This window comes from Rhodococcus sp. MT28, from assembly GCF_058792695.1.
The window spans coordinates 361703-477045 of the sequence record NZ_JBXAFD010000002.1 but is presented as its reverse complement, the minus strand read 5'-3'; the positions used below and the strand labels follow the sequence as shown (position 1 = coordinate 477045).

The 115343-nt window shown below is 61.8% G+C and carries 99 protein-coding genes, 1 tRNA gene and 2 pseudogenes (2 of these 102 running past the window's edge); 47 read left to right on the top strand and 55 right to left on the bottom strand.

What is annotated here, in order from left to right:
* Window positions 1–210 carry the 5' end (the start) of a saccharopine dehydrogenase family protein gene (locus AC1Q6C_RS10525; RefSeq protein WP_193604658.1) on the bottom strand. It extends 762 nt beyond the left edge of the window, so only the first 210 of its 972 coding nucleotides appear in the window; the start codon lies at window positions 208–210; the stop codon falls past the left edge of the window.
* 51 nt (window positions 211–261) lie between these two features.
* On the opposite strand from AC1Q6C_RS10525, the gene AC1Q6C_RS10520 reads away from it, so the two are divergent.
* Window positions 262–888 carry a TetR/AcrR family transcriptional regulator gene (locus tag AC1Q6C_RS10520; RefSeq protein ID WP_003943606.1) on the top strand — a complete coding sequence of 209 codons (627 nt, stop codon included), beginning with the start codon at window positions 262–264 and terminating at the stop codon, window positions 886–888.
* A 6-nt stretch (window positions 889–894) separates the two neighbouring features.
* On the opposite strand, the gene AC1Q6C_RS10515 is transcribed toward AC1Q6C_RS10520, so the two are convergent.
* From AC1Q6C_RS10515 to AC1Q6C_RS10505, 3 genes are all read right to left on the bottom strand, one after another.
* On the bottom strand, window positions 895–1335 hold the full coding sequence (locus AC1Q6C_RS10515; RefSeq protein ID WP_003943598.1) for a PAS domain S-box protein: 441 nt from the start codon (window positions 1333–1335) through the stop codon (window positions 895–897).
* A gap of 111 nt (window positions 1336–1446) precedes the next feature.
* On the bottom strand, window positions 1447–2187 hold the full coding sequence (locus AC1Q6C_RS10510) for an ABC transporter ATP-binding protein (protein WP_003943539.1): 741 nt from the start codon (window positions 2185–2187) through the stop codon (window positions 1447–1449).
* Entirely contained in the window at window positions 2184–3230 is a 1047-nt protein-coding gene (locus tag AC1Q6C_RS10505; RefSeq protein WP_039973533.1) for an ABC transporter permease, read from the bottom strand. The genes AC1Q6C_RS10510 and AC1Q6C_RS10505 overlap by 4 nt, the downstream gene beginning before the upstream one ends.
* A 114-nt stretch (window positions 3231–3344) precedes the next feature.
* On the opposite strand from AC1Q6C_RS10505, the gene AC1Q6C_RS10500 reads away from it, so the two are divergent.
* From AC1Q6C_RS10500 to AC1Q6C_RS10485, 4 genes are all read left to right on the top strand, one after another.
* Entirely contained in the window at window positions 3345–4547 is a 1203-nt protein-coding gene (locus AC1Q6C_RS10500; RefSeq protein ID WP_003943587.1) for a sensor histidine kinase, read from the top strand.
* Window positions 4544–5161: a response regulator gene (locus AC1Q6C_RS10495; protein WP_151097471.1), complete on the top strand. Its 618-nt coding sequence runs from the start codon at window positions 4544–4546 to the stop codon at window positions 5159–5161. The genes AC1Q6C_RS10500 and AC1Q6C_RS10495 overlap by 4 nt, the downstream gene beginning before the upstream one ends.
* A gap of 92 nt (window positions 5162–5253) precedes the next feature.
* Window positions 5254–6492 carry an HNH endonuclease signature motif containing protein gene (locus AC1Q6C_RS10490; RefSeq protein WP_151097469.1) on the top strand — a complete coding sequence of 413 codons (1239 nt, stop codon included), beginning with the start codon at window positions 5254–5256 and terminating at the stop codon, window positions 6490–6492.
* A gap of 144 nt (window positions 6493–6636) precedes the next feature.
* Complete coding sequence (locus AC1Q6C_RS10485) at window positions 6637–7452, top strand: siderophore-interacting protein (protein ID WP_151097467.1); 816 nt, start codon at window positions 6637–6639, stop codon at window positions 7450–7452.
* Between the two features lie 9 nt (window positions 7453–7461).
* Here AC1Q6C_RS10485 and AC1Q6C_RS10480 read toward each other — a convergent pair whose 3' ends face one another.
* Window positions 7462–7890 (bottom strand): hypothetical protein, encoded by a 429-nt coding sequence (locus tag AC1Q6C_RS10480; protein WP_241064889.1) that lies wholly within the window; start codon window positions 7888–7890, stop codon window positions 7462–7464.
* A 115-nt stretch (window positions 7891–8005) separates the two neighbouring features.
* Between AC1Q6C_RS10480 and AC1Q6C_RS10475 the strand changes: the two genes are divergently transcribed.
* Window positions 8006–8962, top strand: a complete 957-nt coding sequence (locus AC1Q6C_RS10475) for a proline dehydrogenase family protein (RefSeq protein WP_042920644.1) — start codon at window positions 8006–8008, stop codon at window positions 8960–8962.
* A 61-nt stretch (window positions 8963–9023) separates the two neighbouring features.
* On the opposite strand, the gene AC1Q6C_RS10470 is transcribed toward AC1Q6C_RS10475, so the two are convergent.
* From AC1Q6C_RS10470 to AC1Q6C_RS10460, 3 genes are all read right to left on the bottom strand, one after another.
* Complete coding sequence (locus AC1Q6C_RS10470) at window positions 9024–9467, bottom strand: SRPBCC family protein (protein ID WP_030536658.1); 444 nt, start codon at window positions 9465–9467, stop codon at window positions 9024–9026.
* A 3-nt stretch (window positions 9468–9470) separates the two neighbouring features.
* The gene (locus AC1Q6C_RS10465) at window positions 9471–11024 is read right to left on the bottom strand and encodes a succinic semialdehyde dehydrogenase (RefSeq protein WP_003943578.1); all 1554 of its coding nucleotides are present in this window, start codon (window positions 11022–11024) and stop codon (window positions 9471–9473) included.
* A 78-nt stretch (window positions 11025–11102) separates the two neighbouring features.
* Window positions 11103–12419, bottom strand: coding sequence for an MFS transporter (locus AC1Q6C_RS10460; protein ID WP_030536659.1), 1317 nt, complete (start codon window positions 12417–12419; stop codon window positions 11103–11105).
* Window positions 12420–12490: 71 nt separating this feature from the next.
* Here AC1Q6C_RS10460 and AC1Q6C_RS10455 point away from each other — a divergent pair, with 71 nt between their 5' ends.
* A complete protein-coding gene (locus tag AC1Q6C_RS10455; protein WP_007735863.1) occupies window positions 12491–13462 on the top strand; it encodes a GlxA family transcriptional regulator in 972 nt (323 codons plus the stop codon).
* Window positions 13463–13492: 30 nt separating this feature from the next.
* Complete coding sequence (locus AC1Q6C_RS10450) at window positions 13493–13870, top strand: DUF5313 family protein (RefSeq protein ID WP_003943558.1); 378 nt, start codon at window positions 13493–13495, stop codon at window positions 13868–13870.
* Between the two features lie 7 nt (window positions 13871–13877).
* Here AC1Q6C_RS10450 and AC1Q6C_RS10445 read toward each other — a convergent pair whose 3' ends face one another.
* Complete coding sequence (locus tag AC1Q6C_RS10445) at window positions 13878–15605, bottom strand: oleate hydratase (RefSeq protein ID WP_492666607.1); 1728 nt, start codon at window positions 15603–15605, stop codon at window positions 13878–13880.
* Between the two features lie 46 nt (window positions 15606–15651).
* Window positions 15652–16530 carry a TetR-type transcription factor C-terminal domain-containing protein gene (locus AC1Q6C_RS10440; protein WP_371683563.1) on the bottom strand — a complete coding sequence of 293 codons (879 nt, stop codon included), beginning with the start codon at window positions 16528–16530 and terminating at the stop codon, window positions 15652–15654.
* Window positions 16531–16693: 163 nt separating this feature from the next.
* Between AC1Q6C_RS10440 and AC1Q6C_RS10435 the strand changes: the two genes are divergently transcribed.
* The 3 genes from AC1Q6C_RS10435 (at window position 16694) to AC1Q6C_RS10425 (ending at window position 21120) form a co-directional block, all read left to right on the top strand.
* Window positions 16694–17647, top strand: a complete 954-nt coding sequence (locus tag AC1Q6C_RS10435) for a cyclase family protein (protein ID WP_007735859.1) — start codon at window positions 16694–16696, stop codon at window positions 17645–17647.
* Window positions 17644–19293: a class I adenylate-forming enzyme family protein gene (locus AC1Q6C_RS10430; RefSeq protein WP_161121515.1), complete on the top strand. Its 1650-nt coding sequence runs from the start codon at window positions 17644–17646 to the stop codon at window positions 19291–19293. The genes AC1Q6C_RS10435 and AC1Q6C_RS10430 overlap by 4 nt, the downstream gene beginning before the upstream one ends.
* 378 nt (window positions 19294–19671) lie before the next feature.
* Entirely contained in the window at window positions 19672–21120 is a 1449-nt protein-coding gene (locus AC1Q6C_RS10425) for a histidine-type phosphatase (RefSeq protein ID WP_492666606.1), read from the top strand.
* Here AC1Q6C_RS10425 and AC1Q6C_RS10420 read toward each other — a convergent pair.
* Together AC1Q6C_RS10420 and AC1Q6C_RS10415 are read right to left on the bottom strand one after the other, a co-directional pair.
* Entirely contained in the window at window positions 21066–21449 is a 384-nt protein-coding gene (locus AC1Q6C_RS10420; protein ID WP_162114210.1) for a helix-turn-helix domain-containing protein, read from the bottom strand. The genes AC1Q6C_RS10425 and AC1Q6C_RS10420 overlap by 55 nt on opposite strands.
* 152 nt (window positions 21450–21601) lie before the next feature.
* Window positions 21602–22060: a hypothetical protein gene (locus AC1Q6C_RS10415; protein ID WP_003943607.1), complete on the bottom strand. Its 459-nt coding sequence runs from the start codon at window positions 22058–22060 to the stop codon at window positions 21602–21604.
* A gap of 171 nt (window positions 22061–22231) precedes the next feature.
* Between AC1Q6C_RS10415 and AC1Q6C_RS10410 the strand changes: the two genes are divergently transcribed.
* Window positions 22232–23128: an oxygenase MpaB family protein gene (locus AC1Q6C_RS10410; RefSeq protein WP_003943533.1), complete on the top strand. Its 897-nt coding sequence runs from the start codon at window positions 22232–22234 to the stop codon at window positions 23126–23128.
* Window positions 23129–23148: 20 nt separating this feature from the next.
* Window positions 23149–23646 carry a hypothetical protein gene (locus AC1Q6C_RS10405; RefSeq protein ID WP_003943610.1) on the top strand — a complete coding sequence of 166 codons (498 nt, stop codon included), beginning with the start codon at window positions 23149–23151 and terminating at the stop codon, window positions 23644–23646.
* 7 nt (window positions 23647–23653) lie between these two features.
* Here AC1Q6C_RS10405 and AC1Q6C_RS10400 read toward each other — a convergent pair whose 3' ends face one another.
* Window positions 23654–24262 (bottom strand): hypothetical protein, encoded by a 609-nt coding sequence (locus AC1Q6C_RS10400; RefSeq protein WP_003943589.1) that lies wholly within the window; start codon window positions 24260–24262, stop codon window positions 23654–23656.
* On the bottom strand, window positions 24259–24723 hold the full coding sequence (locus AC1Q6C_RS10395) for a GNAT family N-acetyltransferase (protein ID WP_030536664.1): 465 nt from the start codon (window positions 24721–24723) through the stop codon (window positions 24259–24261). Before AC1Q6C_RS10395 ends, AC1Q6C_RS10400 begins: the two co-directional genes overlap by 4 nt.
* A gap of 150 nt (window positions 24724–24873) precedes the next feature.
* Between AC1Q6C_RS10395 and AC1Q6C_RS10390 the strand changes: the two genes are divergently transcribed.
* The gene (locus AC1Q6C_RS10390; RefSeq protein ID WP_202427322.1) at window positions 24874–25449 is read left to right on the top strand and encodes a hypothetical protein; all 576 of its coding nucleotides are present in this window, start codon (window positions 24874–24876) and stop codon (window positions 25447–25449) included.
* A 10-nt stretch (window positions 25450–25459) separates the two neighbouring features.
* Here AC1Q6C_RS10390 and AC1Q6C_RS10385 read toward each other — a convergent pair whose 3' ends face one another.
* Genes AC1Q6C_RS10385 through AC1Q6C_RS10375 form a run of 3 tightly spaced genes read right to left on the bottom strand, consistent with a single transcriptional unit; the run spans window position 25460 to window position 28824 of the window.
* Window positions 25460–26404, bottom strand: a complete 945-nt coding sequence (locus AC1Q6C_RS10385; protein ID WP_051649506.1) for a tyrosine-protein phosphatase — start codon at window positions 26402–26404, stop codon at window positions 25460–25462.
* 51 nt (window positions 26405–26455) lie between these two features.
* A complete protein-coding gene (locus AC1Q6C_RS10380; protein ID WP_492666605.1) occupies window positions 26456–27619 on the bottom strand; it encodes an Rv3169 family protein in 1164 nt (387 codons plus the stop codon).
* Window positions 27616–28824, bottom strand: coding sequence for a phosphotransferase family protein (locus AC1Q6C_RS10375; RefSeq protein WP_492666604.1), 1209 nt, complete (start codon window positions 28822–28824; stop codon window positions 27616–27618). The genes AC1Q6C_RS10380 and AC1Q6C_RS10375 overlap by 4 nt, the downstream gene beginning before the upstream one ends.
* A gap of 124 nt (window positions 28825–28948) precedes the next feature.
* On the opposite strand from AC1Q6C_RS10375, the gene AC1Q6C_RS10370 reads away from it, so the two are divergent.
* A complete protein-coding gene (locus tag AC1Q6C_RS10370; RefSeq protein ID WP_099696863.1) occupies window positions 28949–29572 on the top strand; it encodes a TetR/AcrR family transcriptional regulator in 624 nt (207 codons plus the stop codon).
* A gap of 76 nt (window positions 29573–29648) precedes the next feature.
* Here the strand turns inward: AC1Q6C_RS10370 and AC1Q6C_RS10365 are convergent, their stop codons facing one another.
* The 4 genes from AC1Q6C_RS10365 to AC1Q6C_RS10350 all read right to left on the bottom strand — a co-directional run bounded on the left by AC1Q6C_RS10365 (window position 29649) and on the right by AC1Q6C_RS10350 (window position 33545).
* A complete protein-coding gene (locus tag AC1Q6C_RS10365; RefSeq protein ID WP_007735825.1) occupies window positions 29649–30029 on the bottom strand; it encodes a MerR family transcriptional regulator in 381 nt (126 codons plus the stop codon).
* Window positions 30026–31240 (bottom strand): LLM class flavin-dependent oxidoreductase, encoded by a 1215-nt coding sequence (locus AC1Q6C_RS10360; protein WP_492666603.1) that lies wholly within the window; start codon window positions 31238–31240, stop codon window positions 30026–30028. Before AC1Q6C_RS10360 ends, AC1Q6C_RS10365 begins: the two co-directional genes overlap by 4 nt.
* Window positions 31237–32493 carry an MFS transporter gene (locus AC1Q6C_RS10355; protein ID WP_257230649.1) on the bottom strand — a complete coding sequence of 419 codons (1257 nt, stop codon included), beginning with the start codon at window positions 32491–32493 and terminating at the stop codon, window positions 31237–31239. Before AC1Q6C_RS10355 ends, AC1Q6C_RS10360 begins: the two co-directional genes overlap by 4 nt.
* Window positions 32494–32561: 68 nt before the next feature.
* On the bottom strand, window positions 32562–33545 hold the full coding sequence (locus AC1Q6C_RS10350) for a DUF2332 domain-containing protein (protein ID WP_007735820.1): 984 nt from the start codon (window positions 33543–33545) through the stop codon (window positions 32562–32564).
* 150 nt (window positions 33546–33695) lie between these two features.
* On the opposite strand from AC1Q6C_RS10350, the gene rraA reads away from it, so the two are divergent.
* The gene (gene rraA / locus AC1Q6C_RS10345) at window positions 33696–34172 is read left to right on the top strand and encodes a ribonuclease E activity regulator RraA (protein WP_003943552.1); all 477 of its coding nucleotides are present in this window, start codon (window positions 33696–33698) and stop codon (window positions 34170–34172) included.
* Between the two features lie 15 nt (window positions 34173–34187).
* Here the strand turns inward: rraA and AC1Q6C_RS10340 are convergent, their stop codons facing one another.
* Window positions 34188–34415 (bottom strand): RNA-binding S4 domain-containing protein, encoded by a 228-nt coding sequence (locus AC1Q6C_RS10340; protein ID WP_003943569.1) that lies wholly within the window; start codon window positions 34413–34415, stop codon window positions 34188–34190.
* A gap of 88 nt (window positions 34416–34503) precedes the next feature.
* On the opposite strand from AC1Q6C_RS10340, the gene lysX reads away from it, so the two are divergent.
* The 4 genes from lysX (at window position 34504) to AC1Q6C_RS10320 (ending at window position 40857) form a co-directional block, all read left to right on the top strand.
* A complete protein-coding gene (gene lysX / locus AC1Q6C_RS10335) occupies window positions 34504–37860 on the top strand; it encodes a bifunctional lysylphosphatidylglycerol synthetase/lysine--tRNA ligase LysX (RefSeq protein WP_210377903.1) in 3357 nt (1118 codons plus the stop codon).
* A 13-nt stretch (window positions 37861–37873) separates the two neighbouring features.
* Window positions 37874–38764: an alpha/beta fold hydrolase gene (locus AC1Q6C_RS10330; RefSeq protein ID WP_007735816.1), complete on the top strand. Its 891-nt coding sequence runs from the start codon at window positions 37874–37876 to the stop codon at window positions 38762–38764.
* Window positions 38765–38842: 78 nt separating this feature from the next.
* A complete protein-coding gene (locus AC1Q6C_RS10325) occupies window positions 38843–40252 on the top strand; it encodes a GGDEF domain-containing protein (RefSeq protein ID WP_003943555.1) in 1410 nt (469 codons plus the stop codon).
* 5 nt (window positions 40253–40257) lie between these two features.
* Entirely contained in the window at window positions 40258–40857 is a 600-nt protein-coding gene (locus tag AC1Q6C_RS10320; protein ID WP_492666602.1) for a histidine phosphatase family protein, read from the top strand.
* Here AC1Q6C_RS10320 and AC1Q6C_RS10315 read toward each other — a convergent pair whose 3' ends face one another.
* The 6 genes from AC1Q6C_RS10315 to AC1Q6C_RS10290 form a co-directional block, all read right to left on the bottom strand.
* The gene (locus tag AC1Q6C_RS10315) at window positions 40858–41847 is read right to left on the bottom strand and encodes an ABC transporter ATP-binding protein (RefSeq protein ID WP_042453339.1); all 990 of its coding nucleotides are present in this window, start codon (window positions 41845–41847) and stop codon (window positions 40858–40860) included. It lies immediately after the preceding gene.
* Window positions 41847–42944, bottom strand: a complete 1098-nt coding sequence (locus tag AC1Q6C_RS10310; protein ID WP_003943600.1) for an ABC transporter ATP-binding protein — start codon at window positions 42942–42944, stop codon at window positions 41847–41849. Before AC1Q6C_RS10310 ends, AC1Q6C_RS10315 begins: the two co-directional genes overlap by 1 nt.
* On the bottom strand, window positions 42941–44035 hold the full coding sequence (locus AC1Q6C_RS10305) for an ABC transporter permease (protein WP_230359944.1): 1095 nt from the start codon (window positions 44033–44035) through the stop codon (window positions 42941–42943). Before AC1Q6C_RS10305 ends, AC1Q6C_RS10310 begins: the two co-directional genes overlap by 4 nt.
* Window positions 44028–44984: an ABC transporter permease gene (locus tag AC1Q6C_RS10300; protein ID WP_003943571.1), complete on the bottom strand. Its 957-nt coding sequence runs from the start codon at window positions 44982–44984 to the stop codon at window positions 44028–44030. Before AC1Q6C_RS10300 ends, AC1Q6C_RS10305 begins: the two co-directional genes overlap by 8 nt.
* 127 nt (window positions 44985–45111) lie before the next feature.
* Window positions 45112–46731 (bottom strand): ABC transporter substrate-binding protein, encoded by a 1620-nt coding sequence (locus AC1Q6C_RS10295; protein WP_003943605.1) that lies wholly within the window; start codon window positions 46729–46731, stop codon window positions 45112–45114.
* A gap of 182 nt (window positions 46732–46913) precedes the next feature.
* Window positions 46914–48509, bottom strand: a complete 1596-nt coding sequence (locus tag AC1Q6C_RS10290) for a Na+/H+ antiporter (RefSeq protein WP_030536674.1) — start codon at window positions 48507–48509, stop codon at window positions 46914–46916.
* Window positions 48510–48535: 26 nt separating this feature from the next.
* Here AC1Q6C_RS10290 and AC1Q6C_RS10285 point away from each other — a divergent pair, with 26 nt between their 5' ends.
* Both AC1Q6C_RS10285 and AC1Q6C_RS10280 read left to right on the top strand, forming a co-directional pair.
* Window positions 48536–48856, top strand: coding sequence for a UBP-type zinc finger domain-containing protein (locus AC1Q6C_RS10285; RefSeq protein ID WP_003943615.1), 321 nt, complete (start codon window positions 48536–48538; stop codon window positions 48854–48856).
* A 292-nt stretch (window positions 48857–49148) separates the two neighbouring features.
* Window positions 49149–51461: a thiamine pyrophosphate-binding protein gene (locus tag AC1Q6C_RS10280; protein WP_269611516.1), complete on the top strand. Its 2313-nt coding sequence runs from the start codon at window positions 49149–49151 to the stop codon at window positions 51459–51461.
* Between the two features lie 73 nt (window positions 51462–51534).
* On the opposite strand, the gene AC1Q6C_RS10275 is transcribed toward AC1Q6C_RS10280, so the two are convergent.
* A complete protein-coding gene (locus AC1Q6C_RS10275; RefSeq protein ID WP_042453342.1) occupies window positions 51535–53154 on the bottom strand; it encodes an ABC transporter substrate-binding protein in 1620 nt (539 codons plus the stop codon).
* A gap of 174 nt (window positions 53155–53328) precedes the next feature.
* Entirely contained in the window at window positions 53329–53619 is a 291-nt protein-coding gene (locus tag AC1Q6C_RS10270) for a putative quinol monooxygenase (RefSeq protein WP_003943546.1), read from the bottom strand.
* 71 nt (window positions 53620–53690) lie between these two features.
* Between AC1Q6C_RS10270 and AC1Q6C_RS10265 the strand changes: the two genes are divergently transcribed.
* The gene (locus AC1Q6C_RS10265) at window positions 53691–54593 is read left to right on the top strand and encodes an SDR family NAD(P)-dependent oxidoreductase (protein WP_003943614.1); all 903 of its coding nucleotides are present in this window, start codon (window positions 53691–53693) and stop codon (window positions 54591–54593) included.
* A 1-nt stretch (window position 54594) separates the two neighbouring features.
* Here AC1Q6C_RS10265 and AC1Q6C_RS10260 read toward each other — a convergent pair whose 3' ends face one another.
* Window positions 54595–55320, bottom strand: coding sequence for a single stranded DNA-binding domain-containing protein (locus AC1Q6C_RS10260; RefSeq protein WP_042920673.1), 726 nt, complete (start codon window positions 55318–55320; stop codon window positions 54595–54597).
* A gap of 150 nt (window positions 55321–55470) precedes the next feature.
* A complete protein-coding gene (locus AC1Q6C_RS10255) occupies window positions 55471–56343 on the bottom strand; it encodes a hypothetical protein (protein ID WP_215515551.1) in 873 nt (290 codons plus the stop codon).
* A gap of 213 nt (window positions 56344–56556) precedes the next feature.
* Between AC1Q6C_RS10255 and AC1Q6C_RS10250 the strand changes: the two genes are divergently transcribed.
* A complete protein-coding gene (locus AC1Q6C_RS10250) occupies window positions 56557–57108 on the top strand; it encodes a DUF732 domain-containing protein (protein WP_042920675.1) in 552 nt (183 codons plus the stop codon).
* Here the strand turns inward: AC1Q6C_RS10250 and AC1Q6C_RS10245 are convergent, their stop codons facing one another.
* From AC1Q6C_RS10245 to gltB, 3 genes are all read right to left on the bottom strand, one after another.
* On the bottom strand, window positions 57109–58005 hold the full coding sequence (locus tag AC1Q6C_RS10245) for a cutinase family protein (RefSeq protein WP_007735797.1): 897 nt from the start codon (window positions 58003–58005) through the stop codon (window positions 57109–57111).
* A gap of 184 nt (window positions 58006–58189) precedes the next feature.
* Window positions 58190–59641, bottom strand: coding sequence for a glutamate synthase subunit beta (locus tag AC1Q6C_RS10240; RefSeq protein ID WP_215515550.1), 1452 nt, complete (start codon window positions 59639–59641; stop codon window positions 58190–58192).
* Window positions 59634–64232 (bottom strand): glutamate synthase large subunit, encoded by a 4599-nt coding sequence (gltB, locus tag AC1Q6C_RS10235; RefSeq protein ID WP_215515549.1) that lies wholly within the window; start codon window positions 64230–64232, stop codon window positions 59634–59636. The genes AC1Q6C_RS10240 and gltB overlap by 8 nt, the downstream gene beginning before the upstream one ends.
* Before the next feature lie 556 nt (window positions 64233–64788).
* Between gltB and AC1Q6C_RS10230 the strand changes: the two genes are divergently transcribed.
* Window positions 64789–66228 carry a phytoene desaturase family protein gene (locus tag AC1Q6C_RS10230; protein WP_492666601.1) on the top strand — a complete coding sequence of 480 codons (1440 nt, stop codon included), beginning with the start codon at window positions 64789–64791 and terminating at the stop codon, window positions 66226–66228.
* Between the two features lie 124 nt (window positions 66229–66352).
* Here the strand turns inward: AC1Q6C_RS10230 and AC1Q6C_RS10225 are convergent, their stop codons facing one another.
* Complete coding sequence (locus AC1Q6C_RS10225) at window positions 66353–66751, bottom strand: DUF4192 family protein (protein WP_487759431.1); 399 nt, start codon at window positions 66749–66751, stop codon at window positions 66353–66355.
* 435 nt (window positions 66752–67186) lie between these two features.
* On the opposite strand from AC1Q6C_RS10225, the gene AC1Q6C_RS10220 reads away from it, so the two are divergent.
* On the top strand, window positions 67187–67606 hold the full coding sequence (locus AC1Q6C_RS10220; protein ID WP_193594685.1) for a hypothetical protein: 420 nt from the start codon (window positions 67187–67189) through the stop codon (window positions 67604–67606).
* A 101-nt stretch (window positions 67607–67707) separates the two neighbouring features.
* Here AC1Q6C_RS10220 and AC1Q6C_RS10215 read toward each other — a convergent pair whose 3' ends face one another.
* The 6 genes and pseudogenes from AC1Q6C_RS10215 to AC1Q6C_RS10190 all read right to left on the bottom strand — a co-directional run bounded on the left by AC1Q6C_RS10215 (window position 67708) and on the right by AC1Q6C_RS10190 (window position 73410).
* Complete coding sequence (locus AC1Q6C_RS10215) at window positions 67708–67974, bottom strand: WhiB family transcriptional regulator (RefSeq protein WP_193594686.1); 267 nt, start codon at window positions 67972–67974, stop codon at window positions 67708–67710.
* A 1198-nt stretch (window positions 67975–69172) separates the two neighbouring features.
* Window positions 69173–69559, bottom strand: a complete 387-nt coding sequence (locus tag AC1Q6C_RS10210; RefSeq protein ID WP_064443455.1) for a hypothetical protein — start codon at window positions 69557–69559, stop codon at window positions 69173–69175.
* A 742-nt stretch (window positions 69560–70301) separates the two neighbouring features.
* On the bottom strand, window positions 70302–70955 hold the full coding sequence (locus tag AC1Q6C_RS10205) for a hypothetical protein (protein ID WP_492666600.1): 654 nt from the start codon (window positions 70953–70955) through the stop codon (window positions 70302–70304).
* A 245-nt stretch (window positions 70956–71200) separates the two neighbouring features.
* Window positions 71201–71872 (bottom strand): hypothetical protein, encoded by a 672-nt coding sequence (locus AC1Q6C_RS10200; protein WP_492666647.1) that lies wholly within the window; start codon window positions 71870–71872, stop codon window positions 71201–71203.
* Window positions 71873–71962: 90 nt separating this feature from the next.
* Window positions 71963–72184 (bottom strand): annotated as a pseudogene (locus AC1Q6C_RS10195) (DUF2510 domain-containing protein); the annotation flags it as partial.
* Window positions 72185–72330: 146 nt separating this feature from the next.
* Window positions 72331–73410 carry an SHOCT domain-containing protein gene (locus tag AC1Q6C_RS10190; protein WP_492666599.1) on the bottom strand — a complete coding sequence of 360 codons (1080 nt, stop codon included), beginning with the start codon at window positions 73408–73410 and terminating at the stop codon, window positions 72331–72333.
* Window positions 73411–74236: 826 nt separating this feature from the next.
* Between AC1Q6C_RS10190 and AC1Q6C_RS10185 the strand changes: the two genes are divergently transcribed.
* The 3 genes from AC1Q6C_RS10185 to AC1Q6C_RS10175 all read left to right on the top strand — a co-directional run bounded on the left by AC1Q6C_RS10185 (window position 74237) and on the right by AC1Q6C_RS10175 (window position 76407).
* Complete coding sequence (locus tag AC1Q6C_RS10185) at window positions 74237–74563, top strand: hypothetical protein (protein WP_492666598.1); 327 nt, start codon at window positions 74237–74239, stop codon at window positions 74561–74563.
* Between the two features lie 98 nt (window positions 74564–74661).
* Window positions 74662–75087, top strand: coding sequence for a hypothetical protein (locus tag AC1Q6C_RS10180; RefSeq protein WP_492666597.1), 426 nt, complete (start codon window positions 74662–74664; stop codon window positions 75085–75087).
* 1113 nt (window positions 75088–76200) lie between these two features.
* The gene (locus AC1Q6C_RS10175) at window positions 76201–76407 is read left to right on the top strand and encodes a hypothetical protein (RefSeq protein WP_492666596.1); all 207 of its coding nucleotides are present in this window, start codon (window positions 76201–76203) and stop codon (window positions 76405–76407) included.
* Here the strand turns inward: AC1Q6C_RS10175 and brxL are convergent.
* Genes brxL through AC1Q6C_RS10145 form a run of 6 tightly spaced genes read right to left on the bottom strand, consistent with a single transcriptional unit; the run spans window position 76362 to window position 89417 of the window.
* Window positions 76362–78509, bottom strand: coding sequence for a BREX system Lon protease-like protein BrxL (gene brxL / locus AC1Q6C_RS10170; RefSeq protein ID WP_492666595.1), 2148 nt, complete (start codon window positions 78507–78509; stop codon window positions 76362–76364). The two genes, AC1Q6C_RS10175 and brxL, sit on opposite strands and share 46 nt — an antisense overlap.
* Window positions 78509–81013, bottom strand: coding sequence for a BREX-1 system phosphatase PglZ type A (gene pglZ, locus AC1Q6C_RS10165; protein WP_492666594.1), 2505 nt, complete (start codon window positions 81011–81013; stop codon window positions 78509–78511). Before pglZ ends, brxL begins: the two co-directional genes overlap by 1 nt.
* 41 nt (window positions 81014–81054) lie before the next feature.
* Window positions 81055–84600, bottom strand: a complete 3546-nt coding sequence (gene pglX / locus AC1Q6C_RS10160; RefSeq protein WP_492666593.1) for a BREX-1 system adenine-specific DNA-methyltransferase PglX — start codon at window positions 84598–84600, stop codon at window positions 81055–81057.
* Window positions 84601–84640: 40 nt separating this feature from the next.
* A complete protein-coding gene (brxC, locus tag AC1Q6C_RS10155) occupies window positions 84641–88162 on the bottom strand; it encodes a BREX system P-loop protein BrxC (RefSeq protein WP_492666592.1) in 3522 nt (1173 codons plus the stop codon).
* Between the two features lie 2 nt (window positions 88163–88164).
* The gene (locus tag AC1Q6C_RS10150; protein WP_492666591.1) at window positions 88165–88788 is read right to left on the bottom strand and encodes a DUF1788 domain-containing protein; all 624 of its coding nucleotides are present in this window, start codon (window positions 88786–88788) and stop codon (window positions 88165–88167) included.
* A complete protein-coding gene (locus AC1Q6C_RS10145; protein ID WP_462376050.1) occupies window positions 88785–89417 on the bottom strand; it encodes a DUF1819 family protein in 633 nt (210 codons plus the stop codon). Before AC1Q6C_RS10145 ends, AC1Q6C_RS10150 begins: the two co-directional genes overlap by 4 nt.
* A 400-nt stretch (window positions 89418–89817) precedes the next feature.
* On the opposite strand from AC1Q6C_RS10145, the gene AC1Q6C_RS10140 reads away from it, so the two are divergent.
* The 7 genes and pseudogenes from AC1Q6C_RS10140 to AC1Q6C_RS10110 all read left to right on the top strand — a co-directional run bounded on the left by AC1Q6C_RS10140 (window position 89818) and on the right by AC1Q6C_RS10110 (window position 96144).
* A complete protein-coding gene (locus AC1Q6C_RS10140) occupies window positions 89818–91554 on the top strand; it encodes an ATP-dependent nuclease (protein WP_492666590.1) in 1737 nt (578 codons plus the stop codon).
* Window positions 91551–93173 carry a UvrD-helicase domain-containing protein gene (locus AC1Q6C_RS10135; protein WP_492666589.1) on the top strand — a complete coding sequence of 541 codons (1623 nt, stop codon included), beginning with the start codon at window positions 91551–91553 and terminating at the stop codon, window positions 93171–93173. Before AC1Q6C_RS10140 ends, AC1Q6C_RS10135 begins: the two co-directional genes overlap by 4 nt.
* A 335-nt stretch (window positions 93174–93508) precedes the next feature.
* Window positions 93509–93709, top strand: coding sequence for a hypothetical protein (locus tag AC1Q6C_RS10130; RefSeq protein ID WP_492666588.1), 201 nt, complete (start codon window positions 93509–93511; stop codon window positions 93707–93709).
* 57 nt (window positions 93710–93766) lie between these two features.
* Window positions 93767–93868, top strand: coding sequence for a hypothetical protein (locus tag AC1Q6C_RS10125; RefSeq protein WP_492666587.1), 102 nt, complete (start codon window positions 93767–93769; stop codon window positions 93866–93868).
* A 1043-nt stretch (window positions 93869–94911) separates the two neighbouring features.
* Window positions 94912–95124, top strand: a pseudogene (locus tag AC1Q6C_RS10120) (recombinase family protein); the annotation flags it as partial.
* A gap of 58 nt (window positions 95125–95182) precedes the next feature.
* Window positions 95183–95383, top strand: a complete 201-nt coding sequence (locus tag AC1Q6C_RS10115; RefSeq protein ID WP_492666645.1) for a recombinase family protein — start codon at window positions 95183–95185, stop codon at window positions 95381–95383.
* Window positions 95384–95802: 419 nt separating this feature from the next.
* Window positions 95803–96144 (top strand): hypothetical protein, encoded by a 342-nt coding sequence (locus AC1Q6C_RS10110; RefSeq protein WP_492666586.1) that lies wholly within the window; start codon window positions 95803–95805, stop codon window positions 96142–96144.
* Window positions 96145–96196: 52 nt separating this feature from the next.
* On the opposite strand, the gene AC1Q6C_RS10105 is transcribed toward AC1Q6C_RS10110, so the two are convergent.
* A tRNA-Leu gene (locus tag AC1Q6C_RS10105) sits at window positions 96197–96282 on the bottom strand.
* 254 nt (window positions 96283–96536) lie between these two features.
* Here AC1Q6C_RS10105 and AC1Q6C_RS10100 point away from each other — a divergent pair.
* From AC1Q6C_RS10100 to pknB, 7 genes are all read left to right on the top strand, one after another.
* A complete protein-coding gene (locus AC1Q6C_RS10100; RefSeq protein ID WP_492666585.1) occupies window positions 96537–97955 on the top strand; it encodes an FHA domain-containing protein in 1419 nt (472 codons plus the stop codon).
* A gap of 186 nt (window positions 97956–98141) precedes the next feature.
* The gene (locus tag AC1Q6C_RS10095) at window positions 98142–98606 is read left to right on the top strand and encodes an FHA domain-containing protein FhaB/FipA (RefSeq protein WP_003943418.1); all 465 of its coding nucleotides are present in this window, start codon (window positions 98142–98144) and stop codon (window positions 98604–98606) included.
* A complete protein-coding gene (locus AC1Q6C_RS10090) occupies window positions 98603–100027 on the top strand; it encodes a PP2C family protein-serine/threonine phosphatase (protein ID WP_054188724.1) in 1425 nt (474 codons plus the stop codon). Before AC1Q6C_RS10095 ends, AC1Q6C_RS10090 begins: the two co-directional genes overlap by 4 nt.
* Window positions 100027–101478 carry an FtsW/RodA/SpoVE family cell cycle protein gene (locus AC1Q6C_RS10085; RefSeq protein ID WP_007735775.1) on the top strand — a complete coding sequence of 484 codons (1452 nt, stop codon included), beginning with the start codon at window positions 100027–100029 and terminating at the stop codon, window positions 101476–101478. Before AC1Q6C_RS10090 ends, AC1Q6C_RS10085 begins: the two co-directional genes overlap by 1 nt.
* Window positions 101475–102941 (top strand): peptidoglycan D,D-transpeptidase FtsI family protein, encoded by a 1467-nt coding sequence (locus AC1Q6C_RS10080; RefSeq protein ID WP_007735774.1) that lies wholly within the window; start codon window positions 101475–101477, stop codon window positions 102939–102941. The genes AC1Q6C_RS10085 and AC1Q6C_RS10080 overlap by 4 nt, the downstream gene beginning before the upstream one ends.
* 3 nt (window positions 102942–102944) lie before the next feature.
* Complete coding sequence (locus AC1Q6C_RS10075; protein WP_042920732.1) at window positions 102945–104303, top strand: protein kinase domain-containing protein; 1359 nt, start codon at window positions 102945–102947, stop codon at window positions 104301–104303.
* Window positions 104300–106225, top strand: a complete 1926-nt coding sequence (pknB, locus tag AC1Q6C_RS10070; protein ID WP_042453355.1) for a Stk1 family PASTA domain-containing Ser/Thr kinase — start codon at window positions 104300–104302, stop codon at window positions 106223–106225. The genes AC1Q6C_RS10075 and pknB overlap by 4 nt, the downstream gene beginning before the upstream one ends.
* A gap of 57 nt (window positions 106226–106282) precedes the next feature.
* On the opposite strand, the gene AC1Q6C_RS10065 is transcribed toward pknB, so the two are convergent.
* A complete protein-coding gene (locus AC1Q6C_RS10065; protein WP_492666584.1) occupies window positions 106283–106948 on the bottom strand; it encodes an aminodeoxychorismate/anthranilate synthase component II in 666 nt (221 codons plus the stop codon).
* A gap of 22 nt (window positions 106949–106970) precedes the next feature.
* Window positions 106971–107684, bottom strand: a complete 714-nt coding sequence (locus tag AC1Q6C_RS10060) for a DUF881 domain-containing protein (protein WP_003942461.1) — start codon at window positions 107682–107684, stop codon at window positions 106971–106973.
* A 102-nt stretch (window positions 107685–107786) separates the two neighbouring features.
* Here AC1Q6C_RS10060 and crgA point away from each other — a divergent pair, with 102 nt between their 5' ends.
* Both crgA and AC1Q6C_RS10050 read left to right on the top strand, forming a co-directional pair.
* Window positions 107787–108050, top strand: coding sequence for a cell division protein CrgA (crgA, locus tag AC1Q6C_RS10055; RefSeq protein WP_003942576.1), 264 nt, complete (start codon window positions 107787–107789; stop codon window positions 108048–108050).
* A 107-nt stretch (window positions 108051–108157) separates the two neighbouring features.
* On the top strand, window positions 108158–108649 hold the full coding sequence (locus tag AC1Q6C_RS10050; protein WP_051649510.1) for a PH domain-containing protein: 492 nt from the start codon (window positions 108158–108160) through the stop codon (window positions 108647–108649).
* Between the two features lie 7 nt (window positions 108650–108656).
* Here AC1Q6C_RS10050 and AC1Q6C_RS10045 read toward each other — a convergent pair whose 3' ends face one another.
* Both AC1Q6C_RS10045 and AC1Q6C_RS10040 read right to left on the bottom strand, forming a co-directional pair.
* A complete protein-coding gene (locus AC1Q6C_RS10045) occupies window positions 108657–109505 on the bottom strand; it encodes a TauD/TfdA family dioxygenase (RefSeq protein WP_042920736.1) in 849 nt (282 codons plus the stop codon).
* A gap of 106 nt (window positions 109506–109611) precedes the next feature.
* Window positions 109612–110979 (bottom strand): FAD-binding oxidoreductase, encoded by a 1368-nt coding sequence (locus AC1Q6C_RS10040; protein ID WP_252194697.1) that lies wholly within the window; start codon window positions 110977–110979, stop codon window positions 109612–109614.
* A 126-nt stretch (window positions 110980–111105) separates the two neighbouring features.
* Here AC1Q6C_RS10040 and AC1Q6C_RS10035 point away from each other — a divergent pair, with 126 nt between their 5' ends.
* Window positions 111106–112971 carry a helix-turn-helix domain-containing protein gene (locus tag AC1Q6C_RS10035; protein WP_492666583.1) on the top strand — a complete coding sequence of 622 codons (1866 nt, stop codon included), beginning with the start codon at window positions 111106–111108 and terminating at the stop codon, window positions 112969–112971.
* Here AC1Q6C_RS10035 and AC1Q6C_RS10030 read toward each other — a convergent pair.
* Window positions 112962–114305, bottom strand: coding sequence for an MFS transporter (locus AC1Q6C_RS10030; protein WP_492666582.1), 1344 nt, complete (start codon window positions 114303–114305; stop codon window positions 112962–112964). The two genes, AC1Q6C_RS10035 and AC1Q6C_RS10030, sit on opposite strands and share 10 nt — an antisense overlap.
* A gap of 304 nt (window positions 114306–114609) precedes the next feature.
* Here AC1Q6C_RS10030 and AC1Q6C_RS10025 point away from each other — a divergent pair, with 304 nt between their 5' ends.
* Window positions 114610–115137, top strand: coding sequence for a lipoprotein LpqH (locus AC1Q6C_RS10025; RefSeq protein WP_492666581.1), 528 nt, complete (start codon window positions 114610–114612; stop codon window positions 115135–115137).
* A gap of 31 nt (window positions 115138–115168) precedes the next feature.
* On the opposite strand, the gene AC1Q6C_RS10020 is transcribed toward AC1Q6C_RS10025, so the two are convergent.
* Window positions 115169–115343, bottom strand: partial view of a rhomboid family intramembrane serine protease gene (locus AC1Q6C_RS10020; protein WP_153213404.1) — the 3' end only. 770 nt of this gene lie beyond the right edge of the window; 175 of the gene's 945 nt are visible here — the last part of the coding sequence; the start codon falls outside the window, past its right edge; the stop codon is at window positions 115169–115171.

The following is a 115343-nucleotide window of genomic DNA, read 5'->3' as shown; positions in this document are numbered from 1 at the left end:
AACATCCTCGAAACCCGACGCATTCACCACGACATCGAAGTCTCGAACCACAGTCGAATACGCGCCTGGTTCTTTAAGATCAACGACGACGTCCGCGCGGGCAGGGTCACGGCCGGCGGAGTACGCGGAGATTTCGGGGACCTTCGCGAGTTGTTTCATCAGGGGAATCCCGACGGCACCGTAGCCACCGAGTACAAGAACCTTCGTCATTACTTCGCCTCCCGAGTCGCTAGAGTTCGACTCTAGAGTTAGACTCTAATCATGACTGAGGTTCTTCGGGAAGACACGTCGGCGCGGCGCAAGATCATCGAGGCAGCGCGTGAGGTTTTTGTCGATCCCGGCTACGCGGCCGCCACGATCAAGCAGCTTGCCGCGGCGGCGGGCGTGTCGGTGCAGAGTGTCTATTTCGTGTTCGGCAACAAGCCGAGCGTGCTGTCAGCACTACTCGACGTGGCCGTTGCGGGCGACGAGGAAAAGACGGCAACTCTCGACCGTCCGTGGGTGGCGGCAGCACTCGGCGCCCCACATCCACTCGGACAACTCCGGATTCAGGTTCACCACGGACGGCTCATTCTGGAACGCACCGCAGACATCCTGCTGGCACTGCGGGCCGCCGCTTCCGCCGACGAGGACGCCGCCCGTCTGTGGCAAATCAACCGCACTCAGAGACGCACGGTGCAGGAACATCTGATGGTCGGCATCGTCGAAAAAGCGCCAACCGTCGACCTCGAAACAGCTGTGAACGTCGCACTCACGCTGCTCAGTCCCGAGACCTACACAGACCTCGTGGTCGGCGCGGGTTGGACCGGCCAACAGTACGAAGAATGGGTGGTCAACACCCTTGCCGCCACCCTCGGCCTGGACCGAACCGTCAAATCCCGGAAGTAGCTGGGATTACTTGGTGGGCTTGTCGTCGATGTGCCGTGGGTTGTTCCACAGGCGCTCCGTCAAATCGTGGAGGACGGCAAGGGTGATCGTGTCGTCGTCCCGTCGGAGCAGAGACTGGCTGACCGTCGCGCGCACCAACGTGGAGTCGGAGTGCACGAACTCCTTGACCGAGCCCGGCTCGGAACTCAGTTCACGATGGGCCTGCTCTGCACTGACGTCGTCGGCATCCTTGTCGTAGAGGATGTCCTGCAAACGCAACGCCGAGACGGCCTTCTTGGGATATCCCAGCATGTCAGCGAAGGACGGATTGGCAAAAACGATGCTGCCGTCGCGGTGAACGGCCATGACCGGCACCGGAAGCCTGTCGAGGAGAATCAGGGCAGGCATCTGCTCCAGATCCGCGATCGGCGATTGTGGCGGCTGCGCAACGTTGCGGCGGCGTTCCATAACACGTCCTCTCAAGTTGCCCGAGTCGACAACAGTCTAACTGCCCAGCAAATCGCGGGTTGACTTCCCGCCCGGATGCAGTGACGAATGCCCGAATCGTGCCCGCCTGAGTCACGCCGCGAGCGCCTCCTGATCCTCCGCCAAGGAACCGTCAACAACACGATAGACAGTATCCATCCGAGACAGGTGACTTCGGTCGTGTGTCACGAGAAGGGTTGCCGCCTCGCGTTCCCGCACCACCCCGATGATCAGATCCATGACAGCGGCACCGCGCTCCTGATCGAGCGCACTCGTGGGCTCGTCGACCACGAGAAGCTGCGGATCGTTCATCAATGCTCGCGCGAGATTGACGCGCTGTCGCTGCCCGCCCGACAGCTGGGACGGCCGTTTTCCGCTCTGATCCGCGAGCCCGACAGCGTCCAGCAAATCCATCGCTTTTGATTTCACGGCCTTGCGACGGGCCCGTGACGTGAACACGGACTGCCCCAGATGCGCCATCACCTCGAGCTGCTCCAGTGCAGTCAGCGAAGACACGAGGTTCGACTGTTGGAAGACGATGCCGATCGACGAGCGTCGCAGCTCCGACGCCGCCCGCCGACTCAGCGCAGCGATGTCGGTGCTGCCTTCCGGCGTCCGGAGATAGACGTGCCCGGAATCCGGACGGATCAGCGTCGACGCCACCGCCAACAGGCTGGACTTGCCCGAACCCGACGGCCCGGTGATCGCGGCGATCTCGCCGCGGTGCAGTCGCAGAGACACGTCGTCCAGCGCCGTCACCCGCGATTGCCCATCGGGAAACGTCAGATCGACGTTCTGGATGTCGAGAACTGTGGTGCCGGTTGTCATGGTCATCGTGCGCTCCCCAATGCTGTGAGTGGATCGGTGGTCGAGAGGAATCGAAGTGCAAAGGCCGCGCCGAGCAGACCGAGCCCGATCAATGCCACGGCAGGTACGACGGTGGTGGATGCGTCCAGGACAAACGGCATGGCGTCACCGATCAGCGATCCGGCCACGGCCGTCAGCCCGATTCCGACGGTGACACCGGCAATCAGAACGATGAGCGCCTGACCCAGTGCGTCGCGCACCAGCGAACCGGTAGTCGCACCGAGCGCTTTCAGCGTCGCGATGTCCGGAGTTCGCTGGATCGTCCACACCGTGAAGAACGCACCGATCACCAAGGCTGAGATCGCGAACAACATGAGCGTCATCAACGTCAACGACCCGTTCTCCGACTTGTACGAACCGATCGCGTCGAGCGAACCGCTGACCGTCGTCGACGTCGTCGCAGCCGCCTTGTCCGTTGCGGAAGCGTCGGAGGCTCCGGTGACAGCCAGTACTGTCGCAACTCCGCCGCGTGGATTGGCCGCCTGCCAGTCGTCGAGCGTCATCCAGACGACGGGCGAATGGCTGTACCAGTCGTCACCGCGAACGGCGCTGACGGTGAACTGCTGCGTACCGACACTCACCTGATCGCCGGCGCCCGCCCCCAGATCGCGGGCGGCACCTTCGCTCAACACCACAGTGCCTGACGCCGACGGCGTCACGTCACCGAAACCGCCATCAGCGCCGAACAGGGCCACCGACTTCTGATTTCCGTCGGCCAATCCCGCTTTCCCGCGACCGATTCCGATGGGATCGACGTCCTTCGACGTGGAGGTCCAAGCGTTGACCTGGTCCTGCGTGAGCGCCGACTCGTCGAACGACGCCCCGGCTCCGGTGTCGGCGAACACCACCGTGTCGGCATTCATGGCCTCGATGGCCGACACGTTCTGATGGCGAAGTCCTGCAGTCAACCCGCTGAGAAAACTGACCAGAAGTGCAACCAACAGAACCACGACGGAGATCAGCGCGAAACGACCTCGCGCTGCCCGTAAGTCCCTCATTGCGACAAACACTGTGAATTCCTTTCCTGTGCTTGCCTCTACGCTCTCGCGGATGCAGACTCTTTCCATCGCACCTCGGATCGACATTCCAGCGCTCGAAAGAACCATCCCGGTTTACAACTTTTGATGGATGAACCAGGCCCGAACCTCGCTAAGCTGGGCGAGATGCACCGATCGCCGCTCACGCCTGTCTTCGCCGGCCTACAACTGGGCCTGCATGTCCTTGTCATGGCGCTGGCCGGTGTGGTGTTTCTTCGAGCGCTGATCGACGAATCCGACCTGACCGCAACAATCATCGCGTTGGCCGTGATCTTTGTTGCCGTCTATCTTTTCGGGGTCGCCAAAAGGCTGCGCGGCAACGCTGCCCGCTGGTGGCTGGCCGTGCTGACCCTCGTCTGGATCGCGACGATGGCGGTATCCGCCGACGCCGCCTACCTCGCGTTCGGACTCTTCTTCCTCTATCTCCATATTCTGCGACGCCCCTGGAGTCTTCTCGCCGTCACCGCGGCAACGGCTGTCGCCGTGGTCGGCACCGGCCTGCATCGTGGATGGACGATTGCCGGCGCCGTCGGCCCGATCATCGGCGCCGCCGTAGCCGTTGCTATCGGTCTCGGATATCAAGCTCTGTACCGCGAGGCAGCCGAGCGCGGTCGTCTCATCGACGAGTTGATGAATACTCGTGAAGAATTGGCGTCGACGTCTCGCGATGCCGGAAAATTCGCGGAACGTGAAAGACTCGCCGCCGAGATTCACGACACCGTGGCCCAGGGACTTTCGAGCATCCAGATGCTCCTTCACGCTGCCGAACGCGCCGATCCGGACAGCCCGGCCATCCGTCAGATCAGCCTCGCACGGGAAACTGCCGCGGACAGTCTTGCCGAAACCCGCCAACTCATAGCCGAATTGACGCCCGCGGCCTTGGACGGTCAGTCGCTCGCCGACGCGCTTCGTCGAATCTGCGAACGCGCGAGCAGTCCTGAACTGGAAGCGCGCTCCGTGGTCGAAGGCGAGGCAGTGCGGCTGCCGATGCCCCTCGAAGCAACATTGGTACGCATCGCTCAGGGCGCGGTGTCCAATGTTCTCCGCCATGCCGATGCAACCAGAATGGCTGTGACACTGACCTATTCCGACGACACCGTCAGCCTCGACGTGGTCGACAACGGTCGCGGTTTCGACGTGGCAGTTCTCGAACGTGGCCCGGCGGAATCTTTCGGCCTCAATGCAATTCGCCGACGCGTCGAACTGCAGGGCGGGACTTTCTCCATCGAGTCCGAGCCGGGACACACGGCCGTCGCAGTGACGTTTCCTCTCGAAGTCGGCGAACCGTGATCCGCCTGCTGCTCGCCGACGATCACGCGATCGTGCGCGCCGGGTTACGAGCGCTGCTCGAAAGCGAAGCCGACATCGAGGTAGTCGGCGAAGCGGGCACCGCCGAGGAAGCCATAGCCTTCTGCGCCACCACGCCGGTCGACCTCGTGCTCATGGACCTGCGATTCGGCCCCGGGAAGACGGGCGTCGACGCCACCCGCGCGGTGTGCGCGCTGCCGAATCCGCCGCACGTACTCGTCGTGACCAACTACGACACGGATGCAGATATCTTGAGCGCTGTCGAGGCCGGGGCCAGCGGGTACCTACTCAAGGACACACCACCGGTCGAGTTGCTGTCAGCCGTCCGCGCCGCTGCGAGCGGGGACAGCGTTCTCTCCCCCGCCATCGCGTCGAAGCTCATGACTCGGGTACGCAAACCCGAAACCAGCCTCAGTCCAAGGGAAATCGAAGTTCTGAAGTTGGTGGCGGCGGGTTGCTCCAACCGAGAGATCGGCAAAGAACTGTTCCTGAGTGAGACCACGGTCAAGTCGCACCTGGTTCACATCTTCGGCAAGTTGGGAGTGAAGTCGCGGACGTCGGCGGTAGCTCGTGCGCGGGAGCTGGGTTCGATCTGACATTTGCCCGAATTGTCGAAAGAAGCTGGACAGCAGCAATTTTCGCTCACAATTCTATTGTGTTCGAAACTTTGTTCGATTAGACTTTGAGTATGGACAGTCGGGATGCGTGGCAGCTGGATGGCGAGGGCCTTAAGAGTGAGGTTCTCGATCTGGTGCGTGTCCGGCACGAGTTGCAGTCGCGGATGGTGTTGCTGATCGTGGAGATGTTTTCCCGGGACGTTCTCGGCGGGAAGGGTTTTCGGGCGATCACTCAGTGGTTGCATGGTTCGACGAATCTGGAGATCGGTGAGTGCAGTCTGCTGGTCGGGTTGGCGCGGTTGTTGATGCTCGAACCTGTTGTCGGCGATGCGTTTCACCGCGGGGATGTTGATGCGTTGAAGGCGCGGCAGGTGGCGTCGTTTTGTCAGCATCCGCCGAAGAACATGACCCTGGCGGATGTGGACAAGGCCCGCGGGATTTTGTTGTCGTTGGCGTCGAAGAACATTGCGGATTGCGATGCGGTGCGGGCGGCGATCCGGCGGATCGAGAAGCAGTACGGAAAACGCGAGGACGGCGTCCCGGTCGGCGAGGATTCGGAGCGTAACGAGTTCTACGCCTCGAAAGGCTTGTACGGACGGGTCACTGTGAAGGGTGATCTGGATGCGATCAACGGGGCCCGTCTGATCACGTTGCTGTCGAGCCTGTCGGCGCCGACGCCGGAGAAGGACGGCGTCAAGGACACCCGCACGCCGGCGCTACGGCGCGCGGACGGGTTTTGCGAACTACTGCGGCGGTACGAGCGGGCGGGGTTGGGTCCGATCGAGGGCGGAGTGAAACCACACATCACCGTTACCGTGTCGGCGAAAGACATGACAGACCTCAAGGCGTTGAAGGACCTCTTGCCGTCGACTCAGGAACTGGGGTTCGCGTGGGCGGATTGGGTGGGCCCGATCAGTATCGATACTGCCCGGATGCTGGCGTGCGACTGCACCGTCACCCGGATCCTCCTGGACGAGAACGGTGTTCCGCTCGACTGCGGCAAAGAAGCAAGGACCGCGACGGTACCCCAGCGGCGGGCGTTGGCGGTTCGTGATGGTGGGTGTGCGTTTCCGGGATGCGGGACACCATCGGGGTGGTGCGATGCCCATCATATTGTTCACTGGAACGATGGTGGCCCAACAGATCTCGACAACCTGATCTTGTTGTGCGGTCATCACCACCGGACGATGCACCACACCGAATGGCGGGTGGAGATCGGGCCGGATCGGAAAACAGTGTTCTATCCACCGATGTCGATCGATCCGTATCAACAGCCGATCGGTGGGAACAGCCCACCGACAGCGGCGTGAACCGACATAACTGAAAAGGCCAGCGTGTGCACCGGGGAAGAATCATGCCCCGGGGCATACGCTGGCCTTTTCGGCTGCGCTCGATGTCCGTCTTGCGACAGCATCTGTCTCCACTTCGACACGCCGGACCCATAGGGTCGAGGCATGTCTTTCTGCGAACCCGCCCGCGTTGTCACCGTCACGTCCCTGACCCCGCACATGCGGCGAATCAGCATCGAGGCAGAAGGCGACTGGCACTGGCCGACCGGCGGACAAGGCGACGAGCGCATCGACCTCGCGTTCCCGAAACCCGGTGAAACAGAAGCAGAATACGACTACTTCAACAATCCCGACTACGGCAAGGCCGATCTCGGAACCGAGCCACCGTGGCGGCACTACACCGTGCGCAAGGTGCACGACGGCGGCCGACGTCTGGACATCGACTTCGTCGTGCACCCTGGCGGTATTGCAGCGGATTGGGCCCTGCGGGCCGAACCAGGTCACCTACTAGGCGTCTTCTGGTCGGACAGTTCGCGGTCCCACTACCAAGCACCGGCGGGTCCTCGCTGGCAGCTGCTGGTCGCAGACGCCACGGGTCTCCCCGGACTGGGCAGGATTGTCGAAGAACTTCGTGAAGGCGATGTCGCACAGGCGATCATCGAGGTCGAAACCGAAGAGGATCGACAGGAATTTGTCACTCGCGGCGACGTCACGTACACGTGGCTCGTGGCGAGTGGCCTCGGAAAGGCGCCGAGCGCGCTGTTCGAAGCTGTGGAGAAGGTCGAGTTTCCCGAATCCGAATCGGCCGACGTCTACGCGTGGGTGGCGTGCGAAAGCGCAACCAGCCGTCGTATTCGTAAGCATCTGAGGGAAGTTCGAGGAATTGCTCGCGACAAGCACAATGTTGTCGGGTACTGGCGAGAGGGCGCCGACGGCCACGTTTCCGGCATGAACAGCGAGGAAGTCACCGTCGGCGCCTGAGCGCCGTGATCACTCTGCCGGCAGCGTGTCGGTAGATTCTGTGTGAGCCTGCTGCGCGTCAGCCGACTTTTCCGCCAGCATCTCGAACAGTGCTCGGCGTGCCTCGGCGAGAATTGCCTCGGCCTTGGCTACCTGCTCAGCGGTCCCACCTGCGGCTACCGCGACAGCGGCACCTCGGAGTAGGCCCATCGCGGGACGGAGCGCTGCGCCGGCTTCACCGAAACCCGGCCGACCGTGTCCGCGCTGGTCAGGTCGACCGAATCCGCGCTGGTCGGGCCGACCGCGTCGGCCTTCGGGGCGTCCTTCTGCTCGGTCTTCGAAGCGACCCTCGGGGCGCTCGCCCTCGAATCCTCGACGGAAACCGTGTCCACGATGCGGGCCTCGGCGGCCATGCTCGCGACGTTCTTGCATTTCTGGGTTGTTGTGTGGGGCGTACATGTTGTCCTCCTGGACTGTCTGTGTTTGTTTGACGTATCGACGATATATCGACAATAGATCGAACGCAAGGGTCTGGAGAATAATTCCCGCACCCTCGTCCGGATACGCTGAAGCCGTGAACACGGATCTACAAGCCCAGGCCGCAGACGTCCTACGCCGCCTCGCACTCGACGAATCCCTGAAAGAACGCACCATGGCGAACGCTGCGACTGCAGCACTCGCACGGAAAGTCGCCGCTCGCTACATCGGCGGCGAAACCATCGACGACGCTTTCGACCGCCTCCCCTCGATCTTCGCGCGAGGACACAAGGCGAGCATCGAATACACCGGGGAAAGCGTCCGGGATCCCGAGCTCGCGAACGCCGAAACCGATGTTTTCGTGGAACTCGCGGAACGAATCGGCACGTCGGGTGTCGAGAGCACCGTGTCGTTCGACCTCTCGCACATCGGCTTGGTGATCGATCCGGAGCAGTGCTTTCGCAATGTCGTGCGCCTGGCCGAGGCCACGGAACGCGCCGGTGCCGAGCTGATCATCTCCGCCGAAGCGTCCGATCGCACCGACCTGGTCCTCGACATGCACGCGCGACTGGCCGAGCGCTTCACTCACGTGGGGATCACCGTTCAGGCCCGACTGCACCGCACGGCAAAGGATCTCGCCGCTCTGCTGGACCGACCCGGCCGCATCCGTCTCGTGAAGGGCGCCTTCCTCGAAGCCGAGTCCGTCGCCTACCCACGCGGTAGTGCCGAACTGCGCAGCGCGTATCTCGACTACGCAGCCCGAATCGTCGACTCGGGTCACCAGGTCTCCATCGCGACACATGACCGCGACATCCTCGAAGCACTACGCGCCGAACATGATTCGAAGCTCAGAGGCGAGCACGTCGAGTTCGAGATGCTGCTCGGCCTCGGCACCGAGCAACTGGACGCACTCCGAGGAGCGGGCTTCACCACACGCGAATACGTCATCTTCGGAACACAGTGGTGGCTGTACGTACTCAATCGCATCGCCGAAGAACCGGAGCGTGTCTACACCGCGCTCATCGACGCTGCGCTCATCAGCACTGCAAACTAGATCTCCAACAACAGAAGTGGGGCCGCACTCGAATCGAGTGCAGCCCCACTTGTGTCAGTTTCTAGCTCTCCAGAAACGCCTTGATGCGCGCCAGGGTGGTTTCCATTCCGGTCTGCATCAGCTGATCTCGACCCCGACCGAGTAGGCCGCTACCCGACATCATGCGCACGTAAAGCGCTGGCGTCGCATAGATCTCACGAGTCTCGGTAAGCACGGTGCCCGTTCCCGAAGGCTCGAGCACATAGGTCCACCGCGCTTTCGGCTCGTCCGATTCGAAGGAGAACCTCCGGCAGTCGACCACGTCGACCACCGTGCAGTGCGTGCTCCACCGAATCAGACCATGCTTGTTGGTGCCCTTGAACTTTGCACCCACAGTGCCCGGAGTTCCGGAAGTCCATGTTCCACCGGTATTTTCAGGACTGAAGCGACCCATACCTTCGATGTCGCTGACAACCTTCCACACCGATACCGGCGTTGCCTCGATGTACGCGCTGGCGGTTTCCACCCGTTACCGGCCCGGAACCCAGGACATGATCTTGATGGCGTGAGGCATGAGCTTTGCCCACACCTTGGCCGGAAGTCCGCGCGGTCCACCGAGATTCATGACGCGAGTGGTGGCAACGGTCTGCGGTTCGGTGTACTTGATCAGCCCCTCGGCGCCGTGACGACGACCGACGCCCGAGACACCCATACCGCCCATCGGTGCTGCGGTGCTGCCCCAGGTCGGTGCGTAACCCTCGTCGACGTTGACGGTGCCGGCGTGGATGCGCGCTGCGATGGCTTCACCGGCAGCCTTGCTTCCCGCCCACACACTGGCGTTGAGGCCGTACTCGGTGTCGTTGGCCGCAGCGATGGCCTCTTCGACGTCCTTGACGGGGTAGATCGAGACGAGCGGCCCGAAGGTCTCGTCGCGGTAGCACTCGGCGTCTTCGGGAACCCCGGTGAGCAGGGTGGGCTCGTAGAACAGCGGTCCGATGTCCGGCCGAGCCTTGCCACCGGCAATGACGGTGGCGCCCTTGACCACTGCGTCGTCGACATGAGCGGAGATTGCCTTGACCTGCGCCTCGGAGACGAGGCTGCCCATCTCGATTCCGAATTCGTATCCGGCGGCGAGGTTCATCTTCTTGACGCGGTCACCGAACATGCGGATGAACTCGGGTGCGATGGACTCTTCGACGTAGATGCGCTCGATGGAGATGCACAGCTGACCGGAGTTGGAGAAGCACGCACGCACAGCGGCGTCGGTGACCTCGCGCAGGTCTGCGCCGGCCGCGACGATCATCGGGTTCTTGCCACCGAGTTCGGCGGAGAAGCCGATCAGTCGACGGCCGGCCTGCTCGGCGAGGAGCTGACCGGTCGCGGTGGAACCGGTGAACATGAGGTAGTCGGTGTTCTCAACCAGGGCGGTGCCGACGACGGAGCCCGGCCCGGGAACCACGGCGAAGAGGTCGCGAGGCAGACCCGCCTTGTAGAGCAGTTCGACGCAGGCGAGCGCGCAGTACGGCGTCTGGCTGTCCGGCTTGAGGACAACGGCGTTACCGGCGAGCAGCGCGGCGATGGCGTCGGACACGGCCAGCGTCATCGGGTAGTTCCACGGCGAGATGACGCCGACGACACCCTTGGGCTGGTAGCGGACGACGGTCTTCGTCAGGCCCGGGAGCATGCCGGAGACGCGACGCGGACGCAGCAGCTTCGGAGCCACACGTGCGTAGTGCCGCGACGTCATCGAGATGTCGAGGACTTCTTCCTGAGCTGCGGTACGCGACTTTCCGGTCTCGGCCTGAGCCATGTCCATGAGGGCGTCGCGGTTCTCGAGGATGAGATCGCGGTAGCGGTGGAAGACGGCGGCGCGATCGAGGACGGAGCGCTTGGCCCATTCCTTCTGGGCGACGCGGGCACGGGCGATGGCCGCAAGTGCGTCGTCGGCGGTGCCGACGGGGATGGTCGCCAGCTCCTTGCCGGTGAACACCTCGGTGATGGACTTCGTCGGGCGATCGGCAACATTGTCGATGGCGATCAGATCGGCGAGCCGCGAGAAGGTCGCAGCGGACGGAGCAGGCATTTCAGTACCCCTACTGGTGAGTAGTTCTTGGAGTTACACACAACTTACCCCGTCGGTGGTACCGATCACAGTGCCGAATCAGACAGAGTCAACCAATACTGCCTCTTTCGGACGTTTTGCGATCAACAACGACATGACTGCAGCGATCGCGCAGAGCGCGCCGGCCACCAAGAAGGCAGCGTCGTACGAGCCGATCTGATCACGAACGAGACCGGCCAAGAAGGCCACCAGACCCGCACCGATCTGGTGCGATGCCAGCACCCAACCGAACACGATGGGGGCGTCGGCGCCGAAGTGTTGACGGCACAGCGCGACGGTCGGCGGAACCGTCGCCACCCAATCGAGCCCGTAGAAGATGACAAACGCGATCATCGGTGGATTCACAGTGTTGGCGAGCAATAACGGCAGAAAGAGCAGCGAGATTCCGCGGAACAGGTAGTAGATGCCGAGAAGTTTTCGCGAGTCCATCCGGTCGGTGAACCAACCCGAAGCAATGGTGCCGACCATGTCGAGGATTCCGATCAACGCCAACAGGGACGCGGCAGTCGTGATCGGCATTCCGTGGTCGTGCGACGCCGGGACGAAGTGCGTGCCGATCAGGCCGTTGGTGCTCGCGCCGCAGATCGCAAAGGTACCGGCGAGAAGCCAGAACACCTTGGTCTTCGACGCCATCACCAGCACCGAGATCGCCCGGCCTCCGGCACCGCCGCGCTGGTAGACAGGCTTGGCTGGTGGGGCGTAATCGGCGGGCGCGCCGTAAGGCGTCGTACCCACGTCTGACGGATAGTTACGCAGGAACAGCAGAACGAACGGCACAACGGCCAGTGCGGCAAACGAAACTGTGAAGGCGACGCTCTTCCAGTCGTACGTTTCGGCGATCTTCGCCAGGACCGGGAGGAACACCAGCTGACCGGCAGCACCACCGGCCGTCAGGATGCCGGTCACGAGACCACGCTTCTCGACGAACCAGCGATCGACGACGGTGGCGACAAACGCCAGCGCCATCGAACCGGTACCGAGACCGACGAAGACACCCCACAGCAGAATGAGCTGCCAACTCGAGGTCATGAAGATGGTGAGACCACTGCCGAGCGAGATGAGCGCCAACGCCGAGGTGACGACCGCCCGGATACCGAACCTCTCCATCAAGGCAGCAGCGAACGGCGAGGTCAACCCGTACAGAATCAGGTTGACCGAGACGGCCGCCGAGATGCTGGCGCGCGACCACCCGAAATCTTCGTGCAGCGGATCGATCAGCACCGATGGGGCAGCGCGGAAGCTCGCCGCACCGACCAACGCCAGGAACGCCACGATCGCGACGGACCAGGCGCGGTGAAAGCGCGGCGGGCTCACCTGCTGTTGGCCTGATTCGGGGAGAGCGGTCTCAGAAGTCACAGAGAGAATTCTGCAGTTCGGATTCGATCGAGAACAGTGGCCGGATTGCCAATATATGAAAGAATCAAGCCATGTCTGGTCCGCATCGCGTCGTCGTACTGGCTCTGAATGGAGTCATTCCCTTCGAACTCGGCATCCCGGCGCGCATCTTCGGACGTGCCCTCGACGTCGAGGATCGGCCGCTGTACGAGATCCTGACGTGCACCGTCGACGGCAATCCCGTGCAGACCGACGCAGACTTCAGCATCTCGGTCGACCACGGGAGCGAGTTGCTCGCCACCGCCGACACCGTCGTCATACCCGCGTCGTACGAGTTGGGTCCGGCCTACGAAGACGGCTACCTCTCCCCCGAGTTGGCCGCGGCTTTCCAACACATCCGGCCGGGCACTCGGCTGGTCTCGATCTGCACCGGGTCGTACATCCTCGCCGCGGCGGGTTTGCTCGACGGACTCCGCGCCACGACGCACTGGCGCAACACCGACCATTTCCAGCGTGTCTATCCCAAGGTGAACGTGGATCCCGACGTGCTGTTCGTCGACGAAGGCCACATCCTGACCTCGGCCGGGGTGGCGTCGGGAGTCGACCTCTGCCTGCATATCGTCAGGCGTGACCACGGCATGGAAGTGGCGAACACCGTCGCGAGGCGTTGCGTCGTACCGCCGTGGCGCGACGGTGGCCAAGCTCAGTACATCCGACGCCCCCTGGCCGACAAACCTTCGGAATCGACTGCCGACGCTCGGCACTGGGCCCTCGAACATCTCGACGACCCGATCACCCTGGCGGACCTGGCGACGCGCGCCAACATGAGCGTCCGCACGTTCAGCCGTCGATTCCGCGACGAAGTCGGAACCACACCGAACCGCTGGTTGACCAGCAGACGCGTCGATCGGGCGCGGGAACTACTGGAGGAATCCGATCTGTCGATCGATGCGATTGCTGCTCGAACCGGCTTCGGGACTGCGACATCCATGCGTCAACACATGAACGAGGCCCTCGGCGTTTCACCGAGCGCCTACCGACGCACGTTCAAGGCACCGGTGTAAGCGGCAGTACCAGGCACTATCCTGGATGCCATGGCCGAACAGACTCGCCCGAACTTTCCTCAGTACTGCGGATACCTCCTGGGGAAGACGCTCCCCGACCGGTATCAGGACTGGGTACGGAACGATCTGGTCGGCCCGGGCGCCCAGGCCCGCTACATCATCCGCTTCACCGTGCCGGCGACGCTGATCCTTCTGCTGTTCCTCTTGATCCCGGGACCGATCTGGATTCCCTTGGCCATGATGGCCTTGTTGCTCATCCCGCTCGCGTACTTCGTCGTGGCGCTCGGGACGATCTACCGCCGTCACCGCCTGCTGAGCCACGGACTCGATCCCGAACTGCTCGACGAGAAGGCCCAGCGCCGTGCCGATCGCACTCGCGAGGACTACGAGAAGCGGCACGGTCGCTGAGCACCCCTCAGCGGAACATCGTCACTGCGGCCTTGGCGAGGACCTTCGGATCCTTCTCGTAGTGATGCATCTTGGTGAGCTTGTCTTCCGGAATCCCCAGGAACTTGTAGACGGCTACCTGAGCGCAGCGCACCGAGTACTGCTCGGTGAACACCATGTCGAACGGCAGCTCCGCGAACTGACTGATGAACGCCAGGTTCTTGGAGTGCTTCGGCACCACCAGCGGCCGGTCGCCGACGGCGCGCCGATTGAACAGCGCACTGGCGTAAGGCATATGGCTGGGTATCGAATTCACGACGCTGTCCATAATCTCTTGTCGACGCGCGGCGAGCGCACCGCTCTCGTCGAGCGCCTCGAGGTGTCCGAGCGTCTCTTCCAGCATTTCCCGCCCGGTCATCTCGATGAACGGCTTCTTCACGTAGTCGCCGTCCTTGCGCGGGAACAGACAGTAACCCCAGAAGACTCCTTCGTTCTCCTTCTGCGCGTGATAGTGCGGCTGATGGTGAACCACGATCGAGAGAAGCACGTTCGAGTCCACGAATGTGTTGAGCGCATTTCCGGGGAGCTGCTTGGTGATTCGGGAAATCTCGTTGATGAGCTCGTGTGACGAAGTGGTGACGGTGAAGCTGGTCCACTCACTCTGCGCCCGGTCCCCGAAGAACTTGTCGGGATTCCCGAGATCGTAGAAATGCTCGGTGGCCTGCTTCCACAGCAGCGCACTCGGTGCGTATCTCATGTCTTCGACGATCGGGGTATCCAGATCGCCGATCGAAGAACTGTCGGTGATGCTGCCGTTGGTGTCGAAGACGAAATCGCCCTCCGCCACGTCGATTCGGCCCTTCTCACCGGTGCGGACGTTTTCGTAATCGAGTCCCGTCACGATGATCTCGTCTCGTAGCGGGGTGTCCTTGAACACGAACTCCGTGATCTTCAGTTCGTTGACGAACTTCACGCCCTTGCCTTCGAGGAAGGCCCGCATCGGCAAGATGATGCTCTCGTACTGGTTGTACGGGGATCTGGTGACACCGGCAAGAGTTTGAATGCGACTGAACTCGAGAATCATTCGGTTCATGTACCGGCGCAGCTCCATCGCCGAACTCACCCGCTTGAAAGCAAATGTGGTCTCCCACATGTACCAGAAGTTGGTGGTGAAGAAGTGCGGAGTGTCCTCGAACCACTGCTCGATACTGATGTCGTCGAGTTTTGCCTCGTCCGACTCCGGCATCGTCATCAGCTTCGTCAACAAGTACCGATCCTTGTTGTCGAATTGCATGTGCTTGTAGTCGTTTTCACCCTTGTTGCGAATGCCGTCGCGATCGATCAATCGTGCGACGTCGTGCGTTGGATGCGCGTGGTCGAAATCGAGAATGTCATCCGTCACCGATTTTCCCGGGTTGTCCAGCGACGGAACCACACTCAGCACGTCCCAGAGGTTCTCATAGGTCTCCTCGTTGAGCATGCGACCGCCACGATTGATGAAGCCCGCGTCGTTGCCCACCTCGCGATGACCGTACTGGTGCTGGAAGGTAGCGGCAGATTCGCCGTCGTTCGCTCCATGCATGTCCAGCCCCATGATGGTGATGTCCTCACCGCTCCACTCACCGTCTCGAATCAAATAGACGGCAGCCGAGAGGTTTCCGATGCCGGCACCGATCATGTAGGCCTTGTGAGACAGCTTGGAAGACATTGGGTTTCGTTCCTTACTCGAGTCGCGGTACGGATACCTTCCAAGCATGGACCCCTTTGCCCGCTGGCGCATCACCCGAACCGGATGACGTCCGTCACGGTCGCTGAAGGCGCACCAGATCCAGTGCAAAACGCGCGTAGTCGCGTGCAATTTCCTCGGGCGTTTGCGGCCCACTCGGCCGATACCATTGCGCGACAGAGACACACATCACGACGATTGCACGCGCGGCCTGTCGCGGCCGATCCGTCCCGAACACACCGGCAGCGATTCCGTCGTCGACCTGCTTCGTCATCAACCATTGCTGGTAGTTGCGTGATTCCGTGATGCGCAACCTGTTCTCGGCTGTGAGACTGCGCATTTCGCTGGCGCCGAGGAATCCTTGATCACGCCGATAGATATGGAACAAGGTCACACATTCGACGAGGAAAGCCAGCCTTTCGGAGGGACTTTCGCCCTCGTCGATAGCCGCCAACGATCTCGTGTTCAGTTCAGCCATGGTGAGGTCGAGAATTTCGGCCAACATCTGTTGCTTGCTGGAATAGTGGTGATACAGACCCGGAACACTCATCTGCGCACGATTGGCGATCTCACGCATCGCAGCACCGTGATATCCGGTCTTCACCATCTCCGCGAGCGCGGCCGCCAACACCGGATCGAACGAACTCGGGCCGAACCTTCGCCACTCGTTCGGGCGAAAATGTGCGTTCGGGTCGGCGTCGTCGCCTCCCCATCGTGGCTGTTCTGGCGGACGCACTATCGCAGCCGGGAGCAGAGCGTCGAAACGCACTCCGAGAATCCCGCCGATTGCCGCCAACCTGTCGACGCTGACTCTGGTCTTTCCGGTCTCGACGGCGCTGAGGGTAGCTGCGCTGACGCCGAGACGCCTGGCCAATTCGCGCAGCGAGAGCCCACGGTGACGCCGGGCTTGCCGGATCGACGCTCCGATCAGGACGGCATTCTCGAATTCGGTCACAGTGTTCAGTATTCCCGAACATTGGATTTCCAACAATGCGATGACCACGGCAATCGGTGAACCTGTTGACTACTGATTATCGGCCTGAACATGATGTGGATCACAAAGACCCAGGTCCGCCCGAGCGATCGTTCGGTGTCGGTAGCGAGAGGATCGAATCACCATGACCGAGGCGCCATATCTTGGAGAACTCCTGCGCGACGCACCCAGCAACTGGGGCAAGTGGGGAGAGTCCGACGAGGTCGGTTCACTGAACTACCTCGACGCCGGACAGGTGCTTCGTGGCGTCGGAACCATCAAGCAGGGTTCCGTGTTCACACTCCAACGTCTTATCGGCGATCCCAAGGGTGATCCGGTGTGGCCGGGACGCAGCCCTGCCGAGCGCACACAGATCTTCGACGAGAGCAGCTGGGACGGCGACGACGCCCCCAACTTCCCCGGTGGCCTGCATTACGCGGACGACAAGATCGACGCGTTCCTGCAGGGTTCGACGCAGTACGACGCGCTCGGCCACGTCTGGTACGACGGCGCCCTGTGGAACGGATACTCGGCTGATACCACTGTCGGCGGCCTGGAGAAGGCCAGCGTCGAACCGATTGCCGACCGCGGCGTCGTCGGACGCGCAGTACTTCTCGACATGGCAAAGTTCCGCGGCAAGGAAAACCTCGACAAGGCCGAAACATTCACGCACCATGATCTTTTGGCCTGTGCCGAAGCGCAGGGCGTCACCATCGAGAAGCGTGACATCCTCGTCATCCGCACCAACTTCCTCAAGCTGTTCTTCGACCAGGGCGAAGCCTTCTACGAGGGCTTCTGCGAGCCCGGCCTGATCTACAGCCCCGAACTCGTCCAGTGGTTCCAGGACATGGAGATCCCCAACCTTGTCACTGACACCATTGCCAACGAGGTCACCACCGACCCCGAAAACGGTGTGGCACTGGTTCTCCACAACGCATTGATGCGCAACCTCGGAGTGGTGTTCACCGAGATCTGCGATCTGGAGAAGTTGGCCGCGGACTGCGCGGCCGACGGCCAGTACACGTTCCTGTACGTCGCCGCACCACTCAAGGTTGCCAAGGCCAGCGGCTCTCCCGTGAATCCGGTTGCCATCAAATGACATACGAAGATCGCCCTTGGTTGGCGTTGTACCGCAACGACGTTCCCCCCGACATCGACGTCGAGCACCCCACGATGCTCGAAATGTTGGCAGCGGCGGTCCGCTCTGATCCGGACGCCACGGCTGTGAAGTACTTCGACGGTCAACTCAGTTACGCCGAAGTGGATCAGCAGAGTGACGCCCTGGCCCGAGCACTCCGAGCCGGTGGACTGGTGAAGGGTGACCGCGTCGCTCTGTTCCTTCAGAACGTTCCGCAGTTCGTGCTTGCGCTCGCCGGAATCTGGAAAGCCGGCGGCGTCGCAGTCTCGATCAATCCCATGAGCCGTGAACGAGAACTGGGATACCAACTCGAAGATTCCGGAGCAGCGGTTCTGATCGCTCTCGAGGGGCTCTACGAGTCCGTCGGCCGCAATGTCGTCTCCGACTCGCCGGTCAGGCGAGTTATCACCACCTCGGAACTCGAGTACCAAAGTCGCAACGATCCGAGGATTTTCGACGGAATCGTCAAGAAGGATCTCGGTACCGACGATCTCGCGACGCTGATCGACGAACATCGTCTCGGCGATCCGATCACCACTGACGCTGCACCGGAAGACATTGCGGTACTGACCTATACGTCGGGAACCACCGGTCCGCCGAAGGGAGCGATGACCTCTCACGCGAACATGACCTTCAACGCCCAGGTGTACCGGGACTGGTTGGGGCTCACCCCGAAGGACACGGTTCTCGGAGTTGCACCGCTCTTCCACATCACGGGGTTGATCGGTCACATCGCGGTGTCCGTCCTGGCGAGAATGCCGCTGGTGCTTGCCTATCGCTTCCAGCCCGAGGTGATGCTCGACGCGATTCGTGAGCACCAACCGACATTCACAGTCGGCGCCATCACTGCTTTTACGGCACTGCTCAACACTCCGGGTTGCGCGCCGGAAGACTTCTCCTCCATGCGGTTGCTGTATTCCGGCGGCGCACCCATCTCGCCGACTGCCGCCGAGGCCGTCCGCGCCATGACCGGTGCTGCGCTGCACAACATCTACGGGCTGACCGAGACCACGTCGCCGACCCATGCCGTTCCCGTTGGTGCGGATACGCCGGTCGACCCCACATCCGGAGCACTGTCTGTCGGCGTTCCCGTACCCAACACCGTGGTCCGCATCGAAGACGAGGGCGGTGCGGTCCTGCCGATCGGAGAGATCGGCGAACTGGTCGTCCGAGGTCCACAGGTGGTGCGCGGTTACTGGAACAAGCCGGAGGAGAGTGCGTCGGCCATTCGCGACGGGTGGTTCCACACCGGCGACGTGGGGTTCATGGACGAAGCCGGCTGGTTCTACGTCGTCGACCGTAAGAAGGACATGATCATCGCGTCCGGCTACAAGGTGTGGCCACGCGAGGTCGAGGACGTTCTTGCCGAGCACCCCGCAGTCCGTGAGGCGGCAGTCGTCGGGATCGCCGACGAATACCGCGGTGAGACGGTGAAGGCGTTTGTCAGCCTCGTCGCGGGGGCGTCGGTCACCCCGGAAGATCTGATCGATCACTGCAAGCAGCGGATGGCGGCGTACAAGTACCCACGCTCCGTGGTGCTGGTGGAGGAACTGCCCAAGACCGTCACGGGCAAGATCTTGCGACGGGAGCTGCGCACGACCTCCTGATCACAGGGCAGCGGGCGGACTTCACGGTCCGCCTGCTGTCTGATCGCGCACAGTTTTAGGTCGACCACGCAATCGGGGTAATGGAACAGTAATATGTGCTGAGTACCCACGGACAAACGGGAGACTTCAGTGAGCAAGTTCGGACGTCAGAAGCAGCCCACGCCCAAGAGTTACCAGTGGCTGGCCATGACCCTCATCGCGTTGTCGCTCTCCGTGTCGATCGGGATTGCCGCCAAACCCTCCTGAGCTCCGCGAATCCGAAACTTGTAACCCCGCGTCCATCTGCACATGGGCAAATAGGAGCAATTCGGACGCTTAGCTGTTCTAACTTTCCTTCCGTCGTGTCACCTCGGCACCGACGGAGAGGATCAACTCACCATGCGAAGCTCACGCTTCGGCGTGCTGGCCGCTGCCGGCGCTGTCGGACTAGTGCTTGTCACCAGCAGCGTCCAGTCCATCGCCACGGCGTCACCGTTCGGTTCGCTCGACGCCGGTTCGAGTTCCGGTTCGACAGAGATACCGACCGTCAGCGACGGCGGTTTCACGTCCAAGACGCCCTACACTCCCGGCCAGCGCATCGCCGACTATCAGGCGCCGCCGACGGGATACTCCCCGGTGTACACGGAAAGTGTTGCGCGCCATGGTTCCAGAGCACTGTCGAGCCTGAAGTACGACGACCTGAGCCTGCAGCTGTGGGAAATCGCCGAAGCCGAGAACGCTTTGACTCCCGTCGGCAAGGAATTCGGCCCGGCCCTTCGTGATCTCATGGCCGCCAACAAGAAGCTGGGGTACGGCAACCTCAGCGGACTCGGGATCACCGAACACAGACAGCTCGGCGCGCGGGTCACTGAACGCCTCCCCCAACTGTTCGACGCCATCGCAGCGCAACAGGGCACCATCACCTTGACCTCGTCGGGTGTGGACCGTGCCGTGGACAGCGCCGAGAACTTCGCGCAAGGGCTGACCGGTGCGTTTCCAGCCGTCGCCGATGATGTTGCACCGGTGACGAATGATGCCGATCTCCTCTACTTCCACGACTCGGATGCAAATGCCGACTACAAGGACTACGAAGAGTCCGATCCTCGACTGAAAGCCGTCGACGACCAGATCGCCGATCTGCCGCGCACCCGCGAGGTCTCACGGCACATGATGCTCAGGCTCTACTCGGAGGACTTCGTCAACCGCCTGAGCGCGGGCGAGTTCTCACTCGTCGACCGTGGCAAGGGTTCCAGCACGATCGACAACGAAGTCGACGCCGCGTACATGCTGTACAACACGTACATCATCACTCCGGGCATGGCCGAAGAAGGCAAGTGGAATTTCGAGCGGTTCATCGAACCTGCTGACGCGCAGTGGCTCGCATACACGAACGATGCCGAGGACTTCTACGCCAAGGGCCCGGGCTTCACCGGTGAAGACGTCACCTACCGGATGGCAACCGTCCTGCGCGACGAGTTCCTGCGCGGCCTGCAGAAACACACCGGCGACGACGCCGTCCCGGGAGCGGATTTCCGGTTTGCACACGCAGAAACGATCATCCCCTTCGCGGCACTCTTGAAACTGCCGGGAAGCACCGTCTCGCAGGCGGAGGGCGACCTCTACACCTATGCGAACAACCCCTGGCGCGGATCGCAGGTCAGCCCGATGGCCGCCAACGTGCAGTGGGACGTGTACGCCGGACCGGAGGGTAAGCGTCTGGTCCGAATGCTCTACAACGAGCGCGAGACAGCATTTGCTGCCCCGTGCGCTCCGGTGAGCGCCGGGAGTTTCTTCTACACGCCGGACGAACTGGCCCGCTGCCTGCCGGAGATTTCACCGGCAGCCTGAGATCCGGCAACTCGGGATCCAGCCAGCGGTCGACGAGGGCGCGCCCATACCTGGTGCAATGCCAGCATGCGCGCCTTCTCGTCGTCTTCCATCAACAAGGCGTCGCAGATCCTCACGATGACCGGAGTCGAAACACCAACGGACGTACCCTGTTCCAGCCGCTGATAGTGATTGAAACTGATGTCGGCAATCTGCGCGACATCGCGCCGACTGAGGCCGTGCATTCGGCGAGCACCCTCGCAGCGCATGCCGACCTTTTCGGGCGCAAGACTGTTTCGTTTTTCGACGAGCATCTGGCTCATCAACTGACGCGCGCTCGACCCGTTCACGTCGCCACCTTTTCCATCCCTGAAATATGCTTTCACCTAACATGTTTCAGAATATGGGATGGGACGGACCCGGCGGTATCTCCGAGATGACAGATAATCACGCGATACCGCCAACCCTGTGCCCGTCCAGGACGCGACGATGAGGCTCAAGATCAGGCTATGAACCTGCCGATCGTCGGATTCGACTGGCAGATGGGACTACTGCCCCAGTTGATCGAACCGAACGCCGTCGCAACGACATTGCCGACGCCGGTGTTCACCGTCGCGGACAGGTACGGATAAGTACCGACCAGGTCGACGATTCCAGACTTGCCCGTGTCGGTGTTGACCCAAGCAACAGTCACCTGACCCGCCGCCGGGATGGGTGCAGCGGCCGGGAACGAATCGAAGCGAATGTCACCCTTGGCGATGGGCGGATTGGATTCGGGCCCGGACTGGCCGGTGAGCCCGGTCAACGAGGCCAGCGACCCCTGATTCGGACACCCGATAGTGACGGCGGCGCCGCCGAAAGGGTGGGGCGGATCAGCCGAGGCGACTCCGGCGAACATGACGCTCGCGGCAATCGGTAGTCCGATGGCCGCAAAAACCCCGGCCGTGCGTGTGACGCTCATAGCTGCTCCTCGGGTCGACAACACTTTCCGGATACCCCTGGTACAACGCCCGAAACGAAGGAAAGACGACTATTCACACCCCCTAGACAACGCGTGTTGTCAGAACTACAGTCGGTGGTGCAGCTCACACCTATCTCTGCCGCGCGCAGACCAGTCCCAGGGAGTGTTCAGATGAAGCGCTACGACCTCCGCAGTCGCACGGATCAACTCGATCCCGAAACCGATTACGAAGAGATGTCGCGCATTCTCGCGGCGCAAGAGTTTCCCTGGGACATCAATCAGGCGCTCAGCTTCGCACTGTTCCGCACATACGCTGTCCCCTCGATCGGCAAGCTCCTCTTCTCCACGGGCGAGTTCACCGACAAGGTTCAGAAGCGCTACGACGACACCAGCCTGATCCTCGACGCCATCCTCGAGCACGGCCTCAGCAGCACCGAAGGCCGCAAGAGCGTGCGTCGAATGAATCAGATGCACGGCTCGTACGACATCTCCAACGACGACATGCTCTACGTTTTGGCCACCTTTGTCGTCACGCCGGTCAGATGGCTCGACGAGTACGGCTGGCGGAAGATGACCGACAACGAGATCGTCGGGTCGACGAATTATTACCGCCACCTGGGTCGGTACATGAACATCAAAGACACGCCGGACACCTACGAGGGGTTCGTCAAACTTCTCGACGACTATGAGCGCGAACACTTTTCATTCGATCCCGGCGCCCGAGCCGTCGCTGATTCCACCCTCGACCTGATGTGCACCTTCCCGCCCAACAACCTGGCACCGAAGGCTCTGGTCAAGGGATTCGCCTTCGCTCTCATGGACGATCACCTACTCGACGCCTTCCACTACAGGCACCCGAGCACTGCGATGCGCGTCGTCTCACGCGGTGCGCTGAAGGTCCGCGCGCGCCTGCTGCGGTTCTTCCCCGTGCGTACGAAGCGGAAATTCGCCCGCGAGCTGCCCAACATCCGCAGCTACCCGAACGGTTACAAGGTCGAAGACCTCGGCACCTTCCCCACGGGATGCCCGGTCAAGCACCTGCAGGCAGACCAGCAGGCCCAAGCGTAGGCACCTGGGATACTTGCACGGTGGCGCAACTCTGGATGCTCGAGGATCTCGAACCGTGGCGCGACACCCCCATGCCTGGCGATACTTGCGAACCGACGACCTATTGGGCCAGTCCCGAAATGTTGGACCTTCCCGCCGAGGTGTGCTGCGAAATCGATGCACGCATCGCGACCGTGACAATCGACGGCCGCACTGAGCACATAGCCCATCTCGGAAACGGATTTACGACACTGATCGGCGACGATGTCGGAGCCGTCGGCAAGACGCGGTTGAGAGGCTGCCTGGTGTGGGATCGCTACCTCTGGACTCGATACCGCACTCAGCCCACCGGGCGCGTGCGGGTGAAAGAGCGGCCCGGCCACCTCGTTCAACACGAAACACTCTTGACGACAATTCATCCCGGTCTCTTCAACGTCGTCTTCGACGGGCCGACGGTGTACTGCGAGACGAGTTGGGTACCTAACGATTTCGGCGTCCGCTGGAACACGCTGGTAGTCGAACTCGAGACTTGGAAGTGATCGGGCGTCAGTGCCAATACGGCGGATCGATATCCGGGTCGTCGAGCACGGCGTCGATCCGCGAATCAGCCACAATTCGAATGATGGCCTCCTCGGGGGCCGCAATGGTCGCGAAATGTGGATCGACATCATTGGTTATGCACCAGGAATGATCAGCCGGCCAGATGAAGGCCGGATCAGGGGAAGAACCCCACGGCCAACGAGCTGAGTTTTCCACGCTCCAATCGGCGTAGTCGGCAAGCGTTCCACGAAAGAGCCAGTAGTCACGATTGGGGATCTCGAACCGCGGAACGTCATCACCGACTGCCGACCCCCACCCGGTCCACATGCAGAAATAGCACTCGTCGGGTGTGGTTGTGTAACTGGACAACACATCCAGGGCGAAGCCGATCAGCACTTTCTCTTCCGGCCCGGTTTGATCGAAGTCGACATCATTGGATTTCTGACCGGGAAAGCTCGGATCGGGGATGAACCGTAAGCGCGCATACTTCGGAAATCCGATCGGGCCGCGCCCCGCCAACTGATACCAAGGAAGATCCTGATCGACCAGCCAATCGGTAGCCGCCAGATCTGTGCACAATGTCAGGCCCGTGCTGGGCTGATCCGTAATTCTCATGCCTGGGAAAGGGAAGAGCCTCGACCCGCGCGACGCAGGGTGATCAATTCATGGTTCGTCTCGGCGTCGTGTCGACGCCCCTCTTCTTCGAACTCCATCAGCGCATAGAACCTGCGGGCGCGATCGTTGAGGGTGTAGACCTCAAGTGTCACCTCGCCGTGCATGGTTGTGGCGTGTTCGACCAACGCCCGCCCGACGCCCAACCCTTGTGACGCCGGCGCGACGAACAGTCCCCCGATTTCGGAACCGATCATTCCCAACAGGCCGACAACTTCGGAGTTGTGCTCAGCCACCCAATTATCGGCCTGAATCAGATAGACCTCTCGCATCTTCTGCTCGCGTTCGCCCGTCCCCTCACCCGCAAGGAACGGGTGGGCTTCACGGGCAGCGCGCGACCACAGGTCGACGACCACATCCTCATCCGAGGGTAGGTAGCGGCGAATGATCAGATCCTGATTCACAATCCGACCATACCCTCCGGCATCAGAGAGATAGCCGGCGCTGAAAGTGACCAACTCTCGGATCAACGCACGACGGCCTCGACGTAAACCAGTGGCAACAATTCCATTCGTTGCCACCCCACAATTACTGCCTTGTGCAAGGGTTGTCCGATGACTGACGGTGATCCGATAACTAAGCGCGGAGGTCCGGCATCCTGGTGGAAGGTGATGGCAGTTGTCATCGCAGTGCTTGTCGCTCTCACATGCGGCGTCATCGTGTGGTCCTTCATGCCGCCGGTTGTGTACTTTCCATTCTTTGCGCTCGCCGCCTCGGTATTACTCGGATTGGGTGGAGTGTGGTTGATACTCAGCCTGATTGGCTGGATGAAGTACAAAACTCTGCGTTTGAGCACGATCGCGCCGGTGATCGTGCTCGTCACCGGTGCGCTCGTGACCTTGTCCGTCCCTTCGCATGTTGCGTTTGCATTGTCGAAAGATTCGCTCGAAGCAGTGGCCGCGGATTGCCAGAAGTCGTTGGAAAACCGAACAATTGGCGTCTACCGGGTCCTGCAGGTCTGGCCCGTCGGCAACGGGTGCCGCTTCCATATCGAGGGCGGTCTGATCGATTCGATCGGATTGGCGTACTTACCTGACGGCGCACCATATCTCGGCAAGCCCCGCCGCGACGGCGAGATCGGATACCAGGAGTTCGACGGCGACTGGTACTCGTTCGTTCAAGCGTTTTAGCGGCGCGCAACTAGTCGACGAGCTTGGCCTTCAGAAGCGCGATCGTGTCCGGAGTGAGTCCGAGACCTTCGGTGAGATAACCGTCGACGGTTCCGTAATCGCTGGCTATCTGCGCGAGTCCAGCTTCCAGGTACGAAGCGTCGACACCTAGGGCCGGTTCGAGATTGGTCGCCACCTGCGGGCTCAGGGCCTGAGAGATCTGCGCAAGGATCTTCTCGTTGGTCGCCTGAAGGTAGGTGTTGCTCAACAGATAGTCGTCCATGATCGTCTGGGCGGGGACACCGGCGATGGACTGCAGCAACATCGCGGTCCAACCCGTGCGGTCCTTGCCTGAGGTGCAATGGAACAACTGCACCCCGTCACTCGCAGCGATGTCCGAGAGGACCTGCTTGAAGCCGGCACGGCGAACGGGATCGGTGACAAAACTGCGGTTGGTGTCGACCAAGAACTGCTTGGCCTCCTCCGGCGACTTGATCGTCGTCGCGAGCTGGGTGAGATCCTTGAACTCGATGGGGATGTTCGTGTACGTCACACCGTCCGGGAGTTTGTCCGCGCCACCGATGAACGGGTTGGAGATCTCGGTTGCGCCGCGCAGGTCATAGGCGTCGGCAAGTCCGAGGCCGGTGAGTGTCGTCTTGTCTGCGTCGGTGGTAGCGGTCAGCGCATTGGACCGGTAGATGACGCCGCGCTTGAGGTGTGAGCCGTCGACGGTGGCGTATCCCCTACCGTCGTTGCCGGCAACGTCGCGAAAGTTGGCCACGGAGGCCAAATTCGGTGTCGGCGCGAGGACAGGATCGAGCGAGCCGAGATCGACCGCTCCAAGCGAGCCTGTGTTGAGAGAGCCCAGGTCGAGCGGGATTGCCGTGGCGGGAGCAGCAAACATCAGACCACCTGTAACGACTAATGCGGCGGCCTTTGCAGTGCGAGCGAACAACATTCGTGTGCGTGTGGACATGTGGCAGTGCCTCTCTCTGCAGTTTGGGATTTGTGGTGTGGTGATCTGGAGTTACGGAGCGACATCACCGATGCCGGTAAATCCGTATCGCTGGTGAGGTCCGATGACTGCTACCTCGAACAGGCCTGTCCCGGCGCGGGTTACGCCGTCCTCGACGAGGGTGAACCGAGCCAAGTTGTCGACCGGGCACAGCATCTTCTTCCACGATTCGATGTCCGAAACCTTTTCCCGCAGGCCTTGAACCACCAGTTCGCCCTGCCACATCCCGTGGCGCCAATCCTGCTCGAGTCCGTAGCCCGTGCCGACACCGATGTAGTTGGGCAGTATCGGTTCGCAGGTGATCTCCAGGATGTGGTCGGATTCGCCTGGTGCACCGGCGCGCCGGAAGTACAGAGTTCCGCTCTTCACCTCGCGAGTACCGGAAATGAAGGTGAGCTGGTGGTCCGGTCGACCCAACCACTCCGGCTCGCGCGAGCGGTCCGCCCAGACGCGAGTCGCATCTTCGAGGATTCGGCGTCCCTGCTGATCTTCTTGGACGATCGTGACGATGGTGAAGTCGCCGAATTGCATGATCGAGTAAATCCAGAAGAAGTTCTGACTGCCGGCTATCGCCGGATCTGCCTTGCGTCCAGGCGGTTCCGCTTCGCCGACCGGTCGCACACCCCAGGACCGATCGCGATTACCCCGCCACGTCTCCGGGGTGACCGGGATGACGTCGCCGTCGACGGTCAAGGATCCGGACCATGTTCCGGTCTGCACGAATCGTTGCGTGTCGAAGGTGACTCGTTCGAGCTGGCGATGGAAATGTCTGGCCTCGAGATTGGCGGGGCCGTCGGACTCGAAGGTGAGGTCGAAGCTCAGGTCCGGCGCTTCGGGACTCGGGTCCAACACCACACGTAGGCGGTGCAGACCCTCGATGATTTCGATTCGCAGCGGGCCTACTGACAGGTCCATACGATCGTCACCCAAGGCTCGGGATGCCCGGAAGACTATGTGGTCATCGCCGCGCCGAAGAACCGCAAAGCCGTCGCATACACCAAGATTGGGGTACTGACCGAGACCGATGATGAGAAACAGTGGCTCGGTGTCGCCGTCGACGCCGGCATGGCAGTTGAAGTAGTAGCGGTCGTAGAAGTTTCGATCCGAGGTGCCCACGTGGCGGATGGTCTCGGCGATCTGATGTACCGGGTAGTCGTCGAGCGGGGACAGTGTCATCGTGCATCTCCTGTTGTGAGCGGGGATGTTGCGAGCGACTCCCAATAGGTGCCGTCGAGCATGGCTTCGAGTGTCTTGTGGTGCAGGATCATCTCGTCCGGGTTGTCGGAGAATTCGGCCTGACCGAACGCCACTGCGCGGCTTTGGACTCGGAACATGATCACCGCGTGCCGCAGCGCGGCGTAAAGGATGTAGAAATCTAGATCCGCAACCTGGTGGCCGGAAAGCGAGCCGTAGGCATCTGCCACGTCCTCGCGACGAAGGAAGTCCGGCATTCCGGGGAGTCCGGCCATGGCAGCGAGATCCTCGAAGAACCTGTGCTGGAAAATCATCCAGCCGAGGTCCAGCTCACGCGGCCCCAGTGTGGCCATCTCCCAATCGAGGACCGCCGCCGGCTCGAAGTCGCGGTAGATGACATTTCCGATCCGCGAGTCGCCCCAGCAGAGCACTGCGGAACCGGCATCGACGGGAAAGTTCGCTTCGATCCAGTCGAAACCGCGCTCGATCAACGGAGATCCTGGTCCGTCGGCTGTTGCCCACTCGTAATAGCGCCGCTGGTCCTCGAGGTGCGCGCGAAGTGCTTCTGCCCCAGTCGGTTCGGCACCATCGCGGCACAACTCGGGGAGTGCGAGGTGCGGATCGGCCATAGCGTGTAGCTCGGCGAGCACCCGGACCGATGACTGCTGGAGTCGAGAGCAGTCGTCGGCCGAAGCTTCCGAGAGCCACGAGCCGAACGTGTACGGCATGACGTCTGGCGGGATTTCGCCCTCGCGCCGTTCCATCACGAAGAACTCGCCGCCGAGCGCGTCCGGGTTGCTCTCGGACCAGTACACCCGCGGGATCGGCACCGACGTGTGAGCGGCGACGGCGCTCATGACCCGAAACTGCTGGTCCAGGTTGTAAGACGGAAAGATCGGTACCGCACTGTCCCGCGGGGCGATACGGGCGACCAGGCGATGCTCGCCTCGAATCCCGTCCTCGATCCACGTCGCATCGAAAAGCACAGTCTCGTTGGACATGCCGTTCGCGGCCGGCACCTCGACCGAAGTCACGGAAGGTTTCGAGCCTCGCCACAGCACGGTTGCGAGCCAGCCTTCGAGGCTGCGCCGCATCTCTGCCGGGTCGTTGCGGGATTCGCCGGGCCTGGCAAATTCGGCGTAGTCGGGATCTTCGCCGGAGTTTTCGGTTTCGGTTCGAAGGTTCATCACCACTCCTCGTGGTTCGGTGGCGCCGATGCGCACGTGCCGATTGTCGATACAATATGTATCGACTAAAGCCGTGACAGAATGTAACGGCCATCACAGCGATACCGCAAGGGATTTGCCCAAAATGTCCAAAGATTCCGAAACTCAGCACCGCCTGGGCCCGCAACGAAACCCTGCAATCGACGACGCAGTACTGGACGCGACCAGGCAACTGTTGGAAGAAAAGGGGTATGCGGGCACGTCCATCGACGCCATAGCCACGCGTGCCGGAGTGGGGCGTCCTGCCATCTACCGTCGGTGGCCGTCGAAGGCACACATCGTCAACGACGCGATCTATCCCGTACTCGACGTCGAACAGGGCGCTGACATCGACACCGAACTCGGCACCGAGGGCACGATCGCGGATCAGATCCGCGCGCTGGTGCACGGCGCGGTTGCTCTGTTCGCAGCTCCCGCCACACGAGCCGCTGCTCCCGGATTGATGAGCGAAGTGCGAACAAACGCGGAATTACGCGACGTTCTCGTGGTGCGGCAACTGGCCGGAGTCCGCGTCGAGCTGAACCGTCGACTCGAGGCGGCGAGAGAGCGCGGCGACATCCGAAGCGGCGTCGACGCCGACGCTCTTCTCGACATCATGGCTGGCGCGGCCATCTTCGCGCTGTCGGTTCGTGACGTCTCGGACCCGGGACCGTTTGCCGATTCTCTTGCCGACATAGTGCTGAACGGCATACTCCCCGAGGCTCACTGAACCGCTGGTTTGCGCTGCCATACGCGGCACGATGGGCATAGGCATGCTCTGAACCAACCGGCAGCTCGCTCAGTGTTCATCCATCGAGTGGGACAGTCTGTCGCTGCCTCACTTCTGCGATGTATTCACGGATGGCGTCGCGGTTTTTCACAAGAAAGCTGATCTTCTCGTCAAGTCCCGACGCCTCCGCCTCGAGCATCGACAGCATCTCCGGTGTCACATCGCTCATGTGAATGACGCGTTCTTGGTCCAGGCAAGGAAGGATCTGCCGGATCACCCGCGTCGGGAAACCCATGTCCAACAACCCACGTATCTGAAATACCCTGTCAACCATTCGTTCGTCGTAGTCGCGGTAACTGTTTTCGGATCGTCTCGGAGCAATCAAGCTCTGTTCCTCGTAGTACCGCAAGAGGCGGCGGGACACCCGTGTCGCTTCTGACAGCTCGCCGATCTTCATTTGGCCGCCGATGTTTCGAGCGACGCTGCCTGGAGTCGCTCTCTCAACGTGCTCACCCGGGTGCTCGCCCCGAAGACAGCGGCAAGCTGTTCGAGGACAAGTGGGATGTCCCGGCCGTTGACCGCCGGCCGCAGTCGCACACCGTGTGCGCCAGCGGATACGAGTTCGTCGATCCCGTGGATCAGCTCATCTACCGAACCGACAAAGATCTCGGTGTCAGACGAGTACGGTGCGCCTGACAGCTCGTCGAGGGCACGCTTCTGCTGTACAGCCTCGAAGTGGGTCTTGCCGAGGAAAACCACGAGATCCACCAGGATCGCGAGCGGCTCATCGATCAAATTTCTTCGCACTGCATCACATTCAGCGTTGACGGCGTCGAGTACATCGCCGATGGTGACGCCATTAGCACTCGGAGTGGGTGTCACCAGGATGGCATCAGCCGACGCAACCGCCAACCGATAAGGAACTTGGGCGTGATGTGCGAGCGCGAGAACGACAGGCTTCAAGCCTTCGACGACAGGGATGGCGAGTGGTCCGGCGACCTCGAAAGTCTTTGTCACAATCAACTTGTCAGAGATCTTGTCGATATCGACAAATCGGCCATCGGCGCCTTCTTGGAGTGCGCCTTCCGACCAGGTCGACCACAATCCTCGGAGTATTTCGATCGACTCGGTTGCGCTCGAGAAGACCGGTTCGAGTCTGGTTCCAATCCGTTCAGGGAAGTAGATGTCGGACTCTCTCAGCTCCGGCACCGGTTGCGGGCGAACGAAATGACGTCTGTCGATGCTTCGCGAAGTGACCTGGGCACGGAGGCCGACTCGGCCCCCGCTCAAGAGATTGAGCGATGCGATTTCGGTGGCGATACTGTATGGCTCACTGTGAGTCAGATTTCTCGTGGCGATCACGCCGAGTCTCTGCGTCTCGAAAACAGCCAGTGCCGTCAGCGCTACCGGCGACAACCGACCACGAACCTGGTCTTCCTTGTCATCGATTCTCCTGAAGTCCGACGACTGCAACCCAATCGATTCTTCGAAAGTGACAAAATCGACAACAGATGAGTCAATGTCGCGCAACAACTCCGACCAGTAACGAGCACTGAAGAGTTCGGCGGGGGCAATTCCCTGCAATCGCCAGGCCGCTGGATGCCAGCCGGCTGGTTCCAGCGCGATGCCGATGATCGGTGACCGATGGATCGACGGCGTTGTGTTCACGCGTGTGCCTGACCTTCCTGATGGATTTGGGCCGGAGATCGAAACCCGTCTCCGCGGGCGGTCCACATGATCACCACGGATAGCAGCGCGAGTGCTACCGTCCACCACGGGAGAGATCGAGCACCGTTGAGAGACAAGAGAACTCCGCCCATCACTGCACCTGCTGCCATGGCAGCGTTCCACAGCGTCGTGAGAACCGCCTGAGCCTCGTCTGCGTGTGAGCCCGCAGCAACCGCTGCTGAGGTTTGCAACAGAGTCGGAATTCCGCCCCACCCCAATCCCCATACGGCAGCTGCTATGTAGACGAGCAGCGCATCCTCAGTGGCGACTGCCAGTGCGGTTGCGGCGACTGAAATCAGGACGGCGCCGAGAAGAGCAAAAGTCCGTAGTCGCGCGTAGATTTGTTTGCCCACAACAACAATGCTGATTAGACATGCCACTCCGAAGGTCAACAGAACGAGGTCGTTGTCGTCTCCCATTCCTATCGATTCGAGAAACGGAGCGATGTACGCATACAGGATGGTGTGACCCAACACGACGATGAACGTCACGATCAGAACTGCGTCGACACCGGGAATGCGTGCCGCCTCGAGCATGCTTCGCCGTTTACGGCCGCGGGGCCGACCTGGACGATCGGGAACCGACACCGCGATTGCAACGAGAAGCGCAACAGCCAGTATCGACATGAGGTAGAACGGTGCCCGCCACCCGGTAGCGTTGCCCAAGTATGTCCCGAACGGAACGCCGAGCGCGAGAGCGAGCGGAATTCCGGCCATCGCGAACGCGATGGCGCGACCCTCGAGATGTTTCGGGGCAAGATTTCTGGCGTATCCGGCGAGCAATGCCCAGGCGATACCTGCAGCAACTCCCGCAATGAACCGGGCGGTCATCGTCAGAAGGTAGTCGGAAGAAAATGCAGTGACCGTGTTGGCGAATGCAAACCCGAGAATCGAGTTCAGCAGTAACACCTTTCGCGACCACGACGCTGTCACTGCGACGAGGGGTATTGTCGTCAGGGCCGTCCCCAGCGCGTAGATCATGATCGTCTGCCCGGCGGCTGATTCACTGACATCGAGGCCTTCACTCATTGCCGGCAACACTCCCGCTGGGAGGGTCTCCGTCAGGCTGGTGATGAAGACGGACGCGAACAACGCCAGGAGGGGAACGAGTGGGAGTGCGTCCCCGCGATCCTGTTCCGCAAGAAACTGTTTCGCTCCTGATGTGTGGTGTTCTGAATCGATGTCGTCTGCCATGAAACGATTGTCAACCTTCACATCAATGTGAAGGTCAAGCCCTCTGCGAAGATCGGACCCCGAATCAATCAATCTGATGCCGTGCAGGTTTGGTCTATCCAGTCGAGGAACTGCCCATGTCCACCGGCCAGCCCGTGAGGTGTGCCGTCAAGAGAAACAACAAACTTCCCACGGCGCACCTCTGGTGATGCCGTCAACTTGGCATCGACTTCGGGCAAAACCCCGAGACCTTCGTTCGCTATCCAGCGACATGGCAAAGCGTGAACAGCTTCTGCGAATTCATCTCTGGCAGTCGGGATCAGATAGTTGAGTACCGCACTGTGAAAGACCACGATCGTTGTTTCCCGTGGCGCACGTTCGACGAGATCGGCAACAGCCGACGTGAGATCTCCGCGAACCAGATGAGGCGGATCCACACGAGCGAGTGCCGCTGCGTCGCGCAATCGCCGCCGGCGGTGGTCCTGTTCCGGCCACACAAGACTCTCCAACCATCTCATGTCGTCGGTGTCGCCTACATCGAGTGGGTTCAGGTCGATGCCCGCCCGGTACACCACGTCTGGGACTCTCTCCGGAATCGGCGGACTGCCAGTCGTCGCACACTCCAGCAGAACGGTGGACGGACCATCGACTGGATGCAGATACTTTGTGCCGTCGTAGAGAAAGCTGTAACGGTCAGGGTAAAGGCACAGGCCCGCCGAAGCACCGACTTCGATGAGGGAGAGCGGGCCCTTCAACAACCCGAGGACGGGAAGCAACACGGCAGAGCGGCCAGCTTCATTCGTCTGTGTAGTCCTGGTCTGCGCGAGTTGTTCCACCTCGGACCAGTTGTCGCTCAGCCACCGGCGAAACAACGCATACGGCGCGACCGGGGCACCGAGGTGACGGCACGCCCCGAATATCAGGTTGGGTTGCCTGCGGGGTTCTGGAAGCCGATCTATCAGAGCGAGGACTGCTGGATCCTCCGATACGCCGGTGCCCCATTCCTCGTAGATCGCGGAGTTCCCTCGAGCCTCCACCTCCGCGAATGATCGGTACCAACGCGAAGTGTCCACCGTCGATGTTTACCGGATGGCGCGTGGTGCTGAAAGGTTTTCGATCAGGCCGTCGCGTAACTCGCAGACGTCCCCCACGTCAGGCGTACTCGCCTGAGAACCCTCCCCGAGGCCCACTAGGCCCGAGCCCCGCCGACTATCCTGTGGGGCATGACCGAGCCTGTAGCGACCGCTGACCTTGCCGACGAGATCGGACCCGACATCCGTAGCTGCGACACGCAGTTCACCCAGTTCGGTGGACGTGAAGTCTTTGCCGGCCCCATCACCACCATCAAGTGCTTCCAGGACAACCTGCTCGTGAAGCAGACCCTCAGTGAACCGGGCAACGGCGGAGTCCTCGTCGTCGACGGTGACGCGAGCATCCACACCGCCCTGGTCGGCGACATCATTGCCGGCCGCGGCGTCGACAACGGTTGGGCCGGTGTCATCGTCAACGGAGCCGTCCGCGACTCCGCGATCCTGCGCACCCTCGACATCGGCGTCAAGGCTTTGGGCACCAACCCGCGCAAGAGCACGCAAACCGGTTCGGGCGAGAAGAACGTGCCGATCGAAATCGGCGGAGTCACCTTCAACCCCGGCGAGATCGTCTACAGCGACCAGGACGGCGTCGTCGTTCGCGAAAGCTAGTCAGAAGTCGCGGGATCAGGCGGGGGCTTCCACTTTGGCGGCCATCCCGCCGATCTCGACGACATCGCCGTCACGAAGCTGGCGGCCCCGACGATCTTCGACCTCACCGTTGACCGAAACCATGCCGTCGGCGATCACTTCCTTGGCCTCCGCGCCCGATTCGATGAGGTTCGCGAGCTTGAGAAACTGACCGAGCCGAATCATTTCGTCGCGGATGGGTACTGCTGGAATGTTGTCGGTCATGTCAATCATCTTCCTCCTCCCACAAAACTGGACACGACAGACCACACTTAGCGTGAGGATCTGATCGACCGGTAGGAGAGGAAGCTCGATGGCACCATTGACCGAGGTATCGGACACCACTGCAGAGTTGGTGGAATCGCCACCCGAAAATCCGCGCCAGGCGCGTCGATTCCGCAAAGGGCGGTTCAGCCAGGTTCCCCATATCTCGGGACTGATCCTCGGAGTCTTCTCCGTACTGGTGTTCCTGTGGAGCATCTCGCCGGTACTGCGGCACATCCTCCGCGTCCCACGCGAATACATCGACAGCTACTACTTCGACGCACCGGATACGAGCCTGTCGTGGGCGCTCGTCGTCGCCCTGCTCGCCGCCGCCCTCGCGAGCCGCAAGCGCATCGCCTGGTGGCTGTTGACGATCTACCTGTCACTGATCACCCTCACCAACATCGCCTCCGCGATCGTCGACAAGAACCCGAACAACGCCGTGGCCGTTGTCGTTCTGCTTGTCGTGATCGGAATCCTCATCGCGGCGAGGCCCGAGTTCTACACACGCGTACGGCGCGGCGCCGGCTGGAAAGCACTCGGCGTGCTGATCGGCGGCATGGCTGTCGCGACCGTGATCGGTTGGGGCCTTGTCGAACTCTTCCCAGGTGACCTACCGCAGAACCAGCGATTCCTCTGGGCCCTGAACCGCGTCACCGCGGCAGCTTCGGTCGACAACGAGGTGTTCGACGGCCACCCGCGCGTCTTCGTCAACACGGTCCTCGGTCTCCTCGGTGCCATCGCGCTACTCGCAGCCGTCATGACGCTCTTCCGCGCGCAACGCTCCAACAACGCCCTCACCGGAAACGACGAATCCGCGATCCGCGGGTTGATCCAGAACTTCGGTGCCGACGACTCTCTCGCTTACTTCGCCACCCGCCGCGACAAGGCGGTCATCTTCGCGCCGAGCGGCAAGGCCGCGATCACGTACCGCGTCGAGATCGGCGTCTGCCTCGCCAGTGGTGATCCCATCGGTGATCCCGAAGCGTGGCCGCACGCCATCGAAGCGTGGCAGGGGCTCGCATCGCAGTACGGCTGGGCGACGGCCGTCATGGGCGCCAGCGAAACCGGGGCGACGGCGTACAAGAAGGCGGGCCTGAGCGTCCTGCAGCTCGGCGACGAAGCGATCCTGCGCACCCGCGAGTTCAATCTCAACGGACGCGACATGCGCCCGGTGCGCCAGGCCGTCACTCGCGTGAGGCGTCACGGCGTCACCGTGCGGATGCGACGCCATCGCGACATCCCGCCCGAGGACATGGCAGCCGTCATCATCCGCGCCGACGACTGGCGCGACACCGACACCGAGCGCGGCTTCTCCATGGCGCTCGGCCGACTGGGCGATCACCTCGACGGCGATTGCCTCCTCGTCGAAGCCGTCATGGGTGAAGGCACCGAGGACGAAAGCGTCGTCGGCATGCTCTCGCTCGTGCCGTGGGGACCGAACGGTGTTTCGCTCGACCTGATGCGCCGTAAGCCGACGGCGCCCAACGGTGTCGTCGAATTGATGGTCTCGGAGTTGGCCACACGTTCGGACGAGATCGGCGTCGTGCGAGTTTCGCTCAACTTCGCCGTGTTCCGCTCGGTGTTCGAGGAAGGTTCGCGCATCGGCGCGGGCCCGATCCTCCGCATCTGGCGCTCGGTGCTCGTCTTCTTCTCCCGCTGGTGGCAGCTCGAAGCGCTGTACCGCTCGAACGTGAAATACCAGCCGGATTGGGCGCCGCGCTTCCTCTGCTTCGAGGACAACCGCGAACTGCCGCGCGTCGGATTCGCGTCGGCCATCGCCGAAGGCTTTGTGGTGCTGCCCAGTTTCGGGCGCAAGTCCAGCCAGGTCGTCAAGCACACCGGTACGCATGCGGCGGTGCCGGCAGCTCTGGTGACGTCCGAAGGACTGCATGCCGACGGCAGCCCGCCGGACTCGGCGCCGACGTTCCCGACCAACGGTCCGCGTCGACCCGAGCAGGTCCGCGTGCGCATGAACAAGCTCGCGCAACTGGCCGACGAAGGGATCGCCGCGTACCCCGTCGCCTATCCGCCGACCCACACGATTGCCGCCGCAGCGAAGTCACCGGAGGGCACCCGCGTGCGAATCGCGGGACGCCTCCTGCGGGTCCGCGACTACGGCGGAGTGGTGTTCACGGACGTGCGCGACTGGTCCGGCGACATTCAGGTCCTGGTCGACCAGGACAACGTCGGCCGCGAGAAGCTGGCGGAGTTCGCTGCCGAGTTCGATCTCGGTGACCTGATCGAAGTCAGCGGAACCATCGGGCGCAGCCGCAAGGGCGAGCTGTCGCTCATTGCCGTCGAGTGGCGCATGAACGGCAAGTGCCTGCACCCGCTGCCGGACAAGTGGAAAGGCCTCTCGGATCCCGAGACCCGCGTCCGCCAGCGGTACCTCGACATCGCCCTCAACCCGAAGGCCCGCGAACTGCTCGAGGCCCGAAGCGCCGTCGTGAAGTCGCTGCGCGATTCACTCGGTGGTCGCGGATACCTCGAAGTCGAGACCCCGATCCTGCAGCAGGTGCACGGCGGCGCGAACGCTGCTCCGTTCCTGACACACATCAACGCGTACAACCTCGACCTCTATCTCCGCATCGCACCCGAGCTGTACCTGAAGCGGTTGTGCGTCGCCGGTATGGAGAAGGTGTTCGAGATCGGCCGCGTGTTCCGCAACGAGGGCGTCGACTTCAAACACAATCCCGAGTTCACGATCCTCGAGGCCTACGAAGCCCACAGCGACTACGAGGGCATGATGCGGATGTGCCGCGAGCTGATCCAGGCGGCGGCCGTCGCAGCATTCGGTCGCGAGATCATCATGCGTCCCGGCCCGGACGGCGAACTGGTCGAGGTCGACATCTCCGGCGAGTGGCCGGTGAAGACGATGCACGGCGCCGTCGCCGAAAAACTTGGCGTCGACGTCTCCCCCGAAACGAGTCTCGAAGACCTGCAGAAGCTGTGCGACGCCAACGAGATCCCGTACCAGTCCAGCTGGGATACCGGCGCCATCGCGCAGGAAATGTACGAGCATCTGGTCGAGGACTACACGGAGTTCCCGACGTTCTACACCAACTTCCCCACCTCGATGTCGCCGCTCACCCGGCCGCACCGCAGCATCCCCGGCGTTGCCGAGAAGTGGGACCTGGTGGCGTGGGGCGTCGAACTCGGAACCGCATACAGCGAGCTGACCGACCCTGTGGATCAGCGCAACCGGCTCACCGAGCAGTCGATGCTCGCGGCCGGCGGCGACCCGGAAGCGATGGAATTGGACGAAGACTTCCTCCAAGCCCTCGAACACGCGATGCCGCCGACGGGTGGTCTCGGGATGGGCGTCGACCGAATCGTCATGCTGATCACGGGTGGCAGCATCCGCGAGACGCTGGCCTTCCCCCTCGCGAAACCGCGTCAGTAGTCCGGATTCTCGCGTGCCGGAATTGTTCCACGTGAAACCACCGGGCGAGATCTTGCAGGTCGGCGAGAGCCGACTGCATGTTCTTGCCGAGGGCGACGGCCCCGTCGTCGTCCTGTGCGGTGGGCTGGCGGGCAATTGGTTCGACTGGGATGACTGCGCGCGTCATCTTCAGTCGGACCACACCGTCGTCCGCTTCGATCGCCCGGGCTTCGGGCTCAGCGAGCCTACTTCCGAAGTTCCGACCGTCCGCGGCGAAGCTCAGCGGATCCGCGACGTGCTCGACACTCTGGGACTGAGTGGTCCGGCCGTGGTGGTCGGCCACTCCATCGCCGGCTTCTACGTCGAAGGCTTCGCGCGCTTGTTCCCCGATCGGGCGGCGGGGATGCTGCTCCTCGATTCCAGTGCCGAGAAGGAGCCGAAACGTCTTTTCCCCCGCGACCTGCTGCTGATCGCCTCCCGAGCCGCCGCGGCTTCGTTCAGCACCACCGGGCTCCAGCGACTCCTCGGTACGACGACGCGCAAGATCCTCAACCAGTCCGTGCCGCCGAGCGGGTCGTCCGAAGCCACTCTCGAATGGGTGCGGAAGATCTACCGCGAGCCTCATTATCTGGAAGCGGCGATGATCGAATACGTCGCGTACACCGATATGGCGCTGGAGCTCACCGCTTTACGACGCTCGAGCAAGCATCCACTGCCCGACATCGACCTCAGCGTCGTTGCTGCACACACTGGCCACACCACTCCCTGGTCCATCGCCTGGATGGCAAAGCAGCAGAAACTCGCCACCTACCTCGGTGGGAGTTTTCACGTCCTGCGCCCGGCGCATCACCACGCGATGATCGACCAACCCGAGGAGTTGGCGAACTTGATTCGGCGCCTCACGCAGCCGAACCGTCGGGGATGACACTTAAAGTTACAACTCGGACAGTAGCCGGATCATTGCTAGTCTCGGACAGCTTCTGCTTTCTACGACAGGCTGACCATGGACCGTTCGACACGTCGGGTGCGCTCGTGCCTGATTTTCGTGGCGATCCTCGTTGTCGCCCTGGCGGGCATCGCCGCCCGTCCGCCCGGTTTTCTGTCGACCTTCTGGCCCGCCAACGCGATCCTTCTGGGCATTCTCCTCCGTAACCCGCGCTCGTTTGCGCCGATCGGACTCGCTGTCGGCGGCGCAGCGCTGCTGACGGCGGATCTTGCGACCGGAAGCCCCGTGCAGAGGGCCTTCGAACTGAATGCGATCAATCTGGTCGGCGTCACGACAGGATTGATCGCCGCGAACTTGCTCGGCTGCTTTCCGCGGCGAATCTCCGAGACGAAGTACACGGCCAGAATCTTCCTCATCTCGGTTCTGGCGTCGTTCACGGCCGGGTCCGCCAGCGCACTACGCACTCAACTCCACGAAGGAAGCGGTGCGGCAACGGAATTGGTGGGGTGGTTCTTCGCCGACCTGTGTACGTATCTGATCGTGCTGCCGATCGTTCTGTCGGCACCGACGCTCGAACACATTCGAAGAACCTGCGGGCCGTCCGTGCGGCAGAGTCTGCGCTTGAGGCGGCTCGCACAGATCCTGGCGCCTCTGGCCGCTCTCCTGGCCTGTCTGCCACTCGCCCTGGAGGTTCAGGGAGCCCTTGCGCTGCTGCTGCCGATGCCGGCGCTCCTGTGGTGCGCAATGCGTGTCTCACTGTTCAGCACTTCGCTCCTGGCAGCCGGATGGAGCGCGTGGGCACTGGTCATGGCGGGTAAGGGACGCCTGGCACTGGCAGATCCGGTGCACCTACTCAGTGAGGGGGTGACCACCCGGATCTCCGTCATCTTGATGGCACTCTCCCCCATCGCCGTAGCCGTCGCCACTGGCGCACAGCGGCGCGCTGAGCGAGAACTCCAACGCATCGCCGAATGCGACGCCCTCACCGGAACGCTGAGTCGCCACGCGTTCTGGACCCAATCGCAGGAACTCCTCGACGCCCAGCACGCGGCGCAACGACCGATCGCCGTCATGATGCTCGATCTCGACCACTTCAAATCGATCAACGACAACCTCGGCCACCTCACCGGCGATTCCGTCCTCGAACAGTTCGGAAACACCCTCCTCGCCGCTACCGAAGGGCTGGGACTCTCCGGCCGACTGGGTGGTGAAGAATTTGCCGTCGCCGCCGCCGACTGCACCTTCGAGGAAGCCATCCAGCTCGCGGAGCGCATCAGAGAGGCGCAAGAGGCCCACGCGCGATCCATTCGCGGTTTCGCGGGAACGGTCAGTATCGGCGTCGCCTGGGCCGATCGCGCGATGCCGGGCATGGAGACTCTGCTCGATATCGCCGACAACGCGATGTACCAGGCAAAACGCGACGGCCGAAACCTCGTGGTGGCGTTCGATCTCTACATGGCAAGGTGACGTAGGTGCAACTACTCCTGATCCGACACGCGCTCCCCGAACTGGCCGAGGTCACCGAAGGCCGCGCAGATCCCTCGCTGACCGACGAAGGTCGTGCCCAGGCACTACGGCTGCCCGCAGCACTGGCGCCGTACCGGATCACCGGACTCTTCAGCAGCCCGCAAAAGCGCGCACTCGAGACCGCAGCCCCGGTAGCGCAGATATTGGGCCTTCCGGTCACCCAGCGCGAGGGTCTGGCGGAATACGACTACGAGCAGCCGCACTACATCCCGATGCACGAGGTCCTGCAGCGGGCGCCGGAAACCTATGCGCGCATCAAAGCCGGCTGGCTCCCCGAGTCGGTGGACGGCGACGCCTTTCGTGCGCGAGTCCTCGGTGCGATCGACGAGATAGTCGCGGCAACGGACAACGACGCCACCGTGGCGATCTTCTGCCACGGCGGCGTCGTCAACATCGTTCTGCAGGAACTGCTCGGACTGGAGCGCCCGTTGACCTTCCCGATCGAGTACGTGTCCGTCACGCGCATTCTCGTGTCGCGAAACGGAAGCCGCAGGGTCGGGTCGATCAACGAAACCGGTCACGTACGCAACATGCTTCGCGTGTAGTCACACGTGGTGGCACGCCACCTGATGGCCGCCCTCGACGAGACGCAGCTCGGGAACTACCTCGGCGCAGAGATCAGTAGCCAGCGGGCACCGCGTGCGGAAGCGGCAGCCACTGGGCGGATTGAGCGGCGAGGGCAGTTCGATGACCTTCTGCTCGACGTTCTGCGCCGCGGTGACGGTGGCGTCGGGATCGGGAATCGACGCCAGCAGTAGCTGCGTGTACGGGTGAAGCGCGCGGTTCTGCATGTCTTCTGCGGGAACGATTTCGCAGACGCGGCCCAAGTACATGATCATCACGCGGTCGCTGATGTTCTTCACTACGGCCATGTTGTGCGCGATGAACAGCAAAGACAGCCCGTGACGCTTCTTCGCATCCTCGAGCAGGTTCAGAATCTGCGCCTGCACGGACACGTCGAGGCTCGAGACCGGCTCGTCACAGATCAGGACCTTGGGGTCGAGCATCAATGCGCGGGCGATGCACACGCGCTGGCACTGACCACCCGAGAGTTCGCGTGGGGTTCGATCCCACACCATGTCCGGGTCCAGCCCGACCTCGGCAAGAACCTCGCGCGCCCGAGCTTCGATGGCGGCCTTGTCTTTTCCACCCCAGATCGACGGACCCTCGGTGATGAGAGCCTTGACCTTGCGACGGGGATTCAGGGAGGAGATGGGATCCTGAAAGATCATCTGCAACTGAGTGCGGCTGCGACGCAATTCTTCCGCGCCCAGTGCCGTCATTTCCGTCTCTCCGAGGCGGATCGAGCCCGACGTCGGTGAGGGCAACTGCATGATCGCCCGGCCCGCCGTGGACTTGCCACAGCCGGATTCACCGACCACGCCCAAGGTTTCGCCCGGCGCGACGGTGAAGCTGATTCCGGACACGGCGTGAACGGTCTGGCCCTTGCCGACGTTGAATTCGACGACCAAGTCCTCGACCGTCAGGGCCGCGTCCACCGTCTCGGGCTTCCTGGTATCGGTTGCTGCAGTCATCAGACCATCTCCTTCACCGCGAGCGTCAGGCCCGCTGCGGTAGTGCCGGCCTTCTCGTTGGCGACCAATGCCGTTGTGCCTTCGGGGGTGTCGACCGGGTAGTGGCACGCGAACGTGTGGCTTTCGGTTGTGTTGTCCCCCGGTCCGCCGGGAGCCAGGGCCGGGTCGCCGGTCAGGCAGTCGTCCTGGGCGTAACGGCAGCGGGCGGCGAAGCGGCAGCCGGTGATCGGCTTCGTCATGTCCGGGAGACCGCCCGGAATTGTCTGCAGCACTGTGTGCGTCGGTGACTCGAGTCGCGGAATCGCGGCCATCAGCGCTTCGGTGTACGGGTGGCGAGGACGAGTGAACAACTCTTCGGTCGCCGACGTTTCCACGACGGAACCGGCGTACATGACCGCAACACGGTCCGATCGACCCGAGACCACACCGAGGTCGTGGCTGATCAGAATGACGGCCATGTTGAGCTTGTCGTTGAGTGAGGCGAGCAGATCGAGAATCTGCTTCTGCACCGTCACGTCGAGAGCGGTGGTCGGCTCGTCGGCGATCAGCAGTTTCGGCTCGCAAGCCAGCGCCATCGCGATGACCACGCGCTGTCGCATACCTCCCGAAAGTTCGTGGGGGTACTGGTCGAGCCGACGCTTGGGCTCGGGGATACCCACCATCGACAGGAGTTCCGCTGCGCGATCGCGGGCCGCGTCCTTCTTCAGACCCAGGTGGAACTTCAAGGATTCGGTGATGTGGGTACCGATGCGCTTGAACGGATTGAGCGAGGTCATCGGATCCTGGAAGACCATGGCGATCTCGGGTCCCCAGAAGTGCTTCATCTCCGACTTCTTCATCGTCGACATGTCGCGGCCGGCAAACGTCACCGTCCCGCTGATGTCGAGAGCCGGGCCCTTCTGGAGCAGTCCCATGATAGTGCGCCCGAGAACCGACTTGCCGGAACCGGATTCACCCACGATGCCGAGAGTTTCGCCGGCGGAGACGTGGATCGAGACACCGTCGACTGCTCGCAACTGGCCACGGGGAGTGGCGAATACGGTTCTGATATTGTCCGCCTGCAGCAGCGGAACGCCGTTCTGAGCTGAAGTGGTCACAGCTTACTCCGATACTTCTCGCCGATGAGGTTGAAGGAGAACACCGTAAGGAAGAGGAAGACGCCTGGTACCAGGACGATGAACGGATGCTTCTCCACGATCCCGCCCTGACCTTCCGCAATCATGTTGCCCCAGGTCGGATCAGGTTGTGCGATACCGAGTCCGAGGAAGCTCAGTGATGCTTCCGCGACGATCAGGCCGGAAACGGCCACCAGTCCGAGCGCGGCGACGGGAACGAGGACGTTGGGAACCAACTCGCGCCAGATGACGCGCCATTTGGTGGCGCCCATGGCTCTCGCGGCAAGCACGAACTCCCGTTGGGCGACGACGATGGTGTTTGCCCTGGCGATTCGAACCATGCTGGGAATGCAGAGAATCGACAGTGCGAGGGTGATGTTGCGCAGGTTCGACGTGAGCACCGCGGCCAGTGCGATGAGCAGCACCAGAGAAGGAATGGCCAGCAGCGAGTTGGTCAGGATTCCGACCACGGCGTCGACCTTGCCACGGAAATAGCCGGCCATGACGCCGATGGTGCCACCGATGATCATGCCGATCAGCACGGCGCAGATGGCGACAGTCAAGGAGGCGCGAGCACCGAACAGGGCGCGGGCGAGGAGGTCGAGACCGAAGTTGTTGGTACCCAACGGATGATCGGAGAGCAGGCTCGGCGAGGCGAAGCCCGGCTCGGCCAAGGTCTTGACCGTGTCCTTGTACTCACCGAGTGGCAGCAGCGGCGCGAAGATCGCGGCCAGGATCAGCGCGCCCAGCCAGATGCACGCCAACCAGTACGAGAGATCGAACTGACTGCCCCACTTGGACGTACCGAGTTTGCCGAGACCCTTGAAGAGGAAAACCAGGGCAACGAGCGCGAGCACGATGCGGACGGTCATCATGATCGCTGAACCGAAGAGTGCGGTGCCGAGCAGCGCAACGCCGACCACTGTGAGAATCGATCCGATCAGGACCAGATTCTTGGGCTGTTCCAGCGTCTCGACGGGACCGGGAGCCAGCAGGACTGTCTGCTGCCGGTATGTCATCACCTCGGACGGGGCCGGCGACGGGGCCGCTCCGTCTGGCGTCACTTCAGACATGGACACGACGACTCCTCGGGTCAAGATAGGTGTACAGAACATCGATCGCACTGTTGACGAGGACGTAGATGACCGCGATCACGACCACCGCGCCCAGCAGCATCGGCGAATCACCCTGCTGCGCTGCGCGGACGATGAGCGTGCCCATTCCGGGCAGTGAGAACAGCGTCTCGACGATCACGGTGCTGCCGATCATGCCGCCGAGAGCCAGACCCATCATCGTGATGAGCGAGAACGACGACGGGCGGAGCGCGTCGCTGAAAAGCACTCGCAGCGTGGGCATTCCCTTGGCCTTCGACGCGAGGATGTAATCCTCACGGAGCGTCGTCACCAGGTCGGATCGGAGAACGCGAGTGAACATCGCCATCTCGAGGAGGCTGATGGTGATCGCGGGAAGTATTGCGTGTGAGAGGTTTCCGGACAGGCTGTCGCCGATGCGCACCCACTGTGATCGCGGGAACCAGCCGAGCCAGTTGACGGTGACCATGATCAGCAACAGACCGGCGAGGAAGCTCGGGACGGAAAGAACACCGAACGTCGCGGCGCTGATGACGCGGTCGATGACGCCGCCTTCGTGGTGCGCCGACCAGAGTGCGAGCGGAACTGCGACGACGAGTGCGATGACCAGACCCATCACTGCCAACTGAACGCTGACGGGGAGAGCGGAACTGATCGCGGTGAGGACGTCCTGCTGCGGGGGGACGAGCGAGTTGCCGAGGTCGCCCTGGAGAGCGCTGGTCAGCCAGTCCCAATAGCGAACCAGGAGTGGATCGTTGAGTCCGAGCTGCTGCCGAACTTCCTCGTACTCGGCAGGCGTTCGGCCTTCACCGAGAACGGAGACAGCGGGATCGCCGGGGATCAGTGATGCCAGCACGAAGGTTCCGAAGCTGACGATCAGGATCACAATGACGAGCTGGCCCAATTTCTTACCTATTGCGCCGATGTTCATCGATTTCGTCTCCTTCGGACAGCGAGCTCGCAATACACAGCAGTTCCTCTGATTTCATTTCTTCGTTCGCAGCCGGCCCCGATCCGCTGCAATACGGGCGCGGGGCCGGCTGTGAACTTCAGGCTCTCTAGGACTTCCAAGCTCCGTCGAAGAGCACGATTCCGTCGAGGCTCTGCTCGAGTCCGTGAACGTTCTGGTTCCACACGTCGAGTGCGGCGACGTTGCCCCACACCTGCCACGGGACGGTCTCGTTGGCGCGTTCCTGGATCTGGGCCAGGACTGCCTTCTTGTCCTCGTCGGTGGTTGCGACACCCAACTTGTCCAGGAGAGCATCCATTTCGGCGTCGGAGTAGCCGGTCGCGTTGTTACGGCCACCGGACTTGATGCCCGTGTACAGACGCTCGTAGGGATCGGCCTCGGCGAGGCTCAGTGCTGCGGTGCTCATGTCGTAGTCGTGATCGGCGTACATCCGCTTGACCAGATCACCTGCACCGGTGACGTATTCGATCTGAGCGTCGAAGCCGACTGCGTTGAGCATCGCCTGGATGGCCAGAGCCGTCGCCTGTGCGGACGGTTCCTGGATGGAGAGGAAGGTGATCTTTCCGTCGTAGCCGTCGGCCTTGGCCTGATCGAGCAGTTCCTTCGCCTTGGCGGGATCGACGCCGATCGGTGCGACGTCGTTGTGCCAGCGCGAGGTGTCCTGGAAGATCTCCTGGCCGGGCAGTCCCTTGCCGTTGTTGACGCGGGTGTTGAGCGTCTCCGGATCGACGGCCAGCGCCATCGCCTGGCGGACACGGACATCCGAGCCCGGGCGGCCCGGGGCCATGTTCACGTTGGCGATGTAACCGAGCGACGGGATGTCGACGAAGCCGGGGTAACCCGACTCGATCAGATCCAGGATCGGGGTGAGCGTACGCATGTACGCGGCGTCGATGCCGCCCGTCTTGAGTGCTTCGGCGGTGGGCTGAGCGCCGACGATGCTGATCAGCTTGAGCTTGTCGATGTTCGGTGCGCCGTCGTAGTAGTCGGGGCGAGCAGCCAACAGCAGTTCCTCGTTGGGAGCGAACTTCTCGAGGGTGAAGGCGCCGGCGCCGATCGGGGTGAACTGGTCACCCTGCTGGGCGCTCGGGGCGACGATCATGCCGGGTCCGGTGGCGAGCATCGACTGGATGCCTGTCCACGGATCAACGAGGTTGAAGACTACGGTCGTCGCGTCGGGGGTGTCGATCGAGGCAACCTTGGAAGCCCACAGGCTCGACTGAGGTCCCTTGTTGGTGACGTAGCGGTTGATGCTGTCGGCGACGGCCTTCGAGTCGAGAGCTGTGCCATCGCTGAACTTCACACCGTCGCGGAGCTTCAGCGTCCAGGTCTTGCTGTCCGAACTCGCTTCGAGCGACTGAGCGAGCTTGGGCTCGAACTTCTGCCCGATCGGGTCGTAACGCATGAGCACGTCGTAGATGGCGCTGAGCTCGCTGCCACCGGTGGCGCCGGCAACCTGAGCCTTCGCGGGATCGAGAGTCGTGACCGCCGAGTAACCGCTGAACGTCAGCGTGCCGCCCTTGGTGGGAGTGCCGGGATCGGCCTGCTCGTTGACCATGCCGATCTTCAGCGAGGAACCGGAATCAGCGGATTCGCCGCCGCCATTGCTCGAGCCGTTGTCGGCGCACGACGCCAGGAACATACTTGCGGTGATCGCCAGCGCAGCCGCAGCCAATCTGCGACTTCCGCGGCGGGAACTACGACTCATTCGAATGCCTCCAAGGCGGGGTAAGACCGTGACGTGATGTTGAACACGAAACAGTCTGTGATGGGAGGCACAGAAAATTGGATCGAGTCTCGCTCAGTGGAATCGGTTAAGTTGCAGGCCTCAACAGTCAGGTAAACCGACCCTGGCCAGCGGTTACCTTCGTGGACAGCAGACCAGCCGGTCTAGTCCCGGTCGAGCGTCGCTTCCTCGAGATCGAGCTCGCGAAGTACCTTCCGGAGGACCTCGTCGTCGATCCGGCCGGCATCGCGTTCGGCGATGAAGACGCCTCGCTCGGCATCGATCATCTCGAGGCGCAGCGAGCGGAAGGCGTTCGACGGGCTCTCCCCCAGATCCTCGTCGCTGCGTCCCAGTCGCTCCCACGCCGAGTTCGCGCGGTGGGTGTTCCAGCTTCGCAAGATGTCCGCGGCACGATTGCGGACCTGAGGGACGTCGTCGGCGTCGGCTCCGACCAATTCGTCCAGCCGCGCCGCAGCGGCCCGTGCAGCCTTGTCCTGGGCTGCCGCCTCGGCGCGTGCGTCGGACTGCTCTTCGTCCCCCTGCACGCCGAGGACACGGATCACCCACGGCAACGTCAGGCCGTGCAGCAACAGCGTGCCGACCACGACGACAAACGTCAGGAACAGGATCAGCGACCGCCCCGGGAAGTCCTCCCCACTGTTGACCGTCAGCGGAATGGCGAAGGCAGCTGCCAGCGACACGACCCCTCGCATACCGGCCCACGACACGACGAACACCGCCCGCGCCGAAATCTCCGGCTCCCTCGCTCGAATACGCGGCGACAGCCAGCGCGGTACGTACGTGAACGGGAACACCCAGGCGATTCGGACCACCACGACGGTCACGAGAACCGCAACCGACGCCCAGACGACGATCGAAGTGCTGTACCCCTGCAATCCGTTGACGACACTGGGCAATTGGAGACCGATCAACAGGAAGACGAACGACTCCAGGATCAGGTCGACTGCCCTCCACACTGCCGTGTCCTGCAAACGCGTCGCATAACTCGCGCGGGTGGAGCGCTGGCCGAGGAACAATCCGGCTACGACGACCGCGATGACGCCCGACGCGTGGACCTCTTCCGCAGCCAGGTAGGTGAAGAACGGCACCACCAATCCGATTCCGCTCTCCATCACCGGATCCTGGAGCTTGCCGCGAACCTTCGAGATGACGAACCCCACCGCGAGGCCGATCACCGTTCCACCGACCGCCGCGACGAGGAAGGTCTCGAAGCCGCCGATCAGCGTCGCACCCGTACCGACGGCAGCCGCGAGAGCGACCTTGTACGCCGTCAGAGCGGTGGCGTCGTTGAGCAGGCTCTCCCCGCCCAGCAGGGTCATGATCCGGCGCGGCAGGCCGAGCTTGCGTCCGATTGCGCTCGCGGACACCGCGTCCGGCGGCGCCACGATGGCGCCGAGAACCAGAGCAGCCGCTATCGAGAACTCCGGCACGATCAGGTAGGCGACAAAGCCCACCGCAGCCGTCGTCGCCAGGGGAAGCCCCACCGCGAGAAATCCGATCGGACGCAGATTCGAGCGCAAAGCCAGGTATGAACTGTCCAGTGCTGCCGAGTACAGAAGTGGAGGCAACACGACGAACAGGACGAGGTCGGGATCGAGTTCCAATTCCGGAACACCCGGTATCTGACAGGCGATCAAACCGACCAGGACGAGGATCAGCGGCGAAGACAGCCCGAACCTTCGCGCGACCGCCGCCACCAGCAACGCCGCTACTACAACCCCCAGTAATATGCCGTTCACCCTGGCAGCATGCAGTATGGAAGGCGATGAAGAAAATCCTGAAGCGAGCAGCAGCTCGCACACAGCAGCCCGCACCCGCTCCCACCGGTTGCGAGGAACTAACCAATGCGCCCGAAACGGACCCGGCGGCGCTTACGCCCGGCGTCTGCCAGGAGTGCGCCGAGTTGGGCGAGGATAACTGGTCTCACCTGCGCATGTGCCTGTCCTGCGGCCACGTCGGATGCTGCGATTCCAGCCCTCATCAGCACGCCACCAACCACTACCGCGAAACCGGGCACCCGGTCATGCGCTCACACGAGCCCGGCGAATCCTGGCGCTGGTGCTACGTCCACGATCTGATGGACTGACCGCGCGCGACTGGCGGTGCACTGCGCATAGTGCCCACCTGTCACGGCGCACAGCCCTCGGTGTTGCGCACATTGCTCAATCCACCGGGTAGCTATTGCTCAATCTGTATGCCGATGATGGACTTTGACGCAGAATCTGCACAACAGATCGACAGGTGCGGCTGGACTTTGCCGCACCGAACGGTTCGGCCTCAGGAAGTCCTGCCAAACATCACAACCACATCGTCGGCCCCACGATCTGGGGTACAGGCGGTGCGGTGATCGATGTCCACTACTGAAGGCAGGACCGGCCGTGAACAGCCCCAACATCGACCAGAACGCTCCCGAGTCACTGGCGGAGATCGAGAAGCGCGTTCTGTGGTTGTCGACCGCGATGATCCATCACGCCAACCGTGTCCGTCCGAATCCCAGCGGGCTCAAGGTCGGCGGCCATCAGGCCTCGTGCGCGTCGATGGTCTCGATCATGACGTCCCTGTGGTTCGGCCAACTTCGTTCCGGCGACCGGGTTTCCGTCAAGCCGCATGCGGCGCCGGTGCTCCACGGCATCAATTATCTGCTCGGTGAACTCGACGAGTCCTACCTGACGACTCTGCGCGAGTTCGGGGGCCTGCAGAGCTACCCGAGTCGATCAAAGGATCCTGATCCGGTGGATTATTCGACCGGTTCGGTGGGCATCGGTGCTACGGCTCCCATCTGGGGCGCCATCGCACGCCGGTACGTCGACGCCTCCCTCGGCGGAGCCGGAACCGGGCGTCAGTACTCCCTTGTCGGTGACGCCGAACTCGACGAGGGTGCTGTGTGGGAAGCAGTTCTCGATCATTCGGTTGCCGAACTGGGTGAGATCGTGTGGATAGTCGACCTCAACCGCCAATCACTCGACCGGGTGGTGCCGAACATCGCGGCAACCCGCCTGGAGCGCATGTTCTCGGGTGCCGGCTGGCAGGTCATCACCGTGAAGTTCGGTGCGCTGCTGGAATCACTGTTCACCCGGCCGGGCGGCACCGCGTTGCGCGAACGAATCCTGGACATGCCGAATCCGGAGTACCAGCGCCTGCTGCGATGCACGGCCGACGAGGTACGTCTGAGACTGCCCGGCGACGCGGCGGACGCCGACGCGATCACGACGCTGATCAACGACCTCGACGACGCCACGGTGCTCGAGGCCATCCGCAATCTCGGTGGCCACGACCTCGACGCTCTGCGAGAGGCGTACGCGCAGATCGACGACACCCGTCCCACCGTGATCATCGCGTACACCATCAAGGGTCGGGGCCTGCCGACGCAGGGTCATCCGCAGAACCACTCGTCGCTGCTCACCACCGAGCAGTACGAGCACCTGGCGGCGGAGCTCGACATGGATCCGTCGAAGCCCTGGCAACGGTTCGAGACCGACAGCCCGTCCGGCCGCATCTGCGCCGAAACCGCTGGGCGCCTGGCTCGCCCGAAGGTGGAGCATCTGGTGCCCCCGGCAGTTCCGAAAGACATCGGCCGTACCCCCTCCGGCACGTCCACCACTCAGGCAGCTCTCGGCCGGGTACTACTCGACCTCAGCCGCGAAGCGCCGGACGCCGCGAAACGTGTTGTCACACTGAGCCCGGACGTCAGTTCCACCACCAACCTCGCAGGCTGGCTGAACAAGGTCGGGGTCTGGTCCCCCGACGAGCGGCACAACTGGTTTGCCGACGACGCCGAAACGATCATGCACTGGCGTGAGAAGCCCACCGGTCAGCACATGGAACTCGGTATCGCCGAGACCAACCTGGTCGGACTGATGGGCGAACTCGGTGCAACCTGGAGTCGTTGGGGCCAGCCACTCTTCCCTATCGGCGTGATGTACGACCCCTTCATCGAGCGGGCTCTCGAACCGTGGTCGTACGGCATCTACGCCGGTGGACAGTCGATCATGGTCGGCACTCCGTCGGGCGTCACCTTGGCCGCCGAAGGTGGTGCGCACCAGTCCATCAAGACCCCGTCCATCGGACTGGAACAGCCGGGTTGCACCAGTTTCGAACCGGCATTCGCCGTCGACGTGGAGTGGACGCTCCTCGACAGCATCGGACGCCTGGGCCGACCAGACGGCAGCTCGTCGTACCTGCGCCTGTCGACCCGTCCGGTCGATCAGGCCCTGGCCGCGGTACCGACCGATCCGGCTGCGCGAGAACGCCGTCGACGTCAGGTGGTGGCCGGCGCGTACACACTGCGGCACAACCCTGATCCGGCCGTCACCCTGGTCGGCATGGGTGCCACTGTCACCGAAACACTGGTCGCAGCCGAAAGACTGGGCGAGCAGGGCATTTCCGCCGACGTCGTCTGCGTGACCAGCCCCGGCTTGCTCTTCGAAGCACTCCAGTCTCGGCGCGGTCTCGCGGACGGTCCGTCGTGGATCCTGGATCAGGTCTTTCCGAGTAGCCGGTCCGCGCCGATGGTGACCGTTCTCGACGGGCACCCGCACACCCTCGCGTTCCTGACGGGAATCAACAACGTTCCGGGTGCTGCGCTCGGAGTGAGCCGGTTCGGTCAGGTCGGTTCGCTCGAGGACGTCTACCGATACCACGGCCTCGACTCCGACAGCATCGTCCGCGCTGCCCTCGATCTCACTTCTTGATCTATCCCACTCTCTGATGCCGAGAAGCGTCCCCGCAGGGACGCTTCTCGGGTCCATTCAGTCATTCAGGTGTCTAGTTCTTCCAGGCCTTGTCGAAGAACATGATTCCGTCCAGGCTCTGCTGAATGCCGTGGACGTTCTGTCCCCACACACCGAGCCACGGGGTGTTGCCGTAAACCTGCCACGGCACAACCTCATTGGCGCGCTCCTGGATCTTGGCGAGCACCTCGATCTTCGAGTCGGTCGACGTCGCGACACCCAATTGATCGAGCAGCGTATCCATCTCGGGGTCGGAGAAGCTCGTGGCGTTGTTTCGTCCACCCGACTTGAGATTGGAGTACAGACGCTCGAAAGGATCGGCTTCCGCGAGGCTGGCGGAACCTGTTGCCATGTCGAAGTCGCGGTCGGCGTACAAACGCTTGACGACGTCGGCAACCGAGTTGACGTACTCGATCTGGAAATCGAATCCGACGGCGTTGGCCATCGACTGCAGTGCGAGAGCCATCGCCTGCGCCGAATTCTCCTGCAGCGTCAGGTATGTGATCTTGCCGTCGTAACCGTCAGCCTTGGCCTCGTCGAGAAGCTGCTTCGCCTTGGCGGTGTCGACGCCGATCGGAGCGACGTCGTTATGCCAGCGGGAGGTGTCCTGGAAGATGACCTGTCCGGGCAGACCCTTGCCCTCGTTGAGTCGGTTGTCGAGTGCGACGGGATCGGTTGCGAGCGCCAATGCCTGACGGATGCGCACGTCGGCACCGGGACGACCGGGTGCCGTGTTGACGAGCGAGAGGTACGACAGCGACGGAATGTCGACGAAGCCCGGGTAGCCGGAGTCGATCAGATCCAGCACGTTCGGTAGCGAACGCATGTATGCGACGTCCGTGCCGCCGCTCTTGAGCGATTCGGTGGTGGACTGCGAACCGACAATGCTGATCAACCGCAGCTTGTCCACGTTCGGGGCACCGTCGAAGTAGTCCTCCCGAGCGTCGAGGATCAATTCCTCGTTGGGAGCGAACTTCTCGAGGGTGAAGGCACCCGCGCCGATCGGGGTGAACTGATCACCTTGCTGGGCGCTCGGCGCGACGATCATGCCGGGGCCCGTCGAGAGCAGTGACTCGATACCGGTCCACGGGTCGACGAGATTGAAGACGACCGTCGACGGATCCGGAGTGTCTACCGACGCGACCTTCGACGCGTACAGACTCGACTGCGGTCCCTTGTTGGTGACGTAGCGATTGAGGCTCGCCGAGACGGCCGCCGAATCCACCGGCGTCCCGTCGCTGAACTTCACACCGTCACGCAGTTCGAGGGTCCACGTCTTGAAGTCGGAACTCGGCTCCATCGACTCTGCGAGCTTCGGAACGAATTCCTTGGACGCCGGGTCGTACCGCAGGAGCGTGTCGTAGATCGCGCCCAACTCCGAACCGGCGACCGAACCGGCGATCTGAGTCTTCGCCGGATCGAGATTGGTGACGGCGGAGTACCCGCTGAACGTGAGGGTGCCGCCCTTGACCGGATCGCCCTCGCCGGACTGCTCGTTGACCGGGCCGATGGACAATCCCGAACCGGAGTCCGGTGCGTCGCCGCTCCCACCCCCGTTCCCGCTGTCAGCGCACGACGAGACGAACAGGCCGGCGGAGACTGCCAGCGCGACGGCGGCAACCTTGCGGTGACCGCGCCGAGAACTGCGACTCATTCAAAACCTCCAGGTCAGAAACTGTGATGTGAAGCATTGTCGAGACAGTTTGTGACTTAAGGCACAGGTATTAGTCGCAGGTCCCGCTCAGTGGAATGAAGCGCGACGATTGGTCAGTTTTCGAGCGACATTCGCAGGTCAGACCCTTAGCGAAGGTCAGGAATTCATTCTGATTCAGGCGCCTTTCAACGGATGAATCGCCGGAGCGCCGTCGAGAAGTGGTCCGGCAGCGGCCAGCGCGGCCTGCAGATGCGGGGACTGCATGTGAGCGTCCAACTCCTCCTGCCCGCGCCAAGTTTCGATCGTGACGAACGTGCCGGGCGCAGCCGCTGACTCGAACAACTCGTACGACACACAGCCGTCCTCGGACCGACTCGCCTCCGCGAGAGTTGTCAGAGCCGATCGGACGTCGTCCTCGGAACCGGACTTGGCCGGGATGGTTGCAACTACACGAAGCTCGCTCATCGGATACCTTTCGCAGAGGGGAAGTCAGCTAGAGACACACGCCACAAACGTACACACGAAAAGGGCAACCAATGGGGCTACTCAAGGACGTCACCGGCTGGCGACGCGGAACGAAGTTGCAGCGTCGACTGCGCGATCTCACCGGCACGCTGGTGGTGATCACCGGTGCGGGCAGCGGCATCGGGCGTGAAACGGCCCTCGCCTTCGCCGCCCAGGGAGCTATCGTCGTAGTCTCCGACATCAATCTCGAAAGCGCGCAGGACACTGCGGCACTTGTAAACATCCCTTCGCAAGCCGGCGGCGCCGAAGCAGTGTTCGGTGGCGGTGCCCACGCCTATCAGGTGGACGTGTCCGACGAACAGGCCGTGATTCGGTTCGCGGAGACCGTCGCGGCACATCACGGCGTACCGGACATCGTCGTCAACAACGCCGGAATCGGGTTCTCCGGGACATTCGCCGACACCGAGCAGCGCCAGTTCGAGCGCGTCATGGACATCAACTTCTGGGGAGTTGTCTACGGCTGCCGGGCATTTACCCCAATGATGATCGACCGGGGAACAGGAGGGCACGTCGTCAACCTGTCCTCGGCCGCCGCGTACACACCACAGAAGGCCCTCACCGCGTATTCGACAAGCAAAGCAGCGGTATTCATGCTCTCGGATTGCCTACGGGCAGAGCTGCTTCCACACGGCATCGGCGTCAGCACCATCTGCCCCGGCCTCGTTCACACGAACATCCTCAAGACCACCGAGTTCGCCGGGACCACCGCCGAGGAGCAGCTCGAGAACCAGACCAAGGTCGACAACTTCTACCGCAAGCGCAACTTCACGCCTGACCGAGTCGCCAGTGCCATCGTGAAAGCGGTTCGCACGAACAAGGCCGTCGTACCCGTGACCGTCGAAGCCAAGCTCGGACGCACGATCAGCCGGTTGTCTCCCGGGTCGATGCGCGTCGGAGCTCGGTTCGAGATCTAGGTCAGCTTCCGAAACTCAGGCTGCCCGTGAAACCCTGCTGCACATCGGCTTCCGAACGGGGAAGAACCTCGTAGGTGCTGGCGTACTGGCCACTGAAACCGGTGACGGTGATCGGGCGTCCGACGGCGACGGCATCGAGGTCGATTCCGGTCTGGGTGTTGACGAAGATGACGGTGTTTCCCTCGGCGCCCGAGACCAGGATCTTGTGGCCGTACGGCAGATCGTCGACGACGGGTCCGCTCACGATTCCGGACACCGTCACGAGACGACCTTCACTGCCCTCACCGATTGCATTGAGGGGCAGTCGCGCCGGGCTGATCTGGGTAGTCGTGCCGATTACCTCGACGGCAGTCGGGCGAACGACGAGCAGGCCTTCCTGATCCGCGAGGACTCCGGTGACCTGAACCCGATCGCCGAGAACAACCCCGGAATTGTTCGGATCGCTGATGTAAATGCCCGAATTGCCACTCTGGAGACCAAAGCCCTTGTCGTAGAAGCTGGATTCGAACACTCCGGACGGCGTAGTCGCGGTTCCCACGACGGTGACCGTCGTTCCGATGGCCTGCGCACGGGCTGCCGCGATGGAGTCCGCGGACACCTCACCGACAACTGCTGCCGGCTCCGCCGTCGCTGCAGTACCGACAAACATGGTGGCTGCGGCCGCAACTGCCAGTGCCGTCACACCCCGGCGCAGGACCGGACCGGCAAGAACGCTGTCTCGAAACATGTTTGAGGACTCCCCTGTGATTTCGTGGCCGCGCAGGTGCTCCTGATGGAGTGCCGCCTTCGCCCACCCTGAGGCACAGGTTATTACAGGTCGGACGCCGCAGCGGTGGTGACATTCCGTCACCACCGCTGCGTCTAGGCTTCCGATTTTTCAGGAACCGGAGCTTCCGGACGAACCGCTCGAGCCACTGGAACCGCTGGATCCTGTTCCGCCGCCGAGATCGTCGAGAGGATCGCTACCGGTGAGGCCGCCCGGGTACAGGTAGGCGTCGGAGATCGTGCTGAGCGAGGTTCCGGACGTGGCCGGTACCTTTGCTCGCCAGTTGACGATCGGGTTCAGCACTCCGAACGGTCCGCAACCACTGGCGGCGGGCAGCGCGAAGCCGGTTGCCTCGTTCCCGACCGGGCTCACCTTCAGCGCAGTCGACGGCAGCACCGTGTAGGTCGGTACCACCGACGGGTCAGGCGCGAGACGAAGATTCACCGGCGCCGCCGCGGAACCCAGGTAGCAGTTGTCACCGAGGAACGCGTTGTTGATCTTCATCCGCACCGGGATGCTCAGATCCATGTCGGTGATGATTCCGTTGAGGGTCGGCGCAGCCGTTGCCTCCACTTCGGCCGTTACTGCGGCCAGGCCGAAGAGATTGCCGAACGGAAGATCGATTCCCAGGACTCCACCCGGAACGGTCAACGGCTTGGAGTAGACACCGTTGTGTCCGTCGTCGCGCGGGAGAAGAACGGTGGACTCACCTTCACCGGAGCCGGCCTCGGCGGCGATGATCATGTCGCCTTTTCCGATCGGGAGGTTGAAGCCGTTGTTGTCGAAGGTTCCGCTCTGAACCACAACCGACACACAGGATTCGGCAGTAGCCGGACACACTGCGGCACCGGGTATCGAATTGTCGACCGGATCCTGAGCCGAGGCCATCGGCGCCGCGAACGCGAGGACCGCACCTGCGGTACCTGCAATGACGGCCACGCGCGTGCCGAGACGTCTGTTGCCGTTCTTGTGAGATTTCTGCACTGATTTCTCCCTGCCGTTTATGTGATGGGGGACGAAACTCGCAGTCATTGCTTGTGTTTCGACCGCCGCCGACAAGGTCTTTGCGGTGTGCTCCTACTCACAAGTAACAACTGAACAGATGTATATCACAGGACTTCGACTTAAAAACAGGGCAAAAGGGAGTTTCCTTAAAACGGACAAAATAAGCGGTACGGTGTGTAACACTCACGGGTGATGAACACGAATAGACTGGTCCTCTGCGTCGCGGCAGCGGGCCTACTCCTCAGCGGCTGCAGCAGCCAATCCGACAGCGACGCAGCGGAATCCACTACTGCTGCCACCAGCACCACAGTGGCGGCAACGTCGAGTTCGACTGCCCCCAGTACGCTTTCCGAGCTGCCGACCAGCCCGCTCGCCGCAACAACTCCGGAAGCCGCGCCGAGCGTCGTCGAATCGACGCCCCCGCCGGTCTCGCTGCCGGTAGCGCCAGCGGCCAATGCGCCGATCGACGCCCGGTCACCGGAAGAGATCGTCGCGAACGCCGGCGAGAAGGGGCAGCGGTACATCGCCGCCCTGCGTCTGGCCGGGATCCCGCCCGCCGGAATGGATTCCGCGGAGATCCTCTACGCCGACGGCACCTGCAAGGCTCTTGCCGACGGCATGCCTCGGTCCGAGGTGCTGGCGGAGTTCAACTCCGTCGGCGAGGTGTACTCACAGATCACGCCGATGTCCTCGCAGCGTATCGCCGAGATCTACGTCGACACGGCGGAGCAGACGTACTGCTGATCAGGCCTTGCCGGCCAACCAGCCGTGCAGCCAAGATGTAGCCGAATTGCCCGCGCCGTCAACGACGTAACGCGTGTAGTCGGTGTGGACCTGCGAGCCGTAGAAGTCGACCAGTTGATCGATGCGCCGCGAGTTCGCGCCCGGATCGAGCTGGGCCATCAAAGCGGGGAGACCGCCTGCGGTGATCAGATCATTGACGATCACGGCGGCCTCGTCGCGCAGCGCGAGCGCACTGGCCGGAGTGGGATCGGACGCCTGAGCCATGAATCCGGCCAGACGCATCACGAAATCGTCCTTCGGCGTCGAGCAGTACAGGTCACCGACCGCGCAGAGCGTCACCGTTTTGCCTGACAGCCAACCGAATCCACCGATGCGAGGGCCGCTGGCACCGTTACCGCCGACAGCGGGGCCGATCAGGACGTCGGACTCGGAACGACGGGGATCTGACAGCAAGCCGACGCCCTCGACGCGAGTCGGGGGGACCACGCCGATGCCGGTTCCGATCTCGGCGGCGAGATCGCCTGCCGCGTCGGCGCCCTGGCTGTATCCGACGATGGCGAAGCGAGTGTCACCGCACGAGGCGGCCATGGCGCCGATCATGCCGCGGGCATTGTCGACAGCCTGCTGCTTCGACTTGGCGTAGACGTTGGACTCCCACGGGAAGGCCGTCGCCGAGTAGGTGACGTAATCGGTGCGAACGGAGCCCGGAAGCCCGTTGGTCACCGGGGCGAGCATGCCGGCGCCGGGCCTGGTGCCCGAGGGCTCCCAGGTTCCCGGGATGGCCACGACGTACAGGCTGGGGCAGGGATCAGCCGACGCCACGGGAGCACTGACAACCGGTACCACTACTGCCGCAGCAAGTGCCGACAACACCGCAACGAGACGCCTCGCACGCATGAAACTCCCCTGTTTTACCTTCAGCAACCCATACACCACTATCGGTGCTCCGGAATCATACTGTCTGGGCGTTGTGTCTGTCCGATGCACGATTGATGAAGGTTTGTTACAGATCGTGCGAATTGCTTGCAGAAACAAAGCCGCACCCCACCGAATGCGGTGGGGTGCGGCTTTGTGAGAGCCTCTAGCGCTGCGGAGCCGCTGTCGGGTGGATCGGTGACGGAAGGGCCGTGACACCCTCGAGGTAGGTGTCCACAGCGGCTGCTGCGGAACGTCCCTCGGCGATGGCCCAGACGATCAGGGACTGGCCGCGGCCCATGTCGCCGGCCACGAACACGCCGTCGACGTTGGTGTTCCACTTCGACGTGCGGGCGACGTTGCCACGCTCGTTCAAGTCGACACCGAGATCGGTGAGCAGACCCGGCTTCTCGGGACCGACGAAGCCCATGGCCAGGAGCACGAGATCGGCTTCGAGCTCGAAGTCCGAGCCCTCGACCCTCTCGAAGCGACCCGACTTCATCTCGACCTCGTGAGCCTTGAGACCGGTGACCTTGCCGTTTTCACCGACGAAGTTCTCGGTGTTGACGGAGAACAGACGCTCGCCGCCCTCCTCGTGAGCCGAAGCCACGCGGAACATGAGCGGGTACGTCGGCCACGGAGTCTGCTCGGCGCGAGTCTCCGGCGGACGCGGCATGATCTCGAACTGGTGGACGCTGGCCGCACCCTGACGGTGCGAGGTGCCGAGGCAGTCCGCTCCGGTGTCGCCGCCGCCGATGATGACAACCTTCTTGCCCTCAGCGGTGATGGTGGGAGCGTCGAGGTCACCCAACTGCACGCGGTTGGCGATCGGCAGGAACTCCATCGCCTGGTGGATGCCGTCCAGTTCGCGGCCCGGGATCGGAAGATCGCGAGCTGCGGTGGCGCCGCCGGCCAGAACCACTGCGTCGAACTGCTCACGCAGCTCGTCCGCGGTGATGTCCACGCCGACATTGACGTTGGTCTTGAAGACGGTGCCTTCGGCTTCCATCTGCTCGAGACGGCGGTCGATGTGCCGCTTCTCCATCTTGAACTCGGGGATGCCGTAGCGCAGCAGGCCGCCGATGCGGTCTGCCCGCTCGAAGACCGTCACTGCGTGACCGGCGCGGGTCAGCTGCTGCGCTGCAGCCAGACCGGCCGGACCACTGCCGACAACCGCAACCTTCTTGTTGGTGGCGTGCGCGGCGCGAACCGGCTTGACCCACCCTTCGTCGAAGGCCTTGTCGATGATCTCGACCTCGACCTGCTTGATGGTGACCGGATCCTGGTTGATGCCCAGGACACAGGACGCCTCACAGGGTGCGGGGCACAGTCGACCGGTGAACTCCGGGAAGTTGTTGGTCGCGTGCAGACGCTCGATGGCGTCGTGCCAGTGGTCCTTGTAGACCAGGTCGTTCCACTCGGGAATCAAGTTTCCGAGAGGGCAACCGTTGTGGCAGAAAGGAATTCCGCAGTCCATGCAACGGCTGGCCTGGGTCTTGAGGGTTTCCTTCGGGAACTCCTCGTAGACCTCTTTCCAGTCGAGCAGGCGCAACGGCACCGGCCGGCGAACCGGAAGTTCGCGCGACGTGTGCTTCAGGAAGCCGCTTGGATCACCCACGAGCTGCCTCCATAACTGCCTCGTCCACGTTCTTGCCATCCTTCTCTGCGGCCGCGATGGCCAAAAGAACCTTCTTGTAGTCGCGGGGCATCACCTTTGCGAAGTGACCCACCTGCTGCGACCAGTCAGCGAGGATGCGCGTGGCAACCTCGGAGCCGGTTTCGTCGCGATGACGTTCGATGGCGCCCTTCAACCAGGTGAAGTCGTCGCCCGAAAGATCCTCGAGGTCCACCAGTTCGGTGTTGAGGTTCTTCTCGAATGCCTTGTCGGGGTTGTAGATGTACGCGACGCCACCGGACATGCCGGCGCCGAAGTTACGTCCGGTGGCTCCGAGGATGACCACCTTTCCACCCGTCATGTACTCGCAACCATGATCGCCCACACCCTCGACGACGGCAGTGGCGCCGGAGTTACGGACTGCGAAGCGTTCGCCGACGACACCGCGAAGCAGAGCCTCGCCGCTGGTGGCGCCGAACAGGATGACGTTGCCACCGATGATGTTGTCTTCGGCGACAAAGCCTTCCGCTGCATCGAGCGGCGGGCGTACGACGATGCGTCCACCCGAGAGGCCTTTGCCGACGAAGTCGTTGGCGTCGCCGTGCAGGCGCAAGGTCATACCGCTGGGCACGAAAGCACCGAAGCTGTTACCGGCGGAACCGGTGAACGTGATGTCGATGGTGCCGTCGGGCAAGCCCTCTCCACCGAACGCCTTGGTGACCTCGTGGCCGAGCATGGTGCCGACCGTGCGGTTGACGTTGGTGATCGCGGACTCGAAAGAGACCGCCTCACCCTTGTCGAGTGCGTTGCGGGCCGAAACGATCAACTGCTGATCGAGCGCCTTGTCGAGACCGTGATCCTGCGTGCCGGTGCAGTGGACGTCCTGGTCCATGAACGCGGACTCGACCTGGGTCAGGATCGGCGACAGATCGAGATTGCCTGCCTTGCTTCCCTTCCAGTGATCGAGAGCGCGCGTGGTGTCCAGCATGTCGACCTGGCCGACGGCTTCGAGCAGCGTGCGGAAGCCGAGTTCCGCGAGAAGCTCGCGAACCTCTTCGGCGATGAACATGAAGAAGTTCTCGACGAATTCCGGCTTGCCGCTGAAACGCTGACGCAGCAACGGGTTCTGCGTCGCGACACCGACGGGGCAGGTGTCGAGGTGGCAGACGCGCATCATGATGCAGCCCGAGACCACCAGCGGTGCGGTGGCGAAACCGAACTCCTCGCCGCCGAGCAGGGCAGCGACGACGACGTCGCGACCCGTCTTGAGCTGGCCGTCGACCTGCACGACGATGCGGTCACGGAGACCGTTGAGCAGCAACGTCTGCTGGGTCTCGGCGAGGCCGAGTTCCCAGGGTGCGCCCGCATGCTTGACGGAGGTCAGCGGGGTGGCACCGGTGCCACCGTCGTGACCGGAGATCAGAACGACGTCGGCATGTGCCTTGGAGACACCGGCCGCGACCGTTCCGACGCCGACCTCGGAGACCAGCTTCACGTGGATGCGGGCCTGCGGGTTGGCGTTCTTCAGGTCGTGGATCAGCTGAGCGAGATCCTCGATCGAGTAGATGTCGTGGTGCGGCGGCGGCGAAATCAGCCCGACGCCAGGCGTGGAGTGCCGAACCTCGGCCACCCACGGGTACACCTTGTGCGCCGGAAGCTGGCCGCCCTCACCGGGCTTGGCTCCTTGCGCCATCTTGATCTGGATGTCGGTGCAGTTGCTCAGGTAGTGCGAGGTGACACCGAAGCGGCCCGACGCGACCTGCTTGATGGCACTGCGACGCAGATCGCCGTTCTCGTCCGGCGTGAAGCGCGACGGATGTTCGCCGCCCTCACCGGAATTGGAGCGGGCGCCCAGACGGTTCATCGCGATGGCGAGAGTCTCGTGAGCCTCGGCGGAGATGGAGCCGTAGCTCATCGCACCCGTCGAGAAACGCTTGACGATCTCGCTGGCCGGCTCGACCTCGTCGATCGAGATCGACGGCCGCTTGCCGATGTTGAAGTCGAACAGACCACGCAGAGCGGCAAGGCGCTCCGACTGGTCGTTGACCATGGTCGTGTACTCCTTGAACACCTCGTACTGACCTGTGCGAGTTGCGTGCTGGAGCTTGAAGACCGTGTCCGGGTTGAACAGGTGGTACTCGCCTTCACGACGCCACTGGTACTCGCCGCCGACCTCGAGCTCGCGGTGAGCGCGCTCTTCGGGACGATCGAGGTACGCGATGCGGTGACGTGCTTCGACGTCGGCTGCGATCTGGTCGAGGCCGATGCCACCGAGCTGCGACTGCAGACCGGTGAAGTACTCGTCCGTCAACTCCTGCGAGAGGCCGATGACCTGGAACAGCTGAGCACCGGTGTACGACGCGAGCGTCGAGATGCCCATCTTGGACATCACCTTCAGGACACCCTTGCCGGCTGCCTTGATGTAGTTCGCGATGCCCTTCTCGAGGGTCAGACCTTCGAGCTCGCCGTTCTGCAGGAACTCGTCGATGGTCTCGAAAGCCATGTACGGGTTGACCGCTGCGGCACCGAAGCCGATGAGGAGCGCCATGTGGTGCACCTCGCGGGCGTCGCCGGCCTCGACGATGAGACCGACCTTGGTGCGCGACTTCTCGCGAACCAGGTGGTGGTGCACGGCCGAGGTGAGGAGCAGCGACGGGATCGGCGCGTAATCCTCGGTGGACTCACGGTCCGAGAGCACGACGATGCGTGCGCCACCCTCGATTGCCTGCGAGACCTGGTACTTGATGCCCTCGAGCGCACGACGGATACCGTCGCCGCCTTCCTTGACGGGGTACAGGCCGCGGATCACGACGCTGCGGAAGCCCGGGAATTCGCCGTCGTCGTTGACGTGAACGAGCTTCGACAGGTCGTCGTTGTGCAGGATCGGCTGCGGGAGCGCAATCTGCTTGCAGGAGTCCGCATTCGGGTGCAGCAGGTCACCCTCGGGGCCGATGGTCGCGCCGAGGCTGGTGACAACCTCTTCACGGATCGCGTCGAGAGGCGGGTTGGTGACCTGAGCGAAGAGCTGCGAGAAGTAGTCGAACAGCATCCGGGGACGTGACGAGAGCACGGCGATCGGAGTGTCGGTACCCATCGAGCCCAGTGCCTCGGCACCGGAGAGAGCCATCGGCTTGACCAGCAGGTTGACCTCTTCGTTGGTGAAACCGAAGAGCTGCTGACGCAGGACGACGCGCTCGTGCGACATGTACGTGTACGGACGGTCCGGCAGGTCGTCCATGTGGATCAGACCTTCGTCGATCCACTGCTGGTACGGGTGCTCGGCAGCGAGTTCGTTCTTCAGTTCCTCGTCGCTGATGACCCGGCCCTGCGCGGTGTCCACGAGGAACATGCGGCCGGGCTGGAGGCGGACCTTGCGGACCACAGTGGACGGATCGATCGGCAGAACGCCGACCTCCGACGCCATGACGACGAGGCCGTCTTCGGTGATCCACAGACGCGACGGACGCAGACCGTTGCGGTCCAGCACGGCGCCGATGACGGTGCCGTCGGTGAAGCACACCGACGCCGGTCCGTCCCAGGGCTCCATGAGAGCCGAGTGGTACTCGTAGAACGCCCGACGAGCGGGGTCCATGCTCTCGTGCTTCTCCCAGGCTTCCGGGATCATCATGAGAACTGCGTGCGGCAGGCTGCGGCCGGCGAGGTGCAGCATCTCGAGCACCTCGTCGAAACGAGCGGTGTCACTGGCGCCCTGGGTGCAGATCGGGAAGATCTTGTCCAGGTTCTCGCGGCCACCGAAGACGTCACTGTCGATCAGGGACTCGCGAGCGCGCATCCAGTTCTCGTTGCCGGTGACGGTGTTGATTTCACCGTTGTGAGCGACCCGGCGGAACGGGTGCGCCAGCGGCCACGACGGGAACGTGTTGGTGGAGAAGCGCGAGTGGACCAGGCCCAGTGCGCTCTCGACACGATCGTCCTGCAGGTCGAGGTAGAAACCCTTGAGCTGCGGGGTGGTGAGCATGCCCTTGTAGACGAACGTCTGGCCGGACAGGCTGGGGAAGTACACGGTCTCGCTACCCGGGCCACCCTTGCCGGCGCCTTCGGAGCCGAGTTCGTGCTCGGTGCGCTTACGCACCACGTATGCACGACGCTCGAGATCCATGCCGGTGTACTTGTCACCCTCGGAGCCGATGAAGATCTGACGGAACGTCGGCATCGCGTCGCGCGCCAGTGCGCCCAGCGATGAGTCGTCGGTTCCGACCTCGCGCCAGCCGAGAACCTTCAGGCCCTCTTCGACGACGATCTTCTCGACTGCAGCAGCAGCCTCGTGTGCATCGGCATCGCCCTGCGGGAGGAATGCGATACCGGTTGCGTACGCGCCTTCGGCGGGCAGCGCGAAGTCCACGACAGCTCGGAAGAACTTGTCGGGAACCTGCAGCAGAATGCCCGCACCGTCACCCGTGTTGGGTTCTGATCCGGCAGCGCCGCGATGCTCGAGGTTGACCAGAGCGGTGATCGCCTTTTCGACGATGTCCCTGCTGCGGCGACCATGCATGTCGACAACAAATGCGACTCCACAGGAGTCGTGCTCATTGGACGGGTGATAGAGGCCCTGGGGGCCTGGAAGTTGCTTCATACCCAGCCTTCGTATGCCATAAAGATGCACCGACGACCAGCAGCGCTGATGGCCATCAACTTGCAATGCAAGTCCTTCAAAGCACCGACACGACGATGTGTTCGGTACCACCGAAGTAGCCGCCCTGCGCAGACGCGATGGTGTGCGTTCTGGCACCCGGCGACGTGAGTCTTCGGTCGGTTGAAACTTTTGTGAGTCAACCGTGTAACGAAAACGATAATTCAGAACCCCGGCACGGGCGCAACTAAGGTAGCCCTATAATTGCTCTGAACTGCGGCGATGCAGGGAGCCAGAAGGCCCCTCGACAGATTTCGGAGCTGCGTCTGTGCAGAGAAGTTCCGATTCACAGGATACCGAATCCGCAGGAAACAGGCGCGATGGGCGATGAATGCAACAACTGGCCGCAGCGATAAGAATCAGCTGCGGCCAGTGCGCCTCGAACTGTAACAAAAGTTGATCGATCAACCAAGGTCTAGGCCTGAATTGTTTGCTCGCAGAATGCCATCGCTGTAATTTCCGTAGGCTCACCCTTGAGAAGACGGGTGGCGAAGAGCAAATGACAACAGCAGTAGTGGTGGGCAGTGGTCCCAACGGTCTCGCGGCGGCGATCGAACTCGCCCGCGCCGGAATCGACGTCCATGTCATCGAGGGTGCGGACAAGATCGGCGGCGGCACCCGCAGCAGCGAATACATAGTCGACGGACTCGTCCACGACGATTGCTCCGCCTTCCATCCCACAGCTTTGGCTTCTCCTTACTTCAAGGAACTCGACCGCGAATTCGGCCTCGCCGATCACGGCCTGACGTGGCTGTGGCCCGAGATCGATCTGGTCCATCCACTCGACGACGGCACCGCCGGGGTTCTCTGGCGCGACATCAACCGGACCGCTGACGGATTGGGTGCCGACGGTAAGAGGTGGCTCGACGTCTTCGGATACCTCGCCGAGAACTTCGACGAGTTAGTGCAGGACGTTTTCCAGCCGATCGTGCACGTTCCGAAGCACCCGCTGATGCTCGCGCGTTTCGGGACGGGTGCTCTGCTTCCCGCGACGGGTTTCGCGCGGATGTTCAAGACCCCACAGGCGCGGGCATTGTTCGGTGGCGTCGCGGCGCACATGTTCGGGACGCTGACCCTTCCACTCTCCAGTGCTGTCGGCTCGATGCTCACTGCGGCCGCTCATGCTCACGGTTGGCCTGTGGCACAAGGTGGTTCGGGCTCAATTGCAGCCGCTCTCGCGTCGATCCTGCGAAGCCTCGGTGGCACCATCGAAACCGGGAACTGGGTCACCAACTACTCCCAGATCGCCGGTTACGACATCGTCATGCTCGACATCGCCCCCGATGCCGCCGGTCGTCTGCTCGACGGTCGGCAGCCCGACCGCATCGCCCGGGCCTACCGCAAATTCCGCTACGGCACCGCCGCCTACAAGGTCGACTACGCCGTGCGCGGTGACTCCGACGGAAGCGTCGTGCCGTGGACGAATCCGCATGCCCGCAAGGCCGGCACCCTGCACCTGTCCGGGACGATTTCGGAGACTGCTGCTGTCGAACGCCAGACCGTTCGGGGTCAGATGCCGGCCAAGCCTTTCATTCTGTTGGGCCAGCAATTCTTGGCCGACCCCTCCCGTTCCGTCGGAGACATCCATCCCGTATGGGCGTATGCGCATGTGCCGCATGGCTATCCGGGCGACGCGACCGATGTGGTCACGCGTCAGATCGAGCGGTTCGCGCCGGGGTTCCGGGACCGGATCGTGGGCGTCCACGTGCGCAATGTGCCGCAGATGCAGGCGTACAACCCCAACTATGTGGGCGGCGACATCTCCGCGGGGGCGAACACTGCGCGGCAGATCATCGCGCGCCCCAGGTTCGGGCTGGACCCCTATGCCACCGGGGCCCCGGGCGTGTACCTCTGCTCGTCCGCGACTCCCCCGGGCGGCGGGGTCCACGGGATGGGTGGGTTCAATGCGGCGCGGGCGGCGCTGAAAGCGCGGATTTGAGGCGTCCCCGATGGGGACGACATTTCGGACAAACGCCTTCGGAGGAGTCCCTAACCCAGCCGGCCAACACGGACAAAACGAAGATGCCCGGCCCAGTGGCCAAGGCGAACCCGCGACAGAGCAACTAATGGCATGAGGCGCAGAACATGCATTGCTGGTCGGGCACCTCGCCGTTGGTGTCGAACCACCCCGCTCCGACCTCGAGAGACTCCGCGACAAGAGTGCGGATGCTGCGGATTCCCATGCTGTCGAGCTCGCGCTGAGCTGCCTCGATCTGGTCAAGTCCGGCGGCTGCCACCGGACCGGTTCCGATGACAACCCAGATGACGGACGTGGCTACGGCTTGCTCGAGTGCGACGCGGTAGTGGGTTGCCGCGTCGGCTCCGATGACATCGGTGCGCGCAACGAACGCGAGCGTGGCCGGTGATCCGGTGAGAGCGATCATCACGACGGAATTGGCGGGGACCAAAGCCGGGATTGCTGCCAAGACGTCGGTGGCGGCCCTCAAACAGATGTTCTGCATGTCGTTCCCCTTGCTGTGAAAGTGACCGGGCCCCGTGCCCCGCCAATTTTTTCGCCTTCTGGTAAAGGAGAATCGCGTCGGTATGAGGGCCGGAGTGCCACCCCCGGGCCGAGAAAATTTTGGTGGGAGCGTGCGAGTGGCGAAAATTTCTCGGAGCCACCGGCCGGCGCTTGCGCCGCCAGGGGTTGTGCGCAGGTCACCGCCGACGAGAATCGGAAAGTCAGAAGTGAAAACAATCAATGCTTTTCACAGAACGGAGCGCAGCGGAGTTCATTTCGGGGGACACTGAAGGTGTCCGGCCGCCGGTCAGGTGGATCCAGATCGTGAGTTTGGCAGCTCTGCGTCGCTCGCCACTTCGGTGGCAGCCTCTACCGGTCGTCGTCTCTGTTAACTGCGCTGAAGCCGGGTATCCCATCCCAAAGACAGGGGTACGTGATGAGATCACACCATGGCTTACAGCGAACATCGATCGTCGCCGGCATCGGGGTCGCGCTGCTCTTCGGCCCACAACCTGCCGCTGCCGCACCGACCGACACCGTCTTCCCCGTTCCTGTCGTGGGGGCATCGGTCACTGCAACCGGCCTCCCTTCTGTGGGCGCCATGTACGTCACCGCCAGTACCGATCCGGCGGCGCCGGGCGTCACCCGATTCATCGCAGACCGCTACTGCTGCGTCTTCATTCACTGGCAAAACATCTCCACCGGAGCGGCGGGCATCGCGTACCTCGGATATCCGAGCGTCGAGGCCCAGACAGGGGCGGGCATCGTGGTCGCCGCCGTCACAGTGCCGACCGGGCCGCCGAATTATCCGGCAGTGATGATTCAGCCCGGTGGTGGTGCCTGGACGGTCCCCTGACCGAACCGGTAGAGCGCGTTCACCGGCAACTGCTGGGACAACCTTCGTGGCGTTGCCAGACTTAGTGCTTCACAAGGACGCTGCCCTTGGTCCGGAGGTCTCTAAGGCGCTTTCGAAGGGGCATGGAACCGGAGCCGTCCGGCGGAGTAGCGGCGTGCCGTCCCCGGAAGGGTCGCAATTTTCCCCTCGACGATATGTCGGCCACCCCAGATCCCAGCCGCTTCCTGCCGGTCGAGCGCACCCGTCAAACACTGATGAAGGTGAGAGCATTTGCGGCACAACGCTATTGCAATCGACAGTTCGCTGCGGACCGACGAGAACCACAAATCCGGGTCGTAGGATCGACACGGGACCTCTGCACTGTCCATGCCGTCATCCTGACATGAACGCGGCCGTCATCCTGACATGAACAAGAAGGTTCACATCGTTGCGGAAGGACTCCTTACCCATGTCCACAGTGAGAACCTGCACAAGGCCGGACCTCATGGTTTCACTCGGCTGAGAAGCGCTCGAAGAAACCGGCACACCGCGGTCACCGCAAAGAGAGGACACTCGGAAGTGGTCCGGTTCTGTGCTGGATCGAGCCGCCAGAACCCGTCGAGTACTCTCTCATTCGTACTCGGCGGGCACAGCACGAGACCTTCTTCGGTGCTCGTCGATCTCGAATGCGCCGCTGTTCCAGCCGAAACCAGGTGGAGTGAGCGGGCGGCGACGGTGCGATGTGCCCCGACAACGACATGCGAGGCACTCCTCACAACAAAGCACTGGCGGGTTCTCGCCACCGTGTTTCGCGGCAGATCTGCCCAGCAGTCGTCATGAGGATTAGGTCGCCACGTAGACCGATCTGCACGGTTTGTGCAGGTCAGGACTTCAGCTTTCGCTGCGGTCAGGTCAGAGTGGCGACCTGCTGCTCGTCGCGGTTCCAAGAATAGTTCGGGGTCCGACAGTGATGATGTCCCTAGTTCCTGACGGCCGAACCTCTAGGTGCGCCTGTCGCCGAGTAGGGCGGTGATTTCGCTGTGGCGTGTTCTTTGGCCGGAAGACTTCCCTTGTCCAGAACCGGCACTGTAACGCACCACTATCAGGCGCGATGAACGAAGTAAGTCGGGGGGAGGAGAGATGCATGATCGGACGCCTACCTGATTTTCCCGAAGAAGTTCTGTTCTGGTACGCATTCTTGCTGCCACTGGCCGCCTGGCGGAATCCACTCTGAGGAGACCAACGATGATCGGATACTTACCTGACCTGTTTGTCATGCCTCCCGTCTGGGGGTGGGTCAGCACAGCCTGGAACGCATTTGCCACATGGTGGAGTCAGTTCTGACTTCGCTTAATCGCCACCAATCCCGCCCTCGATACAGCCGAATTGTCAGCGTGGAATATTTCAGAAATCAAACCATCAGTTGGTTTGCACTGATATCAAGAGTTGCACTGATATCACGAGACTGAGGGGCGGTACGGGTCTGGAAGTCGAATGTTTCAACGAGGTACCGCACTCTTCCTGAATTTTGGTGTGATGGGCGGTAAATGACCGGGGTTCGTCCGCGGCGGACGGTTCGCCGGTAGGTCAGTTACGGTTCTCGAGTTTGTCTGCTACTCGCTTGCCTAGGAGTTTGTCCACGGGGTGCCGATCGATCTGATTCAGTGTCAGGGACGACTCGGGGTGGGTCAATCGGGTCACGATCGCGGTCGATGGCTCCGGTACCTCCAGTGCGACCTCCCGTGCTTCGGTGGAGTCGATGTTCTCGTACACCCATTCGTTCGCGTCGTCTTCTCGTCCGAAGTCGGCGGTCAGGAACCAGTTTGCGATGAACATGCGGCTTTTCGGCAGCAGCGTCCACACTTTTTCGCGGTCGATCGCAGCGCGTGCGCCCGGTCGCGTGACGGCGAGCCATTCCAGTGCGCCGCTCGACGCATTGCTGACCCGCCAAAATTCCCAACCATCTTTAGCCACGTACGTCACTTCCTCGTTCTGATCAGTGGTCCACTGAGTTCGCCGAAAACTTACCTTGCCGCACCTTCATCATTTCTGCTGGCAAGTCAACGTCCTTCGCGATACGCCTGCGGCATTGGCGAATTGATTTGATACTTCTCGCGATGCCGGCGCAGCTATACGCAATGCAAGCTGGCCCAAGGTGTCAGAGAGGTATGAGAGCATCCGATATGGGCCGACGACGGAAGAAGCAAAATTCGGTAGAGCCGCCAAGTGAAAGCAAACGCCAGAGGGTTGCACGTGCCGAGTTGAAGCAGGTGGAGCAGTTCTTACGAACGGCGACCGACGTCGCATCTGCTCGTCCACTCTCCGAGCGTGAGCGCGAACTGGTTGCCGAAGCTCGTCGACTGCGCCGGCAGTTGTACGTGCGGCTAGGTCCGAAGCCTCTTCCTGTTGCGAAGAAAGTTCCGCATTGCGGAAGGCCGGCCCCGGCCGGAGGGATCCGCTCCGTCGTTTCCGGCGGTCTGCCCGGAACGGGTAAACGCCGATAAAAAGGACATCGACCAGCGCATCACTCAGCGGTGGCTACGGGACTCGACTTGGTAGCGATCGAGATCCCCGTGACATCGTAAACCATTGCTGTGCAGCATCTCTCGCAGTTCATCTGACATAATCTAAGTTATCGGCACGGAGGAAGGTCGGGTAGCGCGATAGGAGACGGATCACACAGGAGTTGCGGCGATTCTGATAATTCGTCGATCCGCTACCCGCAGTTCTGCCAGTTCACCTTCGTAGGTCCTGGTCTTTTTTCGATACCATCGCCGGCGAAGCTGGTCGTCGCATGGATGGGAAACTTCTTCCCCGCCGCCAGGCCCGGGAATTCTGTCGGATCGATGGAGACTACAAGGTCGTTGCCGTCTTGCTGCACTGTGGTGTTTTGAGGTTTGACGTCGAACGCGTTGCCCTCGTCGCTCTGATACAGATCTCCGTCCTCGATGGGAATCTCGACTCGGTAGAAGTTGTTTTTTATCGAGTCGAGTTCCTCGTCTTTCCCCAGTAGGATCGATACCGTCGTTAACGGCTTCAGGATGAATTGTTCATTCGGTGGATTGTTCGGTGGCGGAAATTCGTCATACGTAACTCGGAAAACGATCGCATCCGCAGTGTTCTCTTCGACCACGAAACGCTCGATAACATGCGGGGGAAGTGGCATGTCGACTCGTTTATCGGTGAAGTCCTTCGCATCCAACGCGATTCCCCATTCGCATGCGAGTTCGCGTGGTGTGTCGTCGTCGGGCAGCCCACATCCAGCTACCACACAGGCAGCAACCGCGACCGTGCCCGCGACCAATACGGTCTGATGGCTTCGCCGTTTTGGATGCGCAGAAGGTTGAACAGGGGCAATAAGTGGAATCATCCGGAGCCTTTCGCTGTACGGGCAACACTTCCCGCATACATTCTTTTCCTATTACTTGCTTATGGCGTTACATCCGATGCCGCCGGGTTGACTGAAGCTCGAACCGGGTTTCAGCAGCCGCGTGTCGTCCATATGTCGCACCGGTGACGGCGAAGACGATCATGGATTTTGCGGCGAAGACGGCGAAATAATCGGCTTTAACGCTTCGGGGCTGCCGCCTGAGTCTCTCTGATCTGGGCGCGAGCTTACGAGACTGTACGAATCTTGAAGCCGAATGATTCAAGAGGGCTTAATGCTCGTCCTGTATTTTGGTTGTTGACGGCGAAGACCGTGATTCGTCCGCTCTCATTGACACTCGAGGCATAGAAACGCATGTGGTAGGCCACGAGGTCGTTCTGCATCTTGAAGTTCGAGTCGTATTCGAGAATGAAAATGGTCTTGCTACCGGTGGTGATGCATGTCGCGCCACCAGTGGCGCCACCAGTCGCACCGGCGATCGTGGTTCCGTCGAAGAATTTTCCCGGCGCGCACACCGCTCGCAACCAATCCTCGGCACTTCCGTAAATCGCGTTGTCGTCGATTGCGGCCACGGATGCAGTGGAGTCCCTGGTGTCACTGTTCTTATCTTCTGATGACAGTGCAAGGCTGGCGAACACGGCACCGGCCACGAGTACGCCCGCTGATCCGATGGCGAGAGTGCGTACATGCGTTGCCCGCCCCGCGGCCGGGCCGAGTGGATCGTGTCGGGCCTTCGTGCGTGACTTCACGTAGAGGAAGAAGCCGCAGGCAGCGGCGACAAATGGAAATATGCCGAGCCGGATGTAGGTGCCTTGGGTGCTGGTGCCCCTGACGATCTGCCCCAATGCGATGAAGACCGCCCCCAGGGACAGCGCCATCAGTATCAGTGCGATTGACATGACAGAGACCGTCGTCCAATGCCGATGTATAGGCCCACGTTCGTGAGAGGTCGGTGTTGGACGCATCTGGGGACGTGTGGGCGCGGCATCGAGGGGCGCGGTGTGCGACGACCACGCTGTTCCGTCCCACCACCTGAGCACGTGGGAGTCGTGATCGGTATACCAGCCCGGATTCGCCTTCGGACCAGCGTTGCCAGCCGATTCGGAATCTATTGGTGTATCCCACAGATGCTGGAAGTTGTTGTGTGAGGACGGGTTGCTTCCCGACCTCGACGAGCCGATCGGGTCACGTGGATCAGGGGAGGCGGGCATCTTCGGATCGTGGTGGGAAGTCACAGATATTGCCCTCTACTTCAGGTGTGGTCATGTTCAAGCTCGAAAAATGAATCAAAGTTATGAAACGACGGGCGTCAGAGGTATCTGAACAATCCATCTCGCAGCGCGCTGTTCTGCGGCGGTTATGAGTTCGAGTGGCGGGCGATGGTTGCTTGTTTTGCTGCCGCGAATTCGGCGGCGTCGAGGATGCCTTGATGATGGAGATCGGCGAGGTTGTGGAGTTCTTCCGCCAGACTTGTCGAAGGCGCCGCGGCGATAGCACCGGGGCTGTGCTGTACGTGGAATGTCGGGCGCTTGTAGTCGATGATTTTCCTCTGAAGTTCGGTGAGGCGAGGAAGAGCCAGTTTGTGCTGCGCTTTGGGGAGAGGCAGGCAGTTCGACAGAGTGAAGGGACTCTCCCCGGCCTTGTTGCGGCTGGTGCCGGCCGATCTCCAGTAGTCGTGATTCGCGGTTCCCTGGTAGCTCGGGGTGAGCACTTCGAGAACACCGCTCATCATCCCGCTGTTGTATTCGATGTTGGTGATGTCCGAGTAGGGGAAGGTGGTAACTCGTCCACCACCCATGGATCCGGTCATGAAGCCGGCCATGCCGCCGACTTTCGCAATGATGAGACGGTCTTCGAATGCAGCGAGGATCCCTGCGGACCCGGAGTTGATGACGAACCAGGGCAATTCGTCTGGGGCCGTGTGCTCGTCTATGGTTCGCCACGCGACGTCCTTGAGCGGCGCACCGATAATTTCGACGTCGAATCGTCCGGCGTCGCGTGCGCGTACGTTTTCGGTGGCGGCAGCATCGCGGGCTCGAAGAGTCTCACGCATCCCGGGAGGGAAACCCACCGACGCCAGATGGTGGACGTAGTGACTGACGAAGTCGATGTCCGCGTCAGCGATCGCGCCGAACTGATGCACCTGCTGAGCGAGATCGGTGACGTGGAGTTGCTTCCCTGTCATCTTCTTGACGAACTCGAACCGGGAAATATTGTCGGCGTCGACAGCGACTCGGGGTCCGCGGGTAGCTACGTCGATGCTGCTGAATGCCATGACACGGGCATTGGTGATTGCGAGTCCGTCCAGCACGGGCCGGACTTGATTGGTTTTCGACAAGGCCCAGATTTCCTCACCAGGAAAGAGCTGCCCCCGCAAGTTCGCCACCCACTTCTCGGCAACTTTTTCTTTCAACTTGGGGGCGTACTGGGGTGCCAAGGCTGCTCCTTTTGTCAAGGATTTCGAGATGCCGCGGAGCGGTCGATAGTCTCTGATCGAGTACCTTATCGCCGGATCCGGCGGTGTTGTTTCGATCTTCTCGAAAAGCGCTTTCTTGCAGGATCTCTCCTACCGGTCAGGGGTCACACAGGACAGTCGATAGATCGCCGCGTCGGCGGCGTAGGCCGAGATAGGCCGAATCACCGCGAGTTTTCGTGTAGAGCACGACCTCCGACTGCCATAGTTGCCGGTGGAAATCATTCAGCCGCCTCATCGGTGGTCCAGGCACAAGAGGGACGGCACCAATTCCGTCCGTTGTCAGTGAGCCACTGTTGAACAGGGATCGGAAGACCTTCGACTATCACGGCGTAAGAAAAGGCGTCGGAAAGAACGTGGGCAAAGGCGTCGGAAAGAATTGGACCGCCGTCACCGCACACCCAACACCACAGGCGTTCTCGAAGGTCAGCGGCTCGGGTACGGACGGCGGCTCGTGCTCACAATGGCGCCAGTGCGACCTGACGATGACCGATCCCTGATCGCTGGCATTCGGTCCGCACGTTATGGGCAGCTTCCGCTGGAGTGTGTGAAACAGGACCAGACCGATATCGGCGAAGGCTCGGAAGATCCAGGCGGTAACCAATCCGCCGCACCGACCGATCCACAGTGGACGGGACGTCGGCAAGCCAAAGCGGCTCTCTAGCGCAATCCGGTCCGTGCGATGAGGAGCTAATGGTGAAGAAGTTGGACTACGACCTGGTCGGTGAACGGTTGTTCTCGAACTACAAGGTCAGGGCGAGGATCGAGAGGGATTACAGCCTCCCGACAGATGCCGCCACATCGTCAAGGTTCCTCGACTACGCGGTGCGCTATCTCGATCAAGAAGCGATGGATAACCCCCTCGCTCAGACGTACAGCAACCAGCAGGGTCTTCAAAGCTGCAGTCAACGCCCTCGGTAGCAACTCCCGGAACTGGGCGAGTTTCGTCAAGGTCCGTGACCGGCACCTCGAAGGACTTCTCTACGACTTCGACCCCGAAAAAACGCACACCGCCGTCCTCGACGGGACGTTGACGCTCGCCGATCTCCGCGAGCATTTGAGCGGGCAGGGGGCGCCGGCGATGCAAAAGCGATCGTCCGCTGGGCGAAGCTGCTGACCGATCATCCCAATTACTACGACCAGGTCCTCGGAATCGCGCGCGCCTTCGTCGCCCTCGCAGAGGAAGCCGGCTATCAGCTCGGCAACCAGCATCTGATGATGGTCCTCGCCGGCTACCTGATCTCACCCCCACGCCGGTGGCCCGGCGAAAAGCATCTCGACAGCGGCCTCGTTCGGATGACGCACCGCGAACGGGACCTACCGGGTATGGGGTATCCGCTCGCCAGCGAATTTCTTCGCAACCTGCATTGGAATGGTTTCAAACCCGACCGCCACATCACCAGACTTCTCGGGCTGTGGGTTCCCGAAATCAGGGAAACGGTAGAAGAGGACGTTGATCGTCTCTGTGCGTTGATCGGCAGCAAGAACCGATCACTCAAGTACTTCCTGAGGTACTCATTGGTCGGAGTTGCGATCACGCCGGACGGCAACTACTCACGCGCCGATAACCTCATCTGGATGCTCGGCGCCTATCTGGAGAAGAAGAACAAGGAATCGAACGTGAAGTACATCCACGAATGAGGATGTCGGCCGGCGATCAGCCACACGGATCTCATTCGATACCCAGGCGACAGTGGGCGTGCATTGCCGTTGTCGTCATCGGAGCGCTGGCTCTGGCAATGGGTGGCCCTTCGCTCTATCGGTGGGTGAGCACACGATCAGCCGCGAATGCCGCAGAGTCGCTGGCAACGAACCTCGGCTTACATCTGACAGATGACGACACGATCTTGTACGCCGAGAACTACAGTTCCTTTCCCGACTCGAGCGCATACCTGGTCATCGAGTCGAGTTCGCGCGCCCGCGCGGAAAATCTTCGCACCGAGGCCCATCTGACGTCATGCGGACCCACGGTGGCCCATGATTTCGATGAGGTACCGTCGGAATATCGTCCTGTGCCTTCATCGAATTCAATGTCGTGCGAGTCTCCGGTGACCAGTCACGGATTCCTTCGAGGTATGTGGAACCCCGCACTGGATCAGGGAAAACGTGTCTACATTTGGGCGATCCAGATGTGAGGGACGAGATAACGGCAGGACCGAATCTTCAATGCGTCCATCGGCTCCCCCTAAGTTCTCAGTCGCAGGTATCGCATGTGCCGTCGAGGGGTGTGGATATAAAGCAGGTCGGGCACAGCGGGCCAGTGGGGCCGGCTGAGCCTCGTGCCTGCGATTCGCGTTCGCCGGAGGACGTTCTGCTCACACAGTCCCGGCAGGGAGGCACATTTCGCATCTGCGCTTCGGTAGCCAGCTGTGGTGTGCCAAGAACCGTGCCGTCATCGAATTTGAAATGTCCGCAATCCAGGTCATGCCGCTTTCGGGGCGCTTGGCCTGTCGCCACCCCGTTCATGTCAACCGGCGGCACAACGTACCTGATCTCTGGATGACTGATCATGTCCATGTCGACGCCTTTCGCGCGGGTTTGCCCACGCAGGTTAACCCGAAAATTGAGAGCGATCGCTTACCCTCAGACCGACACTGTCGTTGGCCGATTCGATTCTGGTCCGTAAAGGGTTCTTTTCGCCCCTTCGCGACCGCACCCGTGACCGCACCCGTGACCGACTCATGCTGCACGGCGGCGCCAGTCATAGCAGCAAATCTAAAATCGACGCTGCCCGGCGAACGAGAATGAGGACGAATGACCGTAGAAGCTCCGATGTGGAGATTTCAATCGACCATCACCATTCCGTGGAAGGGCAACGCCGAGGTAACCATCACGGAATTGCTGTCAACGACGCTTGATGCCGCTCGTTCCGTCCTCATCGACGTCGGCAGGTTCACGTCCGTCGACGCCCGCCGTCAATTCGCTTCCCGGATATACGTCACGCCAAATGCCCTGACCTGACGGAACTCCTGCCGCGTACTGCCGAAGTCGAACCAACCGCCTTCTTGCTTCTGAAAGATGTCGAGGCCCCGGCCGAGATTGATTCGCCATCCGTTGTCCGTGCGGATCCAGCGATCATGACCGCCCGGGTCCTTAGCCACCTCAAGCTTGATGCCCTGTTGAGCAGCCCCCTGAATGATCTGACCAATCATCTGCAACTGCCTCTTCTGATACTCAAGGTCGGTTTCGAGCAGGGTGAAGAGCTTAAATGTCACCTCGTCAGCGGGGTCTTTGGTCGAGGCGATCAAGGCCAGTAACTCGACCAGATTCCGACCCTGGTGATTCATCCGGATGTACGGGTCGTGCAACTCGATCTCGGACGCGCCGCGCAAGTACGGCATAAGGAGCGTTTCGTAGGAGACCCCGCGTTGATTCTCGACGAAATCCCGGTGCCCTTGATACAACTCCTCCTTCACCGGGACGGAAACGACCGCCTTCTCCGAGCCGGCCGCACCCGCCACGGGTTGGGCCGAACCGACAAGGTCCGCGATCTCCTCGACAGCGTCCGGTCGATCGCGGTAGTAGTGCCGGGGGTACTCGTCTTCCTCCAATGTCGTGACAGCGGTCCACTCACCCGCGAGCGATTGGTACCCGAACTTCACCGTTGCCATAGTGGCGTCCATGCGCAGGATCTGGTCCTTGACGCGCTTGCGGCCCTCGATCGCGAAGCGCAAGATCTCTTCGATCTCCTGGGCGGTGGCCTGCTCGTGCGGGTAGAGCAGCTTCATCAGACCGGAGAAGGTCTTGTGGATGCCGTCTCGGTCGCGAGTGGAGATGTCGGAGCCGAGTGTGTAGTACTGCTGGTAACGATCGGAGTAGTCGAGATTTCGCATCGACTTGAGGACTTCGGCGATGTAGTCGACAACGAAACCGTAACCGCTGGAGAACATCTCGCCGCGGATCGTGTCGATTTCCCAACCAGGGATGTAGAAATGCAGGCGGTCGAGGTAGGCCGAGTCGTGGTAGCTCTCGGGGAGCTCGTCGAAGAGGTCGGAGTGTTTGAGCATGTACGGAACGGTGTGCGAGGTGTTGCCGACGAACACCATCGACGCCTCCGCGCCGAGCGTCTCGACACCGCGAGAGAAGGACTTGTTCGCCATGTAGTTCTTCATGATGTCGACCAGCGCCTTGTCGGTGCGCTTCTTCTTGCCCGCGAACTCGTCGAACGCGACGACGTCCCAGTAGCCGACGAGGCCGATCTTCCCGTTGGCGTTGTTCACGAACAGTTTCGGCACGGTGATCTCACCGCCGGAGATCAACATGCCGTGGGGCGAGAACTCAGAGTAGATGTGTGATTTGCCGGTGCCCTTCGGGCCCAATTCGACAAGGTTGTAGTTGCGCTCCACAAACGGGATCAGCCGGATCAACTGAAGTAGTTTCGCGCGTCGTCCGAACATCTCGGGGTTGAAGCCGATTGACTGGATCAGAAGGTCTATCCATTCATCGGTGGTGAACTCGGCTCGGGCCTCGAGGTACCCGGCGTAGTCGAAACTCGACATCTGGATCGGCTGCAATCGACCCAGAATCCAGGGCACCGCACGGGTGTCGTCACTGTGCAAGTACTCGATGTCGCACAGGCACCACACGCCGCCCACCAGCAGTTTCTGGTTCGCGGTCACCGTGCTCGAATCCACGAGCACCCCGCTGATGCCGACGTTCGCGAACGTCGCCTGATAGACGTCGTCCTTCTCGTTCAATGTCACGCTGACCCGGTCGATGATCCGGAAGCGACCCTTCTCGCGAATCTTCGACTTCACCAGCTCCGACTCGTTGCGGTGCACGTAGTGCTCGGCAAGGATCCGGCGCACCTTCTCGATGCCCTCCTGGATCGTCGCCTCGTCGTCGGACGCGGCGAACTGCCCGAGCAGGTACTCCAGCACGTACGACGGCACGATCGCGTTGCCTTTGACCGTCTTGACGAGGTCCTTGCGCACGACAGCACCCGGGAAATGCGCGTTGATCTTGCGGTCCAACGCTGTCAGCTCGGCCACAGCACTAGCAGGATCCTGCGCGGGAGTCTGCTCGCGGAGGGCCACCTCTGTCAGGTCGATGTGGTCACTCATCAGAAATCCCATCCATCGTCACTGGCGAAGGCACGTTTGACCGTGTACGGCGCGCTCTTGTACTTCTTCCACTGATCGGTGCCCTCGATCGGCTCCGAGAGCCGGAATTCGACGCTGTGGTTGTTGGCCTCGTCCGCGTTCCTACCGAGAAGCAGTGTCACGCTTTGGAACCGATCACGTCCAGCATCACTGCTCGAGTCGAAGGTCATCTCCTGCTCGTTGGAGATCAGTATGTCTCCGAAGTACAGCCCGGCACGCAGCCGCCGCGCAGGTTTGTGCGGCTCCACCTTCGCCGACTGGTACAGCTTGACGACGATCTGCCCCGTGGTGATCCGATCTGACTCGGGGTGGATGTCGACGTTCACCGGCTCGACGGTGTCGATGCGCCTCTTGTTGATCTGGATCACCGGCACCACGATCTCCTGCAGGGAGGCGCCGCCGTGCACGAACTGGTATCCGGCTCCGGGCTGCACGATCCGCTGGATCGAATTCGGGATCTGCACTTCCAGGTCGCTCGACAATCCCACCTGGTCGGACTGAAAAGTTGTGAACGCTGCGTCCTTCTTCAATCCTCGCCCCAGCACGTAGCGGCGCGTTGACTTCACGATCTGCTCGCCCTGCGGTTTCACCGTCTGGTTGAACTGCTCAGCCAGCTTGGAACGCTGATAGAGGAACCCGTGATCGGCGGTGACGATGATGTTCGTCGCGTTCGCGCTCGCGAGCTTCTTGACGATGTCGATCAGTTCGCGGACCGCGTCCGCTGCCGCCGTGAAGGTTCGGTGTTCGGAGACGGCTTTGTCCCCGGTCGCATCGATCGTGTCGTGGTAGACGTACAGCACTTGATTCGACGAGTACAGGTCGCGGCGTTCGGACGGCTTCATCTCGATGAAATCTCTCGCCTGGATCGCCGTCCCGCCGACTGCATTGAGGATCTTGCTGCGGTTCGCGGTACCGTCGGACTTCTGCCCGTCGACCAGCACCGGGTCGCCGTCTGAGGAATGTGCCAGCGTGGTGTGTGGGAGCAGTGCTGCCATCCCGAGTTGGGTATACGAGGGCAGGACGCCGAGCATGGCTTCGATGGTGGCGGAGAACTTGTTCTCTCCGCGGATCCTGGTACTCAGCTCGTCGGCAACCTCGTAGCGCAGTGCGTCGGAGACGATCACAACGGCCTTCTTGCGACCGGTGAGGCTCGGGGCGACGTAGTGGTCGTAGAACGAGGTTTGCGAGGTCGTATTAATGGTGCGCCACTGCGTGACCGTATCGACTTGCTGTTGCCATGCCACTCCGAGCGGAGCCAGAAAATTGGTGACATAGGCATTTTCGACCAGGTCTGCCAGTGCCTCGATCGGCTGCTTGAACTCAGCGGTGAGGTACGCCTGGGTGAACTGGCGATAGCGCTGGTCGATGCGGAACCACTCATCGCGATACCGTGTCAGTCCCTCGTCGAAGCTGCTGAAGTCGAACACGGCGTTCCGGATCGCCGGAATCAGTTCGGCTGCGGCGCTCAGCCCTTCATACAGGGTCGCGTAGTCGTCGAACCAGAAACTGTCACGACGTCTTGCGCTGATCGCATCGGTGATGTCCCGATACGGCATCGTCTGCGCACTGATCCCCTCCACCAGGCGTCGGATCACCTCACGCTCGCCGGCGTCGAAGATGTCCGTGTCCTTCAGTGTCTCCCAACCAATCTCACTCATGTGATCGGTGTAGTCGAGATTGCCCTCGACGGTTCGGGCCAGCGATTTCATCGCTGCACTGCTGCGCTTGGAGTCACGGAAACCGCGGAAGTCGAGCGACAAGTTTCGTGCCTTGTTCGACTCGGCGACTGCGAACCCGTCGACCGCGCGCTGAAACATCCACAGCACGAAACCTGCCATCGTCGGCGTCTGAGAGGTGAACCCGTAGATGCCGGAAGCTCCAGTCCAGTAGAAGTCCGCCAGGCCGTGGGAGGTAAACGCATCGAATCCGGCGGTTTCGCCGTCGGCGTGCTGTATCAGCAGCGTGCGGGTGAGTTCGGAGAAGCTGTGTTCCTTCTGGTTCAGAAGGACGGCGCACATCTGCGCCTGCACCACCGTCAGGTCGCCGCCGACGGGCGGCAACGATCTAAGCCTCGCCACCAGATTCGCGTCATTGAAGAACGACTGATACCTGGCAATCAACTCGTCGGAGCCTGGTGCTGTGAGTCCGAGGTCGACCCGCATCAACGCGCCACGGTCTGCGGTGAACACGGGGCCGTAGGCGAGTTCGATGTCGAGCAACCAGTTCCCGGCACCTTCGGGCACGCTGCCGGATCGGTAGATCAAGAACTTCACTGTCGGTTCTTGCCGCAGCACCCGATGTTTGACTGCGAATTCGTTATCGACGATTCGCAGTACCGTCACGTCGCTCGGTACGAGCGCGTCGATCCCGGCAGCGTAGCCGCTGTCGAGATCGTGCCATACGACGATGCGGGTGAAATCGAAGCGATTGGCAAGGTGCTCGGCGACCGTGAGAGTCTTACTCATTCGTCGTCCTCGCTGCGAGTCGGTGCGCGGCGCGCACCTGCTCACCCATCGTTGGCCTCGAGGCCGACGATCTTCTTCACGGCCGGGTAGAACTTCGGGTAGTTCACTTTGACGCCGTCATCGAGGTCGATCTCGACTTGCTGGGTGGCGAGCGGATAGAGCACGTCGTGCTCATAGTCGCGCAGTTCGGCGAGCACCTTGCGCAGCCGGTCGGCTTCCTTCTGGTCCTTCGCAAATGTACCGCCGGCCGCTGCCACTTCGGCTCGTTCGAAAGCCTTCTGCAGCTTGTTCTCGTACTCGCGCAGGTACTCGTTGAGCACAGTCGAGACGGTCGACGGCGTGTAGCGATGCAAGTAGATCAGCGCGTTGAACGAACCCTTGGGACTGGAGAACATCCAGTAGATCGGGCGCTTCTTGTAGCGCTTGACGTGATCGTCGAAGAACTTCGACCTTCCAGACTTGGTGATGAAGTAATCGCGTAGCGTTTTGACGCCCAGCGACTCCTCTACAAACCGCAGGTTCTCCTCGAAGTGTTCTGTGCCAAACGCAACTTTCAGGAACTGGCGGAAGCGTTCGACGACGTCATCCTCGAACCAGCCGTCGTCAACGAACGGAATCACATTGTCGGCATCCGGCATGAAGGGGAAGTCGCTGATTGTGCCCGGTGATGCAACCTTTGCGAGATAATCCTTGAGCGTCGCGCCCTGATCAGCGAGGATCAAGCCCGGCTCATCCAGGCTGTATCGACCGAACATGCAACCAACGGCATAGGAAATCAAATCTGCGACGAGATCAGCTCGCTCCAGCACCTCGTATTCGGCAAGTGACTTACCCGGCCCATACCGGAACTCGACGTTTCGTGTCAGGGAGACCCGCGGCATCGCGACATCAACAGTCGTAACGTGGGAGAGACCGTATGCCTCGGCAACGACGACATTGTTCGTCGATTCCAGGTCCTGCAGTAGTTTCGAAGTCTGTGCCGACGCGCGCGAAAGCTGCCCGTAGCGGCTCGCTAGCGGGCCGTCTTTTGTTTTCAGAAGTGCAGGCAGAGCGAAATCCCATGACGTTTCGAACTCGTTCCAATCTTGTCGACTGAGCTCAACGGCTTGACGAGCAATGTCGCCTGCCTCAGTTCCCTGCAACGACACGACAGGGAGTTGTGCGATCTGACCGACCTCATAGTTGAGAGTGGGGGCGATCGCCTTCAACATTTCGAGTGCTACCGATGAGTTCGCGAATGCAGCCAGTTCGTCGCGCCGCTCGCTGTCATCGGTGAAGATCGACGTGCCTGCAACGTCGTACACGAACCCAGACGGGTACATACGGAAAGCAGGCTCCCCCGAACTAATCTTGGACCATGAAAGCGACGGACGGAAGTACGTCTGCGGACTCCGAACGACTGACTTTGGACGTAACGCAAACAACTCAGCTCCGTCGGCTTCCCAGTTTACGACGTGCTCGTGGTTACCCCACCACTTCCGGAATTCGCCGCCCTTGTTGTAAGGGAACCATCGAGCGCCAGACGCCTTCGCATCGTCGCGGTCGGAGCAGCCGAACGCGGTTCGGTTTGCGCCAACTTCCCACCATGAACGCAGGAACCGGTTGTTATCCGCCGTCGCCAGCCCTTGCCGCGGTTCAGCGACTTCCTTCAGTGGTCGCCCCTTCGCAAAAGCAGTCCGTATTGCGTTGTGTAGCCAGTACGCGATCGGCGTGCCAGGCACATTGGCGAATTCCGACGTAGCGATCCTGTACAAGTGGCGCTCCATGCCTCCGCTCGTCTCGCCGGCACGCTGCAAGCGATCAGCCTGGATGATTTCGAGGGCCTTCGACCCCTGAACAGTAGGCCCCACGAAGTCCGAGAGGCGGACGAAAGTACCGATCTGATCCGACCGCCCACGCCGCAGAACATAGGCGCAGACTGGAACCGTTGCCCCGTCGAATCCTGAGTATTCGAGTTGAACGAGGGTCGAAATCGCCTCGTCGCGAATAACGCGTTTTCGAAGAGCTTCGTAACTTGCGAGGAACATCCAAACGAATGGTGTCATCAGCCCGGAGTGGCCGCCCACTGGCAGGAAATCCAAGCATCGCTCGATGAACATCGCAAAGAGGTCGGACTTGGTGTTCGGAAAATTATCCTTGGCGAATGCTGCGAGGCGCCCGTCCATGTTCTTGCCGCCCATGTACGGCGGGTTTGCCGTGACCACCGAGTACTTACGACTCAGTACGTCCGCTTGCGCGAGAGCCTTACGCGCACGGTTCAGCGTGTCGTAGTACAGCGTCCCTTCCAGGTCCTTCAGCCCGTCCAAGGCCGCAGCCGCTTGCTTCGTTGCATCGGCGTTCGGCTGGATCAACGAACCCAGCATGTCTGCATCACGGAACTGATTCCAAAACGCTCCCTCGGCATCGCAGTCACCGCCCTTCGTGACCAGCAGATCCAACTCGTCAGGCGTGAAAGAGATCGGCTCGACAACACAGATCTTCGGCGAAATTCCCGAACGAGTGAAGAAACGACGATCTTTTCCACGTGCCTTCATAGTGAGTGCGAACGCCGCTAGCGCCCCAGCACGCGGATCGATCTCAGTGCCGTGAAGATTGTGTGTGAGGATCCGACTCGGAATCTCCGACGGTGCATAACCCTCGTCATCGTAGATCGAGTAGAGCAGATCGAAGGCGTAGGTGAGCATGTGGCCCGATCCGCATGCCGGGTCGATCACCGTCAACTCTTCGGGCCCCAAAATCCTCAGGAAGTCGGTCTCCTCCTCGATCGGGGCGATGTAGTAGTCCATTTGGTCGACAAGTCGCGAGGTCGGCCTGTTGAGCATCCAGAGTCGTCCGAGTGAGTTCTCCAGGAGATAGCGGACGATCCAATGTGGGGTGAAAAGCTGTGTGGCGGCAGGGATCTCCTCGGCGCCGGCCTTCCCGTTTTTCTTGAACCCGGCGAACACCTCGTCTTTCCGCTCGGAGATGTAGAACTGGTAGAGCCAGCCGATTACCTCGACGTCCCCGCAGACATCCTCGGTGAGCACGTCGCGAGCACGGGAGAGCAACGCCCCATCTGCTAGCAAGCCTGCGGGAACAAGTAACTCGGTGTATGCACCCTCGGCCTCGAACATGAAGGGCATCGTCTTGTGCCAATGCCGGCAGTATTCCGTGAGCAACAGCGCATACGCTTCGCCCTCGGCGTCCGTGCTACGGCGTGTGCCGTCCAGCAGGCCGATGATCGCCTCGTGCACAACGATATTGGTGACGACTTCGCCGCTAACGTCGCCGCGTTTCGCGTCGGCCAGGATCTCCGGTTGGCCGTGGGCTTGGCCCGAAGCCGGTGAGACGATCCCGGCGTCGGTGTAGCCGCGGGCGTCCATGAAACGCAACGCGATGAGACGGTTGAACCAGGTGTAGGCGACCCTGCCGATCACGTGTTCACGACCGTGGTCGGCGATCTCGGACTCGAGAAGGCGTACTGTCTCTGAGCGCTCGCTGCGCGCGACGGACCCGGCGGCGAGCACCGTCGAAATCCGCGCCTCGACGGCGACAAGTAGTTCGCGCCTGGCAGCTTTCGCGAAGCTCTCCAACGGCTTTGTATCCATGCTGCGTCCTTAAACTCGTGCCCACAGGGGCGCTTGGGCACTACAGGGTGATGCGTTTGTTGTCGTTGATCGTCGCGAGCAAAATCACGCGAAGTTGACTTAGATAGGCGTCGACCTGTGCTTCGTTTTCGAGCACCCCGCCGGCTCCCGGCAGAGAGAGTTTCTTGATCGAAATGCTGTGCTTCGCCGGAGGTGTCGGAATTCTCGGGGCCTTCGACGTATCGTCGCCGGGAACCGCCGTTTCTGGATCCGGTACAGCTTTCGCAGCTTCGAGCTCGTCGAGGATCGCGGGGTAGATCGTGTCGTCGAACTGCGTCGCAAGGTGACGGATCGTAGGGATCTGGATCGCCTGCTGGACGCTCGCCAAAATCTGCTCAGTCTGGCGGGTCACGGACTGACGAGCCGCCTCTGTCGCGGCCGCATACGCCGCGCTGACCGGAACCTGCTTCCAGTAGTTGTCGATCTTGGCGATTGCTTCGTCCCGTTCAACAGCGACCACTCCATCGAGTTGCTCCTGTACTGCCGCGACCGCACTGCCGAGCTTCGTGGTCTTGTTGCCGCGGAAGATCTGGGCGTCTTCGAGCGCGGTCTCGATTCCGTCGGCGACTCCGGCGGGTAGGTAGGCGATGTTGGTGCTGTGTGTCAGCATGAACGAACGAGCATCGTCGTAGATGCTGCGCTGATTGCCGTTGAGGAAGGCCTTGATCGGATCGATCACGTTGTCCTTGGCATCGAGCAAATCGTCGGCATCGGCGAAATGCTCGACGAACCAAGCCTCCTGATTGTTGCTCAGCTCCGCGAGCCGCCCGATCGGTTCGTCGAGCTGGTCGATGAACGGGTAGACGGCGGCGCCCGCACGCAATGCTTTCAGCTCGGCGAGTTTGGCTTCGAGGTGTTCCTTGCCGATGCGGCCGAGTTCGGCGGCATCTTTCGTGACGGAGCCGTCGTCGGTGAAGTCGATGACGAACTTGCGGAACAGGTTCACGATCTTCTGGTCGTAGACGCGCTGCGGGGCGACGATCAGTTTCGGGTAGCGCTGGGTGTTGCGCAGCGCCCCGGTGATCTCCGTCCGGGCGATTGTCTTACCGTCGACCTGGATTTCGACCTTCGCCTGCCCTGCGAGATAGGCCACCACTGCGGCGATGGACCACTGGTCCCAGCCGTACGGCTTGGTGGTGTAACGGTCGACGAGTTGCTTCATCGTGACCATCTCGTGCCGCTTACCGCGCATCTCCAGATGCCCGAGCAGGTCGCCTGCGGGAACATCGAGGATGCTGCGGGTCTCTTCGAACATGCCCTCGGCCGGGTTCACCAGTGCGGTCAGGCTCTGCTCGCTGAAGGTTTTACCGCCGAGCATGCTGAGGTTGGTGTAAGTGGCGGCGATGACCTTCCCGAAGCCGTCGTTGATGCGAGTCTGCGCATCCGTAGCGGTCATGTCGAGGACCCCGGCGTTGTGGATCAGGATCGATACCCCGACCGCCGTCCGCAGACGTTCGACGATTTCCTTCTCCCGCTCGGCGTTCTGGGTGCCTTTCTCGCTGAGGATCCTGGTCTCGATCGCGGTGCGGCTGGACCCCTGAGCGCGCTTGACGTACTTCTCGGTCTTCAGGAGCAGGCGCAGGTCGGCGAGGATTCGGTTCGCTTCTGCCGGGAGTACGACTCGGAGTTCGTCGAGTCCCGCGCTTTGCATCTTGATCTGCTCCAGACTGAAATCTGTCTCGGGGCTGATGAAGTGCAGCGAGAGCTCGTACTGCTTGCCGTAGGGCACGCCGTCTAGCTTGTAGCCGAACGGGAAGTTCTGGCCGTTCTTGGCAGTGGCCTTCGTGGTCTTGACGACCGATTCGGCGAGCAGCTTGTTGAGTTTCGCGGAGGCCTCGGAGCTGTCGATGTCGACGTCCTTGATTTCCTGCTCGATCTTCTGCTCTTCGTTGGTCAGGTAGTCGTACAGGTCGCCATTGCGCTGAATGTAGGTCTGCGCCTCCAGCGTGTTGAGCGCGTCGATGACATCTTTGCCGAGCTGGGTCAGATCGGTGCCGAAGCGGTCGTAGACCAGCACAGTGAGGTTGCGGGGCGTGGCTTTGAAGCTGTCGACGTACTTCACCAGGAACAGAGCTTTGAGCAGCCGCACGGCGAGTGGGCTGAGTTTGCCGCTGTCGCGGGCGTTCTCGGCGCCCAAGATCGCGCGCTGATTAGCGGACTTCAACGAGGCCCGGATGCCTTCGAACATCTGGTCGAAGGAGGCGAGGGTGCCGAGCGGCCGGTCGGCGAGGCCGGTGGCGACTTCCTGAACGACACCGAGCATGGAACGTTCACCGACGGAGCTGTTGCGGCCCTCGAAGATGTTGTGGTCGCTGATCGACTCGATCGCGGCCTGGAAAAGCGGGAACTGGTAGCCCACGAATGGGTACGTGCCGACAAAATGTTGCTCATCGCGATAATTCGGATAGTGGCGGCCCTCGACGAAGTCGAACAGGGTCTTGAAGTTCGCATGCTCCGTGTCGTAGATCGCCTCGATTTCGGTGCCCGCACCATCGGCCTTGGCCAGCAGACGCTTACGGATGACCTCCTCGACGTCCTGGCTGGTGAGTTTGAGCCGGTTCTTGAAGCGCGCCTGAATCTTGGAGAAGTCGTTGGCCTGCTGTTTGGTGCGGTCGCCGCCGACCTTCTCCATGTCCTCCTGGGAGGTAACGAAGATCCACGCCCTCCCCTGGCATTTGGTAGCGAGCGATTCGGCGATGGTCTGGAGGTTGAGCATGAGTTGGGTGTGGGTGCCGATGAACTGGCCGACCTCGTCGACGAAGAAATTCAACCGGTAACCTTCAGGCTGTTGGTCAAGCCAGGCGGCGACCTCGTCGGCGAAATCTTCGATCGAGACCGAGTAATTCGCACTGTACTGGCGGATGATGCCGAGGCTCTCGGAGCCGTTGACCTCGGCAAAGGCCTTGTCGATGTTGCCTGCTTCAAGGGCCGTTTGCTCGCGTCCCTGTGACCAGGGGATTCCCGCAATCTGTTCGAAGGCTTCCTGGAACGCCACGTACTGGTCACGGAAGTCGAGGTCGCGCTCGAAGCGGGCGATGTGTCCTTGGTTGCCGTAGTAGCCGCGGGACTCGTCGAAGATCTTCACGAACACCTTCAGCAGGGCGTCGTTCTGGTCCTTCGAGATCAGGATGGCCTTCTGGTCGATGTTGAACAGCAGGCTCTTCGCTTCGATCCGTTCGGCCTTGTCGATCAACGCCGGCAGGAACGCGCCGTCAGCCTTCGTCCGAAACTGGGTGCAGACCCCAGCACGCGGGTAGTCGAGGCCGTCGATGTCGCCAAGCAGGTGGGCCAGCATCTTCAACAGGTGCGACTTACCGGAGCCGAAGAAACCGGAAATCCACACGCCGTTGGCGTTCGTGTAGTTCGTGTACGCCTCCAGCACCTGCTCGACACCCTTGGCGGCCTCGTTGGTGAGGACATACTCCTCCACCTCAGTGACGAGCTGGGAGGTGTCGTCAGCCTTGATGACTCCTTCGATCGAGCGGTCGATCGGCTTGGCGAATATCTCATTGATCATGGTCATGCTCATGTCTCCTGCTCGAGAATGTCCTTGGCCCGGTAATAGCTGTCGCTCGCGCCCAGGTTCAATGCGCGGAGCTGGTGTCCGGTCGCCCGGGTGAACTCGTACGTGCCCGGGAACCACGCCAACATCGGGCGACCCACGACCACGCTCTGCAAGTTCTCCAGCACCGTGTGTGTACGGATGAACGGAAACACCTCACCGATGCCGGTGAGGAAGACCACGGTTGTGTTCGGTTCAGTTGCCGGCTCGGTGTCGAGCCGATCTCGGATCGCCGGGGCGAGATGATCGTGCGGGTCGAGCATGCCCTGAAGCATGTCGCGGAAGTCGGCTTTGTCCATCGTCGGCTCCGCGTGGAGGACTCGGTTCCAGACGCCCCGTTCGTTGAGGAGTTCGATGGCAAGGTCGTACAGGTTGATCTCGACCACCCTAATTCCGTCGTCGGTCTGAAGCTTCGTGGTGACTCGGGCGCGCATGCCGTCGACGCCAAGGGCCCAGGCAGGCGGAAAGTGGTAGATGAAGAAGGGAACTTCCTTGGAGAGGCCCTCCATCCTCAGGAAACGATCGCTACGCACCACCTCATAGACGTGTTTTTCGTCGTAAGTGAGGTTTCGCTGGGTTGTTCTCATTGCTGCACCTGGTTACCTGAAGATGTGAATGGTGTGACCACCGGGAAGAATCGGAGGTCGCTGGGCGTGCGGCGGTCCAGGACCTCGATGACGCGCCCGGAGATCACGGCCGGGATGATGTGGCCGGTGTCGGTGTACAGACCTGCCTCGCGGAGCATCCGGAACAACGTCTGCCGAAGTTTCTCTCGCGTGGACGGCTTCACACCGTCGAGCTCGGGGTGCCACAGGCTCTTGCCGGTGATGAACCGGTCGACATCGTCAGCGTCGATCGTCGGCGTCATCAGGAGGAAACGCTCGCGCAGTACCTCTTCGGCGAAGTCACCGATCAGCGCGTAGCGGCGGCAGGCCGCGGCCCACATCAGGTGGTGCTGCTCCGTTGGGCTGCCCTCGACAAGCAGTTCGATCTCGTCATCGCCGAGTGCTGAAAGTCGCTGAACGGTCTCGCGGGTGACCCTGATCAGTGATGAGGTCGTGCGGGCCTGCAACAAGTTGTCGTCGACAACTCGGACACGGGTCGCCTGCCAGTCGCGAGAGTCGAGGTATACCGCTGCGACGGACTCACCCTCGCGGGCGAGAAGGCCACCACTGGTGAACGACAATGCATAGCGCGATTGCGCTTCGTCAGTCACGTGGCCTCAGGGCCTCCCTTCCTGTCTTCAGAACAGCACCAAGACTATCGGGAGCCTGCGATAATTCTGACAGTCGACCCGCAGGCTGGGATCCCCCACCCCGCTACGCGTCAAGTCGACTTCGCTGGCGTGATGCTCCCAGCGCGGCCAGGACGAGGCCGCATAACGTGCAACTCATGCAGTGGACCACTTGACATAAGGGGCGGTTATCGGGTCCGAAGATCAACGAGGCAGAACCCGGCGTCGAAAAAAGTGTACGACCATGGGAAATAAGGCGATTCTCATTGGTCGGCGGTTAGCGGAATCCGGCGGGCTGGTCTCCGGAAGGACATAAGCCGTATAAAGTCGAAACCTACGTAATTATTCAGTGGGGGATGCCCCGGCATATGGTAGAGGACGAATGAAAATCGCGCGTGTTCGCATTCAACGTTTCCGAGGTTTTGAACGCGCGATCGTGCAGACCCCGGGGCACCTAGTCGCAGTGGGCGAACCCCGAGCAGGACGCAGCGACTTGATCGAGGCACTCAGAAGAGTGCTCGACCCTCGAAGCACGAGTAGCCGCGTGAATCCGCTCGATATTCACAAGCCGATCCCGGATGACGATGAGCTTCCATTGACGGAAGTAGAAGTCACTCTGTTGAAACTTGGATCGGCGCTTGAACAATTCCTTGATGCGCACCTTGAAGTATTCGACTCAACAACCGGCGAGATAGCTAGCCCGGAACGGTCTGGTACCGCAGAACTTGGTATCCGACTATGTTACCGCGCCCGGTACGACTCGGAAAGTGGTACGGGTGAGCACTGGGTCGATTGGCCAGCGCAAAGCGATCCCGGTAGCGGCGTATTCGCCAAGGCACGGAAGGTGGAACGCGAAGCGATACCGTTCCTCGTGGTGCGGCCATTGCCGGCCTTACAACTCCGCGCAGAGGGAGCATTCCGCGCCCTAGTTGAGGACGCAACACCCGAGGAACTGCAAGAGACGCTTCAGACACTGCAGGCTGAGGTGACAACCGCCACGGAGACGTTCGCGGGTAGCGGTTCTATCTCAAGTGCCCTGAAAAAGGTAATGGTGGCTGGGACTGGCGACCTACTGGGTCTTTCCGATACCAGTGAGTTCAGTTTCGTCCCTGAGGACGGCTCACTGGCGGCGCTCCTCAGAGCCCTCCAGCCAGCATTAGACCTCGACGATGCTGGATTCCTACCATTACGATCGCATGGTTCTACAGCGGCTGGGGTGTTGTCGGTTTCCGAAGCCGTCGCGGCCGCAGAACAAGAATCTGGCGGCCTCGTGGTTATTGTGGATGACTTCGGTGACACCTTGGACACCTCGTCGGCCGAATATCTCGCAATCTTGCTCAGGAGGAAAGCACAGCAAGTCATAGTGACGACCCGTCGCCCGGAGGTAGTACGAGCCTTTGATCCTGAGGAGATTCTTCGGCTCACTCGTAGCCATGGCTCACGTCGTCAGTATCGGCTGAAAGAAACTACAGATAGGAAAGCGCAGAAAGCTAGACGCGACTTGCTTGACCAGCTGACGAGCGCAATGACTGGCAGCATCGTCACGCTGATGGAGGGTTCCCACGATGTCGAGGGCTTCGGCGCCGTTTCGGTGCGGCGTGCGCGGCGGAGCGCGGCTACGTCACAAGTGCTTACTGCACATGGTGTTCGCCTTGCCTGCGCAGTAGGTGAGCACGGCGGCAAGGACTCTCTCCCCGAGCTCGCGAAACTAGCTGGAGATCTCGGCTTCCACGTAAAGATAGTAGTTGACGATGACAAACCCGGTGAGAATGACGACCTTTTCGACACTTTGGAGAAGTTAGCTGAACAGCTTGTTGTTCTTCCCCAACGCACTGCCGTTGAGGGTGCACTCGTCCGAGGACTCAAAGCTGACGATTTGCTTGTCGCACTGCAGACGATCAACGCCGACTATGACCTTAAAGTGAATTTTGACGAAATCGATCGCGACAATATAGCCGAATATATAGTTAAGAAAAAATTGTTGAAGAAAAAGAACGGATTACATCGGCAGTGGGTCAATGCTCTACCTAAGAATGCACTGCCACCGATCGCCCTAAAAGTTCTTGAAACTGTATGCTCCGACCAAAGTGGGCGCATTACGCTAGAAGCACCAAAGTGATCGACTTCGTTCCGTCGGGCACAGAACAACATTCTGTCATTGATTCTCAAGCCCCTTTGACTGTCGTACTAGGAGGCGCTGGAACTGGGAAAACGACATGCGCCCTCGCCGCCGCGCGAGCACATGTCGAACGCCTCCATTCCAATCAAGATGGAAGGGCCTTGTTTCTTTCTTTTTCTCGTGCTTCGGTCAGCCGTATCGCAGACCGGGGGCGAGGAATACTTGGCAAAAGCCAAGACTTTATTGAAATCTCAACCTTCCATGCATTATCATTTGCAATCATCCGGAAATTTGGCACGTTAATTGGACATCCACGTGCCACGCTGACAAGTCCGGCCGAGCACCTCATCAACCCTAATAGCGACGCACTGGGTTACGAAGATCTTCTACCATTAGCTATTAAAATTATGGATAGTTCACCGGTTGTATTGAGACACCTTCAAGATCGGTGGGGCCTCGTCATTGTTGACGAGTTCCAAGACACAGGCGACCTGCAGCAAGAAATTCTCAGCAGAATTTCCGCGCATGCCCGAACGATTCTGCTCGGAGATCCGAACCAGTGTATCTACACGTTCTTGCGACGCCAGGGAGTTCGTCATGAACGAATCCGCGAAGCATGCCATCGAGCTGGTAGCGAGAACACTATTGAGCTTCCGCCAGCGTCACATCGCGACCCCAGTGGTGTCATCCCCGCAGTAGCGTCAGCGATTATGCGTAGGCAATTCGATTCTGAAGCAATCTCCACAGCCGTTGAAACTGGAAGACTAATAGTACACGGCGGAATCACTGAAATTGATGAAGTAAATGTCTTAACAGGATGGGTGACCGATCTGCACGCTGAAGGCCAGAGCGTGGCGGTATTTAGCCATCACAATGACATACTTGCCACACTTTCAGATGGACTTCTCCAAAATAGTATTGACCACGAGATCGTGGGACTCTCCGATACACTTTCTGCAGCTCTCGTAGCACAAGTCGAAATGCTCAAATTTTCCATTGAAGAAACTACCTGGAACAAGGTGCTTAATAAATTAGCCGTATTTGTCACGAGCTCGGTCCGCGGAGGTAGAGTACCTCAACTCGCAAACCATATCATTGAAGATACAGGCACTCAGGTACGACGCGAAAAAATCAAAACCTTACGCGATAACCTAACCGACAAGAGCCTTGATAAATCAATCAATCTAGCCGAGAATGCACATTCTTCTATCGACCTACCTAATAAAATCAACGCCTGGGCTCATGCAACTACAATCTTGCGCTCGATTCGTGCGCGCGCCATATATACACTCGGACCACAAGCAACCGAAAAAGAAATGGTCAGCTTCATCTCGAATACCAGCCAAGAAACTACCTACAGCTTACTTACCGATATTATGGAGAAACCGCAGAATATACATTTAATGAACCTATATCAGACAAAAGGACGTGAGGCCGATGCAACTGTCGTCGTCCTGCGCAGCAATGATTTCTTCGGTTACGAAAATCGCGAGCCTTTCGCGGAGACTAGCCGACTCATGTACGTAGTCTTCTCCCGCGCCCGAAAGAAAATCGTCGTCCTTCTGGTTGGGTCAGGCCTACCGCCAGTCATTGCGCCACTCGCTAGACTTGCCCAATAACCTATCTCCGATAGAAATCCCGTGTTTCACGTGGACCGAACGCCATTCAACCGTAACAATTCAGTCAGGGGTCGCAGTTATTATACGGCTCCGGAGAATTCGGTGACGTGCCCGTCAGTCGACCATATCAACGGGCTTGTAAAACCGAATCTTTCCAGGTTGTCGGTCAGTTTTGTCGTCTTCTTCAGATACTTCGAATTGATCACACCGCGTTGGCTTCGGGGTCCATCGGGCCGGTTCATGAACTTGCGGGGGCGCGTTTCATAAACGACGGTTTTTGGCACGCCGAAATTGTTTCGGTAACGGATGCCGGGCTGCCGAGCGATAACCTCGATATGACACGAGCGCGAGTATTGACTGTCGTCGCCACGGTAGGCCTGGTGCTGTTCCTCGGCGGTGGAGTCGCGGCCGCATCGCCGGGTGGACCAGACCCGTACTGGTGGATGGGGCCCCAGATCCGGCCTTGGCTCGAGCCGATCTTCGTCGGCCTGGCCAACTGGTTCTTCAACCTGCCGCTGGTGCCGTACCTGTCCTAGCCGCTGTACCGCGGGTAGTCCGGCCCCGATCAATGCGATGGCAAAGAACTGAAGGTCTTGTCCGAGTGGATGGTTGAAAACGCTCTGGTGTCATGGGTTCTGAACCCCGATCCTTGGGTGTTGGAGCACCAGCTGATCTCAAGCCTGGCCTGGACGTAGCTCTTAACTTGGATGCCAACGCGCACAACAATTTCTTCCCGATGCTAAAGGCTGCACGCCAGACAGCACACTATCGAGCGAGGGAATTGCCTGCGGCGCCGAACCCTGGAGTGGGTGGAAAGTAGCGACTTGTAACGCTTCCCCTCCTGAGTACGAGATCTCAGTCAAGTAAGTAACTCAGGGGGAAGAGGATTCCATGACCAATGCGAACACAGGGCAGTCGGGACGCTGGACTGGCTTTCTAACCGCGTTGGCGCTCTTTCTGATTCTATTGCTGGGCCTTTGGTTGTTTGATGCCTGTAGAAGTGCGATCAGTAGCTCCAATGAGCAACCTGGTACTGGCAATACTCAAATCGTGAAGTACTCGGAGAGCAAGTATCTCAACCTGCGCTTCGACATGCTTAACGACGCGAATAGCACTTGGACCAAGAATAACGCAGCGATTGAGTATGAAAAGTACTGTTAAAGGATTCTGAGAATGAGCTGTCAGATACGATCTATTGTGCACTCCGGGATGCATTAGATTGCATTTATATCGGCGCTTCTGTCCGAGAAATGCCAGTCGCAGAATCCTAGGCTAATTGTGTCGGCTCGCCGACGTTCGATTGAATCGCCCCCAACATAAAATTGCTCCTGAAATCCTAGTATTGGCCTGGATCGATCGACTTGTATTGCCGCTCCAGCCTCCCGGTATCGCGATCATATTGCATGCTGCAGTATCTGATAATTCAGGGCTTCCCTACCATCGCCGCATGGACCGCCAACCGCGCAGGCATCCTCAAGTTCGCCAGTGGCGGTCTCGGCAGTCGATCGGCCTTGATTTTCGGCACCGCCGAACCATGTTTCATAAACGTTCGTATTTGAAACATCGAAGACAATTTACTGTGAGCTGGTCGAAGATCTGTTCCGAAACTCGTGTCCAAAACCGATGGTTCAATATGTACCCTGTCGGTGAGTCCTGGAAATTGCTGTCTCATGGGTGAGCTTTTGGGCTACGCGAGGGTCTCGACTACCGATCAGAGCGTCGATCCGCAGAGCGACGCTTGAGCGCTGCCGGCTGTTTCAAGGTCTGGGCCGAAACCGCATCCGGCGCAACCACCACCCGGCGGCAGCTGATGGATCTCCTGTCGCATCTTCGCGACCGAGACACCCGCGACGGAGACACCCTTGTCGTTTGGCGCCTCGACCGGTTGGGGCGCTCACTGCCCCAGCTGCTGCAAACCGTCGAAGATCTCGCCGCCTGCGGAGTCGGCTTCAAATCGTTGACCGAAGCGATCGACATCACCACCTCCCGAAGGAAACTCATCTTCTCCTATCTTCGGCGCACTCGCAGAATTCGAACGCGACCTGATCCGAGAACGCACCCAAGTCGGCCTCGCCGCCGCACGAGCCCGCACCGGCGGCCGGCCCCCGAAGATGACATCGACGAAACTCGCACAGGCACAACGTATGCGGGAAAATGGAATGCATCTCATCGGCGTCGGACGAACCACTCTGTACCGACACTTCAAGTAGATACGCGCACTTTCAGCCGGGCGGTTCGACGGACGCATCTCCCGGTAGTCCTAGGTTCCAGTACATCGTTCGCCCTGGGGATCGCACCAAAGGAGGATCTATTTTTCTCATCCACACAGGGAACGCTCTTACGATCCACTCCTCGCCAGCCTTCCAATACCATTTCGACGCGACGCCTCCTACCTCGCTCCGTGGTGATCCAGTTGGCTGGCGTCTTATTTATCGTCGTTCATGGTCGATTCTCTTTGTCGTTCTCGTGGCCTACGTCCATCCCCACAACTCCAGAACGACGAAGCACTTCCTGCTGAACCACCCCGCCATGGGGTGAATGTCCGTTATCTTCCTCGATAGTGGTTGCAATCTCCTGGCTGCTTGGCGTCCCGTACAGGGATGCTGTCACCACGAAAGGGAGCACATCTGTGAATGGACCCGCAACGCCTACTCGTTTGTCCCGAACCACCGCAGCCCTCGGTGTCGGCGCGCTCGCTGCCGCGATCACCTTCGGCAGTGCAGTGGGTACTGCATCAGCCGACACTCCGGTCGTCGACTTCGGCAGTATCTCTTTCGCGGTGACCAACGGTCCCGACAACACCATCTACGACATCAACGCCATCATCAATCTCCCACCCGGCACACTGCCGCCAGGGATGATGAACCCTCAGATCACTGCGCCCGCCGCGGCCACTCAACCAGTCAGCAACCCGTTTGCGGGCACCGCATTGGACTTCGTTCTGAGCTTCATTCAGGCTGCGGCCAGTTAGTCGACAACAAAAACGAGGCCACCAACTCTTATGAGTTCGTGGCCTCGTCTTGTGGTGGGCGAAGGGGGACTTGAACCCCCACGTCCCGAAGGACACTGGCACCTGAAGCCAGCGCGTCTGCCATTCCGCCACTCGCCCGAGCAACGCCGAAACATTATCACGACAAACTTTGAAAGTTCTATTCGTGCAGCTCAGGGCACGAATCGATGAACACCGAGCACCCAAAAGCCCAGAACCGATACCATGCTGAAACAGCGGCCAGGTACTGCCGAAGCGACATTTGACAGTACCGTGGAACCTGTACAGCAGTTTGGACGACACGCGACAAGGCGGTGCCGGCGCTACTTGCCGAGCATTTTGCCGTCGTAGATGCGAGGCGAGAGGAGGGCCCGATGGGCATCGTGCAGCGTTTCGAACGAAAGCTCCAAGGAGCTGTCGGCGACGCATTCGCGCGGGTCTTCGGTGGTGGTGTTGTGCCGCAGGAAGTAGAGGCGGCGCTCCAGCAGGAGGCACGTGACCGCGTCGAGCACCTCGGCGGCGGAATCCTTCTCGCCCCCAACAACTACGTGATCACCATCAACAACTCCGACCACGAAGAGTTGGCAGCTGATCGCGAACTGACTACCAAAGCTTTCAGCCGACACCTGCAGGATTTCATCCGCGATCAGGGTTGGCAGACGTACGGCGACATCTCGGTCACTTTCGAGCCTTCGCCTACGCTCCACACCGGTCAGTTCCGCACCCGCGGAACCGTCGACCCGGATGGTGACGCCGAGCAGGCATCACCGCCGTCGCATGTTCCGCAGGTTTCGTCGCGGCCTCCACAACGGCCGCCTCAGCGACCCGCACCGATTGTTCCCCCTGTTTCCAATCCAGTCCCGTCACAACCAGGAGCCGGCCCCATGACGCAGAACTCAGGCTACGAACCAAGCCGCGAACCGGCGGGTCGCCAGCCCGAACCGCAGCAGCCGGCACGGAACGGGTACTCCCACGACGACGGCGGTTACGCCGCTCCGCAGGGCCAGGAAACGCCGTACCAGAACGGTTACGACCGCGGCGACGGTTACCGCACGGGCGACGACCAGCAGGGCTACAACCAGCAGCAGGGTGGCTACGACCAGCAGGCGTACCCGAACCCGCAGCAGCCGTACGAGCAGACCGGTTACGACCAGCAGGGCTATGACCAGCAGGGCGGCGGCTACGACCAGCAGGGTTACCAGCAGCAGCCGTACGACCAGCAGGGCTACGGCCAGCAGGCGTACCAGGGTGGGTACGACCAGCAGGGCTACCAGCAGGGTGGCTACGACCAGCAGGGTTACCAGCAGCCGTACAACGGCCAGTCGTACGATCAGCCGGGCTACGACCAGCAGAGCTACCAGCAGGGCGGCTACGACCAGCAGGCGTACACACAGCAGCCGTACGAGCAGGCTGGCTACGAGCAGGGCGGCAACTTCGAGCAGACGCAGGCCTACCCGCAGCAGGGCTACGCCCAGCCGCAGGGCGGTTACGCACCGACGGCCCAGAGCCTGACGGCAACCCTGCAGCTCGAGGACGGCAGCGGACGCCACTTCCAGCTTCGCGACGGCAGCAATGTCATCGGCCGCGGCCAGGAAGCTCAGTTCCGCCTCCCGGACACCGGCGTCTCACGTCGCCACATCGACATCCGTTGGGACGGCCGCACCGCGATGCTGTCCGATTTGGGATCCACGAACGGCACCACCGTCAACGGAGCACCGGTCCAGGACTGGCAGCTGGCAGACGGCGACATCATTCGTGCAGGTCACTCGGAGATTCTGGTTCGCATTCTCTGAGCTGAGAAACGGACGCCAGGATTTTTCCGATAACAATCGAACATTCGGCGGTCCGTCGGCGCGCCGCCGTCACGCGGCTGTCAGTATCGTGATCTTCGGGGCCCAGAGCCCCCCATGATGCTGCCAGTCGACAATGCTCGAACCCCGCTGCGGCGGGGCTCGAGCCATAGAAGGAGGTGGACAGCCGTGCAGGGCCTGATTCTGCAACTCACACGGGCGGGCTTCCTGCTCCTACTGTGGCTGTTCGTCTGGGCAGTCCTCCGCACTCTCCGCTCCGACATCTATGCCGGCTCCGGGGTCAGGGTTCCGCCGCGGTACACCCGCGCCGGAAAGGTCCTGCCCTCGCTGGGCAAGGCGAAGGTGCCTCGGTACCTGGTGGTCACGCAGGGCGCCCTCGCCGGTACCCGCATCACCCTGGGTTCTCAGCCCGTCATGATCGGTCGCGCCGACGATTCGACGCTCGTTCTCACCGACGATTACGCGTCGACGCGCCATGCGCGGCTCTCTCAGCGCGGCGCTGATTGGTACGTCGAGGATCTCGGTTCGACCAACGGCACCTATCTGGACCGCGCCAAGGTCACCACTGCGGTGCGCGTGCCGCTGGGCACTCCGGTTCGCGTCGGCAAGACGGTAATCGAGCTACGCCCGTGACCCTTGTTCTCCGCTACGCGGCGCGCAGCGACCGCGGTCTCGTGCGCTCCAACAACGAAGATTCCGTGTACGCCGGTGCACGCCTGTTAGCTTTGGCCGACGGTATGGGCGGGCACGCGGCCGGTGAGGTCGCGTCGCAGTTGATGATTGCCGCTCTGGCGCATCTCGACGACGACGAGCCCGGCGAGGATCTGCTCGGCAAGCTCGAGGCAGCCACCCGCGAGGGCAACGATTCCATCGCCGATCACGTCGAGGAAGAACCCGAACTCGACGGCATGGGCACCACGCTCACCGCGATTCTCTTCTCCGGCAGCAAGCTCGGTCTCGTGCACATCGGCGACTCGCGCGCCTACCTGCTGCGCGACGATCACCTGACGCAGATCACCCGCGACGACACGTTCGTTCAGTCGCTGGTCGACGAGGGCCGGATCACCGCCGAGCAAGCACACACTCACCCGCAGCGATCCCTGATCATGCGGGCGTTGACCGGCAACGAGATCGAGCCGACGCTCACCGTGCGCGAAGCCCGCGCCGGCGATCGCTACCTGCTCTGCTCCGACGGCCTCTCCGACGTGGTCAGCGACGAGACCATCGAGAACACGATGCGCGAGGGCTCGCAGGAGCAGTGCGCCGACCGTCTTATCGAATTGGCGCTGCGCAGCGGCGGTCCCGACAACGTCACCGTCGTCGTCGCCGATGTCATCGACCTCGACTACGGCCAGTCGCATCCCATCGTCGCGGGCGCCGCGTCGACGGAAGAGGAAGAGGACGCCCCTCCCCCCAACACCGCGGCCGGCCGCGCCGCTGCCATGCGTCCGCCGCGCGCGACGCCCAAGCGAGTTGTCTCACAACCCGAACCGGAACCGAAGAAGAAGCGGAACCGGTTGTGGTGGGTGGTCCTCGCCGTGGTGCTGATCGCACTGGTCGGCGTCGGCGCCGTGATCGGCCGCGCCGTCATCCGCAACAACTACTACGTCGGCGAAGACAATGGCCGCGTGACTGTGCTGCGCGGAATCCCCGGTTCGGTGCTCGGCTACTCGCTGCAAGACGCGGATCTGGTGGGTTGCGTCGGCGACGACGACGTCCTTACCCTCGTCTCCCCCGACGCGATTCCCAGCAACTGCAACATCCTCGAAGTGACGGATCTGCAGCCGTCGGCGCAGGAGCAGGTGCGCGCCGGGCTGCCGTCCGGCAAGCGTGAGGATGCGCAGAGCCAGATGATCCGTCTCATCGGCGGCGATCTGCTGCCTCGTTGTGAGCCGGTTCCGACAACGACGGCCACGCCCACTCCCCCGCCGGCACCGGAGACCACGCCGCCCCCCGCACCGCCCGGGGAGCCTGCTGCGCCGACGACGGCGGCACCCACGACTACGCCTACGCCGACCGAAGTTCCCGGTCAGACTTGCAGGACGGTCAACTGATGTCGTCCAACGCAGCTGCGGGGACGGCTTTTCCGAGTCCGCCCGGAGGTTTTGCCCCGGCGCCGGTCCAGTCGACCCGTCGAAACATGGAGCTACTGCTCCTGGGCTTTGCCGTCATCATCACGACGGTCTCGCTTCTGCTCGTCGAGGCGAGCCAGGAACAGAAGATCACTCTCGATCTGGCCAAGTACGCGCTCGCGTACACGGGCTTGTTCCTGATCGCGCACTTGGCAATTCGACGGTATGCGCCATACGCCGATCCGCTGTTGCTCCCGATCGTCGCCCTGCTCAACGGCCTTGGGTTGGTGCTCATCCACCGGCTCGACCTCGCCGACGAACAGACAGCGCTCTACAACGGCGTCGAGGCACCGTCTCCGGATGCGAACCAGCAGGTCATGTGGACTGCACTGGCGATCACCGGATTCGTGCTGTTGCTGGTGTTCTTGAAGGACTACCGCCTGATGGCGCGGTTCAGCTACACGCTCGGCCTCGCAGGCCTGGTGTTCCTGGCGATTCCCGCGATCCTGCCGGCGAAGTTCTCGAGCGTGAACGGCGCGAAGATCTGGATTCGCCTGCCCGGATTCAGCATTCAGCCAGGTGAGTTCGCGAAGATCCTGCTCATCATCTTCTTCGCGTCCGTGCTCGTCGCCAAGCGCGACCTGTTCACCTCGGCCGGTAAACACTTCCTGGGCATGGATTTTCCGCGTGCCCGCGACCTCGGTCCGATCCTGCTCGCCTGGATCGTCTCGGTGGGCGTGCTCGTCTTCGAAACCGACCTCGGTACGTCGTTGCTGCTCTTCAGCACCGTGCTGGTGATGCTCTACATCGCGACCGAGCGTGTGGGCTGGCTGGTGATCGGCGGCGGACTGCTCGCCATCGGATTCTTCTTCGCCTACAAGATGTTCGGACACGTGCGCGTGCGCGTCGACACCTGGCTGGACCCGCTCGGCGACTACGCCAATACCGGGTATCAGATCTCGCAATCGCTGTTCGGCCTGGCCACCGGCGGTATCGCCGGAACAGGTCTGGGCAGTGGTCGACCCAACCAGGTGCCGTTCGCGAAGACGGACTTCATCATCGCGACCATCGGCGAAGAGCTCGGCTTGATCGGCCTGGCCGCTGTGCTGATGCTGTTCTTGCTTCTCATCGTCCGCGGCCTGCGTACGGCGTTGGCAGTGCGCGACAGCTTCGGCAAACTGCTCGCCGCCGGTCTGTCGTTCACCATCGCGATCCAGATCTTCGTCGTCGTCGGCGGCGTCACCAAGCTGATCCCGCTGACGGGTCTGACTACACCGTTCATGTCGTACGGCGGCTCGTCGCTGCTCGCGAATTACCTACTGCTGGCCATCCTCGTCCGGATCTCGGACGCGGCTCGTGCGCCGGTAGTGACGAAGAAGAAAGGTCCGCCCCCAATCGCTGACGCCAATACCGAGATGATGCCGCGCGTATGAACACTCCACTGCGCCGCGTCGCGATGGCCGTCATGGTGATGGTCGTCGCGCTCCTCGCCAACGCCACGTACGTACAGGTCATCAAAGCTGACGACCTGCGAGCCGACCCGCGCAACTCGCGGGTGCTGCTCGACGAGTACTCACGCCAGCGAGGTCAGATCTCGGCTTCCGGTCAGGTGCTTGCCGCCTCCCGCGCCACCGACGACCGGTACAAGTACCTGCGCGAGTATCCGAATCCGTACCCGTACGCACCGGTCACGGGCTTCTACTCGATGCAGTACGGCAGCGCCGGCCTCGAGCGCACCGAAGATCCGATTCTCAACGGCTCGGACAACCGGTTGTTCAGTCAGCGCTTCTTCGACCTGGTGTCCGGACGCGATCCGCGCGGCGGCAACGTCGTCACGACGCTCAATCCGGCCATGCAGCAGGTGGCGTACGACCAGCTGACCAGCAAGGGTTACACCGGTTCCGTCGTCGCGATCGAGCCGAGCACCGGACGCATCCTGACGATGGTCAGCACCCCGAGCTACGACCCGAATCTGCTTGCCAGCCACGACGGCGCCGAAACCACCAAGGCGTGGGACGAGCTCAATGCCGATCCCAACGATCCGTTGGTCAACCGCGCTATCTCGCAGACCTACCCGCCCGGTTCGACGTTCAAGGTGCTCACCACGGCTGCAGCTCTTGGCAACGGTGCGACGCCGGACGACCAGCTGACCGCGGCGCCGCAGATCACGCTGCCCGGCACCAGCACGACCCTCGAGAACTACAACGGCAGCACGTGCGGCCCCAACCCGACGGCGTCGTTGCGCGACGCTTTCGCGCGCTCGTGCAACACCGCTTTCGTCGAACTGGGCATCAAGGACGGCGCCGACGCCATCAAGGACGAGGCCAGCGCTTTCGGCATCGGGCCCAACACTCCCGCGATCCCGCTGCCGGTCGCAGACAGCACCGTCGGCGACATCTCCGACGACGCGGCCCTCGGCCAGACCAGCATCGGCCAGCGCGACGTCGCGGTGACCCCGCTCGAGAACGCAGTGATCGCCGCTACCGTCGCCAACGGTGGTGTGCGGATGCAGCCCAACCTGATCTCCCAGTTGCAGGCACCCGATCTGACCGATCTCAGTACGCCGTCACCGGTGTCGATGGGTCAGGCGATCTCGCCGGCAGTTGCGGCCACGCTGACCGATCTGATGATCGGCTCGGAGAACTTCACCGGCGGCGACGGCAAGATCCCCGGCGTTCAGATCGCGTCCAAGACCGGTACCGCCGAGCACGGCGTGAATCCGCGGGAAACTCCGCCGCACGCCTGGTACATCGCTTTTGCACCGGCGCAGAATCCGACGGTCGCCGTGGCCGTCATCGTCGAGAACGGTGGTGACCGCGGACTTGCCGCTACCGGTGGCTCGGTTGCTGCGCCGATCGGTCGTGCAGTCATCGCAGCCGGAATCCAAGGGGGCTGAACCGTGGCGTTGAACAACGGCGCTTTGATCGCCGATCGTTACCGATTGATCCGTCTCATCGCCACCGGTGGGATGGGTCAGGTGTGGGAAGCCACCGACTCCCGGCTCAACCGTCGCGTCGCCGTCAAGGTACTCAAGTCCGAGTTCTCTTCCGATCCGGAGTTCTTGGAGCGCTTCCGCTTCGAGGCCCGCACCACCGCGCAGCTCAACCATCCCGGTATCGCCGGAATCTACGACTACGGCGAGACCCGTGACAGCTCGGGTGATTCCACGGCGTACCTGGTGATGGAACTCGTCAACGGTGAACCGCTCAACGCCGTCCTGGCACGCGTCGGCCGCCTGGCGGTTCCGCATGCCCTCGACATGCTCGAGCAGACCGGCCGCGCCCTGCAGGTCGCACACGACGCCGGTGTCGTGCACCGCGACGTGAAGCCGGGCAATATCCTCATCACGCCTACTGGCCAGGTGAAGATCACGGACTTCGGCATCGCCAAGGCCGTCGAGAACTCTCCTGTCACGCGCACGGGAATGGTGATGGGCACCGCCCAGTACATCGCGCCCGAGCAGGCCCTCGGTCAGGACGCGACCGCGGCGAGCGACGTGTACTCGCTGGGAATCGTCGGATACGAAGCACTTTCGGGTCGACGCCCGTTCACCGGTGACGGCGCGCTGACCGTCGCGATGAAGCACGTGCAGGAAACCCCGGCGCCGATGCCGGCCGACCTGCCGCCGAACATCCGCGAGCTCATCGACATCACGTTGACCAAGGATCCGGCCGGCCGCTACGCCAGTGGCGGCGAGTTCGCCGACGCCGTTGCAGCCGTTCGGGCAGGAAGGCGTCCACCGCCGCCCGGTCTGCTCGCCACCGGTGCCGCGAGCGCGTTGCCGGCAACGGGTGCCACGCAGGTCATGCCGCCGACGTACGCGGGCCCGGTGACGGGCGCAGCTGCAACGGACGACGCGGCAGCCGGCGGAATGACCAGTGGGCAGAAGGCCGTGGCATGGGCCGGCGGCGGATTGATCTTGTTGGCGTTGATCATCGGCGGAGTCTGGATCGCAACCGACGGTCCGAGCGACCCGACGCCGCCCGCCGTCACGTCCACGACGTTGCCGACCACCACGACGACCAAGCCCACCACCACGACGACTCGGCCGACAACGACGACCACCGAGCCGACAACAACGACGACTCGGCCGACGACAACCACGACCGAGCCGACAACCACCACGACAACGCCGACCACGACAACAACAACTCCGACGACCACAACCACCACCACGACGACAACGACGACCACAACGACCACTGAGCCGTTGGCGGATCCCGGAGACGCTGAAGAACCGCTAGGACAAGACCAATGACGACACCCCGCAATCTCTCCTCCCGCTACGAGCTGGGTGAGATTCTCGGCTTCGGCGGAATGTCCGAGGTTCACCTGGCGCGCGACCTCCGACTCAGCCGCGACGTCGCGATCAAGGTGCTGCGTGCAGACCTCGCGCGCGATCCCACGTTCTACTTGCGGTTCCGTCGTGAGGCGCAGAACGCTGCCGCGCTGAACCATCCGGCGATCGTGGCCGTCTACGACACCGGTGAAGCCGAGACCGACGCCGGGCCGCTGCCGTACATCGTCATGGAGTACGTCGACGGCGACACGTTGCGTGACATCGTGCGCAGCACCGGGCCGATGGCTCCGCGCAAGGCGATGGAAGTGATCGCGGACGTCTGTGCGGCTTTGGACTTCAGCCACCGCAACGGCATCGTGCACCGCGACGTCAAGCCCGCCAACATCATGATCAACCGTGCCGGCGCCGTGAAGGTGATGGACTTCGGTATCGCCCGTGCCATTTCCGACGCGTCGAGCCCGATGACGCAGACGGCCGCCGTGATCGGCACCGCTCAGTACCTCTCGCCGGAGCAGGCGCGAGGTGAGCAGGTCGACGCGCGTTCGGACGTGTACTCGCTCGGTTGTGTGCTGTTCGAGATTCTGACGGGCGAGCCGCCCTTCAAGGGTGATTCACCGGTCGCCGTGGCGTACCAGCATGTTCGTGAAGATCCGCAGACGCCGTCGGAGATCAATCCCGACATTCCGCGCGAGCTGGATTCGATCATTCTCAAGGCGATGAGCAAGAACCCGGCCAACCGCTACCAGAGCGCCGGCGACATGCGCAGCGACTTGGTGCGTGTCCTGGGCGGTCAGCGTCCGAGTGCGCCGATGGTGATGAACGACGAGGACCGCACCACCATCCTCGGCGCCGTCGGCTCCGACACCGGGAACTACCGCACCGCTCCCGATCCGGTCGAGCCGGTTCCTGCGAGGACAACTCGCGCCGCCGAGCCGCCTGCCAAGAAGAAGGGCGGACGCTACGCCCTGATGGGCATCGCGGCGCTTCTGGTGATCGGTCTGGTGACGTTCTTCCTCATTCGGGTGAACTCGCCGAAGGTCGAGATGGTGACCGTTCCGGGTGACCTGACCAACCAGCCCGCCGACGTCGCCGAGGCGACGCTGACCAACGCCGGATTCCAGGTGGAGCGTCAGCAGAAGACGGACAAGGTGATCGCCGCCGGAAACGTCATCACGACGCGTCCGGTTGCCGGGGTGCGTATCGAGAAGGGCAGCACCGTCACCATCGACGTGTCCACCGGACCCGAGCAGGTCGCGATCCCACGCCTGACCGGGCTGAGCCAGGACGACGCGGAGAAGAAGCTCAACTCCGTCGGACTCCGACTTGATCCGACCATCGGCAAGGCGGCATCGACCGTCGCCGAGGTCGACAAGATCGTCAATCAGGATCCTGCCGTCGGAGTGTCGGTTGTTCTCGATTCCGCGGTCTCGATCACCGTCGGCACCGGACCGGAGCAGGTTCGTGTCCCGGACGTCACCGGTCAGCGTGAAGAGGTGGCGAGGCCCAACATCGAAGGTGCCGGGTTCGTCGTCCAGATCACGGAGATCGATTCGGGACTGCCGAAGGGACAGGTTGTTTCGACCGACCCGACCGGCGGTACGTCGGCCACCAAGGGTTCGACCGTGACGCTACGAGTGTCCAACGGCAACCAGGTCGCGATGCCTGATCTGACCAACAAGACGGTGTCGGAGGCGTTGAGCACGCTTCGCGCAGCCGGTTGGGCCGGAACCGCTTCGCAGCTGGTGCAGAACCAGAGCACGACGCTCACCCCGGAAATGGTGGGCAAGATCGTCTCGCAGACGCAGCCTCCGGGCTCGGAGATCTCCAAGGACGCGGTCATCACCGTCAGCGTCGGAGCGCTCGGAATCCCCGGCCGCTAGCAAAGTGAAAAAGTGCCTCCCGGAGATTTCCGGGAGGCACTTTTTTGTGGACAGGTGTCAGAGAATTGCGGGCAATGCGCCGCCGAGCGCCGACGCGACCTCGGCCTCGAGAGCTGCGACGAGTCCTTCCGGAGGCGCCTCACCGCAGACTGCGAGCCAGTTCGCGAGCATCCGGTGTCCACCCTGAGTGAGGACGGACTCCGGGTGGAACTGGACGCCGTGAATCGGCAGTTCGCGGTGACGCATCGCCATCACGACGCCGCTCTCGGTGTGGGCGGTCACCTCGAGTTCCTCGGGAATGGTGTCCTCGAGAACCGTCAGCGAGTGGTAGCGGGTAGCGGTGAACGGATCGGGCAGTCCGGCCAGGACGCCGACGTCCTTATGGTGAACCAGACTCGTCTTGCCGTGAAGCAGTTCGGGCGCGCGGTCGACGGTTCCGCCGAAAGCCGCACCGATCGCCTGGTGTCCGAGGCAGACGCCGAGCAGCGGAGTCTTGGTGTCGGCGCAGTCCTTCACCAGATCCATCGTCGCTCCCGCGCGCTGCGGAGTTCCGGGGCCCGGGCTCAGGAGAATGCCGTCGAACTGCGCTACTGCACCTTCGAGGTCTGCCGTCAGTTGTGGATCGTCGTTGCGCCAGACCACGGCTTCGGTTCCGAGCTGGCCGAGGTACTGCACCAGGTTGAACACAAAGCTGTCGTAGTTGTCGACGACGAGAATCCTCATGAGAGCAGGGTAAACGCCCGTGCTATCCGCCGGTATAGGCGGGGACCGTGATCTGCGACGGCGTTGCCTGCGTGTACCCGAGGCCGAAGCGGGTCGCGTACTGCTTGTAGATCCGAATGCCCGGTTCGGCAGCGAGTGCCGCCTCGAGGCGCGCGACGTCGCCGATGGCACTCATCACGTAGGGCGGACTGTAGGTGCGACCGTGCAGAAGAAGAGTGTTTCCGATGCACCGCGGCGCCGACGTACTGATGATCCGTTGGTCCTGCATGCCCACCGCTTCGGCACCGCCCGCCCACAGTGCGTTCAGGACGCTCTGAACGTCCTGCTGATGCACGACGAGGTCGTCCGGGGTGGCGTCGACCGGATACTTGCCGTCGGCGTTGCGCGGAGCGTCCGTCATCGTGACGACAACACCCGGGCCGGTCATCTCCGTCAGTCCCGCGTCGGCGGAGATGTTCTTGATGTCACCGAGCGCGGCGGCCACTCCGGCGTCGGACCGAGCGGCGTCTTGCTGCAGCGAATCGAGCTGGGCGGCAAGTTCGTCCCGGTCGGCCGAGACTTTTTCGGCATTGGCCTGGGCGCTGCGAACCAGATCGGAGAGCCTGGTGCTTTCGGTGACCTGGAGCTGGTTCTCCTCGGCGGATCGTTGCGCCGTGGCGACCATCAGACCGGCTACCAGGCAGACGGCAAGTACACCGATGTGCCAGACGGTTCGTGAAGATTCACCCGAAGACACGTGGCTCCTCCCGGATTGTGCAGGTCGGCCGGTGACCAACTGGACACAGCTACGTTAGCGTGTAGGTAACACATGCAGGTCACACCGTAGAGCGAGGACGTCATGCCCAAGTCGAAGGTCCGTAAGAAGAACGACTACACAGTCAACCCGGCAAACCGCACTCCGGTGAAGGTGAAGATGGGTCCGTCGAGCACGTTGTACGTCTCGGTGATGCTCGGATTCATGCTTGTCGGCCTGGCATGGCTGATTGTGTACTACTTGGCCGCGGATTCGATCACGTGGATGAACGACTTGGGAAACTATAACTTCCTCGTCGGCTTCGGTTTCATGGTTGTCGGCCTTGTCATGACCATGAGATGGCGCTGAACAGCGAGTATCTGATTCGACCCGGATCGTGACCGTCATTCAATTACATGGGTGTCATTCATCCCCATTGTGGATAACTCCTGTGGACAACCTAGGAAGTTATCCACATGCTCGAGGATGAATTTCATCCACAGCCTCGTGACAACGTCACGGAGGTGATCTCGTGGGCCACTCCGATGGGTGTTGTCTACGCGATGTTCGGCGGCGGAATTGCCCTCGCGATCGCCTCGATAATCGCGCCCACGGAGCCGGCCGGCCGCTTCCTGCTCGCCCTCGCGGTGATCGGGCTGTTCGTGATGGGCGGACTCGCCCTGCGTCAGCGTCCCCGCCTGGCTGTGATCGAAGACGGGGGAACCAAGTCGATCGCGGTGCAGCGACTGCGCGCCCGGCACGAGTTCACTCACGAACAGATCGACCGCGTGCGGCTTGTCCGCTACCCGCGTCTGGGTCGACGCGTCCCGATGCTCGAGATCGACATCGTCGACCGTCCCACCGACACGGAGAAGCTGTTGATCTTCGGACGCTGGGATCTCGGTACGACGCCGGAGGACGTCCTGGACGTGCTCGCCGTTCACGGCTTGGTGCCGCCCGAGAAGTAGGCGCGGGTTACATGGCCAGTGCCGCGAGGTCCGGCTGCACGATGTCTAGAGCCTGCTGCGGCACCGCGACGGCGTCGCTCGACCATCCCCAGATCGAGTACAGCTCACGGCCGGGGTCGGTGTATCCGTCGCGGCCGTGAAGCACCCGGTAGTTGTCGATGCAGATCATCTCGCCTGCTTCGGCGCGGAACATCGGCCCGCTGTCTCGCACGTAAATCACGGCCTCACTCCACTGCTTCACCAGCGGCCACTGCGCTACTTCCGATTCACCGGCGATCGGCGCGAGGTACGGGTGATAGCGAACCTGGTTGCGTCCACTCGGCACCGTCCTGGCGATCGGCGCAAATGTGTTCTGCGGGAAGTTCGGTTCCGAATGGTCGATGTCTGTGCTCCAACAGAATTCGGCCAATTCAGCGGTTGCGGGATCGAAGGCGAGCAACCGCGTCAGTTTGAGCGCATCGATGAGAAACGAGTCGCCGCCACTCGGATACGCCGGACGCTTGCACCACAGAAACAGATAGTCGGGCGCGTAGTCACCGAACGCAAAACCGTCGTTGTGGGCAGTCATCCGCTCGCCGGAGATACCGAACGAGCGCTTGCGGCCGCGTTCGTCCACCGGTTGCGTGTCGACGACAGCGGCTTCGGCATCCTGACTCTTGGCACTCGCCTCGAACTGGCGGCCGACGCGAATGCACTTCTCACCGAGCAACTTCGACGCGAAGGCAATGGCATCTTCCTCGGTGTGCAGGCCACCGAAGACCGCGGCGCCGTCGAGAGCGATTGCCGCCCGGACGGCCTCGACCGTCTCCACGCGCCGCGGAACAACACTTGCCAGCGTCAAATCGGAAGAGAACATTCATGACTCCATACGTCGAGTTGGCCAAACGGTTCAACTCGAGCGTAGGAACTCGTCATTTCGACGGCGTAACTCCGGAAACCGATTCGGTTACGGAGCCAGCCTTTCAGATCACCTTGCCCGGGTTCATGATTCCGTGAGGGTCGAGTGCGCCCTTGATTGCATGATGCATCGCGACGACGGCCGGTGACAGTTCCTGTGCCAGGCCACCCATCTTCAGTAGGCCGACGCCGTGCTCACCGGTGACGGTTCCGCCCAACTCGAGGGCGTTGTCGATGATCTCGGCAAAAGCGGCCTGAGCGCGCCTCCGCGCCGCTTCGTCGTCGTGTGGCGTGATCAGCAGCGGGTGCAGGTTGCCGTCACCCGCGTGCGCGATGTTCGCGATGTGCGTGTCGTGCCGGGCCGAAATGGCCTCGATCCGTGCCAACATCTCCGGGACCGCCGCCTTTGGGACGCAAATGTCCTCGGTGAGCACCGGGCCGAGCCGCTCGAGGGCGGGGTACGCCAGACGCCGGGCGGAGAACAGGGCGTCGGCTTCCTCCTGGTCGGTGGATCTCGCGCTCCAGGTAGCCCTGGAACGGTTGAAACAGGCCAACATTCGCTCGGCTTCGGCGTCGCCGATCTCGCCCGGTGTGTCGATTCGGCCGAGCAGGACCACCTCGGCGTCAGCCGAGAGGCCCATGTTCTTCCAGGCGTCGACGGCAAGGAGACACTGCCGATCGATCAGCTCGAGGGCCGACGGCGTGAGCCCGTCTGCGGCGACGGCCTCGACGGCCTTGCCCGCAGCAACGATGGAGTCGAAGTATCCGACGATGGTGCGTTCGGGATCGCGCTGAGGACGAAGCTTGACGGTCACCTCGGTGATCACCCCGAGAGTGCCTTCGGAGCCGACCATGAGTGCCGAGAGATCAAACCCAGCCACTCCCTTGGCAGTTCGACGCCCGAGCCGAACCAGCTCACCGGTTCCCGTAACCACCTGCATGCCCAGCACGTAGTCCTTGGTGACGCCGTACTTGACGCAGCACAGGCCGCCGGCATTGGTCGCGACGTTGCCGCCGATCGTCGACCAGGGTGCGCTCGCCGGATCGGGTGGATACCAGAGGCCGTGCTCGGCGCAGGCGTCGCGGAGGTGATCGTTGACCACTCCGGGTTCGACCACGGCCAAACGCTCGAGGGTGTTGATCTCCTTGATGGCGTTCATCGCGTCGAAGGCGATCACGACGCCGCCGGCGACTGCGTTGGCTCCACCCGACAGACCGGTGCCGGCGCCGCGCGTGACGACGGGCGCACCGTGGGCGATGCACGCCTGCACAACTGTCTGTACCTGCTCGGCTGTGCGCGGACGGACCACCGCGACCGGCATCTCGTAGGGAGCCCACTCGGCGTCGTCGTGGATGTAGCTCGCCATGATGTCGGGGTCGGTGATCAGTCGATCCGCATCGATTTGCGAGCCGAGCGCCTCGAGGAGTGTCATGTCTCCACGATAGTGACGGCCGCTACACCACCCCATGTAGATTTACTCCGAGAAACCGGAAACTGTATGGACATTTTCTCCATACTCATCATTGGTCTGACGAGTTGGTCTGACAAGGGAGCGCGGATGCACGAGAACTGGCTACAGCTTCTCCTGGCCGAGGCATCCACCGAGGAACTGATCGAACACCGCGATCAGTTGGCCGCTGGGTCAGGCCCCGAAGTCGCCGCCGAAATCGAGCGAGAAGCCCGATCGGCACTTCAACTACGAAGTCTCCTGGCTCAGCGCCGACAGCGCGCCACCGAACTCGGGGCACTCAACGACATCGCGTCGCTGCTGACCACGATGCACGATCACCACGCCCTCCTGCAGGAGATCGTGGATCAGGCCAAACGACTACTCGGCGTGGACCTTTCGTACCTTGCTCTCATTCACGACGACATCTTGATCATCGAAGTCACGAGCGGTGCGTACACCTCCCAACTGCTCGGCCTCACGGTTCCGTTCCGCGAAGGTCTGATCGGTCGCGTAGTCGAGAACTCTTCTCCCGCTTGGTCTTCCGACTATCGAAACGACCCCTCGTTTGCACACATCGGGCCCGCCGACGACGCAGCGCGAGCGGAGAACATGCGCGGCCTGTTGGCCGTGCCGCTGACCTTGAACGGCAAGATCCTGGGTGCGCTGTGCGCGTGCAAACGTCAGGAGCGCCGATTCGGCAACGAGGAAGTTGCGTTGCTGTCCGCCCTCGCAGCTCATGCCTCGGTGGCGATCGAGAATGCCCGCTCTCTCGAACGCTATCGCGCGACGGTTGCAGAAGTGAATGCAGCGAACACCGAACTTGCTAAGCGCACAGCACTTCTCGAACAGACACTGACTTGGGATCGTTCGCTCACACAAGTTGTCCTGCGCGGCGGTGGAGTCCGTGAACTCGTGGAGGAAACCTCGGCGTCGACGGGTTCGCCGGTGTTCTTCGTGACCGGAACATCCGAGATTCCACCGGGACTGCAACGGGTGAGCGAGAGCGTGCATCGGGTCTTCGACATCTTTGCCGCCGACCGACGCGAGCAGGAGGTGACGCTGATCGTCGGTGAGCAGTTCCTGTTCGCCACCGAAGTACGCAGTGCCGGTGACCAACTCGGAGTTCTGTTCCTACTCTCGCGCCAGGAACCCACCGCCGCCATGAGATTGGCACTCGAAAGGTCAGCTCCCGCCATTGCGCTGGCACTGGTCGGCGAACGGGCGGCCAGGGAAGCTACCCGTCGGGCACGCGACGCATTTCTGGTCGATCTGATCACCAGGCCTGCGCCGACGCCAGCCGAGGTCACCGGTCAGTTCCGCCTGGCCGGGCTCAATCCTGACCGCTCGTACACCGTCGTGGTGGCCCGCCCGGCCGACGCCGTCGACCGTGCGCGTCGCAGTATCGAGGAAATTGCATTCCCCTCGGGAACCGTTGTTGCCGAACATGGTTCGCGAGTCATCGCACTGATTCCCGGAATGTCACCGGCAGCAGTTGCGGCGGCGTGGGTGCAGCCGGCGGAGAACCCGACAGTGGGAATCGCCGATCCCGCGGTGGGAGCGGAAGGTCTGGCGCGGGCGTATGTCGAGGCACAGCACACCGTCGACGTCCTCGAGACTCTCGGTCGGGCCTCCCACGTGGAACCGGCAAGTTCACTCGGCATCTACCGAATTCTCCTCAGCCGCACCGGCCGCGAAGAACTGGAAGCCCTGACAGAGCGTTCCCTCGGTCCTCTCCTCGAGGAGGAGCAACGACGCGGCGTTCCGCTATTGGACACCCTCGCGTCGTACCTGTCACACAATTGCAAGCACTCCGCGACCGCCGCCGCGCTCGCGATTCACGCCAACACTCTGTACCAACGGCTCGAGTCGATCGACCGATTGATCGGTACACAGTGGCGTCAGCCGGACCAGGCGCTCGATCTTGCGCTCCTGATCCGGCTGCGTGCCAGTGCCGGGAAACTCGGTCAGATCTGAGCGGGCTTGCTCGATCGCTTTGCCAGTGCCACCACAAGGATTGCGGCACAGAGCATCACGGCGCCCACCACCCACAGTCCTGCCTTGGCATTTCCGGTCACATCGGTGAGCCAGCCGGTGATGTACGGAGCACCGAAGCCCGACGCGTTGCCGATCGAGTTGATCATGGCGATGCCCGCGGCCGCGCTGGCACCCGTCAGGAACGTGGTGGGAAGGTACCAGAATACGGGGAGTGCACACAGCACGCCGACGGCGGTGAGCGAGACCGCGATCATGACGGTGAACGGTGAATCCATGTACAGCGCAATCGGAATGGATACCGCGCCCAGGAGCGTCGGGGCTGCAACGTGCCACATTCGTTCACCGGTCTTGTCGGAATGGCGGCTCCACAGCACCATCGCGACAGCGCCGATCGCGTAGGGGACGGCCACGATCAGGCCTGTCTCGACGAGCGAGAAATCGGTGTCGAACGTCTGCTTGAATCCCGCGACGATGCTGGGCAGGAAGAAGCTCAAAGCGTAAAGGCCGTACGTGATTCCGAAGTAGACCAGACCGAAACCGATGACGCGGGGATCACGCAGGGTTTTGCCGGCCGACTGGTGACCGGCGTCGCCGAGTTCTTTCTCCTCGTCGGCCATCGACTTCATCAGCCAGGTGCGCTCCTCGAGGGTCAACCACTTCGCGTCGGCGGGACGGTCGGTGAGGTAGAACCAGACGACAAACGCCAAGATCACGGCGGGCAGACCCTCGATCAGGTACATCACGCGCCATCCGGCCAACCCGAACAGGCCGTCGCCGTACTGGATGATGGCAGCCGAGAGCGGGGCACCGAGCGCCGACGAGAGCGGAAGTGTCAGCAGGAACAAGCCCATCAGGCGTACGCGGTACTTCTTCGGGAACCAGAAGGTCAGGTAGAGAAGAACTCCGGGGAAGAAGCCGGCCTCGGCGATTCCCAGCAGAATGCGGAGGAAATAGAGGCTGCCCACGTTGGGCACGAATGCCAGCGCAGCGGCGAGGATGCCCCAGGTGAGCATGATCCGCGCGATCCACAGCCGGGCGCCGAAGCGGTGCAGGGCCAGGTTGCTCGGCACCTCGAACAACAGATAGCCGACGAAGAAGAGACCGGATGCGAGCCCGAACATCGTCTCGGTCATACCGAGGTCGGCGCTCATGGTGAGCTTGGCGAAAGCGATGTTCGTACGATCCAGATAGTTCACGAAATAGAGCAGGATCAGGAAGGGAATCAGCCGGCGCGCTACCTTCTTCACCACGCGAGTTTCGATCTCGCTCGGCGCAACCCCACCGTCAGTGGTGGTGCTATCGGTGGAGGTCATTGCAGGGGTACTCCTCGGAAAAGGTCAGCGTTGCTATCTACGAAGTGACTCAAGCCACAGTAGAAGCACGACTGAGCCCAACCTATGTGGACAATCTCTACAGAAGCCGTCTCTGCATGTGCGATTGCTCCCAAAGATCCGACAGATGATCCCGGGCAGCCCGACGAACGTCCCTGAACAGTCGAAGGCGACAAACCCGTCTGAGCTGGGGGTTTAGAGCTACGAGCACCAAGTCACTGGCTAGTGTTGTCGGCGAAACAGCCAGAGCAAGTGCGGACGCACCGCGTGACTTGAAGGACAGAACATGACGAAGTTGGTTCGGACCACGATGACCCGCCGGTCCTCCACCGCATTCGCTGCCACCCTCGCGGCGGTCGCTCTATTCGCCTCCGCCTGCGGCAGCGACTCCGACAAGACCAACTCCGACAAGAGCGCTGCCGGCGCCTCGTCCGCTACATCCTCGGCCACCGTCGGCGGGAAGACGCTCGACGCCAAATTCGAGACGAAGTGCGCAAAGGACGGCGGCACGACAGTTATGACACTGCTCGACGCGGAAAATGCCACCTACGGCATGTTGACCGTCTCAGCCATCGTCGACGAATCGGGCACGGTTCAGACTGCTGGAATCGCCGGAAGCGAGGGTGGATCGAACGGTCTGCCGTACACCGCCGGATACGCACCGGGACTGCCCGGCGGATCTGCCAGTGCCAAGCAGAACGGCGATACCTTCGTGGTGACGGGCGAGGGAATCGGCGCCCGGGACAAGGGCAACCCGACGGAGACGTCGAGCTTCGAGATCACGTTCGCCTGCGAGTCCATCATCGGCGGCTGAGCCATAGAACGGCTGGGCCCTAGGATTCTTGCTAGCTGATTCCCAACTGTTCGCGCAGTTGGACGACGCGGAGCACGATGACTCCGATTGTCACCACGGTGACGGCACCAAAAGCGATCCAGCCGATACGCACTGCTTTCACGCGGTTCTCACCGGCGCCCAACCACTGCGGGGCGTACAGGAATGCAGCGGCCGTTGCGGCACCT

What these genes read in the sequence shown, in the direction of transcription:
- AC1Q6C_RS10520 (WP_003943606.1), top strand. Translation starts at nt 262, where the DNA reads ATGACTGAGGTTCTTCGGGAAGACACGTCGGCGCGGCGCAAGATCATC.
- AC1Q6C_RS10515 (WP_003943598.1), bottom strand. Translation starts at nt 1,335, where the DNA reads ATGGAACGCCGCCGCAACGTTGCGCAGCCGCCACAATCGCCGATCGCG.
- AC1Q6C_RS10510 (WP_003943539.1), bottom strand. Translation starts at nt 2,187, where the DNA reads ATGACCATGACAACCGGCACCACAGTTCTCGACATCCAGAACGTCGAT.
- AC1Q6C_RS10500 (WP_003943587.1), top strand. Translation starts at nt 3,345, where the DNA reads ATGGATGAACCAGGCCCGAACCTCGCTAAGCTGGGCGAGATGCACCGA.
- AC1Q6C_RS10490 (WP_151097469.1), top strand. Translation starts at nt 5,254, where the DNA reads ATGGACAGTCGGGATGCGTGGCAGCTGGATGGCGAGGGCCTTAAGAGT.
- AC1Q6C_RS10485 (WP_151097467.1), top strand. Translation starts at nt 6,637, where the DNA reads ATGTCTTTCTGCGAACCCGCCCGCGTTGTCACCGTCACGTCCCTGACC.
- AC1Q6C_RS10480 (WP_241064889.1), bottom strand. Translation starts at nt 7,890, where the DNA reads ATGTACGCCCCACACAACAACCCAGAAATGCAAGAACGTCGCGAGCAT.
- AC1Q6C_RS10465 (WP_003943578.1), bottom strand. Translation starts at nt 11,024, where the DNA reads ATGCCTGCTCCGTCCGCTGCGACCTTCTCGCGGCTCGCCGATCTGATC.
- AC1Q6C_RS10455 (WP_007735863.1), top strand. Translation starts at nt 12,491, where the DNA reads ATGTCTGGTCCGCATCGCGTCGTCGTACTGGCTCTGAATGGAGTCATT.
- AC1Q6C_RS10450 (WP_003943558.1), top strand. Translation starts at nt 13,493, where the DNA reads ATGGCCGAACAGACTCGCCCGAACTTTCCTCAGTACTGCGGATACCTC.
- AC1Q6C_RS10445 (WP_492666607.1), bottom strand. Translation starts at nt 15,605, where the DNA reads ATGCTTGGAAGGTATCCGTACCGCGACTCGAGTAAGGAACGAAACCCA.
- AC1Q6C_RS10435 (WP_007735859.1), top strand. Translation starts at nt 16,694, where the DNA reads ATGACCGAGGCGCCATATCTTGGAGAACTCCTGCGCGACGCACCCAGC.
- AC1Q6C_RS10430 (WP_161121515.1), top strand. Translation starts at nt 17,644, where the DNA reads ATGACATACGAAGATCGCCCTTGGTTGGCGTTGTACCGCAACGACGTT.
- AC1Q6C_RS10425 (WP_492666606.1), top strand. Translation starts at nt 19,672, where the DNA reads ATGCGAAGCTCACGCTTCGGCGTGCTGGCCGCTGCCGGCGCTGTCGGA.
- AC1Q6C_RS10415 (WP_003943607.1), bottom strand. Translation starts at nt 22,060, where the DNA reads ATGAGCGTCACACGCACGGCCGGGGTTTTTGCGGCCATCGGACTACCG.
- AC1Q6C_RS10410 (WP_003943533.1), top strand. Translation starts at nt 22,232, where the DNA reads ATGAAGCGCTACGACCTCCGCAGTCGCACGGATCAACTCGATCCCGAA.
- AC1Q6C_RS10400 (WP_003943589.1), bottom strand. Translation starts at nt 24,262, where the DNA reads ATGAGAATTACGGATCAGCCCAGCACGGGCCTGACATTGTGCACAGAT.
- AC1Q6C_RS10390 (WP_202427322.1), top strand. Translation starts at nt 24,874, where the DNA reads ATGACTGACGGTGATCCGATAACTAAGCGCGGAGGTCCGGCATCCTGG.
- AC1Q6C_RS10385 (WP_051649506.1), bottom strand. Translation starts at nt 26,404, where the DNA reads ATGTCCACACGCACACGAATGTTGTTCGCTCGCACTGCAAAGGCCGCC.
- AC1Q6C_RS10380 (WP_492666605.1), bottom strand. Translation starts at nt 27,619, where the DNA reads ATGACACTGTCCCCGCTCGACGACTACCCGGTACATCAGATCGCCGAG.
- AC1Q6C_RS10375 (WP_492666604.1), bottom strand. Translation starts at nt 28,824, where the DNA reads ATGAACCTTCGAACCGAAACCGAAAACTCCGGCGAAGATCCCGACTAC.
- AC1Q6C_RS10370 (WP_099696863.1), top strand. Translation starts at nt 28,949, where the DNA reads ATGTCCAAAGATTCCGAAACTCAGCACCGCCTGGGCCCGCAACGAAAC.
- AC1Q6C_RS10365 (WP_007735825.1), bottom strand. Translation starts at nt 30,029, where the DNA reads ATGAAGATCGGCGAGCTGTCAGAAGCGACACGGGTGTCCCGCCGCCTC.
- AC1Q6C_RS10355 (WP_257230649.1), bottom strand. Translation starts at nt 32,493, where the DNA reads ATGGCAGACGACATCGATTCAGAACACCACACATCAGGAGCGAAACAG.
- rraA (WP_003943552.1), top strand. Translation starts at nt 33,696, where the DNA reads ATGACCGAGCCTGTAGCGACCGCTGACCTTGCCGACGAGATCGGACCC.
- AC1Q6C_RS10340 (WP_003943569.1), bottom strand. Translation starts at nt 34,415, where the DNA reads ATGACCGACAACATTCCAGCAGTACCCATCCGCGACGAAATGATTCGG.
- lysX (WP_210377903.1), top strand. Translation starts at nt 34,504, where the DNA reads ATGGCACCATTGACCGAGGTATCGGACACCACTGCAGAGTTGGTGGAA.
- AC1Q6C_RS10325 (WP_003943555.1), top strand. Translation starts at nt 38,843, where the DNA reads ATGGACCGTTCGACACGTCGGGTGCGCTCGTGCCTGATTTTCGTGGCG.
- AC1Q6C_RS10315 (WP_042453339.1), bottom strand. Translation starts at nt 41,847, where the DNA reads ATGACTGCAGCAACCGATACCAGGAAGCCCGAGACGGTGGACGCGGCC.
- AC1Q6C_RS10305 (WP_230359944.1), bottom strand. Translation starts at nt 44,035, where the DNA reads ATGTCTGAAGTGACGCCAGACGGAGCGGCCCCGTCGCCGGCCCCGTCC.
- AC1Q6C_RS10300 (WP_003943571.1), bottom strand. Translation starts at nt 44,984, where the DNA reads ATGAACATCGGCGCAATAGGTAAGAAATTGGGCCAGCTCGTCATTGTG.
- AC1Q6C_RS10295 (WP_003943605.1), bottom strand. Translation starts at nt 46,731, where the DNA reads ATGAGTCGTAGTTCCCGCCGCGGAAGTCGCAGATTGGCTGCGGCTGCG.
- AC1Q6C_RS10285 (WP_003943615.1), top strand. Translation starts at nt 48,536, where the DNA reads ATGAAGAAAATCCTGAAGCGAGCAGCAGCTCGCACACAGCAGCCCGCA.
- AC1Q6C_RS10275 (WP_042453342.1), bottom strand. Translation starts at nt 53,154, where the DNA reads ATGAGTCGCAGTTCTCGGCGCGGTCACCGCAAGGTTGCCGCCGTCGCG.
- AC1Q6C_RS10270 (WP_003943546.1), bottom strand. Translation starts at nt 53,619, where the DNA reads ATGAGCGAGCTTCGTGTAGTTGCAACCATCCCGGCCAAGTCCGGTTCC.
- AC1Q6C_RS10265 (WP_003943614.1), top strand. Translation starts at nt 53,691, where the DNA reads ATGGGGCTACTCAAGGACGTCACCGGCTGGCGACGCGGAACGAAGTTG.
- AC1Q6C_RS10260 (WP_042920673.1), bottom strand. Translation starts at nt 55,320, where the DNA reads ATGTTTCGAGACAGCGTTCTTGCCGGTCCGGTCCTGCGCCGGGGTGTG.
- AC1Q6C_RS10250 (WP_042920675.1), top strand. Translation starts at nt 56,557, where the DNA reads ATGAACACGAATAGACTGGTCCTCTGCGTCGCGGCAGCGGGCCTACTC.
- AC1Q6C_RS10245 (WP_007735797.1), bottom strand. Translation starts at nt 58,005, where the DNA reads ATGCGTGCGAGGCGTCTCGTTGCGGTGTTGTCGGCACTTGCTGCGGCA.
- gltB (WP_215515549.1), bottom strand. Translation starts at nt 64,232, where the DNA reads ATGAAGCAACTTCCAGGCCCCCAGGGCCTCTATCACCCGTCCAATGAG.
- AC1Q6C_RS10230 (WP_492666601.1), top strand. Translation starts at nt 64,789, where the DNA reads ATGACAACAGCAGTAGTGGTGGGCAGTGGTCCCAACGGTCTCGCGGCG.
- AC1Q6C_RS10225 (WP_487759431.1), bottom strand. Translation starts at nt 66,751, where the DNA reads ATGCAGAACATCTGTTTGAGGGCCGCCACCGACGTCTTGGCAGCAATC.
- AC1Q6C_RS10220 (WP_193594685.1), top strand. Translation starts at nt 67,187, where the DNA reads ATGAGATCACACCATGGCTTACAGCGAACATCGATCGTCGCCGGCATC.
- AC1Q6C_RS10215 (WP_193594686.1), bottom strand. Translation starts at nt 67,974, where the DNA reads ATGGACAGTGCAGAGGTCCCGTGTCGATCCTACGACCCGGATTTGTGG.
- AC1Q6C_RS10205 (WP_492666600.1), bottom strand. Translation starts at nt 70,955, where the DNA reads ATGATTCCACTTATTGCCCCTGTTCAACCTTCTGCGCATCCAAAACGG.
- AC1Q6C_RS10200 (WP_492666647.1), bottom strand. Translation starts at nt 71,872, where the DNA reads ATGTCAATCGCACTGATACTGATGGCGCTGTCCCTGGGGGCGGTCTTC.
- AC1Q6C_RS10185 (WP_492666598.1), top strand. Translation starts at nt 74,237, where the DNA reads ATGCCGCCACATCGTCAAGGTTCCTCGACTACGCGGTGCGCTATCTCG.
- AC1Q6C_RS10180 (WP_492666597.1), top strand. Translation starts at nt 74,662, where the DNA reads ATGATGGTCCTCGCCGGCTACCTGATCTCACCCCCACGCCGGTGGCCC.
- AC1Q6C_RS10175 (WP_492666596.1), top strand. Translation starts at nt 76,201, where the DNA reads ATGACCGTAGAAGCTCCGATGTGGAGATTTCAATCGACCATCACCATT.
- brxL (WP_492666595.1), bottom strand. Translation starts at nt 78,509, where the DNA reads ATGAGTGACCACATCGACCTGACAGAGGTGGCCCTCCGCGAGCAGACT.
- pglZ (WP_492666594.1), bottom strand. Translation starts at nt 81,013, where the DNA reads ATGAGTAAGACTCTCACGGTCGCCGAGCACCTTGCCAATCGCTTCGAT.
- pglX (WP_492666593.1), bottom strand. Translation starts at nt 84,600, where the DNA reads ATGGATACAAAGCCGTTGGAGAGCTTCGCGAAAGCTGCCAGGCGCGAA.
- brxC (WP_492666592.1), bottom strand. Translation starts at nt 88,162, where the DNA reads ATGACCATGATCAATGAGATATTCGCCAAGCCGATCGACCGCTCGATC.
- AC1Q6C_RS10150 (WP_492666591.1), bottom strand. Translation starts at nt 88,788, where the DNA reads ATGAGAACAACCCAGCGAAACCTCACTTACGACGAAAAACACGTCTAT.
- AC1Q6C_RS10140 (WP_492666590.1), top strand. Translation starts at nt 89,818, where the DNA reads ATGAAAATCGCGCGTGTTCGCATTCAACGTTTCCGAGGTTTTGAACGC.
- AC1Q6C_RS10130 (WP_492666588.1), top strand. Translation starts at nt 93,509, where the DNA reads ATGACACGAGCGCGAGTATTGACTGTCGTCGCCACGGTAGGCCTGGTG.
- AC1Q6C_RS10100 (WP_492666585.1), top strand. Translation starts at nt 96,537, where the DNA reads ATGGGCATCGTGCAGCGTTTCGAACGAAAGCTCCAAGGAGCTGTCGGC.
- AC1Q6C_RS10085 (WP_007735775.1), top strand. Translation starts at nt 100,027, where the DNA reads ATGTCGTCCAACGCAGCTGCGGGGACGGCTTTTCCGAGTCCGCCCGGA.
- AC1Q6C_RS10080 (WP_007735774.1), top strand. Translation starts at nt 101,475, where the DNA reads ATGAACACTCCACTGCGCCGCGTCGCGATGGCCGTCATGGTGATGGTC.
- pknB (WP_042453355.1), top strand. Translation starts at nt 104,300, where the DNA reads ATGACGACACCCCGCAATCTCTCCTCCCGCTACGAGCTGGGTGAGATT.
- AC1Q6C_RS10065 (WP_492666584.1), bottom strand. Translation starts at nt 106,948, where the DNA reads ATGAGGATTCTCGTCGTCGACAACTACGACAGCTTTGTGTTCAACCTG.
- crgA (WP_003942576.1), top strand. Translation starts at nt 107,787, where the DNA reads ATGCCCAAGTCGAAGGTCCGTAAGAAGAACGACTACACAGTCAACCCG.
- AC1Q6C_RS10050 (WP_051649510.1), top strand. Translation starts at nt 108,158, where the DNA reads ATGCTCGAGGATGAATTTCATCCACAGCCTCGTGACAACGTCACGGAG.
- AC1Q6C_RS10045 (WP_042920736.1), bottom strand. Translation starts at nt 109,505, where the DNA reads ATGTTCTCTTCCGATTTGACGCTGGCAAGTGTTGTTCCGCGGCGCGTG.
- AC1Q6C_RS10040 (WP_252194697.1), bottom strand. Translation starts at nt 110,979, where the DNA reads ATGACACTCCTCGAGGCGCTCGGCTCGCAAATCGATGCGGATCGACTG.
- AC1Q6C_RS10035 (WP_492666583.1), top strand. Translation starts at nt 111,106, where the DNA reads ATGCACGAGAACTGGCTACAGCTTCTCCTGGCCGAGGCATCCACCGAG.
- AC1Q6C_RS10030 (WP_492666582.1), bottom strand. Translation starts at nt 114,305, where the DNA reads ATGACCTCCACCGATAGCACCACCACTGACGGTGGGGTTGCGCCGAGC.
- AC1Q6C_RS10025 (WP_492666581.1), top strand. Translation starts at nt 114,610, where the DNA reads ATGACGAAGTTGGTTCGGACCACGATGACCCGCCGGTCCTCCACCGCA.